The organism is Microbacterium sp. NPDC057944 (assembly GCF_042887445.1).
GTDB lineage: Bacteria > Actinomycetota > Actinomycetes > Actinomycetales > Microbacteriaceae > Microbacterium > Microbacterium natoriense.
Map to the genome: position 1 here is coordinate 1 of NZ_JBHVPJ010000001.1, position 112861 is coordinate 112861.

Below are 112861 nucleotides of genomic sequence, written 5' to 3' on the forward strand. Positions count from 1 at the left end.
CTTCGAGTCATTTTCGTTGTCTCACGCCGCCGCGTCGCCCCTGCGGCGCAACCGCCACCATCCCCACGTGTTTTTCCAAGTCACCCCACAAGCATCTGTGGCCTTCACCCCACACAAGCGTCTGTGGCCTTCATCCCGCACAAGCGCCTGTGGCCGTCACCCCACCCAGGCGTGCGTCGACACCCCGACCGCGTTCCAGGCGTTGATCGTGACGATGAGCGCCACGAGCGCCCCCAGCTCCTCGGTCGAGAAGACGGCGGCGGCCGCATCCCAGTCAGCATCGGGGACGTGCGTCTCCGACGTCCTCGTGATGCTCTCGGTCAGCGCGAGAGCGGCGCGATCGCGGGCGGTGAACAGCGGGGACTCGCGCCACACCGCGACCGCGTTGATCCGCTGCGGGGTGTCGCCCGCCGTGAGGGCATCGCCGGAGTGCAGCTCGACGCAGTAGCTGCAGCCGTTCAGCTGGGAGGCTCTGAGACGCACCAGCTCGCGCAGACGGCTCTCGAAGCCCACCGCGTCGAGCTCGCGGACCATCGCGTTGTCGAGATGGGCGAGCGCCCGGGAGAAATGCGGGGCGACGGTGTCGATGTCGAGGCGGACGGGGATCGGGACGAGAGGTTCTGTCATGACGACAGCATCCTCCCGCCCGCCGACATTCGGCGCCCAGGACCGCGGATCGGGTCAGGTGAGCCCGTGCTCGAACGCGAACACGACGAGCTGCACCCGGTCGCGCAGGGAGAGCTTGGTGAGGATCCTGCTGATGTGCGTCTTCACGGTCGCCTCGCTGAGGTACTCGCGCGCGGCGATCTCGGAGTTCGAGAGGCCCCTCGCCGCGAGCGCGAAGATCTCCCTCTCCCGATCGGTGAGGTCGGCGTACTGCGCGGGGACGGGCTTGGGAGCCTCGGCGAAGTGCGCGAAGAGATCACGGGTGGCGGATGCCGCGATCACGCTCGACCCTCCGTGCACGGTGCGGATCGCCGCGAGCAGGAACTCGGGGTCGGCGTCCTTCAGGAGGAACCCGCTGGCCCCTTGACGGATGGCTCTGGCCGCCGCCTCGTCGAGGTCGAAGGTCGTCAGCATCACGATGCGAGGGGCGTCGGCCTGGGTGAGGATCTCGGCGGTGGCCGTGAGGCCGTCCATGACCGGCATCCGGATGTCCATCAGCACGACATCCGGGCGCGTGGCCCGCACGACGTCGATCGCCTCCCGCCCGTCGCCCGCCTCGCCCACGACGTCGAGGTCGGGCTGCGACGCGACGAGCATACGGATGCCGGCGCGGAACAGCGCCTGGTCATCGACGAGTACGACCCTGATCATGCGGCTCCTCCGATGGGAAGCGAGGCGCGCACGACGAACCGTTCGCCCTCCTGCCCCGCCTGAAGGCTACCGCCCACGAGCTGGGCGCGCTCACGCATTCCGATGACGCCGTGGCCGCCCCCGAGCGGCGCGGTCTCCTTCTCGAAGGCGTTGGCGACGACGACGTCGACGCGGTCGGGGAGCCACGCGAGCCGCACGTCGACCGCGCCGTCTCCGTGTCGGATGGCGTTCGTGAGCGCCTCCTGCAGGATCCGGTAGACGGCGAGCTGGATCGCCCCCGGCGGCTCCCCCGGAGGCATCGGATCGACGGTGATGCGCGGTTCGACGCCCGCCTGACGCACCTGTGCGAAGAGCGTCTCGAGGTCGGCGAGGGTCGGCTGAGGGCCGTCTCCCTGCCGATGCCGCAGCTGGGTGAGGAGCAGCCGCACGTCCGACAGCGCCCCGCGAGCCGTCTGCGCGATCGTGCTCAGCGCCTCGGTCGCCATCTCGGGTTTCACCGCCGCCGCATACCGCGCGCCGTCGGCCTGCGCGATCACGACGGCCAGCGAGTGCGCCACGATGTCGTGCATGTCGCGCGCGATCCGCACGCGCTCCTGCTCCTCGGCCGCCAGCAGTTCGGCCTGGGCACGGGCGACCTGCGTCTCCCGTCCGTTCAGCACCACGCGCCAGAGGAGCCCCGTGCCCCAGGACATCACCATCGCGAGCACGAAGACGGAGGCCATCAGCGAGCCGATCAGCGCCGCGCGCATGGTGCTCGCGGCATCCGTCAGCAGCTCTCCCGACCAGATGACCGCGAAGTACAGGCCGCCGATGATCCCGCCGCCCAGCGCCGAGACGCCGCCGATCCAGAGGATCCGCCGCGTGCCCCACGCGGCCGTCGCGAAGAGCACCACGAGGATGCCCGCGTCATAGGCGCTCGGAGGCAGCCCTGCCGCCATCTGCACGACGGCGCCGAACCAGGCGACGCCGATCGCGAGGGTGGGAGACAGACGGCTGATCGCCGCGGCACCCCACAGGATGAGGCCGACGATGACGTACATCACGACGGCCACCGGCTCCGCGCCGATCCACGCGCTGAGCCAGCTGGAGCCGGCGATGAACGTCAGCGGGGTGGTGACGACGAAGCCGAAGACGGCGCCGATGATGTCGACGACGAGCCAGGCTCGGGAGACGGGGCGGAACACCCTCCTACGGTACGGGGCCGCGCCAGGACGCCGCATCCGTCTGCGGATGTATCCGGCGAGCCGCGTTCACAACTCCTCAAGACTCCGATGTTCGGGCGCCGCGAAGACGCCGTCGCCGCATCCCGGCCCGATTCTTGAGGAGCTGTGAACCTCAGGCGCGCGCGATGATCTCCCCGTGCGGCACGAGGAACCAGCCGTCGCCGTCGTCGGCCCAGCGATGCCAGGCCTCGCTGATGCCGCGCAGCTCTGCATCGGTCGCCATGCCACTGTCGAGCAGCTGACGGGTCAGCGCGGACTCCAGGATGCGGTCGGCCCACATGCCGCCCCACCACGCCCGATCCTCGGGGTTCGCGTAGCACCAGGTGGATGCCGTCGCCGTGACGTCGACGAATCCGGCGGCGCGCGCCCACGACAGCAGACGTCGCCCGGCGTCCGGCTCGCCACCGTTGGCCTGCGCCGCGCGCCGGTACAGGTCGAGCCAGCGGTCGAGCTCCGGCAGCATCGGGAACCAGTGGAAGCCCGCGTAGTCGGCGTCCCGCGCCGCGACGACGCCGCCGGGCACGGTGACCCTGCGCATCTCCCGCAGCGCCTGCACCGGGTCACCGACGTGCTGCAGCACCTGGTGCGCGTGCACCACGTCGAAGCTGTCGTCGGCGAAGCTCAGGGCGTGCACGTCCTCGACCGAGAAGTCGATGTTCGCGACGCCCCGGCTCTCCGCGAGCCCGCGCGACAGCCCCAGGGCGTTCTCGTCGATCTCCGTGGCCGTGACGCGGGCCACGAGTCCGGCGAAGTCGACCGTGATCGATCCGGGACCGGCCCCGACGTCGAGGAGCCGCGTCGACGGGGTGAGGTGCGGGCGGAGGTACTCGGCGGAGTTCGAGATGTCGCGGCTGCTGTGGGAGCGGAGGACGGACGAGTGGTGTCCATGCGTGTACGTGGCCATGCTCCAGTCTGGCACCTGCCGGGGACCGCGCCCGCCACGGCGACGATCAGCGCAGCTCGGAGACGGCCTTGCGGATCGACTCGCGGTCGGGCTTGCCCGAGGTCAGGACGTCGAGCTCGTCGACGAGGATGAGCCGCGCGGGGCGCGCGTGCCTGCCGAGCTCGTCGGCGACGGCATCCCTCGCGTGGGCGAGCTGCTCGGACTCGCTGCGGCGGAGCGCTTCACCGCGGGCGGCGACGATGACGGACGCCTCGCCCCAGCGCTCGTCCGCGACGCCGACGACGACGGCGCCGCTGAGTCCGGGGACGCGCCGGACGATCCGCTCGACCCGGTCGAGGGAGATGTTGATGCCTCCGGACACGATCACATTGTCCGCCCGACCGTGCACCCGCACGATGCCGTCCTCCACCAGTCCGAGGTCGCCGGTGCGGTACCAGCGGATGCCGTGCTCGTCTCGGGTGAAGGCGCGGGCGGTGAGCTCCTCGTCTCCGAGGTAGCCGTCGGCGAGCATGGGGCCGGCGATGTGCAGCTCTCCGTCGACGGAGCGGACGGCGACCGTGTCGAGGGGCTCGCCGTCGTACACGCAGCCCCCGCTCGTCTCGCTCGATCCGTAGGTGCGGACCAGGCGCGCGCCGAGCTCTCCCGCACGGTCGCGGAGCGGCTCCGGCAGCGCCTGACCGCCGACCAGGATGGCGCGGTAGGCCTGCAGCGCCGCACGGACGGGGGTGCTCTCCGCGGCGTCCAGCAGCGTCGCGAGCTGCGCGGGCACGAGGGAGGTGTAGAGCCTCTCCTCCCCCGTTCGCAGCATGGACAGCGTGGTCTGGGCGAACGTCTCCGCCGAGAACCGCCCCTCGAGCACGGCGGGCTCGGTGCCGGCGACGACGGAGCGGACGAGCACCTGGAGCCCGGCCACATAGGTCGCGGGGAGGGCGAGCAGCCAGCGTCCGCTGCCGATCCGCGACCCGGTGGCCTCGGCGCTGGAACGCAGCGCCTCCCCGCTCAGGACCACCCGCTTCGGGATGCCGCTCGACCCGGAGGTCGCGATGACCGCGGCCGTGCCGTCGGGCACGCGCTCAGGGGCCCCGTCGAGCATGCCGAATCCCAGAGCGGGTCCGCCGTCGAGCGCCCGGGCCAGCGCCTCACGCAGCGCGACCGGGTCGTCGGCATCCGTGGGACTGAGCGCGATCATCGGTCACCCCGCCGAGCACGGGGCTTCTCCCCCACGATGCCGGGGTGGAGAGGGTCGAAGATCGTCGAGACCATGAGCGGGATCAGTAGTGATACGGGAAGGACGACCAGTCGGGAGCGCGCTTCTCGAGGAAGGAGTCGCGGCCCTCCACGGCCTCGTCCGTGCCGTAGGCGAGACGGGTCGCCTCCCCCGCGAACACCTGCTGGCCGACGAGTCCGTCGTCGACGGCGTTGAAGGCGAACTTCAGCATGCGGATCGCGGTCGGCGACTTGGTGAGCACCGTCCTGGCCATCGCGAGCGCTTCGCGCTCCAGCTCCGCGTGCGGCACGACGCGGTTGACCGCGCCCATCTCGTACGCGCGCTGCGCCGAGTACTCCTCGGCGAGGAAGAACACCTCGCGCGCGATCTTCTGGCCCGTCTGCCGCGCCATGTACGCCGAGCCGTATCCCGCGTCGAAGCTGCCGACGTCGGCATCCGTCTGCTTGAAGCGCGCCTCCTCGGCCGATGCCACCGAGAGGTCGCACACGACGTGCAGCGAGTGCCCGCCCCCCGCGGCCCACCCGGGGATGACCGCGATGACGACCTTGGGCATGAAGCGGATGAGCCGCTGCACCTCGAGGATGTGCAGCCGCCCGCCTCGTGCGGAGTCGTGCACGGTGGTCTCTGAATCGGAGTACTTGTAGCCGTCGCGTCCGCGGATGCGCTGGTCGCCGCCGGAGCAGAACGCCCAGCCGCCGTCCTTCGGGCTGGGGCCGTTGCCCGTGAGCAGCACGGCTCCGATGCGCGGGTCCTGTCGGGCGATGTCGAGGGCGCGGTACAGCTCGTCGACCGTGTGCGGACGGAACGCGTTGCGCACCTCTGGCCGGTTGAACGCGATGCGCGCGACCCCGCCGTCGTGCGTGACGTGCGCCGTGATGTCGGTGTAGTCCTCGGCACCGGGCGCGAGCACCCACTCCTCGGGATCGAACAGGTCGGAGACGAAGGGTGTGGTCACGGCATCCAGCCTATTCCCGTGGCCGCGTGGACATGCGGAAGGCGCTGCTCCCCGGGGAACAGCGCCTTCCGCCGTGGATGCCGTCAGCGGCGGCTGCGGCGGACGGTCTTGAGCCATCCGTCGACGATGTCCCACCCGACGCCGATCGCGACGCCGAACCCGAGGAGGACGGCGAGGATGCGGAAGACGCCGCCTTCGCCTGCGGCCCCGGCATCGCCGGCCGCGAACCCCTCCCCGCCCGCGGCGACGATGTACGAGAGGAAGTCCGGGTTGACGAGCTGCCCGCCCAGCAGAAGGACGAGCGTCCAGGCGAGGAAGGCCAGCGCCAGGACGGTGTTGACCAGGGCCAGCCCGGTGCTCCAGCCGCGACGGAACACGACGACGGCGAACACGGTCTCGGCCACGATGAGCGCGAACAGGACGCTGATGCCCCACGGCCACAGGGCCGGGTCGAGGATCGGCAGCGACTCACCGGGGACGAAGCCACGGAAGCGGTCCCAGAGCAGCGCACCGGCCGCGATGCCGAGGAAGACGAGCGAGGCGATCAGCTCGCTGCGCCCCACCCCGTCGTCGGTGATCTCGGGCAGCTTGTCGAGATCCCACTCGTCGATCGCCGTCGTGCTCCCGGTGCGCTCGAGGATGACGAACACGAGGGTCGTCCAGAAGCAGATGTGCATGATCGCGCCACCGGTCGCGACGATCGAGGTCGAGATGACCTCGCCCACAGCCGCGCCCGAGATCGTCTGCCCGAGGGCGACGGCGCCGAGCACGCACACCGGGACGATCGCCAGCAGCAGCTTCAGCAGCCGCCACCACGTGAGGTAGAAGCGCGGGCCGATCAGGTGCAGAGGACGATCCGCGTACCCGGCTGCGAGGATGCCGGGGTCGCCGAGCTCCGTGAGGACGGCGCGCTCTGCGTCATCCGGCGCCTCGCCCTGGTCGAGGCGCGCCTCGATCGCATCGGCGATGGAGGCTTCGAGCTCCGCCCGCACGTCGTCCTGCGTCTCGGGTCGCAGGCCCTTGATCGTGGCGGCGATGTAGCGCTCGGTGAGAGTGGCTGTCGTGGTCATGTCAGTTCTCCTCTGCGGTGAGGGCGGAGATCGCGGTGGTGAGCGATCGCCATTCGTCGGTGAGGGTGTCGGCGAGCCGGATGCCGGCATCCGAGGTGCGGTAGAACTTGCGGGGCCTGGCCTCTTCGGTGTTCCACTCGCTGGTGAGGTACTCCTGCTTCTCCAGCCTGCGGAGCAGCGGGTACAGCGTGTTCGCGTCGGTCGCGAAGCCGCGCGCCTCCAGCTCTTCGAGCAGTCCGTAGCCGTAGCCGGGCGTGCGCAGCAGCTGCAGGCAGGCAAGGACGACGGTGCCGCGCCGCAGTTCCTGCAGGTGCGTGTCGAGCGTCTCGTTCATGCCCATCACATTACTGTGCGTCACACACTATAGTCAAGCGCACATTGATGAGACTCCTCCTCTGCTCCCCACCTGCCGAGGCAGGAGAGGGGCCGGGTAGCGTGGAGGGATGAGTCTCGAGATCATCCGGATCGACCCTTTCGACGATGCGACGGTCGACGAGTGGTGGGACGCGTACGCCGCGGCCGAGCGCGCCGACCGCGCGAAGGGCACCCCGGTATGGACCCGCGAGGAGACCAGGCGCGAGCTGCAGCAGGACTCGTCGGCCGTGGAGCGGCGGACCTACCTGCTGCACGCGGACGGCGAGTGCGTCGGCGCCGCGAGCCTCGCGCTGCCCCTCAAGGACAACACGCACGTAGCGCACCTCGGCCTCGGGGTGCCGCCCCGTCATCGTCGTCGCGGCCACGGCTCGCAGGCACTGGCGTTCCTCGAAGGCGAGGCCGCGGCGGCCGGACGCACCACTGCGCAGTCCACGACGAGCTGGCTGTACGAGCTCGGACCTGACGGCGCCGGTTCACCGGGTCGCGAGTTCGCGCGTCGCCACGGCTACGCCCTCGCTCTCGGCGACGTGCAGAACCGACTGGAACTGCCCGTCGACCCCACGCTGCTCGACCGACTGCAGGTCGGAGTCCCCGATGAGGGCTACACGCTGCGGAGCTGGATCGGCCCGGTGCCCGACGAGGTGGTCGACGGCTGGGCGGCGCTGGAGGCGTCGGTCGAGACCGAGGCCCCCAGCGGCGAGCTCGACATCGAGCCGGCGACGCCGGACGTCGCCGACATCCGCGAGACCGAGGACCTGCTCGTGCTGCAGCGCCGCATCTCCTTCGGCACCGTCGCGCTGGCCCCGGACGGCACGGTCGCCGCCTACACGCAGATCGTGGTCTCGGGCGACGACGGCAACGCCTACCAGTGGGGCACGCTCGTGCGCCGTGAGGATCGAGGGCACCGGCTGGGAACGGCCGTCAAGATCGCGAACCTCAGGATGCTGCAGCACGAGTCACCGGGGACCCCCTGCGTGTACACGTACAACGCGGAGTCCAATGCGCACATGCTCGCCGTGAACACCCTGCTCGGCTTCCGCCCTCGGGAACGGATGGGCGAGCTGCAGAAGCGCCTAAGCTGAGGCCCCCGCGCGACAGGGCGCGGCCGAATGTGACACGACGGACGGGCGAGATGTCCCTGATTCCGTAGGGTGTAACGGTGACCCCGAAGACCCGCCACCTCGCCCTGTCCCTCGTCGCGGCATCCGCCCTGACACTCGCGTTGACCGCCTGTACGCCGCCGGCGCCCTCCTCCGAGCCCACGTCGTCGCCGTCGTCCTCGTCGACCGCGTCTGCTGAGTCGTGCGCCGGGGTGACCGTGGTCGTCGACACGGGCGACCTCGACGTCTCCGACGATCCCTCCTCCTCGGTCTGCGTCGACACGGACGGGAAGATCCTGGGGACGGATGCCGTCTCCGAAGCCGGGTTCACCACCGTCGGCACCACGACGTACCCCGACGACGTGATCTGCCGTGTGAACGGCGTGCCCGCCGAAGACACCGAGCTGACCGGCGACGACGGCGCCGCCTACCACGAGACCTGCGCCGACATGCCTCCGGCCGCCGCGTACTGGGGCCTGTGGGTCAAGCCCGCCGGCGGCACGTGGGACTACGCGCAGACGGGTCTCTCCGCCCTCGAGCTCAACCCCGGCGACAGCGTCGAGCTGCTCTTCACGCTGAACGGCGCTCCCGCCGCACCCGCGTCGTGAGCGATGCGGGCCGGCTCAGACTGAGACCCGGCCCGCTGCGCGCGGCGGCGGGGCTGGCGGCGGTGTTCGTCGTCGCCCGCATCCTCTATCGCGTGCTCTTCAACGGAGCCGCCGGCAGCGGCGTCGTGCTGCTCCCGCTGCCCGCGATCCGTCTCCCCGCGCCGTTCAGCTGGGTGACGCTCCTCGGCCCCGTGACGGTCGACGGACTCGCGGATGCCGCGCTGTCCGCACTGCCGATCGCCGCCGTCATCCTGCTGTTCGGGCTGCTGAACGCGGTCTTCGACGTGTCCAGAGCGTTCGGGCTGCTCGCGAGGCGCGGTCCGCTGCGCGGCATCGCCCGCGCTCTCGCCGTCGCCTGGTCCACGCTCCCCGGGCTCGGTCAGGCCGTGCGCACGGTGCACACCGCCCAGCGGCTGCGCGGCGAGAAGCCGGGACCGCGGATGCTGGTGCCGGTGCTCGAACGCACTCTCGAGCGCGCCGCCGCCGTCGCGAACGGGCTGGAGCTGCGCGGCTTCGGCGGCGATCCCGTCGACGGGGAGTGCACGAGCCCGGTCCGGCTGCAGGAGGCGGCGTTCGGGTTCGGCGACGACGCGGTGCTGACCGTGCCCGAGCTCGCCCTCGGCACCGGAGCGCTCACCGTCGTCACCGGACCGACCGGCTCGGGCAAGTCGACGCTGCTGCGCGGGCTCGCCGGCCTCGTGGACCACGTCGACGGGGGCTGGTCGACGGGCGTCGTCGAGGTCGCAGGCCGGGACCGACGGCGGATGCCGCCGCGCGACTCCTCGCGGCTGGTCGGCGTGGTGCTGCAGAACCCCCGTGAGGCGTTCTGCAGCGAGCTCGTCCGCGACGAGATCGGCCTGTCGCTGCAGCTGCGCGGCGTCGCCGCCGTGATCGTGAGCGCCCGCGTCGACGAGGTGATGGAGCGCCTGGACATCGCCGGCCTGCGGGACCGCTCCGTGCACACGCTCTCCGCGGGGGAGGCGACGATGGTCGCGATCGCCGCCGCGGTGATCGAGCAGCCGATCCTGCTGCTCGTGGATGAGCCGCTCGCCGATCTGGACGCAGAGGCGCGCGTGCGCGTCGTCGACGCTCTGGACGCCCTGGCGCACGAGGGCAGAGCCTGCGTGCTCGTCGCCGAGCACAGGACAGCCGCGTTCGACGGCGTCGCCGACGGGTGGCGGTCGATCGAGCAGGGCACGGTGTCGACGGGGTCCACCGAGCGCAGCATGACACCGAACATCGTCCTTCCGGAACCTGCACCGCACGGCACCGCGTCGGGCCCTCTCCCTCAGTCAGCGTCTCCGTCGCCTGTCCTCGCGGCGTCGCACGTCCGCATCGCCCACGGCGACGTCGTCGCGGTGCACGACGCCTCCCTCGCTCTCGGGAACGGCGAGATCGCCGCGCTGATCGGACCGAACGGCGCGGGCAAGTCGTCTCTGCTCACGGCCCTGGCCCTGCCGCCGCGCGGCCTGGAGGTCGTCGGCGCCCCCGTGCTCGTCCCGGACGCCTCCGACGATCTGTTCACGCGCGACACCGTCGCCGCCGAGTGCGCGCGGGCCGACCGCTCGGCGCAGCGGCACGGCATCCACTCCCCCACGTCCACGGCCGACCGATTCGCGGCATTCCTCAGCCTCGACGCCGCAGGTCTCGCAGAGCGGATGCCGCGGCATCCCCGAGATCTCTCCCTCGGCGAGCGCAGGTGCCTAGCGATCGCCCTGCAGCTCGCGCGCTCCCCCGAGGCGCTGATGATCGACGAGCCCACGCGGGGACTCGACTCCCGCGCCCGCGAGCAGGTGCGCTCCGCGCTGGAGCAGGCGGCGGATGCCGGCGCCGCCGTGCTCATGGCGACGCACGACGCCGATTTCGCGGCGGCACTCGGCGCGCGGGTGCTGCCGATGCGGGAGGGCATCGTCCCGGCATCCGTCGCAGCGCCGTCTCTGCCCTCTCTCGTCGAGCGGGCGGGCAAGAGCCGTGCATCGCAGATCGACACGGCGCTGCGCACGGATTCGCGAGCGGCGGATGCCGTGGCCGGCTCCCCCGCTCCGGCTCGCTCGCCCCGCGTGACCGGTGGGCGCGTGGCAGGGTCTGCCACTCCCCGTCCCGCCGCGCACTGGACACCGCTCACGCTTCTCGCCGCGAACCTCGTCGCCCTGGCATCCTTCACCTGGCCCTTCGTCGCCGCGGCGGTGCCCGCGCAGGCCGACGCGGCGGTCCCGTGGGTCGCTCTCGCCCTCGCGCCGATCGCCGTGGTCGTCGCCGTCGCGGCCCTCGACCAGACCGTGCGATCAGCGCACGTGCTCGCGTACCTCGGCGTGCTCGCGGCGATCGGCACGGCCCTGCGCATCGCGAGCACCGGCGTGGGCGGCGTCGAGGCCGTGTTCATCCTGCTCGTGCTCGCCGGTCGCGCCTTCGGCGCCCGGTTCGGCATGCTGCTCGGGGTGTCCACCATCCTGCTGTCGTCGACCGTGTTCGGCGGGTTCGGCCCATGGACGCCCTTCCAGATGTTCGCGTGCGCCTGGGTGGGAGCGGGAGCCGGGCTCCTCCCCCGCAGAGTCCGGGGCTGGGGCGAGATCGTGATGCTGTGCGCATACGGAGCCCTCGCCTCCTACCTGTTCGGCCTGCTGCTGAACCTGTGGTTCTGGCCCTTCGCGATCGGATCGGGCACGGCCATCTCCTACGCGCCGGGTGCGCCGATCGGGCAGAACCTCGGCAGCTTCCTGCTGTACTCGCTCGTCACCTCGAGCGCGGGCTGGGACACCCTGCGCGCGATCACGACGATCGTGGGCGTCGCGCTGATCGGCCGCCCCGTGCTCGCCGCCCTCCGCCGCGCGAAGCCCGTGGCGGCGAGGACTCCGAAGACGATCTCGCAAGTACCTTCACCCATCATTGGCAAATAGTCACCGGCACAGCGGTTCCAAGATCCCCGTGATCTCGGGGAAAATCTTGCTACAGTGCAATAAATCACATTCACGCCCGCAAGAAACTGCGAAGACATGACAAAGTATGCTCTCCCGCGACTCGACTTCGGCTCCGATCTCGTTGCCGCTCTCTTCGAGGTCGAACGCCTGCGTTCCGACATCGGTTCGGGAGACATCCCGATCGATACCTACGTAGAGTTGCACCAGCTCTTCGACACGGTGATGAGCGTCATCTCAGCCCGCATCGAGGGCAACCATACAACGGTCTACGATGCACTCGATCAGATCGGCCAGTCAACTCCGACCGACTCCCTCCGTGAGATTCGGAACATCGCGACGACTGCGCGCTTCATCGACACCATCGACCCATCCGAACCGCTCACCCACTCCTTCATCCGCGAGTTGCACTCACGGACCGTGAACGGTCTCATCAGGGAGGGCGACCCGAATCCGGGAAGCTATCGCGAAGTAGACGTCGCGATCACGAACTCGCTTCACACTCCGCCTTCCTGGGTGCTCGTCCACGCGGAGATGACTGAGCTCCTGGACTTCGCGAACGCCCATCGCCCGCCCCATGAGCAGATGCTCCAGGTCGCACTCGCGCATCATCGATTCGTCTGGGTCCACCCGTTCCGCAACGGGAACGGACGTGTCTCTCGCCTGTTCACCTACGCGATGCTCCGGCGAACCATCTTCGCGTCCGGCGGTCATAGCTCGCTCAATCCCACAGCCGTGTTCGGTAACGACCGTGAGGCATACATCGCTGCCCTCGAAGCCGCAGACGATCTAAGCGAGCAGGGCACAACGACCTGGGTCTCGTTCTTCGCCCGCGGCATCCGAGACGATCTCGCACGACTGGTCACCTTTGAACGAAACGACTACGTCAGCAACGAACTCATCCGACCGGCTCTTGCCAGTCTCCAGCGCGACGGTCTGATCTCAACAGAAGAAGAAGCCGCGCTGAATCGGGTCGCGTCCCTGGGCGTCGTGAAGGCCGGCGATCTGCAGGACGCTCTTCCGGGAAGCCCTTCAGCGCGCTCTCGCGCCATCGGTTCGCTGATCACGCGCGGTTTACTCACCCAAGCCGACGAAGGTCCCAGGTTCTACCGTCTCGTCCTGTCGAGCGGCCCTCTCGCCCCGAGAGTCGTGCGCCGCCTCGACGCACTCGGATATCTGCCGAGGATGCTCTCCGAAGACTGATACGGCTATCCCTGCAGCCTGCTCAGACCGAGAAGTACTTCGCCTCGGGGTGGTGGAACACGAAGGCATCCGTCGACTGCTCCGGATGCAGCTGCAGCTCGTCGCTGAGCTCGACGCCCATGCGCTCGGGGCGCAGCAGCTCGACGACCTTGCGGCGATCCTCCATGTCGGGGCACGCGGGATAGCCCAGCGAGAAGCGGGCACCGCGGTATTCGAGCTTGAAGAGGCCGGCGGTGTCGGTCGGGTCTTCGGCGGAGAAGCCGAGCTCGGAGCGGATGCGCGCGTGCCAGAACTCGGCGAGCGCCTCCGTGAGCTGCATCACGAGGCCGTTGAGCTCGTAGTAGTCGCGGTACCGGTCCTCGGCGAACAGCTTCGCGGTGACCTTGTCGATCGCAGCGCCCGCGGTGACGAGCTGCACGGGGAGCACATCGACCTGTCCCGACTCGCGCGAACGCACGAAGTCGGCTAGGTCCAGGTGTCGATCACGGCGCTGCCGCGGGAACGTGAACCGCAGCCGATCCGTCCCGACGGGTCCGCCGGAACCTCCGTCGGGTGCGAGCAGTCCGGGCACGCCCAGGATGCCGGTCGGGTCGTCGCCGTGGTGCAGCACGACGACGTCATCCCCCTCCGACGCCACAGGGAAGTAGCCGTAGGCGACGGAAGCGTCGAGCATGCCCTCGCCGAGGATGCGGTCGAGCCAGTACCGCAGGCGCGGGCGCCCCTCGGACTCGACGAGCTGCTCGTAGGACGCTCCGTCTTCGCCGCGGCCGGGCTTGAGACCCCACTGCCCCATGAAGGTGGCGCGCTCGTCGAGGAAGGCCGCGTAGTCGGCGAGCGCGATGCCGCGCACGATGCGGGTGCCCCAGAACGGCGGCGCAGGGACCTCGTTGTCGGATGCCACATCCGACCGGCCGGGCATCGCCTCGGGCTCCGTCAGAGTGAGCTGGGCGCCGCGCGCGTGGATGCGCTTCTTCAGCGCCGGCAGCCCGACTTCGGAGGGGTCCTCGCCGCGCGCGACCCGCACGAGCGGCTCCATGAGCGCGAGCCCCTCGAACGCGTCCTTGGCGTAGCGCACCTCGCCGTCGAACATGCCCGCCAGATCGTCCTCGACGTACGCGCGAGTGAGGGCGGCGCCTCCGAGGATCACGGGCCACTTCTTCGCGAGCCCGCGGGCCTGCAGCTCCAGCAGGTTCTCCTTCATCACGACGGTCGACTTCACGAGCAGGCCCGACATGCCGATCACGTCGGCGTCGTGCTCCTCGGCCGCCGCGATGATGTCGGCGATCGGCTGCTTGATGCCGAGGTTGATGACCCGGTAGCCGTTGTTCGTGAGGATGATGTCGACGAGGTTCTTGCCGATGTCGTGCACGTCTCCGCGCACGGTCGCGATCACCATGGTGCCCTTGCCCGAGGCATCCGACTTCTCCATGTGCGGTTCGAGCAGTGCGACCGCGGTCTTCATGACCTCGGCCGACTGCAGCACGAACGGCAGCTGCATCTCACCCGCGCCGAACCGCTCACCCACGATCTTCATGCCCTCGAGCAGGTGGTCGTTGATGATGCCGAGCGCGGTCTTGCCCTCGGCGCGTGCGAGGTCGAGGTCGGCTTCGAGCCCCTTGCCCTCGCCGTCGATGATGCGCCGCTCCAGCCGCTCGCCGACGGGGAGTGCCGCGAGCTCGGCGGCGCGCTGGTCGCGCAGGGCCGCAGTGTCGACTCCGGCGAACAGGTCGAGCATGGTCGACAGCGGGTCGTAGGTGACGTTCCCGTCGGCGTCGTACTCGCGGCGGTCCCACACCAGGTCGAGCGCGACCTTGCGCTGCTCCTCGGGCAGGGAGGCCAGCGGCACGATCTTGGCGGCGTCGATGATGCCGCTCGACAGGCCCGCCTCCGACGCCTCGTGCAGGAACACCGAGTTGAGCACCATGCGCGCGGCGGGGTTGAGCCCGAACGACACGTTCGAGACGCCGAGGGTGGTGTGGATGCCGGGGTACTTCTGCGTGATCTGCCGGATGGCCTCGATCGTCTCGATGCCGTCGCGCCGGGTCTCCTCCTGGCCGGTGGCGATCGGGAACGTCAGCGCGTCGACGATGATGTCCTCCACGCGCATGCCCCACTCGCCCACCAGCGAGTCGATCAGGCGCGAGGCGATCGCGACCTTGCCCTCGGTCGTGCGTGCCTGCCCCTGTTCGTCGATCGTGAGCGCGACGACCGCGGTGCCGTGCTCCTTCACGAGCGGCATGATGCGGCCGAACCGGCTGTCGGCGCCGTCGCCGTCCTCGTAGTTCACGGAGTTGACGACAGGGCGTCCTCCGATGAGCTCCAGTCCCGCCTGGATCACGGGCGGCTCGGTCGAGTCGATCACGAGCGGCAGCGTCGACTGCGAGGCGAAGCGCGAGACGACCTCGCGGATGTCGGCGACGCCGTCACGCCCCACGTAGTCCACGCACACGTCGAGCAGGTGCGCACCGACGCGGATCTGGTTGCGGGCGATCTCGACGCAGTCGTCCCAGCGCTCCTCCAGCATCGCCTCGCGGAACGCCTTCGAGCCGTTCGCGTTGGTGCGCTCGCCGATCGCGAGGTACGAGGCGTCCTGATCGAACGACACGTGCTGGTAGAGCGACGCGACGCCCGACTCGACCTCGGGCGTGCGAGGGGTCAGCGGGCGGGCGCGGTACGGCTCCAGCCGCTCGACCACGGCGGCGAGGTGCTCGGGAGTGGTGCCGCAGCATCCGCCCACCAGCCCCAGACCGAACTCGCGCACGAACTGCTCGTGCGCCGTCGCCAGCTCCGCGGGGGTCAGCGGGTAGTGCGCGCCGTTCGCGCCGAGCACGGGCAGCCCCGCGTTGGGCATGCACGCGATCGGCACCGTGGAGTGCTTCGACAGGTGACGGAGGTGCTCGCTCATCTCGGCGGGGCCGGTGGCGCAGTTCAGGCCGATCGCGTCGACCCCGAGCGGCTCCAGCGCCGTCAGCGCGGCGCCGATCTCCGAGCCCATCAGCATGGTGCCGGTGGTCTCGACGGTCACCTCGACGAAGATCGGCAGACGGATGCCGCGCGCCACGATCGCCTGTCGGCATCCGTTCACCGCGGCCTTCGTCTGCAGCAGGTCCTGGCTGGTCTCGATGAGGAACGCGTCGGCGCCTCCGTCGATCAGTCCCTCGGCCTGCAGCGCGAACGTCTGCTTGAGATGGTCGTACGTGGTGTGGCCGAGGGTCGGCAGCTTGGTGCCGGGTCCCATCGACCCCAGCACCCAGCGCACGCGACCGTCCACGGCCTCGGCGGCCTCCGCGCGCTCGCGGGCGATGCGCGCGCCGCGCTCGGCGAGCTCATGGATGCGGTCGTCGATGCCGTAGTCCGACAGGTTCGACCAGTTCGCCCCGAACGTGTTGGTCTCGACCGCGTCGATGCCCGTCGCGAAGTACGCGTCGTGGATTCCGCCGATCACGTCGGGGCGGGTGACGTTGAGGATCTCGTTGCACCCCTCGAGCCCCTCGAAGTCGGTCTCGATCGACAGATCGTGCTGCTGCAGCATGGTGCCCATCGCGCCGTCGGCGATGACCACGCGCGAGTGCACGGCATCCAGCAGCGCCTGCGAGCGGGCCGGGCGGTCGAAGGCCTCGATGTCGAGGGCGTGACGGGGGTGCGACATGCTCCCAGCCTAGGGGCGAGTTCCCGCCGTGTTTCGGCCCGCGACGGAGCAAGATGGACCCTATGACGCTCCCGCCGCTCGCAGACCTGATCGACTCGGCACGGGTCGTCTCCCTCCCGATGCACACGCGCTTCCGCGGCGTCGACACGAGAGAGGCCCTGCTCTTCGAGGGCCCCGAGGGCTGGGCGGAGTTCTCCCCCTTCGTGGAGTACGCGGATGCCGAGGCCTCGACCTGGCTCGCCGCGGCGATCGACTTCGCCTGGAACGCCCAGCCGGAGCCGCTGCGCGACCGCATCCCGGTCAACGCGACCGTCCCCGCGATCGGCGCGTCGAAGGTGGCCGAGGTGCTCGCCCGGTTCCCCGGATGCCGCACCGCCAAGGTCAAGGTCGCCGAGCCCGGTCAGACGCTCGCCGACGACGTGGCCCGCGTGCGCGCCGTGCGCGGCGTCATGGGTCCGGAGGGCCGCATCCGCGTCGATGCGAACGGTCTGTGGAACGTCGACGAGGCCGAGCATGCTGTGCACGCTCTCAACGAGTTCGACCTGGAGTACGTCGAGCAGCCGTGCGCGACGGTCGACGAGCTCGCCGAGCTGCGCCGACGGGTGAAGTACATGGGCATCCCGGTCGCCGCCGACGAGAGCGTGCGCAAGTCGTCCGACCCGCTCGCCGTCGCCCGCGCGAAGGCGGCCGACCTCCTCGTCGTGAAGGCGCAGCCGCTCGGCGGCGTCACGCACGCGCTCCAGATCGTCACCGCCGCCGGACTCCCCGTCGTCGTGTCGAGCGCCCTCGACACCGCGATCGGGCTCTCCCAGGGCGCCGCCCTCGCCGCCGCGCTGCCGCGGCTCGACTACGACTGCGGACTCGGAACGACGTCGCTGTTCCTCGACGACGTCGCCGATCTCCGTCCGGTCGACGGCTCGATCCCGGTGGGCAAGGTCACCCCGGATGCCGCGGCGCTCACGCGGCTCGCGGCCTCCGACGAGCGCCGCGACTGGTGGCTGGCCCGCCTCGGCCGCTGCCACGAGGTGCTTGGCGGCGTCGGAGATGCGTCCTAGCCTGGCTGCATGTGCCGCAACATCGTCCCTCTGAACAACCTCGAACCGGCCGCCACCGATGAGGAGTGCCACGACGCCGCGCTCCAGTTCGTGCGCAAGATCGCGGGCACGACGAAGCCCTCGCGAGCGAATCAGGAGGTGTTCGACCGCGCCGTCGCCGAGATCGCCGAGTCGACGCGTCGCCTGCTCGACGAGCTCGTCACCCCGGCGCCGCCGAAGAACCGTGCGGAGGAGGCGGCGAAGCGCCAGGCCCGCTCCGCCGAGCGCTACGAGGCGATCCGCGTGTTCCAGCAGGAGAAGCGGGCAGCGCGCGCCGCATCCTGAGTCCGGCCCCTGCGGGGTCTGCCGCTACGAGGAGACGGGCCGCTCGACGGGCTCCCGGAAACGCGGGTGCACCCACACGAACACCGTGACGAAGGCCATGATGACGGCGCCGATGGCGATGGGGAGCACGGGCTCCACGCCGTAGAGCGCCGTACCGAGCAGCGGAGCGACGACGAAGGTCAACCCCGTGGTCGCGCCGATGAGTCCGGCGAGGCCGCCCTGCTCGTCGCGCCGGACGAGCAGCGTGGGTCCGGCCGTGTACCCGGGCATCGCGGTGCCGAGGCCGAGCCCGATGAGGAAGATCGCGGTGAACAGCGACCACGCTCCGAGGTCCACGGTGAGCAGCATGAACCCGAGCAGGGCCGTGCCCCCGCCGACGCGCAGCAGCGTCGGCGGCATCCATCCGCTGCGCGGCACGATAACGGTCTGCGCGACGACCATGCCGATTCCTGCCGCCAGGAGCGCAGCCCCCGTCACGACGCCGGTCTGCGCCGACGCCAGGCCGAGGCGGTCCTGAACGATGAACCCCGTGATGACCTGGATGAACCCCAGCGCCGTGAACATCCCGAAGCCGGCGACGAGGAACGGCCAGACTCTCGGGTCAGACGGGCGCACGCGGACGGGCTCCGCGATCAGCTCCGTCCTGGTCTCCCTCCGCAGACGGAAGGCGACGACCAGGAGCGCCACGACCAGCAGGAGCGGGACGACCGCCAGCGGGGTGAGCAGCCCGAACGCCGAGAGCACTCCCCCGACGACGGAGCCCGCGATCATGGCGATCCCCTGGACAGCTCCGACGCCCGCCATCCCCTTGACCCTCGCCTTCTCGTCCTCCGTGACATCGGCGATGTACGCCTGCGCGGTGGGCGGAACGGCCGCCAGAGCCGATCCGAATCCGATGCCGCGGAAGAGGACGAAGAGCAGGAAGAGCACGGTGCCGCTGAGGAGACCCGTCATGCCGGCCCACGCCGTGAGCGCGAAGAGCACCATGGTCGCGACGGCGAGCGCGAGCGCGAGGACGAGCACGGGCTTGCGTCCCCACGACTGCGAACGGCGACCCCAGAACTGGCTGGTGAGGACGATCATGACGGCGGCGACGCTGATGGTGGCGCCGATCTGCCACTCGGCGAGACCGACCTCCCTCGACAGCGGCGCGATGATCGGATTGAGGGTCATCTGCGCGAGATAGGCGAGGAAGACCGCGGCCAGCAGCAGGGGCACCTGCGGACGTGGGGCAGCGGGGGCGGTGGGGATCGAGGCGGTGTCGGCGCCGGTCATGGGCAGGTCCTCTCAGACGGGTTCGGGTGGACGGCGGTCACTGTCGACCGGCGAGTTCGTGTCGGATGCCGGCGAGGACGACGCAGAGCTTGCCGTGGAACCACTCGAACGGATCGGCGGTGATGGCGCGGATCATCGCGGATCGCACGTCGTCGGTCGCCTCTCCGCTGTGCGGCGCCCTCCACTGGCGCTCCACCATCGCGCGCATCCCGCCCGCCTGTCCTGGCAGCGGAGCATCGAAGGCCTCAACGCCTCGACGGCTGTCCGCGGCGAGGTCGAACACGAGATCGACCGCGAGCACGGCGGCGTTCGGCGAGAATCCGCGCTCGACCAGCGCAGCGGCCACACTGTCTGCGATGGTGACGATCGACGCCGGGATGACGCCCCTGGCGACCTCGGCCGCGGCTCCCGGATGCTGCTCCCAGATGCGCCAGGAGGCGATCGCCCAGCGTTCCAGCAGGGGATGCCAGTCACCGTCGAGTCCAGGCCACTCCCCTCTCCGCAGAGCGAGGTCGAGACCGAGGCGCACCAGCTCGTCCCTCGTGCGGGCATGGCGGTACAGCGTCGCCTGTCCGACTCCGAGCCGTGCGGCGACGGCGGCGAACGTCAGCTCGAGGAAGCCGATGTCGAGCACGGCGCGGGCGATCGCGTCGGCGTCGACCGCGACGGGCCTGCCGGGACCGCGTCGGGACGGCGGGCGATCCGGAGATGGGGTTAGGGTCACCTAACCAGATTATGAGAGTGCACTCTCTAAAACAAGACCCCCAGCTGATGCGCTGTCCGCGGCACTCCGTGAGCAGCGAGAAGGGGCGCGCACGGCGCGCGCCTCACTCCTCGATGAGGAGCTGCACCAGGCGCCCGAGCTCGACGCCGCCGGAGCGGCGCAGCTGCGCGGCATCCTGCCCGTCCATCGCGCCGCGGACGGTCATTCCCTCCCACACGATCATGAGCATGCGCGCGGCGGCCTCGGCGGGCACGCGCAGCCGCAGGAGGCCGGCGGCGACGATGTCGGTGATGATCTGCGCGATGCTGGCGACCATCTCGCGCTCCTGGGCGAGATAGGCGGCACCGAAGGCCTCGTCCCGAAGTGCTCGGATGCGGATCTCGCTCATGAGCATCACGCCGAGACGGTCGTCGCCACCCGAGTCCATGACGTCCTGCACGAGCTCGACGGGATCGCACCCGTCGGCGAGCGCGCCGTCGGCCGTCATCTCCTCGACGCGGGCGCGGACCGCCCTCACGCGCACCTCACCGACACTGGCGGCGAGCGTGAGAAAGAGCTCGTCCTTGGACTCGAAGTTGGAGTAGAAGGCTCCGCGGGTGAAGCCTGCGCGATCGCACACGGCCTCGACCGATGCGCCGTCGAGGCCCACCTCGGCGAACACCTGGGCTGCCGCATCGAGCAGCCTGGCTCGCGTGTTCTCGCGACTGCGCGTCGTGGATGTCGTCATCGAATCCTCCTGCCCCCTCATTCTCACACCCGGCACACAGACTTTCGCGGGCCGACACCTTTACGATACATGTATGTATTGGATACACCTGTGTATCCAACTGGGATCCTCGGAGGAACGTCGTGTCCACTCTCCTGTCCTCGCTCGGGCGCTGGTCGTTCCGGCACCCCTGGCGCGTGCTCGTCTCCTGGCTCATCGTGCTCGGCATCGCCGGCGCCGGTGCGCTGGCTCTGGGGCAGGGCACCGACAACACCTTCTCGATCCCCGGGACCGAATCACAGGCCGGCCTCGAGCAGCTGTCCCGCTCGTTCCCCCAGGTGAGCGGCACCAACGCGCAGTTCATCGTCGTCGCGGCCGACGGCGACCACATCACGGATGACGCCTACCGGACGGACGTGGAGCACGCCGTCGACGAGCTGTCGACGATGAAGGGCGTCCTCGCCGTCACCTCGCCCTACGACGAGATGGTCAAGGGCATGATCAACGACGACAAGACCGCCGCGATCGTGCGCCTGCAGTTCGAAGGGCAGGCGACCGACGTCTCCGCCGAGACGAAGGATGCTCTCACCCGCACCGTCGACGAGCTCTCCACAGCGCTCCCCGACGGCTCTCAGACCTCCCTCGGCGGAGACCTCTTCGCGATGTCCATCCCGGGCGTCACCCTCACCGAGGCCGTCGGCCTGCTGATCGCTCTGCTCGTTCTCATCGTCACGTTCCGCTCCTTCGTCGTCGCGGGACTCCCGCTGCTCACCGCGATCCTCGGCGTCGGCATCTCCATGGCCGGCATCTTCGCCGCCACGGCCTTCGCGACCGTCTCCTCGACCACGCCGCTCCTGGCGCTCATGCTCGGGCTCGCCGTCGGCATCGACTATGCCCTGTTCATCATGGCGAGACACCAGGATCAGGTGCGCGAGGGCGTCGACCCCGAGGAGTCCGCGTCGCGCGCCGTGGGCACTGCGGGGTCTGCGGTCGTGTTCGCCGGAGTCACCGTGCTGATTGCGCTGATCGGCCTCGGATTCGCCGGCATCCCCTTCCTCACGACCATGGGCATCGCGGCATCCGTCGCGGTCGCCGTGGCCGTGGCGATCGCCGTGACCCTCACCCCGGCCGTCCTCGGCTTCGTGAAGGGACGGGTCACCGGCTGGCCGCGCCGCGAGCGCAAGGTGCGCAAGGGCGCCTCCGCCCCCGAGGCCCGTCGCTCGTTCAGCCAGCGCTGGGTCTCCGGCGTCACGAAGCGCCCGATCCTCGTGTCGCTCGCGGTCGTGATCGGCCTCGGCATCGTCGCGGTGCCCGCGCTGAGCCTGAACCTCGCGCTCCCGAACGCGGGCGTGCTGCCGAAGGACTCCGAGGCGCGGCAGACCTACGACCTCGTCGGCGAGGAGTTCGGCGCCGGCTTCAACGGTCCGCTGATCCTCACCGGCACGATCGTCACGTCGACCGATCCGCTGGGCCTCATGGAGGATCTCGGAGACGCCGTCGCGAAGGTCGACGGCGTGAAGGAGGTCGCCCTCTCGACCCCCAACGAGACCGCCGACACCGGCATCGTGCAGATCATCCCCGAGACGGCGCCCGACGCCCCCGCGACAGCCGATCTCGTGCGCGAGCTCCGCTCCCACCACGACGAGTGGCTGAAGGAGTTCGGCATCGATCTGAAGGTCACGGGCTTCACCGCCGTCGGGATCGACATCTCCGACCAGCTCGGCAACGCGCTGCTGCCGTTCGGCATCTTCGTGATCGGCCTCTCGCTGATCCTGCTGACCATCGTGTTCCGCTCGATCTGGGTCCCCGTCACCGCCGCCCTCGGCTACCTGCTCTCGATCGTCGCCGCGTTCGGCATCGTCGGCGCCGTCTTCGAGTGGGGCTGGTTCGCCGACCTCCTGCACGTCGCGAAGGTCGGCCCGATCATCAGCTTCATGCCGATCATCCTGATGGGCGTGCTGTTCGGACTCGCGATGGACTATCAGGTGTTCCTCGTCTCCCGCATGCGCGAGGACTTCGTGCACGACAAGGACTCGAAGAGCCCCGACCGCGCGGCGCGCCGGGCCGCGGCGCTCCGAGCCGTGCGCACTGGCTTCACGGGCTCGGCGAAGGTCGTCACCGCCGCAGGACTCATCATGTTCGCGGTCTTCGTCGCGTTCGTCCCCGAGGGCGACTCCTCGCTCAAGCCGATCGCGCTGGGGCTCGCCGCGGGCATCGCGATCGACGCCTTCCTCGTGCGGATGACGCTGATCCCGGCGCTCATGGCGATCCTCGGCGAGCGCGCCTGGCAGATCCCCGCGTGGCTGGAGCGGATCCTCCCCAGTGTCGACATCGAGGGCGAGGCCGTTGAACGCGAACGGCACCTCTCCTCCTGGCCCGGAGACGACTCGGTCGTCGCCGCCGACGGCCTCGTTCTCGCCGACACCGGCATCGACGGACTGCACCTGCGTGTCGCACCAGGCGGATCGGCGGTCCTCACCGGAGCCGCCCCCGGTGCGCTTCGCGCGCTCGCCCTCGCGATCGCCGGCCGCGTCACCCCCGACGACGGTCGACTGCGGGTCGCCGGCCACCTCCTCCCCGGACGCGCGGCATGGGTCAGGGCGCACGTCGGAACGGTGATCGCGACGGATGCCGGAGCCACGGCATCCGATCTCTCCGAAGCCCTGCGCGGCCGCCCCGCACTCGTCGTGATCGACGGCGTCGACCTGCTTCCGCAGGCGGCGCGCGATCAGCTCGCCGCGCGACTGCGCGACGCGGATGCCGCCACGGCCGTGCTCCTCACCGCCGCTGCCCCCGCCGCGGCGCTCGACATCCTCGCGTCCGCCGGGCGCGAGACCACGGACCTCGTCGATGTGAGCGCACCCGCTCCTCGCCTCGCCGACGCGCCCGCCGCCCACCCCGACTCCGCCGCAGACGCAACGGATGCCGCCGGCCTCGACGCCGAAGACTCCGCAGAATCCACCGAGGTGACCGCATGACCCTCCCCATCGAGCGCGCACGCTCCCGCAAGCCCATCACGTGGCTGACGATCCTCGGCATCCTGCTGCTCCCCGCAGCCGTCGGGGGCATCCTCGTCGCGGCGCTGCAGAACCCGACCGAGCGGCTGGACTCCATGACCGCCGCGATCGTGAACCTCGACGACCCGGTCACGATCGACGGGCAGCTGACCCCGCTGGGCCGACAGCTCTCTGCGGGGCTCGTCGAGGGCTCGGACGACCTCGACTCCAACCTCACCTGGGTCATCTCCAACAAGGACGACGCCGCCGACGGGCTCGCCGACGGCACCTACCAGGCCGTCATCACGATCCCCGAGGACTTCTCCGCCGCCGCGACCTCCGCGGGCCAGGCGATCTCCGACGGAGGCGGCGCCGCCTCCGACAAGGCCGAGAAGGCGACCATCACCGTCACCACTCCGCCAGACGGCCTCGTCGCCGACGATCTCATCACCAGCCAGATCGCCTCGGTCGCGACGTCGACGATGGGTTCGATGCTCAGCGAGGCGACCATGAGCAACGTGCTCGTCGGCTTCACCACCCTCGGCGACCAGATCGGCGACGCGGCGGACGGCGCGCTGCGACTCGCCTCCGGAGCACGGGATGCCGCGACCGGCGCGGCCGCGATCCCGGACGGCGCCGCGAAGCTCGCCACCGGCGCGTCCGGCCTCGGATCCGGCGCCTCCGATCTCGCGAACGGCCTCGGCACGATCGCCGGCAGCACCCGTCAGATCGCCGCCGGCGCGGGACAGCTCGGGTCTGGGCTGCTCGGCGGGGCGTCCGGATTGCAGCAGACGGGCCTCGTCCCCGCGAAGCTGTCGGACGGCGCGGCTGCCGTGCAGCAGCTGACCAGCGGCGTCGCAGCCGGAGTGTCCGGTCTGTCGACGGAGCTCACGAAACTGGTCGGTGAATGCGACACGGTCGCGACGCCCGACTTCTGCGCGAAACTCAAGAACGCATCGGCGACGGCGGCCGGCCTCGTCGACCCGGAGAAGGGTCCGGCGATTCTGGCAGCAGGAGCCGCGACCGGCACCGCGGCAGGACTCAAGGCCTTCAACACGGAGGCGACCGCGACCCTCTCCGCACAGATGCGCGATGCCGGCACCGCCGCCTCATCCATCTCCGCTGGTCTCAACCAGCTCGCCACCGACGGCATCGACAAGTCCGCGAGCGGCGCCCGCCAGCTCGCCGACGGGGCGACGCAGCTGTCGGACGGCGCCACGCAGCTGTCCAGCGGAGCGACCGAGCTCGCCACCGGACTCGACACCCTGGCGACGGGCACCGGTGATCTCGCCGGTGGACTGCGCAAGGCCTCCGACTCCCTGCCGTCGTTCACCGACGGCGAGTCCAAGTCACTGGCGACCGTGATGGCCGACCCGGTCACCTCGAACTCGAAGATGGACACGATCTTCGGCCCGACCGCGATCCCGCTGCTCGCCGCCGTCGTGCTGTGGTTCGGCGGACTCGCCTCGTTCATCGTGATGCGGGCGCACACGGCGCGCACCCTCACGTCCCGTCGCTCCTCGGCCGGTCTCGCTCTGCGCTCCTTCGCACCGGCCGCCCTGATCGGCGCCGGCCAGGGCGTGCTCGTGGCTCTCATCGTGCAGATCGTGGCGAGCTATGACGCGGCGACCTGGTGGGCGTTCGCCGGCACGGCTGTGCTCGCCGGCGTCGTGTTCGCCGCGGTGAACCAGGCGCTCGTCGCGGTTTTCGGCGGGATCGGCCGCTGGATCGGCGCTCTGGTCGGTGTGCTGGCCGTCGCGACCGGGCTCATCTCGACCGTCCCCGGGTGGCTCTCGGCGATCGGGGCCTCCCTGCCCACGGCGCCCGCGTTCACGGGTCTCATCGCCGCGAACGGCGGGGCCGCAGCGGGGCTCGTCGTCTGGGGCGTGCTGTCCCTGATCGTCACGACCCTCGCGATCGCCCTCCGCCGGACGACCTCTGCGAAGACGGTGCTCGCGACCGCCTGAGCATCCATCCCCCATCCCCCATCCCCAGGATGGATCGAAAACGCCTCCGCTGCGCAGGCCGCGGAGGCGTTTTCGATCCATCCTGATCCGCCGTCGCGAGGAGAGGGGACGCACAACGGCGGACGAACCACGTACCCTCGACGCATGCGCCGACCGTTCATGGACACCCCGGATCAGCTCGCCTCGCTGCAGGGCCAGCAGTACCTCGTGCTGCGGCCTTCCGCGGCCGTCGCGCACGAGTACGAGAGCACGCAGCGCGCGCTGCTCGACGGGCCCGCACGAGACCTGCGGCATCCGCACACCGGACATGTGACGCTGCGCGGATTCTTCGAGGCGGGGCGCCGAGAAGAGGTCGCGGGGCTGGTCCGCGAGTGGGCTGCTGAACAGCCTCCGATCGAGGTGACGGCGGATGCCGTTGACGCGTTCCCGTCTCCCTGGCAGGTCGTCATCCTCCGCGCGGCGCGGTCTGCGTCCCTGGTCCAGGCGTACTCCCGTCTCACGGACAGGCTCGAGCCGACCGACTACCGGCGGCTCGATGAGCTGAGCGTCGACGACTGGACGTTCCACCTCTCCCTCGTCTACGCACGCTCCCTCGGCGCTGCGGAGTGGGAGGTTCTGGAGCGCGCGGCGCGTCGCGCATTCGAGCTCCCGCCGACCGAGACCATAACCGAGGCCGAGTTCGTCTGGTACGACGAGGGCGGGGAGCACGCCGAGATCATCCCGCTCGGCGGCTGACTCACTCCAGGTAGGGCTGGATGGGCGCGTAGCCCTCGATCTCCTCCTGGATGCGGTCCACGGCCGCCTGGTCGAGCCCCGCGTCGCCGGCGACCTCACGCCAGCCCGTCGTGACGACATCGCCGAAGTTGTGCCCGTGCCGTGCGGGCACGGCCTCGCCGCCGAGCATGTCGATGCCGACCTGCACGGCGGTCACGACCGGTATCCACCGCATCTCCGGGCTGACGTCATCCGCTCGCTGCGACGGATCCAGCCACTCGGGCGGAGTCCAGATCAGCTCGGGAGCGAGCCAGGTCACCGGGTCGGTCGCGTGCTGCAGGTACAGCACGCGCGGCTCCGACCAGGGCCCTGGCAGCAGGCTCTCGTCCCCCGCGCGGGAGATCCACCGCACCTCGCGTCCGTCTGCGAGCACCGGCTGCCACACCGGGCTCCCCGGATCGCGCGCCCCCTGCAGTGTGCGCCACAGCGCCGATCCGTTGGGGCTGCCGACGAACATCGCCCCGTCCGCACGAGACCGCAGATCGCCGAGGCCGTCGAACACCGCCTGTCCGCCGTGAGCGCCCAGGCTCAGACCGTACACGATCAGCTCGGGGCGGTCATCGGCGGGGAGCCGGGACCACCGCTCCTCGACCGCGTCGAACAGCGCCCGCGCCGACTCGACGGGAGCGTCCGGATCGAACAGGAACGATACCCAGCTCGGGGTGTAGGCGTACTGCATCGCGGCGATCGCGGTGTCACCGGCGTGCAGGTACTCGATCGCGTCGACGGTCTGCGCCTCCAGCCAGCCCGACCCGGTGGTCGTCGCGACGACGAGCACCGAGCGATCGAACGCGCCCGTGCGCTCCAATTCGTCGACGACGAGCTGCGCCCTCGCCTCCGGGGTCTCCGCGGACTCCAGCCCCGCATAGACGCGGATGGGGTCCTTCGCCTCCGCTCCGGTGAGCGCCGAGATCTCCGACGCCGTTGGTCCACCGCCGATGAAGGCGCTGCCGTGCCGCCCCAGATCCTCCCAGCGGATCGCTGAACCGGCCCCGGTGGAGCGGAACTCGCTCGACGGTTCGACGGCCTCGGCATCCGGAGCTCCGTTGAGTCCCTTGTACACAGCATCAACGCCGAACATGACGACGAGCACGGTCGCGGCGATGCCCGCGATCAGCGCGGTGAGGGTGCCGAGCAGTGCCACCGGTGTTCCCGACATACGCTGGAGAGCACGGAAGACGCGACGGTTGAGCTTTCCGACCGCGATCAGGATGACGACGACCGGGAGGAACCCGAGCAGGAACCCGGCGAGGTCCAGGGCGTCCAGCGGAGGCATCTCCACGGCCCTGCGCACCTCGTTCTGCCAGGCGACGGCGAGCACGGACAGCGCTCCGACCGCGACGAGCCAGAGCGCCCCGTACGCGACCCAGAGGATCGGTCGGCTGCGCATCGGCACGAGGCGTCGGATGCCGAGCCGCGCCGCCGCGCCGACGCCATAGCCCACAGCGAAGGCGACCGCCGTGATGAGCCCCTGGAACAGCGCCGCACGAGGGAGCAGCGACGGGGTCGCCGACAGCACCGCCAGCAGCAGGCCGCCGAGCGCTCCGCCCGGGTCGACGTGCCACCAGCGACGGCGGGGCGAGTCCGAATCCTTCATGGCATCAATGATGGACGAGCGCCTTCAGCGCGATGAGCACCCCGCCGAACGCGGCGGTGACGAGCATGCTCCCGAGGCGCACCCACAGGCTGTCGCTGCGGGAGGCGGCGATGAACCAGCCCAGCAGCCCGAGCAGCATCACGTCGGCGCCGAGGGCGAGCCACACCGCGTCGGCGTCGCGGAGGACGCCGATCACACCGAGCAGCAGGATGACGACGGGAACCGCCCCGACGACGATCATTCCGGACGACTCCCCGACCCCGTGCGCGAGCGCCTCGCCGAGCGACCGGCGCTCGGACCCCCTGGCCATCCAGGAGACCGCCGAGGAGTATACGTGCGCCGCGAAGAACACCAGCAGGGTGGTCACGACGGAGATCAGGGCGTCTCCGGAACTCGCGGTGAGGTTGCGGCTGACGACGATCATGCCGGCGACGATGATCAGCCCGTAGATCCCCTCGGCGGAGGTGGCCAGCCGGCCGGCCCACGAGGCGCCGGCCGGCGGCATCCCCCTTCCGGAGAAGGGGGCGCCGCCGACCGAGGCCTCGTCGTGATCGTGCATCGTCTGCCCGATCAGCCGCTGCACCGCATCACGCCGAGGCGCGACGCAGCGCGGACTGCTTCAACGAGGCGAACTCGGTCTCGCTGATCGCACCGGCGTCGAACAGGCGCTTGGCCCGCTCGATCTCGTCGGTGGGCGTCGCGGCCGTCCCCGCAACCGAGCGGACGTAGTCCTCGGCAGCGGACTGCGCGGCGGCGGACTGCTGCGCGGCGCGCTCGCCCATGCCCTTGCCGCGCGCGATGAGGTACACCAGCGCGGTGAGGAAGGGCAGGAACACCAGGAAGAGCAGCCAGACCGCCTTCGCGAAGCCGTTGAGCGCGCGATCGCGGAACAGGTCGCTGATGATCGAGAACAACGCCATCAGATAGGCGACGAAGACGAAGACCGTGAGAGACCACCAGAGGATGTCGACGATCGAGGACCAGAAATGCATGCTGTTGTACTCCTTGCCGCGTCTGCGGCGTTCGTGACGGATGCCGCAGGTGCGGCATCCGGGATCATGGGGCGGGCTCAGGCGCCGAGGAGCCGCTGCTTCTGAGCCTCGAACTCCGCGTCGGTGAGCACACCGGCGTCCCGCAGCTGGCTGAGCTGCTGGAGCTGTGCGATCACCTGGGTCATGTCCGGCGCAGCGGCCGGCGCAGGAGCGGCGGGCGCGGGCGCCGCGGGTGCAGGAGCGGCGGTGGCCGCGAGGCGAGCAGCCGCGTCATCCGCCGCCTGCGCCTGCTGCGCGGCCACGGCGGCGTCCTGGGCCGCCCACTGCTGGTGCTGCCGACGCTGGACGTTGCCGACCACCCGGGTGGCGACCGCCGCGCGTGCGGCCGTGCGGAGCAGGCTCATGATGCGACTCCCTCGTCCAGATCGGCGGCGTCGATGCCGCCCGCCCATGCCTCGCGCCCGCCGAGCGCCGTGATGCGGTCGGCGACCGTCGCGAGGCTGCGGTCCTCGTAGACGACCACGAGCGCCCGCTCGCCCGCTCGCAGTTCGCGTCCGATCTCCGAGAGGTCGTCGTCATCGAGCAGATCGGTCTCCGCGGCGGCCGCGGTCTCGTCTGCGAAGGTCAGCCGGCGAACCGTCCCGTCGTCGGAGCGCTCCACCAGCTCGAGATCGAGCACCTCGACGGCGTGCGAGAACTGCAGGCTCTGCAGCTCGGCGATGACGGAGACGAGCTCCGCGTCGGCCGGCACAGCGAAGACCGCGAAGCTCAGCGGTCCGACGTAGTTCGACGTGGTCATGGTGGTCACTCCCCCGCCCGGAACGCGCGCGCGGACTCCAGCAGGATGCGCGCGCCGAAGCCCGTCGCCCCCGCGGTCCGCCAGGAGTCGTCCTTCTCGGTCTGCATCGTGCCGGCGATGTCGAGGTGCGCCCACGGGGTCTCCCCCACGAAGTGCGCGAGGAAGAGCGCCGCGGTCGTCGCCCCGGCGAACGGCCCGCCGAGGTTGGCGATGTCCGCGATCTCCGAGTCGAGCTGGGGCCGGTACTTGCGCTCCAGCGGCAGCTGCCACACGGATTCGTCCACCGCGGCGGATGCCGCGCGGACGAGGTCGATCGTCTCCTGGTCGTTGCCGAGCACCGGCGCGGTCGCGGGGCCGAGCGACACCAGCGCGGCGCCGGTGAGCGTCGCGATGTCGATGATGGCGTCCACGCCGTCCTCGTTCGCGAGCACGAGGGCGTCCATCATCACCAGTCGTCCTTCCGCGTCAGTGTTCTTGACCTCCACGGTCGTCCCCCCTCGGGCGGTCAGCACGTCGCCGAGCTTGTACGAGGTGCCGGAGGGCATGTTGTCGGTGCACATCAGCCACCCGGTGACCTGAGCGGTCACGCCCGCGTCGCGGAGGCCGGTGAAGGCCCCGAGCACCGCTGCGGCCCCTCCCATGTCCATCTTCATGAGCAGGTGCATGGGGTCGCTGGGCTTGAGGCTGATGCCTCCGGAGTCGTACATGATGCCCTTGCCGACCAGCCCGAGGTGGCCGGTCGCCTCACCCGACGGGGTGTAGCTCAGCTTCACCATCCGCGGCTCCTCCACGGAGCCCTGGTTGACGCCGAGCAGGCCACCGCAGCCGAGGTCGATGAGCGCCTGCTTGTCGAACAGCTCCACCTCGAACCCGAATCGCTCTCCGAGCTCCGTCGCGATCTCTCCGAGGTTCACGGCGGTGAGGTGCCCCGGCGGGGTGTTGGCGAGGTCGCGCGCGACCACGGCCGCCCGCGCTCCCGTGCGTGCTTCGGCGATGGCGGCATCCGCATCCCCTGGCACATCGATCACGAGCGAGGCGAGCGGGACGTGCGGCGAGGAGCCGCGCAGCACGGTGTACCGGTAGCGGGCGAGCAGGGATCCCTCCGCCAGCATCCGAACAGCGGTGTCCGCGTCGACGTCACCGAGGTCGTCGATGCGAAGGCCCAGTCGCGAACGGCGGGATGCCGCGCGCACGAACGTCGCGGCGGCATCCCGCAGCGCATTCGCCGTCGTCTCGCCCCGTGCTCCGAGACCCACGGCGACGAGGTCGGCCGCGCCCGCCTGAGGCAGAAGGAGAGACGACCCCGCCGCACCGGTGAAGCCGGCCTCCTCGAGCGCCGCTCTGTCGAAGCCGAGCTCCGCCGGCACGTCGCCGTCGGAGTGCACTCCGATGCCGAGCGCCTCGACGTCGTCCGGCACGACCCCGACCGTAATCGTCGCGGCGTCGAGCGCGTCGAGGCCCGGCACGGTCGGGAGGTCGGCGGGGATCAGCTTGTTCGGTCTGCGTTCCATGATGGCTCCTTGCGTGCGGTGGTGATGTCGAGGCCCGCCGCCCGGTCCCGGGGGAGGGTGAGGCCGGACGGCGGGGAGGTCAGCCGACGACGTCGACCGGTGAGCCGGGTCCCCACGGGATGCCGAGGAGGAACCACACGACGTAGAGCGCGACCCAGGAGATCAGCATCCAGACCGCGTACGGGATCATCAGCGCGATGATCGTGCCGATGCCCGCGTCCTTCTTGTAGCGCTGCGCGACGGTCACCATGAACGGCAGGTACACCATCAGCGGGGTGAGCACGTTGACCGGGGAATCGCCCACCCGGTACGCAGCCAGCAGCGTCTGGGGCGCGACGTCGAGCGAGGCGAAGATCGGGATGAACACCGGGGCGAAGATCACCCACTTGGGCACGAGCCCCGGGAGGATGAAGTCGAGGATCACGATCACGAGGATGAACGCGAGCAGGAGCACGATCGCCGGCACGCTCGCCTGCTGCAGGAGCTCGGCGGCCGACACCGCGGCGACGGTGGGCAGGTTGGTCCAGTTGAACAGCGCGATGAACTGAGCGATCATCAGGAACATCACCAGCAGTCCGCCGAGGCTGGCGAACGTCTTCGCGATGGCTCCGACCGCGGCCGAGCCTCCCCTGAGCGTCTTCGCCCCGGCGCCGTAGGCGACACCGCACACGAGGAACGCGAGCGAGATGATGAACACGAGACTCGCCATGAACGGCGTCGTGCCGATGATGTCGCCCGTCTCGGGGTCGCGCAGCGGCGCGCCAGGGGGAAGGGTCAGCAGCAGGATCACGGCGAGGTAGCCGAGCAGCGCCCAGAAGGAGAAGCGGAGGCCCCGTGCCTCGGCATCGTGGTCGACGCCGTCGGCCTCGTCGGCGACGGTCATCTCCGAGCGGTCGTACGAACCGAGCCGCTTCTCGGTGATGAACATGGTCACGAGCAGGGCGACCGTGGTCAGCAGCAGCGTCGACACGATGCCGAAGTACCAGTTCTGGGTCACCTCGATCGGCTGCATGCCCGCAGCGGTGAGCACCTCGTTGGTGATCTCGGTGAGCATGCTGTCGCTCGGGGTGATCAGGATGTTGGCGCCGAACGCGGCGCCGACGCCCGCGAACGCCCCGGCGAGTCCCGCGAGCGGATGCCGCCCGACGGTGAGGAAGGCCGCGGCCGCGAGCGGGACCAGGATCAGATACCCGGCATCCGTGGCGACCGAGGAGAGCACGCCGACGAAGATGAGGATCGCGGCGATCCAGCGGCGCGGCGCGACCTTCACGACGCGACGGATCATCGCCCCCATGAGGCCGGCGTGCTCGGCGACGCCGACGCCCGCCATCGCGATCAGCACGACGGCGACCACTCCGAACCCGGCGAAGTTGTCGACGAACGAGGAGAAGAAGAAGCGGGCGCCCTCGATGGAGAGGAGGTTGCGCACCTCGAAGGTGCGCTCCTCGATCGTGTAGTCGGGCGTCTCAGCCGGCAGCCCGGTGGTGGTGTCGTAGATCTGCCAGCCACCGCCGAACTGCTCGTTGAGCTCGTCCAGCTGGCTCTGCGGACCGGGGACGACCACCTCGTCGGTGACGGAGACTCCGGCCCATGCGAGCAGGAAGGAGAGGACGGCGATGAACCCGATCAGATAGACGAACATGATCGTCGGATCAGGGACTTTGTTGCCGACCTTCTCGATCCAGTTCAGGAACCCCTTGCGATCGGCATCGGGGGCACTCAGCGTCATATCGCCAGCCATAGCCCCATGATCTTGGCGCGAGGGATGCCGGGGCAAGCCGACCCCCTAGAACTAGGGGGTCCCCTTGACGTCGCGGCCTTCTATTGTGTGAACCAATGGATCCGATCACCTCCACCCTCGTCATCCTGCTCTGCGCGGTGATCGCGTTCGTCTCGAACCGGATCCCGCTCGGGGTCGTCGCCGTGGGCGTCTCGATCGCGCTGTACCTCTTCGGGGTCCTCGATCTGAACACCGCTCTGTCCGGATTCGGCGATCCGACGGTGCTGTTCATCGCCTCGCTCTTCGTCGTGAGCGAGGCTCTGGAGGCCACCGGCATCGTCGCATGGGCCGGGCAGGAGGTTATCGCCAGGACCGGCACCCGGCGCCGGAGACTGCTGCTGACGATCGGGCTGCTCACCGCCGTGCTGACCGCCGTGATCAGCGTGAACGGGTCGGTCGCCTCGCTCCTGCCCCTGGTGGTCGTGGTGGCGGCGCGCGCGGGCATCGCGCCCTCGCAGATGCTGATGCCGCTGGCGTTCTCCGCGCACGCCGGTTCGATGCTCGCCCTGACGGGGACCCCGGTGAACATCATCGTCTCCGACATCGCCGCCGAGAACGGGGGCAGGCAGTTCGGGTTCTTCGAGTTCGCTCTGGCCGGTCTCCCCCTGCTCGTCGGGACTCTCGCGATCATCCTGCTGCTCGGTTCGCGCCTGCTGCCGACGCGCAGCCCGGTGTCGGCCCCGGTCGACCTGGAGCAGCTCGCCGCGGCGCTGCGGGCCGACTACGAGATCGCCCCCGAGCGTGCGCTGATGTCTCCGGCGCGCGGCGTCGCCGAGGTCGTCGTGCCTCCTCGGTCCTCGCTGATCGGGCTGCACGTGTTCCCCGGAATGTGCACGCCCAGCGGCGACCTCGTCATCCTGGGCGTCCGTCGCGGCGAGGAGGCCTTCGACGAATCGGGCACCGAGCTCAGCGCCGGAGACGCCCTGCTGCTCGACGGGTCATGGGACGATCTGCAGCGGCACACCGCGAAGCGCGAGGAGGTGCTCGTGGTGGACGCGCCGCTGACCCTGCGTCGCTCCGTGCCGCTCGGGGCCGGAGCCAAGCGGACGGCCGTGATCCTGCTCGCGATGATCGTGCTGCTCGCGACGGGCATCGTGCCGGCGGCGATCGCCGGGCTCCTCGCCGCCGGCGCCCTGATCCTCACCGGAGTCGTCTCGATCACCCGGGCCTACCGCGCGATCTCCTGGACCACGGTGATCCTGGTCGCCGGGATGATCCCGCTCTCGACCGCCTTCCAGGAGACGGGCGCGGCGCAGCTGATCGCCGACGGGCTGCGCTCGTTCCTCGGAGAGGCCGGTCCTCATGCGGCGGTCGCCGTCATCGTGCTGATCACGCTCGTGCTCGGCCAGCTCATCAGCAACACCGCCACGGTGCTCATCGTCGCACCGGTGGCTGTGGCCCTCGCCTCGGCCATGGACGCGTCCGTGATGCCGTTCATGATGGCGCTGACGGTGGCCGGAGCGGCGGCGTTCCTCACGCCGGTCGCCACCCCCGCGAACCTGATGGTGATGGAGCCCGGGGGCTACCGCTTCGGCGACTACGCCAAGCTCGGGTTGCCTCTGATGGCGCTGTTCTTCGCGGTGGCGGTGTTCTACGTGCCGCTGATCTGGCCGTTCTGAGGACCCGACGATCCGGCTCGGGCGGCCCCTCACGCATCGTGCGGCTGGACCCCGGAGCAGGGACCCAGCCGCACTCAGGCGTTCACGATTCGTTCAGCAGTATGCGCCTGTCCACTTCGCATCCCGAATCGCTCCACCGTTGGTGGGCTGTGCGTAGAGCGTCGTCTGTCCGGGAGATACGCAGATCGTCTGCGTGTTGTAGCGATACGTCACCTTGATCTTGACGGGCTTCGACTTGCAGTTGTTGTAGATGCCCTTCTCGTAGTTTCCGTTTTGGCCGCTTCCGAGCGCGCTCGTCGTCTTCGGAGTGAAGCCGCAGATCAGGTTGTCCGCCGCGGTCGCCGAGGACACGGAACCGAGGAGGATGCCGCCGAGGCCGAGAGTCATGGCGAGGATCAGCGCGCCCGCCCGTCGCCGCACGTCGTTCCGTCGCATCAGCAGCTCCCGCTCAGCTTCGCCACGTTGCGCACGTGCGGCGGCCGGTCGATCGGTCCGAGAACCGTGTTTCCGGGCCGGATGCACACGGTCTTCTTGCCATTGTCCGTGGTCATCGTCACCCGGACGTTGGACTTCCCGCAGTTGCCGTAATTCGCGATCCGCACATCTCCCCCGAACAGGTCGATCGATCCTCCCCACGGCAGGTCAACCTTGAACTGGCTGTCGACGTGCTTGATCGTCTCGGCGTAGCCGCAGACATACGCCTGTGCAGGCTCGGCCTGCACCAGATTGCCCGCAACACTCAGTCCCCCGATTGCGAGCCCGATCGCCAGGAGGCCGGCGAGCCTCTTCCGCGTCTTCATCATCATTATCTCCGATCGTTCTTAGATGCAGTTGTTGAACTGCATCTAAGAACGTAACGGGCGGTCAGACGGACCCGTGAATCGTCCCGTGCCCCGGGCGTTTCACCCCCGGCTCAGCTGAGTCCGGAGTAGGCATGCAGGCCCTTGAAGAACACGTTCACGATGGTGAAGTTGAACATCACCGCGGCGAAGCCCACGATCGAGAGCCACGCCGACGGGTTGCCCCGCCATCCGCGCGTCGCACGGGCGTGGATGTAGCCGGCGTAGATCACCCAGATGACGAAGGTCCAGGTCTCCTTGACGTCGAAGCCCCAGTAGCGGCTCCACGCGTAGTAGGCCCAGATCGACCCGGCGATGAGGGTGAAGGTCCACAGGATGAACCCGATGATCGCAAAGCGATAGGACAGGCTCTCCAGACGCTCGGCCGACGGGAAGGTGGAGAGGAATCTGGGCCCCGTCTTCGTCGACCCTTCGCGGAGCAGTCGTTCACGACGCGACTGCATGAGCTGAGTGACCGACAGGGCGAAAGACAACGCGAAGAACGCGGTGCCCAACGAGGCGACGAACACATGGATGATCAGCCAGATGCTCTTCAGAGGGTCCATCAGAGGCGTGACCTCGACGTAGAAGTTCGTCGTGGAGAGGCCCAGGAGGATCACCACGAGACCGGTGATGAAGGTCCCCAGATAGCGCAGGTCGATGCGCGTCAGCACGACGAGGAACACGGCGACGATCAGCAGCGTGCCGAGCATCGCGAACTCGTACAGATTCGCCCACGGCACGCGACCGGCGTCGATGCCTCGCGTCACGGTGGCGGCGAGGTGGAAGACCCACGCGAGCGTCATGAGCGAGGTGCCGATGCGCGCCATCACGAAACGCCGCTGCGCCGGTTCATCCGTGACGCCGATAGTCGACGAGGATGCCGAACGCCCCCCGACTCCAGCCCCGACGGGTTCTGCGGCGCGCTCTGTCTTCGCGTCGGCCGTCGCCTGCGAACGATGAGCAAGATCGACGGCGAACGCGACGAAGGATGCCGCGTAGATCGCGATCGCCGTCCACAGCAGGATCGGCGAGATCACGGAGAGGTCGAACATGCTGTCAGTCTACTTTCGGAGTTTCGGATGTCGGCGGCTCGAGTTCTTCGGCGGCTGCTGCGGGAGAGTCCCCCGTGTCGTCTCTGCCGGCGTCGCCCGTGGTGACGCCGGCAGAGACGAGGAGGCGTGCGTGACCGTGCACGATCTCATCGACGGCGGCCGCGAGAGTCGGGTCTTCGCCGCGCGCCAGCCCCGCGTATTCGAGGGCGACGCTGTCACCGACGGCCCGCGCCTTGACCCAGACGCGGCGGCGCGGCACGAACAGCGCGAGCATGAGCCCGGCCAGGGCCAGGAGGGCGAAGCCGAGCACGAAGACGCCCGACTCGTCGCGGTGGATCTGCAGGGACGCGAACCTCTTCACCGACTGGGAGGAGTCCGTCGCGCCGGCCGGCGACTCGTCCTCGAAGGTGACGGTTCCCATGCCGTTCGGCAGCTCCGCCTCCTGACCGGGGGTGAGCTCGATCGAGTCGACGTCGGTGCCGCGTCCGGTGAGCTTGGTGAGGTCGGTGGTGTCGAGCACGTACACCGACTTCGGGTCGCCGCCGTCGATCCCGAGATCGCCCTGATAGACGTCGAGAGTCAGGGTGGGGTTGGTGAGATCGGGGTAGGCGGAGAAGAAGGCCCCGCTCTCGAGGACGCCGGTCGTCGGATAGAAGAAGCCCAGCAGGCCGAGTTGCTGCGGCATGCCGTCGGTGATCTTGACGACGCCGAGGGACGTGAGGTTATTGTCCTGCGGGAGGAACGGGACGCTGTTCGTGAACACGACGTCGCCCGCGGCGTTTCGCACGGTGATGGTCGGCGCATAGCCGTTGCCGAGCAGGAACACATTGTCGTCGGCGACCCGGAGGGGTTCGTTGACCTTCACCGAGCCGGTGCGCGTGTCGCCATTCTCCTTGAGCGTGACGTTGGCGGAGAAGTCGCCGGCCTGCCCCGATCCGGGCTCTCCGAAGGGCTGGTAGGTGACGTCGAAGGTGTCGAGCCGCATCGAGTAGGGCGTGAGAGCCCCGTCGCCGACGAAGCGGCCGCGGTTCATGGAGTCGTAGTCGAGAAGGGTGTTCGCGAAGGTCTCCCCCTCGACCAGCACGCGCTGACCGGTGTATGCGAAGCCGCCGCCGACTCCGACCGTGATGAGCACGCCGACCAGCGCGATGTGGAAGAGCAGGTTGCCCGTCTCACGCCAGTACCCGCGCTCGGCGGAGACCGAGAAGGTGCGCCCGGCGTCGTAGCGCTCGACGCGGTACCCGAGGGCCTTCAGCTGCTTCTGAGCGATCTCGATGGACGCGGCCGCGTCGGCGGCGGCATCCGTGCTCGTGCGCTCCACCGCGCGGAAGTCGGCGAGCCGCTTCAGCCGGGCGGGGGTGCGCGGCGGGCGCGCCTGCAGGGCCTTGAGGTGGTGCTTGATGCGCGGGATCACGCAGCCGACGAGGGAGGTGAACAGCAGCAGGTAGATCGCCGAGAACCACGGCGACAGGTAGACGTCGAACATCTTCAGCGAGTCGAGCACCGGGAAGATGTCGGGGTTGTTGCGCTCCCACTGCGTCACGCCGTTGGGGTCGGCCATGCGCTGGGGGAAGATCGAGCCGGGGATCGCCGCGATCGCGAGCACGAGCAGCAGGATCAGGGCCGTGCGCATCGAGGTGAGCTGGCGCCATCCCCACCGCAGCCAGCCGATGAAACCGAGCTTGGGCTGGACGATCGTGTCGTCGCCGTCGATGTGGTCGGACGGGCGCAGCGGGTCGGTGTCCACGGGGTCCTTCTGGTCGTTCAGGTCAGAGCGGGAGGATGACACTGTTCATCACCGCCGTCAGCCGGGACATGATGTCGGTCCACAGCCCGGTCACCATGAGGATGCCGAGCACGATGAGCAGGACGCCGCCGATGACGTTCACCACGCGGATGTGGCGGCGCAGGAAGCCGATGGCCCTCGTCGCCCACCCGAAACCGAGGGCGACGAGCAGGAACGGGATGCCGAGGCCGAGCGAGTACGCGAGCCCGAGGAATCCGGCGCGCACCGGGTCGCCCGCATTGAACGAGAGAGCGAAGATCGCCGTGAGAGTGGGCCCGAGACAGGGCGCCCAGCCGATGCCGAGCGCGACGCCGAGCAGCGGGGCTCCGGCGACGCCGAGCTTCGAGTCGACGTGGAATCGGAACTCACGCTGGGCGAAGCCGAAGAGCCCGAGGAACACCAGGCCCATGACGATGATCACGACGCCGAGGATGCGGGTGATCAGATCGCCCCATCGGATCAGGAACACGTTCGCGACGCCGCCGAGTGCCGTGATGGCGACGAAGACGACGCTGAAGCCGAGGATGAAGAGCAGCACTCCCAGCACGAGACGACCGCGCCCTGGGGCGACGGCGTTCGGTCGTCCCTGTGCAGCGCGCGGCGACACCGCACCGCCGAGGAAGCCGAGGTATCCGGGGACCAGAGGGAGCACGCACGGAGAGAGGAAGGAGATGAGTCCCGCCAGCATCGCCACAGGGATCGCCAACCAGAGCGCACCCGAGTTGATGATGACCTCGGGGTTCACAGCGCACCCCGCGCGCTCACGAGGTCTCCGCGAGCGCGTCCTTGACGAGCGTGGAGAGGATCGACGGGCTGTCGATCGGCCCGATGATGCGGGCGGCGACGCGGCCCTGCTTGTCGAGCACCAGCGTGGTCGGGGTGGCCTGGATCGGCACGACCTCGGCGAACGCGAGCTTCGCCTCCGCGGTGTCGACGTCGATCAGGCTCGGGTAGGTGATGCCGTACTCGTCGGAGAAGGCCTTGGCGGTGTCGGCCTGATCCCGCGTGTTGATGCCGATGAAGGAGACGCCCTGGTCTCCGAACTTCTGCCAGACCGCTTCGAGGTCGCCCGCCTCGACGCGGCACGGAGCGCAGCCCGCGTACCAGAAGTTCACGACGGCGACCTTGCCGGCGATGTCGGCGCTGGAGAACTTCTCCCCCGCCTCGGTGACGCCGGCGAAGTCGACGGGGTCGCCGCGCTCGGCGATGGGGATCTCGACGATCGCGCCGTCGGCCGCCACGTAGCCGGTGTTCTCGCCGCTCAGGAACGAGTCGCTGACGGCATCGGGGGCGCAGGCGCTGAGGCCGATGGCGAACACCGCGGCGAGCGCGGCTCCGACCGCACCACGAAGGACGCGAGTGCGGGAGCGGCGGCCGCTGCGGATCGGGCGAACCGTCGAGGCGAGTGGCACGATTCCCAGTCTACGCAAGGGTTCCTATGCGTGAGCCGGACGGGTCGGGCCTCCGCGGGCCCGTTCTCGAGGGCGTCCGGAGGGACGTCAGAACCGGGCGAGGACGTCGGCGACGCCCTCGCGGAAACGCGGGCAGGTGGCGATGTCGTGCGACCGGCAGCGCATCGCGTGCTCGGTCATCTCCCTCGACCGGCGCATCTCCTCCATGCGCCGGTCCAGATCGTCGAGGTGCTCCTGCAGCACCTGATGCCGACCAGCGCTCCCGTCGTCGAGCAGCACCCCGATCTGCTCGAGGCTCATCCCCGCCGCCTTGCTGCGCTGGATCACGGCGATGCGGACGACCTCGTCTTCCCCGTATCGGCGCCGGTCGGCTGTGTCGCGTTCGGGCCGCAGCAGGCCCACCGCCTCCCAGTGCCGCAGCACGTTGGTGGGGAGGTCGAAGCGGGCGGCGACCTCGCCGACGGACCACGGATGCTCGGCGCTTGACTTCATGTCGACATGAAGTCACAGACTGAGCGGGAACGCAACCCCATCCACGGAAGGACACCCGCACATGTACGACGCGATCGTCATCGGCGCAGGCCCCGCGGGCCTGCAGGCGGCACTCACGCTCGGACGCATGCACCGGTCGGTGCTGCTCCTGGACTCGGGCGAATACCGCAACGGCACGGTGCTGCACATGCACAACGTCGTCGCGAACGACGGCACCCCTCCCGCCGAGTTCCGCGCGACCGCACGCACACAGCTCGGCGCCTACGACGACGTGGAGATCCGCGATGTCCGCGCCGAGAGCGTGTCCGGCGGCGAGGGGGACTTCACCGTGACGCTCGCCGACCGCTCCACGGCATCGGGGCGCAACGTCATCCTCGCGACCGGGGTGGTCGACGACCTGCCCGAGATCGCCGGGCTGGCGGAACTCTGGGGCACCCGAGCGTTCTCGTGCCCGTTCTGCGACGGGCACGAGCACGCGGGGAAGCCGATCGCGGTCCTCGGTGGAGCGGCACGCGCCGAGCACCTGATCGGCATGCTCGGACGGATCGTGAGCGAGATCTCAGTCATCCCCGTGGGGGCCGCTTTCACGACCGAGGAGGTCGTGTCCCTCGAGGCCCGCGGCGCCAGGGTGAGCGGCTCGGCGGTCGTCGCGGTCTCGGCCACTGACGCCGGTGTCGTGGTGCGCGCGGCCGACGCCGAGCACACCGTCGCCGGTGTCTTCGTCGCCTCGGGGACGATGCGTCAGCGCGCGCCGTTCGCGGCGCAGCTGGACCTGCGGATGCTCGAGTCCGGCGCGATCGAGATCGACGACTTCGGCCGCACCTCCGCGCCCGGCGTCTTCGCTGCCGGCGATCTCGCGCACCGCGCGACGCTGCCGGGACCGATGGCCGCAGTGATGCTGGCGGCGACGGCCGGCCAGCTCGCCGCGGTGGGGATCATCCAGTCGCTGCTGGCCGCCGAGCACTGACCACAAGCGCCGTGGGCCTCGGGTGTCAGACCGCTCCGAGGTCGATGCCGCTGGCGGCAGGTTCCGCATAGGCGACCTCGCGCCACACGTCGCCGACGAGCTCGAACGACGTGACACTCGACAGCGCACATCTCCGCGTGCGCGGGTCGTGCCGCAACGGCAGGCCCGCCACGCGGAGATGCGTGATCCAGATCGGCGCCTGGTGCGAGACCATCACCACGTCGCCGTCATCGGCTGCCTGCCAGGCCTCGCCCATGGCGCTCAGCATCCGCTCCGCGATCGAGGTGTACGGCTCGCCCCAGCTCGGCAGCGACGGCTGTCGCAGATGCCACCAGTTGAGCGGATTCATGAGCGAGCGCCGCATCCGAGTGCCCTCGAACACGTTGGTCGGCTCGATGATGCGGATGTCGATCTCCGGCACCAGGTCGAACCGCTCCGCGAAAGGCTCCGACGACTCCTGCGCCCGCTCCAGGGGCGAGGAGTACAGGGCGGCGACCGGCCGATCCAACGAGGCCACGTGATCGGCCGCCGCCTGCGCCATGCGACGTCCCGCGGTGCTCAGGTGGTAATCGGGCAGCCGCCCGTAGAGCACTCGCGCGGGATTGTGCACCTCGCCGTGGCGGACGAGGTGCAGTCGCTTCGCCGGCACGTCAGGCCTTGCTGTAGCGGGACTCGCCGAAACCGAGGATCAGGTAGCCGATGTAGGGGAACAGGAACAGCAGGAAGAACGAGAAGACGCCGCCCTTGCCGAAGCGCTCACCGAGCTTGATCGCCACGATGATGCCGAACACGAAGCCGACGATCGGGATGATGTACAGCAGTGCGAGCCATCCGGACATCCCGGCGATGCGCACCAGGATGACGATGTTCACGATCGGGATGATCGCGAGGATGCCGGGGTACCCCGCCTTGGAGAACACCTTCCACAGGCCGATGGCCACCAGGACGTAGAAGACGAGCGCGATCAGACCGGTCGTGCCGGAGAAGATCGATGCGTAGAGATCGGAGATGCCGTTGGAGTCCACGATGCATCCTTTCTGTGTGATGGCTGTGTCGAGGCGATCATACTGATCGACACCACACAGGCGGGGAGGCGATCCGCGCCCACGTAGAATAGGCGGGTTCATCATTTCCCAGATCAGGAGGAATCCTCCGTGCTTCGCACTCACTCCGCAGGCTCCCTGCGAGCCGAGAACATCGGTCAGACCGTCACCCTCACGGGCTGGGTCGATCGTCGTCGTGATCACGGAGGAGTCGCGTTCATCGATCTTCGGGATGCCTCGGGCATCGCCCAGGTCGTCATCCGCGACGAAGAGGTGGCCCACCCGCTGCGCAACGAGTTCGTCCTCAAGGTCACCGGAGAGGTGTCGCGTCGCCCGGACGGCAACGAGAACCCGAACCTGCCGACCGGCGAGATCGAGCTCATCGCGAGCGACGTCGTCGTGCTGAACGAGTCGGCCCCGCTGCCGTTCCAGGTCTCCACGGCTCTCGCCGAGACCGAGAACGTGGGCGAGGAGGCTCGTCTCAAGTACCGCTACCTCGACCTGCGGCGTCCTGCGGCGGCATCCGCTCTCCGTCTGCGCTCGAACGTCTACAAGGCGATCCGCGACGTGCTGCACGCCGAGGACTTCACCGAGGTGGAGACGCCGACGCTCACGCGCTCCACTCCCGAGGGCGCCCGCGACTTCGTCGTGCCCGCGCGCCTGCACCCGGGCAGTTGGTACGCCCTGCCCCAGTCGCCGCAGCTGTTCAAGCAGCTGCTCATGGTCGGCGGCGTGGAGAAGTACTTCCAGATCGCGCGCTGCTACCGTGACGAGGACTTCCGCGCCGACCGTCAGCCGGAGTTCACGCAGCTCGACATCGAGATGAGCTTCGTTGACCAGGAGGACGTCATCGCCCTCATGGAGTCGCTCGTCGTCGCCATGTGGAAGACCATCGGCGTCGAGGTGCAGACCCCTCTGCCCCGCATCACCTACGCCGACGCCATGGCGAAGTACGGCTCCGACAAGCCCGACCTGCGCTTCGGCCTGGAGCTCGTCGAGGCCACCGAGTACTTCGCTGAGACGCCGTTCCGCGTGTTCCAGGCGGAGTACGTCGGCGCCGTTCGCATGCCCGGCGGAGCCTCACAGCCCCGCAAGCAGCTCGACGCCTGGCAGGACTGGGCCAAGCAGCGCGGCGCCCGCGGCCTCGCCTACGTGCTCTTCAACGAGGACGGTTCGCTCGGCGGCCCCGCCGCCAAGAACCTGTCCGAGGCCGAGCAGGCAGGACTCGCGGCGCTCGTCGGCGCCGAGTCCGGCGACTGCGTGTTCTTCGCCGCGGGTTCGGCGAAGGAGAGCCGCGCGCTCCTCGGCGCCGCGCGCGTCGAGATCGGCCGCCGCCTCGGCTACCTGAACCCGGACGAGTTCGCGTTCACCTGGGTCGTCGACGCTCCGATGTTCGAGTCCGCAGCGGATGCCGTCGCCTCGGGTGACGTCGCCGTGGGCGCAGGGGCATGGACCGCCGTGCACCACGCCTTCACGGGCCCGAAGCCCGAGTTCGAGGACACCTTCGACACCGACCCCGGCTCGGCTCTCGCCTACGCGTACGACATCGTGTGCAACGGCTCCGAGCTCGGCGGCGGATCGATCCGCATCCACCGCGAAGACGTGCAGAAGCGCGTCTTCGAGGTCATGGGCATCAGCGACGAGGTCGCACAGGAGCAGTTCGGCTTCCTGCTCGACGCGTTCAAGTTCGGCGCACCGCCGCACGGCGGCATCGCGCTGGGCATGGACCGCGTGCTGCAGCACCTCTCGAAGAGCGAGTCGATCCGCGACGTGATCGCCTTCCCGAAGTCGGGCGGCGGCTTCGACCCGCTCACCTCGGCTCCGGCGCCCATCAGCCCCGAGCAGCGCGCCGAGGCCGGCGTCGACTTCGTCCAGGAGGACGACGAGGCCTGACCCTCGCACGGCGCCCGACCAACCGGTCGTCGAGCGACCTCAGCCACCCGGTCGTTGAGCGAGCGAAGCGAGACGACACGCCTCATGTTCCCCGGAGCATGGGGCGTTTCGTCTCGTCGCTTCGCTCCGCGCTCACCGACCGGGCAGGCCGAGCGCCGGGGCGATGTTCTCGTTCCAGACGTCGACGCCGAGCTTCGCGATGAGGCCGATGACCACGACGAGGAAGACGACGCGGATGAACGTCGTGCCGCGGGAGATGGCCATGCGCGACCCGAGGTAGCTCCCTGCCACGTTCGCCACGGCGAGGATACCGCCCAGCAGCCACAGCACCGAGCCGTGCGGAATGAACAGCAGCAGCGCCCCGGCGTTGGTCGCGAAGTTCACGATCTTCGCCTTGGCGCTCGCCTGCAGGAAGTCGTATCCCAGGAGAGCGACCAGGGTGATCACGAGGAACGTGCCGGTACCGGGGCCGATCATGCCGTCGTAGAAGCCGATCCCGAGGCCGGCCGCCCCCGCTGCGATGTGATGCCGGTGGCCGCTGAAGCGCAGCTGCGTCGCGGCCCCCATCTGCGGGCGGAAGGCCGTGAACAGCGCCACGGCCAAGAGCGCGACGACGATGATCGGCTTGAACGCGGCGGACGGGAGCACCGTCGCGACGGCCGCCCCGCCGAACGACCCGATGAGCGCGATCACCGCCATCGGCACCGCCGTGCGGATGTCGGGCTTGGCCCTGCGGTAGTAGGTGATGCTGCTCGTCGCCGTGCCGAAGACAGAGGCGAGCTTGTTCGTCGCGAGGGCCTGCACCGGAGCCATCCCGGGGATCAGGAGCAGCGCGGGCAGCTGCAGCAGACCGCCGCCACCCACGACGGCGTCGATCCAGCCGGCGGCGAACGCGGCGATCACGACGAGGATCAGCGTGCCCCAGGTGAGCTGCTCCAGCCCGAGCACAGCGCCGATGTCCATCCGCCCAGGATGTCAGACTGGGAGCATGCTCGACGCCCTGCCGCTGCCGCACGTCTTCGAATCCCGAGCCGGACGGGCCACGCTGAGGCGCGCGACCCGTGACGATGCGGATGCCGTCATCGCCCTGCTCTCCGACGACCCGATCAGCGCGGCGCGGGGCGACGTGGCCTCCGCCGAGGACCGTCCCGCGTACGAGACCGCCCTCGCCGAGATCCTCGCCGAGGCGTCGAACGATCTGGTGGTCGTCGAGCTCGACGGCCACGTCGTCGGCACGATGCAACTGACGTCCATCCCCGGCATGGCCCGCCGCGGCGCACGGCGGCTCCTCGTCGAAGCCGTCCGGGTCCGGAGCGATCTGCGCTCCACGGGGATCGGATCGGCGATGATGCGCTGGGTGGCGGATGCCGCGGCCCCCGCGCTGGATGCGGCGATGGTCCAGCTCACCTCGGATGCGGCCCGCGTCGACGCGCACCGCTTCTACGAGCGGCTGGGCTACACGGGCTCGCACGTGGGCTTCAAGCTCCGCATCCCTCAGGACTGACCCCGGCGCCTCTCCGCGGCGCCTCTCCCCGGGGCCTCTTCCCGGCGCCTCTCCCAGGGGCATCAGCCGGCGAGTAGCATCCGTCAGCAACCACCCGGTCATCTGTCGTTCACCCGGCCCGCGACGATCGGCAACCTCCACCCCGTAGCGTCCACTCGCAACCCGACCCGGCGTACCCGCGCCGGACACCGAGAGGACCCTCATGGCACACTTCCCCCGCCGCGCCCGCTTCGGCGCCGGCATCGCCCTCGCCGCCACGGCCGCGCTCGTCCTGGCCGGATGCGCATCCGGCGGCGACGCTCCCGCCGCTGACGGCGACAAGGTCGACGCGGCATCCGCGACCTCCGTCTCCGACTTCGGCACGTTCGCCGACCTCGAGGCCGCCGCCAAGGCCGAGGGCGCGCTCAACGTCATCGCCCTCCCCCGCGACTGGGCGAACTACGGCGAGATCCTCGATCTCTTCGCGAAGAAGTACCCGGAGATCACCATCAACGAGGCCTCCCCCGACGTGTCCAGCGCCGAGGAGATCCAGGCCGCCGAGACGAACAAGGGCCTCGACACCGCACCCGACGTGTTCGACCTCGGCATCGCGGTCGCCCTGCAGAACACGAAGAGCTTCGCCCCCTACAAGGTGCAGACGTGGGACGAGATCCCCGACAACCTCAAGGAGTCCACGGGTCTCTTCGTCGGCGACTACGGCGGGTACATGTCGATCGGCTACGACTCGTCGAAGTACGACGCCCCGAAGACCCTCGACGACCTGCTCGGCGCCGACTACAAGGGCGCCGTGGCGCTGAACGGCGACCCGACGCAGGCCGGAGCGGCCTTCGCGGCGGTCGGCCTCGCCACCGTGCAGTCCGACGGCACCCTCGACGACTTCGAGCCCGGCATCGACTTCTTCTCGAAGCTGCAGAAGGCCGGCAACCTGCTCAAGGTCGACGTGACCACCTCGACCGTCGCGAGCGGTGAGACGCCCGTCGTCTTCGACTGGGACTACCTGAACACGTCGCACCAGAAGGACAACGAGAACTGGAAGGTCGTCGTGCTCCCGGGCACCGGTTACTCCAGCTACTACAACCAGGCGATCAACGTCGAGGCCCCGCACCCGGCGGCCGCGCGCCTGTGGCAGGAGTTCCTGTACAGCGACGACGTGCAGAACCTGTGGCTCAAGGGCGGCGCACGCCCGGCCCGCGTCGACGCGATGACCGAGGCCGGCACGATCGACAAGGACCTCCTCGCGAAGCTCCCCGAGGCTCCGGAGAAGACGGTCGTCCCGACCGAGAAGCAGTCCGCCGACGCCGGAAAGCTCCTCGGCGAGAAGTGGGCAGCGGCGGTCCAGTGACCTCGACTGCGCTGACGGGGGCGGATGCCGCGGCATCCGCCCCCACCCCGACCGCCGGACCCTCGCGGGTCCGGCGGTTCGCCCCTTCCCTCTCCTGGCTGGGACTCGTCCCCTTCGCGGTCTACGTCGTCCTGTTCCTCGCCGTCCCGACGGTGCTCTCCATCGGCTCGGGCTTCTTCACGAAGGACGGCAGCTTCACCTGGACCAACCTGACCGCCCTCGTCGACCCGGTCGTGCTCACGACCTTCGCCAACTCCGCCTGGCTGTCGCTGTTGACCGCCGCCGTCGGAGCGGTCGTCGGCGCTCTCGTCTGCTACGCGCTCCTCGGCATGAGCCCCGAGGGCATCGTCCGTCAGACGGTGGATGCCGCGGCCGGTGTGCTCGCCCAGTTCGGCGGCGTCATGCTCGCGTTCGTCTTCATCGCGACGATCGGCATCCAGGGTGTCGTGACGACCTTCCTCAAAGACAGCTTCGGGATCAACATCTATCCGAACGGCACATGGCTCTACGAACTGCCGGGACTGATCCTTCCCTACATCTACTTCCAGATACCGCTCATGGTCATCACCTTCATGCCCGCCCTCGCCGCGCTCAAGCCGCAGTGGGCCGAGGCGAATCTCACGCTCGGAGGCACCCACTCCGGTTTCTGGCGTCACATCGGACTGCCGGTTCTTGCCCCCTCGTTCCTCGCCAGTCTGCTGCTGCTCTTCGCGAACGCATTCTCGTCCTACGCGACGGCCGCGGCTCTCGCCAGCCAGGGGTCGCAGATCGTGCCGCTGCAGATCCGCGCCGCGCTCACGAGCGAGACGGTTCTCGGCCGCGAGAATCTTGCAGGTGCGCTCGCGCTCGGCATGATCATCATCGTGGGAGTGATCATGGCCGTCTACTCCCTCATCCAGCGACGTGCAGCGAGGTGGCAGGCATGAGCGCGCTGGCCCCCTCTCGCGCGACTCGTTGGGTCGTGAGCATCGTCGTCATCGCGTTCTTCGCGATCCCGCTCCTGGCGACGTTCCTGTACACGATCAAGATGCCTGACGGCTCATACTCTCTGAAGCGCTGGGCGAGCCTCGCGGATCCCGCCATGGCTGCGACGCTGAAGCCGATATGGACGGGCCTCGGCAACTCGCTCGTCCTCGCGGCCGTCACCGTGGCCATCGTGCTGCTGGTCCTCGCGCCGACCATGATCCTCGTGAACCTTCGTTTCGCGAAGCTCAAGCCGGTGTTCGAGTTCGTCGCCCTGCTGCCGATCTCGATCCCCGCGATCGTGCTCGTCGTGGGACTCGCGCCGATCTACCTGCAGATCGGACGCAACCTCGGTACGGGAACCTGGACGTTGGCGTTCGCCTACGGGGTCACGGTGCTGCCCTTCGCCTACCGCTCGATCCAGGCGTCCATCGAGGCCGCTGATCTGCGCACCCTCGCCGAGGCGGCCCGCTCGCTGGGAGCGAGCTGGCCCGCCGTGGTCGTCAGGGTGCTCGCGCCGAACCTGCGCCAGGGACTGCTCTCGGCCTCTCTCGTGTCCATCGCCGTCGTTCTCGGCGAGTTCACGATCGCTTCTCTGCTCAACAGGCAGGTCTTCCAGACCGCGATGGTCGTCGTCCAGAGACAGGACGGTTACCTCCCGGCGATCTTCACGCTGCTGGCGCTGCTGCTCGTCTTCGCCCTGCTCCTCCTCATCGGCCGCCTCGCCCGCGGCACCCGAAAGGCCCGCTCATGACTCTTCCCCGGACTGCCGACAACATCCTCCTCGCCGAAGCGGGAGAGGGCACCCGCGTGCAGCTGCAGGGCATCGTGAAGAGCTACGCCGGCACCACCGTGCTGCACGGCGTCGACCTCGACATCGCTCCGGGCGAGTTCGTCTCGCTGCTGGGGCCGTCGGGCTGCGGCAAGACCACGCTCCTGCGTGTGCTCGCCGGCCTCGAGGGCGCCGACCAGGGCGCCGTGCTCCTCGGCGGAGGGGACGTCTCCCGCGTGCCGACGAACAAGCGCGACATCGGAATGGTGTTCCAGTCGTACTCGCTGTTCCCACATCTGAAGGTGGTCGACAACACCGCCTTCGGTCTGCGTCGCCGTGGCACCGGCAAGACGGATGCCGCGGCGCGGGCCCTCGACGCCCTCGCTCTCGTCGGCCTCGCCGACTTCGCCGACCGGTTCCCGCATCAGCTCTCCGGCGGCCAGCAGCAGCGCGTGGCACTCGCCAGGGCTCTCGTCACCGAGCCGAAGGTGCTCCTGCTCGACGAGCCGCTCTCCGCGCTCGACGCGAAGGTCAGGGTGCAGCTGCGCGACGAGATCCGCCGCATCCAGCTGCGGCTCGGCATCACGACGGTGTTCGTCACCCACGACCAGGAGGAGGCCCTCGCGGTGTCCGATCGGATCGCGGTGATGAACTCCGGCCGGATCGAGCAGATCGGCTCTCCCGAGCAGCTGTACACGACGCCGTCCACGGCAGGGGTGGCCGCGTTCGTCGGGCTCTCCAGCGTCGTCTCCGGAGTCGCCGAGGGCGATCACGTCACGGTGTGGGGGCAGCGGCTTCCGCTCCAGAACCCCGCGGACGGCCCCGTCGACGTGTACCTGCGCCCGGAGAACGTGTACTTCGCATCGGAGGCGGATGCCGCCACCGATGCCCTCGTCGAGGAGAGCACCTTCCTCGGCAGCATGCGGCGCACCCTGGTGCGCACGGAGTCGGGTGAGCTCGTTCGTCTGCAGCACTCCCCCGGCATCCACCCCGCCTTCGGGGACCGCGTGCGCATCGCCGTGTCCCCCGAACCCGTCGCGGTGCATCCGCGCGGCTGAGCGCCGCCGCGACGATTCGTGACGACGCCCTTCCCCCCGCTGCCTCCCGGGGCTAGCGTGTTCCCGGGAGGGGCGTCGTTCCCTCGATCCGAAGAGAAAGGACGCCTCATGGCAGGCAAGTGGGAGCTGTACACCGACAAGTCCGGCGAGTACCGGTTCCGTCTGAAGGCGGGCAACGGCGAGGTCATCGCGCTGTCCAGCGAGGGCTACTCCTCGAAGTCGGGAGCCCTCAACGGCATCGACTCGATCCGCCGGAACGCCGACTCCGAGATCGTCGAGACCGACTGACCGTCGGTCTCAGATTCGCGAGGAGCCCCCCTGTCTCGGCCGAGGCAGGGGGGCTTCTCGTCGGTCGGACTCTCGCCCTCAGATCTCGATCTGCGCCGAGATGGCGGCCAGCTTGTGCCTGGCCAGGGCGAGGTTGGCCTTCGACCGGTCGAGAACCAGGTAGATGAACAGGCCTTCGGCGCCCGCGCCGCTCAGCACGTTGATCAGGTGATACTGCTCGTCGAGCGTGATGAGGATGTCGTCGATCCGCCCGGCGAGACCCAGCTCCTTCATCGTCTGCAGCTTCGCGCGGACGACGTTCGAGTTGCCGGCGGCCGCGATGCCCAGATCGAATCCGGGGTGCCCTCCCTGTCCGAGTGCCATGCCGGACGCGGAGTCGACGATGGCCGCTCCGGTCGCGCCGTCGATCGACAGAAGGTCCTGAACGGACTGTTCGAGATGTGCCATTGCTGCTCTTTCTTGTTCGCTGCCGGTGTGGCTGATGGATGCTGCGCGCAGGGTTCGATCCCGCATCGCAGAGTTGTCCGGGGTCACGTGAAGGCTCGGGATCGTCTCCGTCGCGGCCGCTCGTGCCCGTTTCGCCGCACCGTCGCCTCGATCGACATCGAGAGCAGGAAGTCCCGCGTCTGAAGCGCTCAGCGCGACATGATGCGCAGCGCTGACGGTCTCCGATTCGGAGGCCGTCCACGAGAACGTGAGCGAATCCGCAGCGGACGACGACACGGTCGGCGCGAAGAGCTCCTCGATCACCGCGAGCGCATCACCACCCGATGCCGCCCCCGCCGCCGGTTCCGCACGCTCTGTGCGCACGTCGATTCCGTGGCGACGACGCCCGAACAGTGCCATCGCATCCCCCTTGCCCCACAGCATGGCTGCCCGCGCACGATCCGCATGCGGATCGACGTGAGCAGCCCCCCCCAGAAGCCGGCACACCCCCGTGAACCGGCATGGGCGAGCGTAACAAGCAGGCGCCGCGAGCTGAGCATCCAGACGGGGAATCCCGCACAAGTGAGGGACCGACGCGAGCAGGATCAGCGCCGCAGAGTCCTCGCCAGTGCCAGGTACTCCGACGCCGTGACGTGCGGGAGATAGGCCCTGGCGAGCGCCAGCCCGATCGCCGGCAGCCGACCGGGATCCGGGTAGGCCATGTACAGGGGCCGGTACTCCGGATTGAACTTGGCCTTGAACTGCAGCAGCGAGCGGAACCCGTACGCCGGCTCCAGCACCCGCCCCAGCCACGACAGCAGCTCCGACATCGTGCCGTCGCCGATCTCCCCGGTCTGCGCCAGCGGAGCCCCGGAGAGGCTCATCACCGCGAGCCCCTCTCCCTGCATCCGCAGCGCGGCCGACGCGAGCAGGAACTCCATCACGCCGGGCATCGCGTCATCCGCACGCCGCATGAAGTCCAGGGTCCACCCCACCCGCTCGCCGCCCTCCCACACCGGCAACCAGCTGGTCACGGCCTGGAGGCCGCCGTCGGGTCCGATGGCGAGCATCAACGCCACGTCCGGGTCCTTCAACTCGTCGAGACCGCCCAGGGTGAAGCCCATCTCGGGCAGCGCCTTCTCCGCGATCCAGTGCTCGCTGAGGGCCTCCAGCTGCGCCGACAGCCCGGCGGGAAGATCACGCCACCTTGTCCACTCGGCGCGCAGCCCGTCGCGCGACCCACGCCGGTAGGGCTGGCGCACCTTCGCCCAGGAGCGCCCTTCGAGCCCGAAGCCCTCCAGCGGCACCACGGTCTCCTCGCCGACGGGGATCTCCGTCCACCCCAGTGCACGCGTCACCGGAAGCGTCTCGTCGTGCACGCTGTAGAGCACCGGCATCCACCCCTGCCGATCGCAGAAGTCGACGAAGCCGCGCACGGTCGCTGCGGCGTCCGCGCCGACCGGATCGGCGACGGCGATCGCGATGCCCGAGATCACCCGATAGGCCATCGCCCCGCCGCCATCCGGTGTGAACCAGTGCCGGCTGCCCTCCCAGGTACCGAGGAACCCGAGCGTGCCGCTGTGCGCGTGCAGGAGCGCACGGTGGCGATCGCTCTCATCGACGAACGCGTCGATCGCCGGCGCACGCAGCAGCTGCACCAGCGCGAACGCCGTCACGATCCAGAACAGCACCCCGATCAGGTGCCTCACGAGTGGGGCCACACCGCCGAAGTGCGTGTGCGGGTGCCCGTGGGTGAATCCCGCAGGCAGCAGACGCCGCAGGGAGTCCAGCAGCGCGAAGCCGATGTCTCCGCCGGACAGCAGCACCACGACGACCCCGACGACCAGGACGGATGCTGCGGAGACCGAGAGGGTGACGGCGAAGCGCCGCACCGCACTGCCTTCGGCCCTCACCGCGAACCGCCGACGTGCCGCGAGCAGGACGGCGGCCATCGCGATCGGGACGAGGAGGGCGACGACGGCGAAGCCGGGGAACGCCCGGTCGATGGCGACGATCTCCGCCGGATGCCGCAGGTCGTCCATCCCCAGGCTCACGCCGATGAGGGCAGCACTCCCGACGTTCACGAAGAGCGCGAGGATCCACCCCGCCCTCCTCCCGGCCCGCAACCCCATGGCCGCGATCAGGCTGAGGAGAACCGGCGCGAGACTCGACAGGAGCGACCAGGTCCCGAAGCCAAGCCCGGCCACGCAGCGATCGGAGAGCTGCGCCGCGCAGCGGGTCAGGATCGCGTCGACGCCGGTGCCGCGGAACCCCGCGATCACCGGAGAGAGCGGCCCGACGCCCACCCCGGTGATCAGGACGATCAGCGGCCCGAGTCCTGTCACGGCGACCGCGGCGGCGACGAGCGCCCGCACCTCGCCGTAAGAGCTGCGGTGCCACAGCGGATGCCGCACCCGACGCGCGAGCACCATCCCGACGAAGACTCCGATAACCGCCGAGAACAGCCGGTACACGCTGTCGACGTCCCCTCCGTACAGCGCGAACATCAGGAGCAGGGAGAATCCCAGCAGTCGGATGCGCCGACGCCAGAGCGCAGGGGCGAAGGCGCTGGCCGCCATGATCGCTCCCACGACGCCGATCGCGGGGTCGAGCACCGGCTCGGCCGTTCGCGCCCAGACCGCGCCCTGCGATGCCGCGAGAGCCTGTGTGCCGATGCCCGCGAGAGTCCCGAGCACTCCGGTGCCCACGATCAGGAGGACGCTTTTGACGGTCCCCAGCAGCCGCTCCGCATACGCGAGGACCGTGAGGATCAGCAGCAGGGTCAGGATCAGCTCGATCAGCGAGTCCGGCACCAGCAGCGCGGTGAACGGCGTCCACCAGCGCCCGTCGGCGATCGCTGCCGGGCTCGCCGCGAGCCAGCGCGGATGAGCCCTCCACAGCGTGCCGCAGACGAGCGATGTCAATACGAGGGTCGCGGCGAACGACGACGACACCGGATGGGCGCGCAGGTGCCTCAGCGCGCGGGCGATCATGACACCAGCCCCCATCGCGGCGCGAGCACCCGCAGCGCCTCGTCGAGCCCGCCGGAGAGGGCGGGCCCGACGTGACCGGCGCCGGGGATCGAGAAGAACTGGGTCTCGAATCCGGCAGACCTCGCCGCTTCAGCCCCGCGCTGCGCCGCTGGACTGTACACGTGATCGTCCGCACCCGCGGTGAACAGCGCGAAACGGCCCGCATAGGCGCCGGGGTGCTGCGCGAGCACGGTCTCGGGCTTGTTCGCATCGAACGCGGCCCGGTCACCGGCGAACGCGTTCTCGAGCACCGGCGTCGGGTTCTCCATCCCTGGGTACTCCTCCCCGGAGATGCTCACGAAGGAGCCCCAGATCTCGGGATGCGCCGCGCCGTAGAGGAAGGAGCACGCGCCGCCGTTGGAGTATCCGCTGATGGTCCAGTTCGCAGGCCCCGGCAGCACGCGCAGGTGGGTGCGGATCCACTCGGGGATGTCGGTGTTGATGTACGTCTCCACGCCTCCGTACGCACGGGAGTCGGCGCACCCGGGGTTCTGGTCGGAGGCCCCGAGCTGATCGGCCACGATCACGATCGGCCCGAGTCCCTGGTGCGCTGCCGCGAAGGCGTCGACGGCGGTCTGGATCGCGGTCGGCGACGGGCTTCCCGGCAGCCCCATCATCTGCACCATCACGGGGAGCGCCGGCGGGTCCTTCACGAGCGCAGCGGGCGGAAGGTAGATGGCGGCGTCACGGGGCACGAAGCCGGCGGTCGAGGGGATGCGCTGGGCTCCCGACAGCTGTCGGACCTCCCCGTGCGCCGGCATGTCGGCCGGCGGACGCCAGGTCTGAGCGAGCGGCGGGTCGGAGCTGGGCGTCGGGAGCGGTGTGGAGAACGTCCCAGCCGGGGGCAGCGCCGACAGCTCGAGCAGGTCACCCAGCGTGCGGTCGAGGCCGAACGCGGCGTTGACGCCCAGCACGGTCGACAGCAGCGAGCCGAGGATCGCAAGGGTGGCGATCGCCTTCCGCCACAGCCCTGAGTCCCACAGGTGCACGATCCCGAGCGCGACCGCGGCGAAACCTCCTGCGGCCCACCAGGGAACCGCGTCCGGCAGCGGGGTGCCGAACACATCGAAGGCGTCGATCGCCCAGCAGGCGACCGCCCCGAGAAGTGCCCCGACCGCGACGGCGACGACCATCCGGCGTGCGCGCCGGATGGTCGTCTTCCGCATCGGAAGAGCGACGAGAAGAAGCGCGGTGGCGCTCCACACGATGAACGGGAGCGGGCCCCCGGAGATGTCGAGACCCAGAAGCTCAGCAAACATGCCCCCTCGATTCCCGCGACCACGTGTCGTGCTGACCTGATCGTAGGACCGCTCCCCCGCATGACTCCTAGGCGTGCGCTATGCGCCCGCTCGGAGTCTGCTGAGGCTCGTCAGAGGACGCGCGAGAGGAAGTCCTTCGTGCGCTGGTGCTGCGGGTTGCCGAGCACTTCGCGCGGATCCCCCTCTTCGACGATGTGCCCGCCATCCATGAAGATGAGCCGAGAGCCGACCTCGCGAGCGAAGCCCATCTCGTGGGTGACGACGAGCATCGTCATCCCCTCGTCGGCCAGAGTGCGCATGACCTGCAGCACCTCGCCCACGAGCTCGGGGTCGAGAGCCGACGTCGGCTCGTCGAACAGCATCATGTCGGGGTTCATGCAGAGCGCTCGCGCGATCGCGACACGCTGCTGCTGACCGCCCGAGAGCTGCGTCGGATACGCGTCGGCCTTGTGCCCCATGCCCACGCGGGCGAGCATCTCGTGCGCGACCTTCTCGGCCTCCTCCTTGCCCCGCTTCTTCACGCGCCGCTGGGCGATCGTGAGGTTGCCGAGCACGCTCATGTGCGGGAAGAGGTTGAAGCTCTGGAACACCATGCCGATGCGTGTGCGCACCCGGTCGATGTCGATGTCGGGGTCGGTGATGTCGATGCCCTCGATGAGCACCTTGCCGCCCGTGGGCTCCTCGAGCAGGTTCACCGAGCGCAGCAGCGTCGACTTGCCCGAACCGGACGGGCCGATCACGCACACGACCTCGCCGGCGGTGACGGTGAGGTCGATGCCCTTGAGCACCTCGTTCTCTCCGAAGGTCTTCACGAGCCCCTGCACGTCGATCGCGGGGGCGTGGACATCGATCAGGTCGGTGATCATCGCTGGTTCGCCATCCGTCGCTCGAGGTACGCGGTGAACCGCGTGAGGGGGATCGTCACGATCAGGTACAGGATCGCAGCCATGACCAGAGGCGTGGCGTTCTGATTCTGCGTCGTCGCATCCTTGGCGAAGTTCGTGAGCTCCTTCGACCAGATGAACGACCCCGCCACGAAGAGCAGCGAGGTGTCCTTCAGCAGGAGGACGAACTCGTTCGTGAGGGGCGGGATGATGATGCGGAACCCCTGCGGCACGACAACCCAGAATGTCGTCTTGAAAGGCGACATGCCCAGCGATCGGGCTGCTTCCGTCTGCCCCTTGGGAACGGCCTGGAGTCCTGCACGGATCGTCTCCGCCATGTAGGCCGAGGCCACGAGGACCAGACCGATCAGGCCGAGGACCACGGGACCGCCGAGCTTCTGGCCGGAGATCCCGGTCGCGATCGGGAGCACCTGCGAGATGGCGAAGATCGTCATGATCGCGGGGAGACCGCGGAACAGCTCGATCCACGCCGTCGCGATCCACCGGAACGGTCCGATGCTCGACATCTTGAGCAGAGCCAGGAGCACGCCGAGGAGCAGCCCGCCGGCGAACGCCACGGCGGTGAACCACAGCGTGTTGACGAGAGCGGTCGTGATGATCCCCGGGAACATCTTCGCCGCGATCTCGGGGTCGAAGAACAGCGGACCGATTCGACCCCAGTCCGTCGTCACCGCAGCCCAGACGACCAGGATGATCAGGATCGCGTAGACGATGTACCGGTACAGCTTCTGCTTTTGAGTGCGCCTCAACGCCATTGTCAAGGTCCTCCTGTTTTCGCCTGCTCGCCGCTCAGTGTGCGGTGAAGTAGGTGTCGTAGATCGTCTGGTACTCGCCGCTGTCGCGGAGATCCTTCAGCGCGCCGTTGACGGCGTCGAGGAGCTCGGTCTTCTTGCCCTTCTCGAAGGCGAAGCCGTAGGACTCCTTGGTGTTGTAGGTCTCGACGATCTTGTACGCGCTGTCGGCCTTCTCGTGCTCGAGGTTCACCGGCTGGTCCTGAAGGATCGCGTCGATCTGGCCCGCCTGGATCGCCGGCCACAGCTCGCCGTCGGAGGGGTACTGCACGAGCTGCGCGCCCTTCGCGTTGTCGGTCGCGTAGGTCTCGCCCGTGGTGCCCTGCTGGACGCCGACGTTCTTGCCGTCGAGGTCCTTGATGCTCTTGATGCCCGAGTCGGTGCGCACGAGCAGCGACTGCAGCGAGTCGTAGTACGGCTCGGAGAAGTCGATGTTCTTCTTGCGCTCGTCGGTGATGGTCATCGCGGACGCACCCACGTCGCACGTGCCGTTGGCGAGAGTGGTGCCCGACTGGAGCGCCTCGAAGCCCACGTCCTGCACGGCGAGCTTGAGGTCGAGCTTTTTCGCGATGGCCCCGAGGAGGTCGATGTCGAAGCCGGTGTACCCGGTGCCGTTGTCGCCGCCCTCGAACTCGAAGGGCGGGTAGGGGATGTCGGAGCAGACGGTGAGCGTGCCCGCGTCGACGAGGCCGTACGGGTCGTCGGTCGCGCCGCCGCCAGAACCCGCACCGGTGGATCCGCCGGCACAGCCGGCGAGAGCGAGGGTGGCGGTCGCCACGAGGGCGAGCCCGGCGAAGATGTTGCGACGCTGCATGTCAGCTCCTGTGAGTCGGGGGCGGATCACGCCCACGTACGGGTAGGAGTTCATCTTGACATGCGGTCAGCGGACCGCACGACGGCTGAGGGCCTCAGCGCATCACATTTGTGTTGCAAGTGCGCGAGCGTTCAGACCTCGAAGTCGACGGCGACGCGCGACGACACCACCGAGCGGATGTACACGGCGACCTCCTCGTGCGCGGGGTGCACCTGGTACTGCTCGATCGCCTCGACCGAGTCGAAGTCGGCGACGAGCGTCACGTCCCAGTTCACGTCGGCGAACGCGACGTTCGCTCCCGCCGAGATCGAACGCAGCTGCGGCACGACGCCGTCGAGCGCGTTGAGCCGACGGGCGACCTCTGCGGCCTGCTCGGCGCGCACGGCGCCGTCTTCAGCGGCGAGCTTCCAGCTCACGACATGGCGGATCGTCACTTCGACTCCTTCGATGCGTCACGGGTCACTGCCTCTTCGAGCGCGGCGCGCAGCCGGTCGGCCGACAGTCGCCAGTGGGCGTGCAGCTCTCCGTCGATCAGCACGACGGGGATCTTCTCCCACCACAGCTCGTACAGGGCGGGGTCGTCGGCGATGGACGCCTCGACGATCTCGATGCTCTCGGCCGCGGCATCCGGAAGCTCGGCGACCACCGCGTCGATGATCTCGGATGCCACGTCGCAGAGGTGACAGTCGGGCTTGCCGATCAGGGTCAGCGTCGTCACGCCGACGGAACCTCGACCTCGCGGCCCTCCGCGATCCACTCGGCCGTGCCGCCGTCGACGTTCGTGACGTCGTAGCCGCGGCCCTCGAGCGCCTCCACGACGCGAGCCGAACGCCCGCCGAGCTGGCAGATCACGTCGAACGCCTCAGCGGGAAGCTCCTCGAGACGGTTGCCGATCTCGGACATCGGGATGTTCACGGCCCCGGGGACGTGACCTGCGGCGAACTCATTCGCCTCGCGCACATCGATGAGCGGGGTGTTCGCACGGGCGGCGAGCTCGGCGACGGTGATCGACTTCATGGCATCCTCCTGGCGATGTGGCGAGACGCGGGCAGAGACACAAAGCGCCCGTCCGGAGACAGGCGCTCGGTGTCTGGCCGCTTACTTCTTGTTGCGGCGCTGGTGGCGAGTCTTACGAAGCAGCTTGCGGTGCTTCTTCTTCGCCATGCGCTTGCGGCGCTTCTTGATGACAGAACCCACGGAAACCTCACTAAGTCAGGGGCTGGGCGTCGCACGTGGCGGACACCCGGGTACGGGCACGGAAAAATGCCTCGGAACAGTCTAGCAAACCAGCGGAGTGCTATCCGACGTCGGCGATCGGACGCTGCAGAGCCTCTGCGACGGCCGACTCGGGGACGCGGAAACTGCGCCCGAAGCGGATCGCCGGCAGCTCCCCCGCATGCACCAGCCGATAGACGGTCATCTTCGACACACGCATGAGTTCGGCGACCTCGGCCACCGTCAGGAACTTGACGTCAGGAACTTCGGGCATCCCACGTACCCCTTTCTCGATGTGCACACTCTATGTGTTGCCTGGGACGTGTGTAAACCCATGTGGCCCCTGTGATCAGTGGGACGGTCCCACGGTCGCGAACGCCCGCACGGGGAATGTGCCGAACCCACGCACCGCCGGCGGAGCAGCCGTGAACCGTGCACCCCGCGCCGGGACCTCGTCGAGGTTCGTCAGATGCTCCACCACGTGGACTCCGGCGGCGAGCAGGATGCTGTGGGCCGGCCGCTCCCCTCCGTTCTCCGTGTCGTCGATGTTGAGCGCGTCGATCCCGACGAGGCGGACCCCCTCGTCGACGAGGAACCGCGCGCCCTCCTCGGTGAGGAACGGAGAGCCCGCGCCGTACTCCGGGGCGCCGAAGAAGCGGCTCCACCCGGTGTCGAGGAGCACGGCGCTTCCGGAGAGCTCCCTGTCGGCGAGGGTGGCCGCGCCGATCCCGCGGCGGTCGGCGGTCCAGGCGTCGCGCAGGTGGAAGACCTCGGCGCGGAGCCCGACGAGCCCACTCAGCTCCAGCGAGGCGAGGTCTCCGCCGTCGGCGTAGCGGTGGTACGGGGAGTCGAGGTACGTGCCGGTGTTCCCGATCATCGTGATGATGTCCATGGCGAACTCCGTGCCCGGCGCGTACTTCGCCCTGGAGTCCTCTCGGGTCAGATGCGAGGTGATCGTCGGCGCCGGAAGGCCGGGGTAGGTGATGAGACCGGCCTCGATGGGATGGCTGAGGTCGATCACCCGGGTCTCCTCGACCGGAACGGCATCCACTCCTCTGCTGCCGCGATGAGGCTCCTCGACGATGCGCACCCCGCTGAGCTCGACCTCGCCCACGAGCGCGAGGCCCAGGTGCTTCACCAGCAGCGCGGCGATCTCGGCCTCGGACAGCCCCGGCCCTGGCAGGTCGAGCCGGAAGCCCTCCCCGCTCATCCCCCCGCCGTTGGCGAAGGAGATCGAGAAGTCGAAGTGGGCGCGGTGCTCGACGGGTGCGGTGGCCATGAGCACATCATGGCAAAGGCAGGAATCGGGACGGGCCGATCAGCCGACCTTCTTCGCCTTCGCCAGACGCTCCCCCGCCTCGCGCAGCGCCTGCCGTTCGGTCTTGCGGGCCGCTCGCAGTGCCTTCTCCGCCTCCCTGACCGCCTTCTGCGCCTCCTTCAGGCGGCGGTCACCCGCGAGCTCTGCGGGATCGAGGTGGATCCAGTCCTGTGCCTCCCCGTGCGGTTCGCCGCGATCGATGCCCACGATGTAGGCGGCGACGCCGTCCAGGAGCCTCTCGACGCCGAACCGGAACGGGTCGGCCGCCGAGGTGAAGATCCCCTCGTCGATCGCACGACGGAGCGCAGGGAAGCCCTCGGCGTCGATGACCCGGTCATAGAGCGCCGCCTCGCGCTCTGCGACCTCGTCTGCGGAGAGACCCGTGCCCCGAGCCTGCTCGGTGTACCCCGCCTGCACGATCCCGCACCACCGCGCGTCGCCCGTGACCGCGAGAGCGACGGCGAGCCGCTCCTCCGCTGTCAGCGGCGTCTGCCCGAGGGCCGCGAGACTCGCGTCGAGCCAGGCGGAGCTGTTCGGGGTGATCGGCGATCCGTTGATCGGCAGCGACAGCATCCACGGATGCCGGAGGTAGAGCAGCACCTGGGCCTCGAACAGCGCACGCAGGCGGTCCCGCCAGCCGTCGTGGTCGAGATGCGACTCGGGCGGGAGGCCGGTGGCCTGCTCCTGCATGAGCAGCAGCAGGTCGTCCTTCGCACTGACGTAGCGGTACAGCGACATCGGCGTGAAGCCGAGCTTCGCGGCCACGGCGGCCATGGAGACCGCGCCGATGCCCTCGGCGTCTGCCAGGTCGACCGCCGCGTCGACGATGCGCTCGACGCTCATCTCCCGCTTCGGGCCGCGCTGCGGATTCGCCGCGACACCCCAGGCGAGCGCGATGCCCCGCGGCAGCTCCGGTGCTTCGTTCTCGGTCATGGAGCCATCCTACTTCTGTTTATTAGATAAACAGTGTGTTATGGTCATACACAGTTGCGTTGGGCATACACAGTTTCCGCCCGGCGTGGAGTCCATCACAGACGGAAGGGAAGACACGATGACAACCGCCATCGACGTACAAGGGCTGCGCATCGCCTTCGGAGACAGGACCGTCGTCGACGGCCTGGACTTCTCGGTCGAGCGCGGCGAGGTGTTCGCCCTGCTCGGCCCCAACGGGGCGGGCAAGACCACCACCATCAACATCCTCACCACCCTCATCGCACCGGATGCCGGAACAGCGACGGTCGCCGGCTACGACGTCGGGACGCAGCGCTCCCAGGTGCAGCAGCGCATCAGCCTCACCGGGCAATCGGCCGCAGTCGACGATGCCCTCACGGCGACCGAGAACGTGGCGATGTTCGCGCGCCTCGCCGGTCTCGACCGTGCGGCGGCACGGCTGCGCGCCGAGGAGCTACTGGCGCGGTTCGACCTCGTCGACGCCGCCGATCGTGTCGTCCGCACCTTCTCCGGCGGGATGCGCAGACGGCTCGATCTCGCCCTCAGCTTCGTCGTCACCCCCGAGGTGCTGTTCCTCGACGAGCCGACCACCGGCCTCGACACCCGCAGCCGACGAGACCTGTGGGACATCATCCGCTCCCTCGCCGCCGCAGGCACCACCGTCTTCCTCACCACGCAGTATCTGGAGGAGGCCGACCAGCTCGCCGATCGCATCGCCGTACTGCACGACGGTCGAATCGCCGCACTCGGGACGCCCTCCGCGCTCAAGGCGCGCATCGGCGGAGACACCGTGGAACTTCACGACGAGCGCGGAGAGCTGCTGAACGCGATCCCCACCGACGGCAGCGTCGCCGACCTGCGGCGAGCGCTCGACCGGCTCGCCGACGCCGCGGCCGAGGGGGTCGTCACCCTGCGTCGCCCCACCCTCGACGACGTCTTCCTCGCCGTCACCTCCGGAGCCGCGAACGTGGAGGAGCACGCATGAGCACCGCATCCCCCGCCATCGCGCCCCGCCCTCCCCTGCGCGGCTTCGCCGCCGAGTCGGTCTTCGTCGGCAGGAGCCTGCGTCACTCCCTCCGCGACGGCGAATCGCTGCTCATGGCGATCATGCTGCCCGTGACGCTCATGCTCATGTTCACGTGGGTGTTCGGCGGGGCGATCGATCCGTCCGGCGCCTACGTCGACTACGTCGTGCCCGGCATCATCCTGACCTGCGCGGGCTATGGAGCGGCATCCACCGCCGTCTACGTCGCGAACGACATGCGCAGCGGCATCATCGACAGATTCCGGACCATGCCGCTGAGGGCCAGCGCCGTGCTCACCGGCCATGTGGTCGCCAGCCTGCTCCGCAACCTGCTGGCGACGGCGGTCGTGATCGGCGTCGGCGTCCTCGTCGGCTTCCGGCCCCAGGCCTCGTTCGCGGAGTGGACGGGGGCGGCCGCCCTCATCGCGCTGTACATCCTGGCGATCACGTACCTGTTCGCCGCGATCGGACTCGCGGCGGGAAGCCCCGAGGGCGCGAACGGCTACGGATTCGCCCTGCTGTTCCTGCCCTATCTCTCCAGCGCGTTCGTCCCGGTGGCGAGCATGCCGTCGTGGCTGCAGCCGGTGGCGGCGCATCAGCCGATCACCCCGATCGTGGACTCCCTCCGCGGGCTCCTCACCCACGCTCCCCTGCACGCGGAGCCGCTGTGGGCGATCGGCTGGTGTCTGCTCATCCTCGTCGTGGCCGTGCTGTGGGGGTCCTGGCTGTTCCGTCGAAAGGCCGCGCGGCGGTGAGGATTCACTCGCGCTCGCCACAGCAAAGGCATAGGAATCGTCCCGGATCCGCACAGTCAGCTCTGGGAGCCTGACAGCACGGTCCGAGCCGGGCACTGCTCGGACCGCCGCGGATATGGGGTCCGCACGACGCCCCTGATGACAAGCCCCCTGTCGTCAGGGGCGTCGCCCGTCTCGGGCGGGTCCTCCGATCGGCGGCGCCGTTCTCCGCACGACGGATGCCGTCAGGCGCTGAGCCTCTTGAGGGCGTTCGCGACGACGTGCTTGGCGGACGCTGCCGCTCGTCCGACGACCTCGGCGGCGTGCGCCGCCCCGTCGGGAAGGGGGTAGTCGATGTCGGGCGCGTCGTCGCCGTAGGCGTCGACCAGGAACGGGACCAGCCAGTCGTCGACCGCTCCGAGCGGCTCGACGGCCAGGCTGTAGAACCGGCGCTGGCCGTCTTCGCGCACGTTCACGAGATCCGCGTCCCGCAGCACCTTCAGGTGCTTCGACACGGTGGGCTGGCTGATACCGAGGTCTGCGACGATCTGGCTCACGCTGATGCCGGATTCTCCCTCGTCGCCGCGGCGCAGAAGGAGCTGGAGGATGTCGCGCCTCGTACCGTCTGCGATCACGTCGAAGATGTCCGTCATGAGTTCAGGCTAGTCGTCCGCGGCACGGAGTACCATGACGAAGGCCTGTCGAGCAGGTCTCTCGACCCGCACGAGGCGGTGAGGGCGAACACGGGAAGGGGAGGCGATGTCGGGCATCGCATCGGGTTCGTCCCCGCGACGTCGTCTCGAAGGCCTGGCAGGCCGCGCACGCCACATCATCACCTCGTCGCCGTCGCGCTTCGCCATCGTCGTGTTCGCACTGCTCATCCTGGTGTTCACGGTGCTGCTGTCGCTGCCGATCGCCTCGGCCAAGGGCGAGGTCACCCCGCTCAGCGACGCGCTGTTCACCGCCGTGTCCACCATCTGCGTGACCGGCCTCGCGACCGTCGACATGGCCTCGCACTGGTCTCCGTTCGGCCATGTGCTCGTCTTCATCGGCGTGAACGTCGGCGCACTCGGCGTGCTGACCCTCGCATCGCTCATGGGCATGCTCATCTCCAAGCGCCTCGGCCTCAGGGCCAAGCTCATGGCCGCGGGAGACACCAATCCGATGCGCGCGCACGGCGGCGTGGTGAACGAGAGCCAGACCGTGCGTCTCGGCGAGGTCGGCCAGCTGCTGATGACCGTCGCGATCTCCGCGCTCGTCATCGAGGGCTCCCTCGCGATCCTGCTCTACCCCGCTCTCGTCATGGCGGAGGTCGATCCGATCGCCGCGCTGTGGGAGGCGCCGTACTACGCGGCCATGGCGTTCACGAACACCGGCTTCGCGCCGAACGCCGGCGGCGTCGCGGTGTTCGCCGACGACTACCTCGTGCTCACGCTGCTGATGACCGGCGTGTTCCTCGGAAGCATCGGCTTCCCCGTGATCTACACGCTGGCGAAGCACGTGTGGCACGTGAAGAAGTGGTCGCTGCACACCAAGCTCACGCTCGTCACCACGGTGCTGCTGTTCTTCCTCGGCGCGGCCGTCTTCCTCATCCTCGAGTACAACAACCCGAAGACGTTCGGGTCGATGGATGCCGCCGATACCACCTTCCAGGCCTTCTTCCTGTCTGCCATGACCCGCTCCGGCGGCTTCAACGTGATCGACATGGCCGACCTCAACGGATCCTCGCTGCTCGCGGCATCCATGCTGATGTTCGTCGGCGGCGGCTCGGCATCCACGGCCGGCGGCATCAAGGTGACCACTCTCGCGGTCCTCGCCATCGCGGTGTGGTCGGAGGCGAAGGGACGGCAGTCGGTCGAGGCGTTCGGCCGCCGCATCCCGAGCGACGTGCAGCGCGTCGCGCTCAGCGTCGTCGCCTGGGGCGCCACGATCGTCGCGCTCTCGACGATCATCATCGCGCAGATCACGAAGGACGACATCAGTCACGTCCTGTTCGACGTGATCTCGGCGTTCGCGACCGTCGGCCTGTCGTCCGGCCTCACGGAGACGCTGCCGGACTCGGGCTCCTACGTTCTCGCGGCGACCATCTTCATGGGCCGCGTTGGTACAGTGACTCTCGCCGCGGCAGTCGCCGCGACGTCGCGATCGCAGTATTACTCGCTGCCCGTGGAAAGGCCGATCGTTGGTTGAAGTCCTCCGGGGCGACGCTCCCGTCCTCGTCATCGGCCTCGGCCGGTTCGGCGCCGCGTGCGCCGGTGAGCTCGACCGCCTCGACCGCGAGGTGCTCGCGATCGACGACAACCTCGAGCTCGTGCAGAAGTGGTCCGACCGGGTCACGCACACGGTGCAGGCCGACGCCAAGAACATCGACGCGCTGCGCCAGATCGGCGCCCAGGACTTCCAGGTCGCCGTCGTCGCGGTCGGCTCGTCGATCGAGGCGTCCGTCCTGATCACCGCGAACCTCGTCGACCTCAAGGTGCCGCAGATCTGGGCCAAGGCCGTCTCGCAGTCGCACGGCAAGATCCTCGCCCGCGTCGGCGCCAACCACGTCATCTACCCGGAGCGCGAGGCCGGCGAGCGCGTCGCGCACCTGGTGTCCGGGCGCATGCTCGACTTCATCCGCTTCGACGACGACTTCGTGCTGGCCAAGATGTACCCGCCGAAGTTCATCCGCGGCGTCGGCCTGAACGAGTCGGGAGTCCGTACGAAGTACAAGGTCACCGTGGTCGGCGTGAAGAGCCCTGGCAAGCCGTTCCGCTACGCCGAGGCGAACACGATCGTCACGAACCACGACCTCATCATCGTGTCGGGCACCAACGTCGACATCGAACGGTTCGCCGCGCTCGACCGCTGAGCCCCGGCATCCTTCCGGAGCGGGCCTCCTCGCTGCGAGCGCGATGGCCCCCGAGCCCCTGGCCCCCACCCGGCATCCCGAACTCCGGTCGACCGCCCCAGATCCGGAAGCTCCAGCACCCGCCAACCGGAACTCGGCCGTTCATCCGGAACCCGGCCGTTCATCCAGAGACGGGTCGTTCATCCAGAGACGGGTCGATCATCCGGCATCCGGAACCCGGCCGACCATCCGGCGTCCCGAACTCCGGTCGACCGCCCCAAATCCGGAGGCTCCAGCGCCGGCAATCCGGAACCCGGTCGATCATCCGGAAACGGGACGACCATCCGGCATCCCAAACCGGGCCGACCATCCAGCATCCCGAACTCCGGCCGACCGCCCCAGACCCGGGAACTCCGGCACCCGCCAACCGGAACCCGGTCGATCATCCGGAACCCGGCCGACCATCCGGAAACGGGACGACCATCCAGCATCCCGGAACCCGGTCGACCGCCCGAGATCCGGAAGCTCCAGCACCGGCCAACCGGAACCCGGTCGATCATCCGGAAACGGGCCGACCATCCAGCATCCCGGAACCCGGTCGACCATCCGGCATCCCGAGACCCGGCCGACCGCCCCAGATCCGGAGGCTCCAGCGCCGGCAATCCGGAAACCCGGCCGATCATCCGGACACGGGACGATCGCCGCGTCGCGACCGCGGGATGCCGAGGCGCGGAGGAAACCCCGGTCCGGATATCCCCCGCTCGGCGGATGCTTCTGGGTCCGCCTCCGTGGTGGGATGGGGGCATGACCGACCAGACAGCGGCCCCTCCCGTCCTCGCCCTCCGCGGCCTGCGCAAGCAGTTCGGCCAGAAGGTGGCGGTCGACAATCTGTCGCTCGATGTGCCCGCCGGCACCATGCTGGGCCTTCTCGGCCCCAACGGCGCGGGCAAGACCACGACGCTCTCGATGACGACGGGTCTGCTGCGCCCTGACGCCGGAACCGCCTGGATCCTCGGGGTCGACGTGTGGCAGAACCCCGCGGAGGCGAAGGCGCGCATGGGCGTCCTGCCCGACGGCATCCGGATGCTCGACCGCCTCACCGGCGCCGAGCTCCTGCGTTACAGCGGACTGCTCCGGGGGATGCCGGAGGCGGAGGTCGTGTCGCGCGCCGCGGAGCTGCTCGACGCCCTGGGGTTGACGGATGCGGGCGACACCCTCGTCGTGGACTACTCCGCGGGCATGCGCAAGAAGATCGGTCTCGCCTGCGCGCTGATCCACGCCCCTCGGCTCCTCATCCTCGACGAGCCGCTCGAAGCGGTGGACCCGGTGTCGGGAGAGACGATCAGGCAGATCCTCCGCGCCTTCGTGAACGGCGGCGGCACGGTGGTGCTGTCGAGTCATGTGATGGAGCTCGTCGAGTCCATGTGCGACCGGGTCGCGATCGTCGCGGAGGGCCGTCTGCTCGCGGACGGCACGCTCGACGAGGTCCGCGCGGGGATGAGCCTGCAGCAGCGCTTCCTGTCGCTGGTCGGCGCGCACGAGCTCGGATCGGAGACGCTGTCATGGTTGCGCTCCTCGTAAGCCTGCGGTGGCGCCAGCTGGGCCATCAGCTCCGTCGCAACCCGTGGATGATCGTGACCCTGATCATCACAGGGATGATGGCGCTCGGGTTCCTCGCGCTGCTCGCGTTCGGTCTCGTCGCGATGCGGATCGCGGCCCCCGATACCGCCGTCACGGTCATGGTCATCACCGGCGCGATCATCGTCGCCGGCTGGTGGCTCGGATCGCTGCTCGTGAGCGCGGACGACTCCCTCGCTCCCGAGCGGTTCGCACTGCTGCCGGTGACCGCCTCGGCGCTCCTGCCCGGAATGGTCGTCGCCGGCACCACCACGATCGGCGGAATCGGCACCGCGATCGCCCTCGTGCTCATGCTGCTCGGGTGGTCGGTCAACGCGTTCGCCCTCATCGCCGGGCTCATCACGATCCCCCTGGCCCTCGCGACGTGCGTGCTCGGCGCGCGCGTCATCAGCGGGCTCCTCGCGGGGTGGCTCGCCCGGCGCCGCACCCGCGACCTGGTCGTGACGCTCGGCGTGCTGCTCGCGGCATCCTCCGGGCTGCTGATCAACCTCGCGCTCAGCGCCTTCCGGCAGATGGGCGATGTGGGATCGGCCTTCTCCGGCGCCGCGGACGCCCTCGCCTGGACACCGCTCGCCGCCGTGTTCGGCGTGCCGGCGGCGCTCGTCGACGGCGACATCGGCACCGCGGGACTGCGGATGCTGATCGCTCTCGCCACCGTCGTCGTGTTCTGGTTCGCAGCGCGGGCCCTGCTCGCGGCACGGCTGGTGGCCCCGATCCAGGGCAGCGGCGGCGGCCGGGTGCGCTCGGGCGGCCTCGTCGACCGGATGCTGCCCGCCACAGCCGTGGGAGCGATCGCCGCGCGCACGCTCCGCTACTTCCGCCGTGATCCTCGTCAGGTCATCAACGTGGTCATGATGCTGCTCCTGCCGGCGATCCTGATCGGAGTCGTCTTCATGAACGGCCTGCAGGACGAGCAGATCGGCTTCGGTCCGGTGATCACGCTGGTCCCCGCAATCAACGCGCTGATGATCGGCACCATCATGCAGATGGCGATCGCCTACGACAACGACGCGGTCGCCATGCACATCCTCACCGGGGTGAGCGGCACCGTCGACCGCTTCGGACGACTGCTCGGCTTCGCGATCATCGCCGTGCCGCTCACTCTCGTGCTCTGCCTCGCCAGCTGCGTGCTGGCAGGACGTATCGACCTGCTGCCGGGAAGCCTGGGGGCTGCGCTCGGACTGGGGGCGGTATCGGCAGGCGCCGGCGCGTGGGCGGGGAGCTTCCTGCCCGGACGTGCGCCGGCCCCGGAGGCCAACCCGTTCGGACGCGGGTCGTCGGGCGGCGTGCAGTCGCTCATCGCGATGATGGTGATGTCGCCGATCACGCTGATCCTCGGCGCTCCGGCGCTCGGGTTCGCGATCGCCGCGTTCTGGGTGCCGCCGCTCGGCTGGGTGAGCCTGGTGTGCGGCCTCGTGATCGGCGCCGCCGCCGTGTGGGGCGGGGCCGTCCTGGGCGGACGAGTGCTCGACGGCCGCTGGCCGCAGGTCCTCGCCGAGGTGTCGAGCGAGGCGTAGCCGCGGCGGCCACCACCCCTGATCTCGAGCGGTCCTCCGTGGCAGAGGCGGTGGATCAGGCCCCGGCCGCGAGCTCCTTGGCGCGGGCCAGCGCCGCCGCGGCAGCATCGGCGAAGGTCCGGTCGAGGTGTGCATCCTGCAGCACCGCGATCGCGCGCTCGGTCGTGCCCTTGGGGCTCGTGACCCGGCGGCGCAGCTCGGCGGGGTCCTCCCCCGATGCGTCGAGGAGCGCGGTCGCCCCGATGAAGGTCTGCTCCGCCATCAGGCGCGCATCGGCCTCCGCGAAACCCAGATCGACCGCCGCCGCGGTCAGCTTCTCGATCAGCAGGAACACGTACGCGGGTCCGGAGCCCGAGATCGTGGAGAGAGCGTCGATCTGCGACTCCGGCACCTCGATCACGGCGCCGACGGTCTCGAACATGCGACGGACCTCGGCGAGATCGGACTCCGTGACCGCAGCCCCGGCGGCGAGTCCGGTGACCGCCTTGCCGACGGTCGCGGGGGTGTTCGGCATCGAGCGGATGACACGTGCCTCGGCGCCGAGCACATCGGCGAAGGTCTGCAGGGTGACCCCGGCGGCGATGCTGACGACGATCGCCTCCGGCTTCAGGTGCGGCCCGATCTCGCGGAGCAGGTCCGGCACCATCGCGGGCTTCACGCCGACGATGACGATGCCGGCGGATGCCGCGGCATCGAGGTTCCCGGTCGGATGCCCGTCGAGGGCGATGCTGGTGACGCCCGGCATCCCCTCCAGCGTCGCCGCGCTCTGCGCGGTGCGGTTGGTCGCGGTGATGCCGCCGTCGACCGCGATGCCCGAGGCGACGACGCCGCGGAGGATCGCCCCTCCCATGGAACCGGCACCGAGAAAAGCGATCGAGGGAAGCGCGTCAGTCATGTCGTCATCCTACGGCGGCTCGCCGCTGATCCCTCGGGGAGGAGATCTAGACTCGTCCCATGAGTGCATCCGGCGGCAGCAGAGCAATCATCGCGGCGTTCCTGGCGAACCTGGGCATCGCGCTCGCGAAGTTCATCGCGTGGGCGCTGTCGGGCTCGGCCTCGATGCTCGCCGAGGCGATCCACTCCGTCGCCGACTCCGGCAACCAGCTGCTCCTCATGTTCGGAGGGCGCAAGGCTCAGCGCCAGGCCGACCGCGAGCATCCCTTCGGCTACGGCCGGGAGCGCTACGTCTCGGCGTTCGTGGTGTCGATCATCCTGTTCTCGGTCGGCGGTGTCTTCGCGATCTACGAGGGCATCGACAAGCTGCGCCACCCGCACGAGCTCGATCCGGTGTGGTGGTGGCTTCCGATCGTGGTGCTGCTCGTCGCGATCGTGCTCGAGTCGGTCTCCCTGCGCACCGCGGTGAAGGAGAGCAACCTGGTGCGCGAGAAGGGGCAGTCGTGGGTGTCGTTCGTGCGCCGCGCGAAGGCCCCCGAGCTCCCCGTCGTGCTGCTCGAAGACACCGGAGCCCTCACCGGCCTGGCGTTCGCGCTGCTCGGCGTCGGTCTCACGGTCATCACGGGCAACCCGCTCTTCGACGCCCTCGGCACCGTCATGATCGGTCTGCTTCTCGTGGCCATCGCGATCGTGCTCGGCATCGAGACCAAGAGCCTGCTGGTCGGCGAGGGCGCGAACCCCGCCGACTACGACCGCATCGTCGACGCCGTCAACGAGGGTCCCGAGGTGGAGAAGATCATCCACATGAAGACCCTGTACCTCGGCCCTGACGAGCTGATGGTCGCGGCAAAGATCGCGCTGAGCGCCGACAAGCCGCTGCGCGAGGTCGCCGACGACATCGACGAGATCGAGGCGCGCATCCGTGCGGCGCTTCCGATCGCCCGCGTGATCTACATCGAGCCCGACGTGTACCGTCCGGCGATCGACCCGCAGCCGTCGACCGATGTGTTCGTGCTGAAGTCCTCGGACTGATCGTGCCGGTGCGGGACGACCTGAGGTCCGCGCTCGCGCGCCCCGACCTGCCGGTCGAGACGCGGACGAAGATCCAGCACGTCCAATCCGTGCTGGACGCCGACTCGCAGGCGCGGCTGGAGTCCTTCACGATCCTCGACGGCCGGCCCTACGCCGTCGTCTCCTTCGGCGATCCGAGCACGGCCGACCTCGTCGTGTACCTGCTGCACGGCATCGACACGGACCTCGCGTCCTTCCCCGAGTGGGCGGATGCCGCGCAGCGACTGTGCATCGACATCATCCGCACGTGCGTGGCGCGCGGCGAGCCGCGCAAGGTCGCGACCGTCGCCTGGTTCGCGTGGGACTCCGGAACGCACGTCACGGCGCTCGCGACGAAGCACGCGACCATCGGCGCCGCCCGGCTGTCGGTCGACATCGATCGGCTGATCGTGCGGAATCCCGGCGCCCACATCGCCACCGTCGCCTACTCGTACTCGACCACCCTGCTCGGCGAGATGTTCGCGCTGAACATCGCCGACGAGGTCCGCACGGCGTTCTGCATCGCCTCGGCCGGCGTCACCCACGCCGCGAGCACGGCGATCGAGGACGCGATCGAACGAGAAGAGGTCGTGGTCTACGCCACCGAGGGCGCCGGCGACGGCGTCGCCCCGATGGGACGACTCGGCAACCACCCGATCGATCCGCGCGACATCCGCGGCGTCATCGTGTACGACTCCGACGGCGGCGAGGCGCCGGGCATCGACGGCGGCGTGGTCGCGGGGGTCCCCGTCGAGGGCCACGCCTCGCAGACCGCGGTCGACGAACGAGGCATCCGACACCCCGGCTATTTCGACGAGCGCGCGCAGTCGTACCTGACGCTGGTCGCTCGCCTGGCGGACGCCGTCACGACCGCTCTCTGACGCCGGCGCGGGGTGCCGGGGCAGAGCCCGGGCGGGTGCCGAGGCAGAGCCCGGGGATCAGATCTCTCGGTGTGATTGCGGGTACTGCGCTCAGCGCCGCTGCTCGAAGAAGGCGCGGAGAAGACCGGTCGCGGCATCCGCCTCGACGCCCCCGACGACCTCGGACCGGTAGGGCAGTCGGCGGTCGCGCAGCACGTCGTACATGGAGCCGGCGGCTCCGGCCTTGTCGTCCCAGGCCCCGAACACGACGCGCGAGATGCGCGACTGCAGGATCGCCCCTGCGCACATGACACAGGGTTCGAGGGTGACGACGAGGGTGCATCCGTCGAGATTCCAGGAGCCGAGGGATGCCGCCGCTCCGCGGAGCGCGTTCACCTCCGCATGGCCCGTGGGATCGTGCGTGGCCTCTCGGTCGTTGCGCCCCTCGGCGAGAACGCGTCCTTCCGCATCGAGGACCACGGCTCCGACGGGGATCTCATCGGCTGCGGCGGCCTCGGCGGCGAGCTCCAGAGCACGCGTCATCGCACGGTCGTCGGCGGAGGTCATGGGACGAGCCTACGGCGCGCGGCGCGGGTACCGCGGCATCCGATGTCGTGCGGGGCTGTGCGGCGCATTAGCCTGTATCCATGCGCGTTCACGTTGCCGACCACCCTCTCATCACCCACAAGCTCTCGGTGCTGCGCGACGAGCGCACCCCGTCGCCGGTGTTCCGCCAGCTCACGGAGGAGCTCGTGACGCTGCTCGCCTACGAGGCGACGCGCAACGTGCGGGTCAGCCCCATCGAGATCACCACCCCGGTGACGAAGACGATGGGCGTCAAGATCTCCGAGCCACGACCCATCGTGGTGCCGATCCTGCGCGCCGGCCTCGGCATGCTGGAGGGTCTCGTCAAGCTGCTGCCGACCGCCGAGGTCGGGTTCCTCGGCATGGTCCGCGATGAGGAGACCTTCGAGCCGACGACCTACGCCGAGCGTCTTCCCGACGACCTCAGTGACCGCCAGTGCTTCGCGATCGACCCGATGCTCGCCACCGGCGGCTCGCTCGCCGCGGCGATCCAGTTCCTCTTCGACCGCGGAGCCAAGGATGTCACCGCGATCTGCCTGCTCGGCACCCCCGAGGGAGTCGCCGCGATCGAGGCGCTCGTCGGCGACCGCGACGTCACCCTGGTGCTGGGCGCTCTCGACGAGCGTCTCAACGAGAAGGGCTACATCGTCCCCGGTCTCGGCGACGCCGGAGACCGCCTGTACGGCACCGTCTGACCCTCGGGCCCAGTTGCGGCTTCCGCGGCGCAGCAGAGCTGCGTTTGGGAGCGGGCGGAGGCGCCGCCGCGGAGCTACCAACGTGCCGGGTCTGAGACCGACGCCCGGTCAGGGTCGCAGAGCAGCGCCCGGTTCAGACGCTCGGGCACGCGCGCAGAGCTGGCACCGAGAGCGGGCGGAGGCGTCGCAGCAGACCTGCGCTCGGGCGGGGCCGGAGTCAGACGCTCAGCCGGTACGCGCGCTCGTCTCCGTAGTGCCGGAACCCCGCTCGTTCGAGGATCGGCGCGGATGTCGAGATCCTGCCCTTCACGAGCGCGGTCGCCGCGCCGAGTTCGGCGCTCGCTCGGAGCCGCTCCGCCAGGACCGCCCGATACGCGCCACGGCCTCGGGCCCGCTCCAGGGTCGCGGCACCCCACAGGCGGGTGAAGCCTTCGACGATCGTGCAGCCGCCGGTGCTCACGGCCTCGCCGTCGAGTCGGCCGAGTACGCGCACGCCTTCTGCGGCTTCAAGCCCGGCGGTCACCTCCGCCAGCTCGATGCGCAGTCCCTCCTCGTCGAGCGGCGACTGCTCCCACACCGGCACGTTGATCGCGTCCACTTCGCGTACCTGTTCCAGCGTGCGGACCACCTCCGCCGTGACACCGCTCGGAACGTCGATTGCGAGCTGATCGATCGCGAGGGCGAACACGGCGACCGTGTCCTCGTGCAGGGCACCGCGTCGGCGCAGCTCCTCTTCGAGATCAGGGCTGTCGGACGGATTCGTCCAGAAGGTCAACCGCGACTCGCCCCACGCTCGGGTCTTCTCGACAGCATGATCGAGAACCGCAGCGGCGCTCGATGCCGAGCCGACCTGAGAGCCGCGCACACCGCCTCCGAATCGCGGCGGGTACTTCACCAGCAGCAGGTCTTCCCGCACGTGCTCGCTGTCGCGCGGCAGCCAGGCCCAGGCGGCGGCCGCGCGAAGGATGTCGTCCGTCGTGTGCATCGGTTCAGTCCTCTCCGGCGCCGACCAGTCGGGCGAACGCGCTGAGCCGTGCAACGCCCTCTGGCGTGTACGGCAGATCGTCGAGAAGCGCGGGCGAGTGGACCAGATAGGCGACGACCTGGGCCCGCGAGATCGCCACGTTCAGCCGGTTCTGCAGGAGCAGGAACTCCGGACCGCGGGGAGCGTCTCGCCCGCTGGATGCGGCGAGCGAGGTGATCGACACGACGGCCTCCTTGCCCTGGAAGTTGTCGACCGTGCCTACAGGGACATCGGGGAAGCCTGCGGTGGAGAGCGCGTCGTGCACGAGCTGTCGTTGCGCGTTGTAGGGCGTGACGACGATGATGTCGGACTGCACGAGAGGGCGCGCCGTGGCGTCCGCGTCGTTGTCGGTGAACGTGCGGCCGAGGAGATCGGTCACGAGGGCGACGACGGCCTCCGCCTCTTCAGCGGACTGCGTCGCGTTGCCACGGTGGCGCAGGGGCAGGACGTGAAGGCCGGGATCGATGCCGGCGAGCGATCTCCTCTCGGTGCCGGGAGCAGAAGCCAGCTTGCCTGCGTAGGCGAGCGTGGAGACCGGGGCGGCGACGAACGGGTGCATCCTCCACGACCTCGCGAGGAAGTACCCGTACTCGGGCTTCACGACCGCGTCACCGTCCATGACCCATCCGAGCGCGGAGGTGTCGACCGGTTCGGGATGAGCGCCCTGGCTCACCTGGGGCAGCTGCTGGGGGTCTCCGAGCAGCAGCAGTCGCTTCGCCCCCGCGGCCACCGCGATCGTCGACGCGAGCGAGAACTGTCCGGCCTCATCGATCACCAGCAGGTCGAGGCCCCCGCGGCCGACCCGCTGAGTGTTGCTGAAGTCCCAGGCGGTGCCGCCGACCACGACGCCCTCACCGCTGTGCTCGGCGAGGAACGACGCCATCCCGCTCTTCGGGATCACCGTGTACGACGGATCGCCGTCATCGGACTTCGGCGCCTTGCCCACCTGCGAAGGAGACACGCCGTCGGCGACCACGCGCTCGAGCAGGGTCTCGATGATCGCATGGGACTGGGCGACGACTCCGACCTTGAAGCCGTGCTCGTTCACCAGCCGCGCGATGACCTGGGACCCGGTGTACGTCTTGCCGGTACCGGGAGGTCCCTGCACCGCGAGGTAGCTGTGGTCGAGATCGAGGATGCCGCGCACGATCGCATCGATCGTGTCACCGCCAGCTTCCGGAAGCGGCGCTCCCGACATCGTGCGCGGAGGGATCCGCCGGAGGATGTCGGTCGCCGCGTCTTCGGGGAAGCCCGGCGCGGCCAGGTGCACGGCATCCGCCCACTCGTCGATCGCCCCCTGCAGGGAGACCACTCTCGGCGGCGCGGCCGGAGTCAGCGCGATCGGGAGCTCGTCCCATGTCTGCCCCTGAACAGCGGTCTCGGTCACGAGATATCCGTCGTCGAGCACCTCGGCGATCGTCACCGTGTGCGGGACGTGCACGACACGTGAGGGCACTTCGGTGTCGAAGGGGGCGGGGACCTCGTACAGCGCGAACGGCTGCGACCCGACGCCGAGCGTCGTGCCCGGGGACACCTCGCCGCGGATCTCGATGTCGCGCGACATCACCCGACGGCCCTCGACCACGCTCCAGTCACGGCTCACGGTCGACGAGAACCGATCGACGCGGATGACGTCTCTCGTGCCGTCCCACATCGTGACCGGCTCACGGAGTCTCTGGAAGTGCGAGACCCAGAAGCTCTTCGCCTCCCGAGGGAAGTAGTCGATGGCCGCGGCGGCGATCCGGTGCACCTGACCGTCGCCGCCCGCCTCGACGTCATGCTCCGCGTCGCCGAGCAGGGCGACCGACCGCGGAGACGGCTCGTACATGGCCTCGTCGGCCTGGTCGGGCGGCGCCGGGTGCACGCCCTTCTCCCGAGCGATGTCGATCAGCCAGTTGCGCAGCCGCCGCGTCGATACGCAGTCGTAGCGGTTGTAGTCGGCGAGGTCGGCGAACACGGCATCCGCCTCGGCCTGCTCCCCCGCGGCCGCGAGCTCCCGCGCCACGACGTACTGGACGATCGAGTCGTCGCCCTTCTGCACATCGCTCGTGCGCACATCGGCGCCCATGTAGAGCGGTTCGAGCTTCTTGATCGAGTACGAGCGCGATCCGACGCGCACCGTGCGCAGCACGAGCGGGTACAGGTCGACGAACACGCCCTCCCTGAGGAGCCGATCGACCTCGCCCTCGCGCACGCCGTGCCTGGCCGCCATCGCGACGAGGTGCGAGGTCTCGTACGGGGCGTAGTGGTAGATGTGCATGCCAGGGTGGGCGGATCTGCGCACCTTCACGAAATCGAGGAAGTCCTCCAGAGCCCTCTTCTCCGCGGCGAAGTCGTGCGCCCACAGCGCGGTGTACTGATCGAGGTTGTCGACCCAGCCGAAGAGGTAGTCGATCCCCCACTCAGACTCCCCCGCCGGCGCCGGCTCGGTGTAGAGCGGGTCGCCCTCGAAGTCGAAGAAGATGTCGCCGTGGCTCGGAACAGGGAGCGTGTGGATCGCCGCCGCGTAGTGCACGTCGAACGTGGGAGCCCCCGCCGCATCTGCCCGCAGCTGGAGTTCGGCCTGCGCACGGAGCGTCGCGAACGTATCGGGATTCATGCCCTCCGGCGCATCGGATGCCGCCGCGAGCTGATCGATCGTCTCGATGCCCGCTGAGCGCAGACGAGCGCGCTGCACCGGCCGCATGCGCGCCACCATGAGCAGATCCCTGTGCGCGAGCACCTGCTCCTCGCACGTGGCGCAGCGGCCGCACGCGACGACGTCGAGGTCGCCGCGGTCGTCTCCCCACGCGAGCGGAGCCCCCGCGGAACCCTCCGCGATCCGACGATCGGCGATCAAGGCTCGCAGCCGCGCACGCCGCACGCGGAACAGCGGGAGGAGGTCATCAACCCGGTGCGTGCTCCGCGTGCCGTCGCCGAGGATGAGATCGACCTCGTCGGATCGGGGGATGCCGAGGCGGTCGAGCTGGTCGACGTATGCCGCGAGCTGCATGAGCGCCGTCACCCGCGCCTTGCGGGCGAGCTTGGAGTCCTCCACCCGCCACCGGCCGTCGGGATCGCGCCGCAGGAAGTCGGCGAACCCGACGAACTCCTCGGTCGCGAACGCCGCCTGGAAGATCACCCGGGCGTCGGAGGACAGCGCGGCGATCGTCTCGGCGACCACACCGGCGAGCGCGTCGGCATCCACCGACGACACCTTCGCGACCTCGTGCACGCCCTGCCCGAACTCGGCCACGTAGTCGGCGAGGACCTTCTGCTCGTGGACGTCTCCGAGACGGGCGGCACGGGCCAGCGTCGCGTCCTCTGGCTCCTCGACCGCGGGAACGCGGCCGAGCTTCGCGTCGATCGCTCTGCACCACGCGAACTCGCACTCAGCCGCAGCCTTGAGGTCGCTCGCGCTCCAGATGACGCGCTGCGCCTGAGTGTCGATCCGCACGATGCTCCCGTTCTGTCGGATGCTTCGACACTAGCCGCGGCATCCGACATCACAGGACGCGCTCAGCGCCACCAGGTGTCGTCGGGGGTCACCGGAAGGTGCCGCTTGTGCTGGGTGCCGAGGTACTTCGCCTCGATGCGTCCCGCGACGTCGGGAGCGACCTCTCGGCCTTCCAGGAAGTCGTCGATCTGCTCGTAGGTGAGGCCCAATTCGTCCTCGTCCGCACGGCCGGGCTGCCCGTCGAGCAGGTCGGCCGTCGGCACCTTGAATGCGAGGCGGTCAGGGGCTCCGAGCACCTGCAGCAGCGAGCGTCCCTGACGCTTCGTGAGGCCCGAGAGCGGCAGGATGTCGGCCGCTCCGTCGCCGAACTTCGTGTAGAAGCCCGTCACCGCCTCCGCCGCGTGATCGGTGCCGATCACGAGCAGTCCGTCGTGACCGGCGAGCGCGTACTGCGTCACCATCCGGACGCGGGCCTTGATGTTGCCGCGGTTGAAGTCACTGATGTCGCTGGTGACGGCGAACTCGATGTCCTCCTCGACGCCGTCGACGCCGTTCTGGATGTTGACCTCGACCGAGGAGTCCGCGGCGATGAACTCCAGCGCGGCCTCGGCATCCGCCGCATCCTGCTGCACGCGGTAGGGCAGACGCACCGCGAGGAACTTCGCGTCACCGCCCTCGGACCGCACGCGCTCCACGGCGAGCTGCGCCAGCCTGCCGGCGAGCGTCGAGTCCTGGCCGCCCGAGATGCCCAGCACGAAGCCGCGGGCTCCGGTGGAGCGCAGGTAGTCGACGAGGAACTGCACCCGCCGCTCCACCTCGGCCTCGGGATCGATCTCGGCCTTGACGCCGAGGGCTTCAGAGATCTGCTGCTGCAGGGACACGGGGACTCCTCACTCGTTCTCGACCCAGTATCCCCCCTGCGTGTTACGAGGGGATGACACATGCTTCTACCAGGTGCGACCTGAAAAGATGAGGCAGTGAAACTTCTCGTCGCCGCCCTGAGCTCCGAACTCGCCGCCTTCCCCGATACCCTCCCCGGTTTCGACCGTCTCGTGACGGGCCCCGGAAAGCTGCAGGCGACGTACGCCCTCACCCGCGCGCTCGACGCGAACAGCTATGACGAGATCGTCGTCGTGGGCACCGCCGGCGCGATCGACCCCGATCTCGCCGACGGCGTGCACGAGGTCGGCGAGGCCTTCCAGCACGACGTCACCGATCTCGACGGCATCTCCGGACAGCACGTCTCGCTGCCCGCGCGGGTCTCGACCGGCCGTGACGGGGTCCTGATCGCGACCGGCGATCACTTCGTCGACGACGCGGAGGTCACCGCCGTGATCCGTCCGACCGGCGCCGCTCTGGTCGACATGGAGACCTACGCCTACATCTGGGTCGCCGCGCAGTTCGGCGTGCCGATCCGCGTCTTCCGTGCGGTCTCCGACAGCGCAGAAGACGGTGCGCTCACCGACTGGCGCGAGGCCGTCGCACGCTGCAGCGCCCAGCTGCGGACCTTCATCCGCGAGGAGTACGGGGTCTGATCGGCTCCGTTCCGGCGAGCAGCGTCCGGAAACGGATGCCGGAGGCGGTCCTGTGGCCGTGCGTGGTCAGCGGGCCTCGATGACGCTCGGCCCCTCGGCCGTGGCCCTGACGGTGAGCTGAGCAGGGATCTGCTCCTGCATCGCCTCGACGTGACTGATCACGCCGACCGTGCGGCCGCCCTGACGCAGCTCGTCGAGCGTGCGCATGGCGACCTCCAGGGTGTCGCCGTCGAGCGATCCGAACCCCTCGTCGATGAACAGGGTGTCGAGTCGGATGCCGCCCGCGCGCGCCGTGACGACCTCGGCGAGCCCGAGCGCGAGTGCGAGAGAGCTGAGGAAGGTCTCGCCCCCGGAGAGCGACTGCGCAGGGCGGCTCTGGCCGGTGAAGGCGTCGAACACCACGATGCCAAGGCCTGAGGCCGCGCCCCTGGCGGCCAGCGCGTCGGAGTGCTGCAGCTGATAGCGTCCGGCCGACATGTCGCTCAGCCGTCGGTTCGCCGCCCTGACGATCTCCTCGAGCTCGGCGGCGAGCACGAAGGTCTCGAGGGTCATCTTGCGGCTGTTCGCCCCGCGGCCGGCGATGGTGTCTGCCAGCTCCCGCAGGACCTCGAACTCGGCGGCGTCGTCGCCGACGCGCGCCTGCTCGGATGCCGCGGATTCGATCAGACCTCCCAGCCTCTCGGCGGTGCCCTCCGCGCGGGAGGCGGCATCGACCGCCGCGGTCCAGCGCGCCCTGGCCTCGACGGATGCCTGCTCCTGAGGCAGGAGATCGATCGGCTCCTCAGGGAGAGTGCGCAGTTCCAGGTCGAGCAGGATCGCCTTCTCCTTGCCCCGCTGCGCCGTGTGCTCGTCGATGCGGGCAGTCAGCGCCGCCTGCGCCGCGGGCGATCGCAGCGCCGCCTCGGCAGCTGCGACATCGTCGAAAGCCGACGCGGCGAGCGCGGCATCCCGCTCCGCGACAGCGTCGGCAGTCGTGTTCGCGTGACGCTCGCGCTCCGCGATCGCGTCAGACAGAGTGCGGGCGGCGGAGATGCGCTCCCCGGCCACTTTCAGGCGCGCCGCGACCGTCTCGTGGTCCCCGCGGGCCGAGAGGATCTGCGCCTCGGCGTCTGCGCGGCGCTGAAGAAGCACGGCGAGCTCTTCCCGAGCTGCGGAGAGGGCAGCGGTGTCGTCGGCGCGACCGCTCTCGAGAGCCTCTGCCCTCGCCGTCAGAGCGGCGAGCTCCTGCTCGAGCTCCGCGACGGCCGACGCCGATGCGACGCTCGCGTCGTACTCCTCTTCGGCCGCGGTGAGCTCTGCGGTCGTCTGCTCCACCGTGCGCCCATCGGCGCGGGCCGTCGCCGCAGCGAGTGCGGCGCGCGTGGCCGCGAGCTTCTCCGATGCCATGCGCTCGCGCTGGGCCGCGGTGTCACGCGCGGCTTCGGCCTCGGCCACGTCGTCGGCCGATACCGGGTCGACATGCTCGGCGGGGGCGGGATGCTCGTGCGCGCCGCAGACCGGGCAGGCCTCTCCGTCGACCAGGGCGGAGGCGAGTTCCCCCGCCATCCCGTCGGAACGGCGCTTACGCAGCCGCGCGAACCGCGCCTGCGCCGATGCGAACGCTGCCGCCGCGTCATCGACGGCAGCGTTGTCGATGACCTCCTGCGCTTCCACCCGCTCATGCTCGACAGCCGCCGCCTTCCGGGCTGCCGCAGCCTCGCGCGCGGCGAGGAGATCTGTGGCCCGATCGGCCCGTCGTCTCGCGTCGTCACGTCGCTGAGTGGCCGCCGCGATCCGCTCAGGAATCGTCGACCGCTCCATCTCCCCTGCGTCGATCCGTGCGGACGCGGCCGCCACACGATCTTCGGCGGCCTGGAGATCGACAGCCAGCTGCGGCGCCCGGCGCTCGAGCTCACGCGCGTGCTCCCAGGCGCCTGTCTCCTTCGTCTGCTCCGATGCCCAGGCATCGAGCTCCTCCGTGCTCTCGGAGGGAAGGGCGATGCCGAATCGGGTCCAGCGGCTCCGGGCCTCCTGCTCGGCATCGGTCGAGACGGTGAGCGCGACCTGCGCGCGCGTCTCCGCGGCGATCGTCGCACGCAGCGCCTCGGCAGCGCGGGCAGCATCGAGCTCTGCCCGGGTGTCGGCGATCTGCGGGAGTTCGGCATCGAGCCGATCGAGGGCCGCACGGGCGCGATCACGCTCGCTCTGCGCGCGCTGATCCTCTCGCTGCGCGGCCAGCGCCGCATCGGCAGCGGTGAGGCGCGTCTCGTCGTCGTCGCGCTCGGCCGCACGCCGCTCGACGCGGTAGTCCGCCCTGGCCTTGGCGCGGCGCAGGTCGTCGAGCCGCTCGTCTGTGGGGGCCGCCGACGTCAGTCCGGCAACGCTCACGTCTTCGAGTTCCGCGCGCGACGAGCCCTCTGTTCCGTCGGCCCCGAGCTCCGCGCTCGCGACCAGACGATCGGCCTCGTCGAGTCGCGCTGTCACGGCGGCGAGCCTCGTGCCGAGCCGGAGCTCCGCCTCCCGCCGACGCTCATCGAACCGCGACTGCACATCCTCGAACCGCTCCGTGCCGAAGAGGCGGCGCAGGAGCGATTGGCGGTCTCTGCTGTTCGCGAGCAGGAACTCCGAGAACCGGTTCTGTGCCAGCAGGATCACCTGCAGGAACTGCTCCCTGCTGAGCTGCAGGATCTCGTCGAGCTCACCGGCGACATCGACCGCTCGGGCGGCGCGACCGACCCAGCCGGCGTCCGTCCACTCGTCGAGAGCGACCGCGGCCGCCTGCTTCGTGAGACCGCCGCCTCGCTTCGCCGGCCGCAGATACTCCGGCGAGCGGGTGACCCGGAACCGCCCGGAGGGCGTGCTGAACTCCACGACGACCTCGGACACCTCGTCGGGTTCGCTGTGGTCGCTCCTCAGCCTCTTCTCGCTCCCGTCGTAGCGGGGAACACCTCCGTAGAGGCCGAAGCACACCGCATCGAGGATGCTGGACTTGCCTGCGCCCGTCCGCCCGGCGATGAGGAAGATGCCGTCGTCGGCGAACGCGTCGAAATCCACGATCTGACGCGATCGGAACGGGCCGAAGCCCTCGACCTCCAGGCGGTGCAGCTGCATCGGATCAGTACCCGCTCAGACCAGTGCCTCGGTCCGCGCACGATCGTCGAGGATCTCGCGGATCAGCTCGCTCTCTCGCTCGGACGCCCCCTGCCCTGCGCGGACGTGCTGCAGGAAGGCCTCGATCCGGTCGGTGTCGGTGACGGCCATCCGCAGGCGCTCGGAATAGGAGCGCTCATCGACGTCGGCGCTCACCGAGGGCTGATGCTGCACCATCGCGCAGAAGGGATACTGCTCGCGTAGACGGCGCATCGGCTCTGCCTGTGCGACGGCGTCGGTGTAGATCGCGCACACCCAGTCTTCGGCGTGCGCGGCGACGTTCTCGACCGACAGGATCTCGTCGAGAGTGCCGGTGAGCGTCACGAGTGCGCGGGGCACGGGCAGATCGAGCCACTCGGCGGACGCCAGTCCGTCGGCGTCGAGCTCGACCAGCCAGGAGCCTCGCGGCTTGTGCTGCTCGCCGAAGCTGTAGTGCAGCGGCGCCCCCGAGTAGCGCACACGTTCGCTCACCTGCTGACGACCGTGGATGTGACCGAGCGCCACGTAGTCGGGACCGTCGAAGACCTCGAGCGGGACCACGTCGAGGCCGCCCTGGCGGACCTCGCGCTCGAGGCCGGCGGTGACGTCGACGCCCGCCGCGAAGCAGTGCGCGATCGCGACCGAGCGCCCTTCGTGCCGGTCGATGCCCTCGCGCACCAGCCCCATGGCGTGCGCCATCGTCTGGGCCTGAGTGCGCAGCTGCGCCTCCGGCCAGTGCTGGCGGACGATCGCCGGCTCGAGGTACGGGATGCCGAAGAAGTGCACGGGGCCGGAGGCATCGTGCACCGTCACGGGGTCGCCGATCGCACGGGGATCGGTGAGCACGTCGATGCCGTCGCGCAGCAGCCTGGCCTGGAACCCGAGCCGCGCGGCGGAGTCGTGGTTGCCGCTCGTCACGATGACTCGGGCTCCCGTCTCATGCAGCGCGACGAGCGCGTCGCCGAGGAGCGTGTACGCGGCCGCAGCCGGCGTCGCCGAGTCGAACACGTCGCCGGCGACCACCACGACGTCGACGTCGTTCTCGCGAACCTGCTCCGTGAGCGCTCCGAAGACCTCGGCCAGCGCATCCATGGTCGAGTTGCCATGGAAGGTGCGGCCGATGTGCCAGTCGGAGGTGTGCAGGATTCGCATACCCTCACGGTACGGAGGGCCTCCGACATCACGTCCGAGGCGTGCCGGACGCGATCCTGAATGAGAGAGCGGAAGGTCCCCTGACCCACCCTCGCCATGACGATCGGCACGCGGTGATGCGAGATGCGCTGTGCGCTGTCACCTGTGCGGGGTGCGGGGCTGCGCGATACGGGATCTGGGCTGCCCTCCGCCCGACAAGGGCCGGTCTTGCCCCACCGGCAGGGGTTGTGCCCGCTTCGTCGTGGCTACCGACTTCCGCTCTACTCCTCCAGGTCGCTCGTCCAGTTCGCCTGCTGGATGCGGTTGTCCAGCTCCCGCAGCTCGACGGCGACGGCATCCGCCCTCTCGCGCAGCGTCGCGACGGGAAGAGCCGCCACCTGCCGCAGCTCGGAGCGCATCTGCCGGAACATCCCGGCGGACCCGGAGGCCGCCGACGCCGCGTCCGCGAGCAGTGAATGCCGCAGGCGCAGCACGTCGCGAGCCGCGAGCGCGTCGGTCATGGTGCCGTCCGCGCCGAGATCGAGCCGGGAGTTGGTGGCGTTGATGCGGCGGATCAGCTCCTGGAGGCGCTCCAGCGCGGCATCCGCCTCGACGATGAGCGCCGCGGCGTCCTCCGCCGGCTCCTCACCCTCCTGATAGCGCGCGTTCGCGGTGATGCGGGAGCGGAGCTGCTCGATCCTGCGCTGCAGATCGGCTCTCGCGGTGAGCGCTTCGGCGAGTTTCATCCGGTCATCTCCTCGGGGTGCACGTGCGGACGGCGTCGTAACACAGTGTCACAGAAGCCGGATCATCGTGTACGGAGCAGATCCGCGTGCTCGGGGTGCGCGGCGAACCAGTCTGCGACGTACCAGCAGACCGGATCGACCTTGCGATCCCCCCGGGACTCGAGGTCGGCGACAGCGCCCTCCACGACCTTCGCGGCGTAGCCTTTTCCGCGGAAAGTCGGGATCGTGAAGGCTCTGGTGAGCGCGACCGTGCGTCCGTCGTCGCGGTAGTCGAGCACGCTCACGAGCTCGCCGTCGTGCAGGAGCGTGTAGCGCGACGCGTCCTTCTCATCCGTGAAGCTGAAGCCTTTTATCGCCTGCGGGAGCACCATCTGAGCAACGTTACGCCCGCCCCGGCGGCCGGTGGTCGTTTTGACACGCGCAGACTTCTTCCGACATAATCCCCCCATGACCACCAACGCACGCCCTTTGTCCGCCCAGGAGGCGAACAGGACTGCCGGGATGATGATGCCCGGTCGCGTTGGCATGTGTTGCCGAATGTGTCGCTGAACGAACAGCCACCCCGCCTGACCTGACCCTTCGCGATCTGCGAGGTCGGTGTCTCCGAGCATCCACCCTTGCTCGCTCTCCCGGCGCCGCCGGTCATTCATGCAACGCATCAGAGCCACATCGGCTCACGTCCTGAGGACTCATCATCATGTCGAACACTGCACTTCTCGAGCGTCCCGCCGCATCCGTCCGCCCGCAGGCCGCCACCGCGCCGCTGGCCGCCGACCTCCCCGCCGTCCGCTCGCCCCGTGGCTTCGCCCTGTACGTCGGCCTCGACGAGATCAAGGCCGCCGAGGCCGGGGTCAGCCTTCCGCTCCTGGTCGATGCCCTCCGTCGCACCCTCGCCGAGCTCGCTCCCGGCGCCGAGACGCACGCCACCGTGGCGCTCGCCCCGCACGGCTCCGGCGGCCGCGACCTCGACGTCGTGCGCCTCGCCCTGCAGGAGCCCGGCGCGATCGCCCGCACCAAGGCCGCTGCCGAGGAGGACGTGACCGACGAAGAGGGCGGAGTCGTCGTCGACATCTCTCGCAAGCGCGTCCTCATCGACGGCGAGTCCGCGTCCTTCACCTACAAGGAGTTCGAGCTCCTGCAGTACCTCGTCCTCCGCGAGGGCCGCACGATCGAGCGCAGCGAGCTGGTCTCCGCGCTCTGGCAGGCGCAGGACGACGAGACCCCCGGCGAGCGCACGATCGACGTGCACGTGCGCCGCCTCCGCGCCAAGCTCGGTCGTTACGAGGACATCGTGCGCACCGTGCGCGGCATCGGCTACCGCTTCGACCGGCACGCCGACGTCGTCATCCGCTACGGCCACGGCACCCCCTCGCCCGACCGCTTCTGAGTCCGGCGCAGGACTTCCGGGCGCAGCACTCCGGCGACCGAACTCCGGAGATCCGCGTTCATCACCGGGGTCCGTGCGGTTCACGCGTCGCATTCCCGGGATTCTCCGGAGTTCTGCACACGAACTCGCTGCGCACGAACTCGAGGCTCACGACGTCGAGTCTCACGACGTCGGAACCGCCGCGTAGGGTGATCGCATGACCGTGACGGCAGCTCCCGAATCGGATGCCGCGGCATCCGGCGCACCGCTCGAGACCGTCTACCGCCCCGCGCGCGCCGTCGACCTCCGCTCCACCGTCGGCGTGCTCCGCCGCGGGCCGGGCGACCCGACCATGGTGCACGACGGCCCGGTGATCTGGCGCGCCCTGCGCACGGCGACGGGCACAGCCACTCTCGCGCTGCGCTCATCCTCCGGCGAGATCAGGGCGACCGCCTGGGGCCCTGGCGCCGCCGCCGCCCTCGACACCGTGCCCGCGCTCTGCGGAGCGCATGACGACGACTCCGGCTTCGATGCGTCGCATCATCCCCTCGTCGCCGAGGCCGCCCGCCGCCATCCGTCGCTGCGCCTCGCCAGGACGGACCAGGTCTTCGACGCACTGGCCTGTGCGATCCTCGAGCAGAAGGTGACAGGGCTGCAGGCGTTCCGCGCGTGGCGCGTGCTGGTGACGCGCTTCGGCGAACCCGCTCCTGGTCCGACGCCGCGGCCGATGCACGCCGCCCCCTCGGCGGAGGGCTGGCGCCGCATCCCGTCGTGGACCTGGCACAGCGCGGGCGTGCAGCCGCCGCAGTCGAAGACGATCGTCCGCGTGGCGGAGCGCGGCGACAGCATCCGTCGCGCGCTGATCGCCGCAGCGACCGGGGCCGACCGTGATCGCGTGCTCACCAGCCTCCCCGGAATCGGCCTATGGACCTCGGCCGAGACCCGCATCCGCGCCCTCGGCGACCCGGACGCCGTGAGCGTGGGCGACTATCACCTGGCCCACGAGATCGGCTACGCGCTGACCGGCTCTCGGACCGACGACGACGGGATGCTGGAGCTTCTCGCCCCCTGGGCTGGTCACCGCCAGCGTGTGATCCGGCTGATCTCCGCGAGCGGCGTGCGAGAGCCACGGCGGGGCCCGCGGCTCTCGCCGGAGGACCACCGCGGTCGCTGATCGCCCCCTAGGCTGAGGGCATGAAGACGCCCCCGCGCACCGGCTTCCGCCTGCTCATCTCCGCCGGACTCCTGGTGATCGGCGTCGTCGTCGGCCTCATCTTCGAGAACGTGTGGCTCGGAGTGCTGCTCGCGGTCATCGTGTGGTTCGGCTGGTTCCTCGGCTTCGAGTCCCGCCGCGGGCACAACGAGGGCGTGAACGACGAGGACCACGGCATCGAGCTCTGACCCGCCGCCGATCCCGCTCCCCGGCGGCGGCGTCCCGCGCCGAGCGCACGGGAAGCCCGCCCCGCGCACGGCTCCTCGACGACGGCATCCCGTGCACCCGGCGAGATCACGGGAGATCGACGACGTCGGCCGTCAGTAGTAGACCGCAAGAGGGCCGGAGGGGCCCTCGACCACCCGCACGGGGGTGTCGAACACGCGGGTGAGCACCTCGTCGGTCATGATCTCCTCCGGGGTACCGAACTCGACCACCGCGCCGTCCTTCATGGCGCAGATGTGGTCGGCGTAGTGGCCGGCGAAGTTGATGTCGTGCAGCACGATCACGATCGTTCGGCCCAGCTCCTCGGCGGCGCGGCGCAGGTGCTTCATCATCTGCACGGCGTGCTTCATGTCGAGGTTGTTCAGCGGCTCGTCGAGCAGCACGAACTCGGTGTCCTGCGCGAGGACCATGGCGACGTAGGCGCGCTGTCGCTGACCGCCGGAGAGCTCGTCGATGAACCGCTGTTCGAGCTCCGTGAGACCGAGGAAGTCGATCGCCTCGGTGATCTTGTCCTCGTCGAGCTGGGTGAGCCGCCCGCCGGAGTGCGGGTAGCGGCCGAAGCCCACGAGCTGGCGCACCGTGAGCCTGGTGACGAAGTGGTTCTCCTGTCGCAGGATCGACACGATCTTCGCCACCTGCTTCGACGGCGTCCGGTGCACGTCGAGACCGTCGATCTCGACGGTCCCCTCGTCCGGGGCGAGCAGCCGCCCCATCATGGTGAGCAGGGTGGACTTGCCCGCGCCGTTCGGCCCGATGAGGGCGACGATGCCGCCAGCCGGGAGATCGATCGAGACGGGGCCGATCTCGGTGTCGCTGCTGTAGCGCTGGACGAGATCTCTGATGCGGATCACAGTCGCCCCTTTCGGAGGATGACGAGGAGGAAGAGGAGACCGCCGAGCAGCTCGACGATGATCGTGACCGCGTTGACGAGAGTGAACACGTGCTTGAGCAGGAAGTAGGCGAGCCCGAGCGCGACGTAACCGAGCAGCCAGGCCATCGGCAACAGGAGGCGGTGGTCGTAGGTGTCGGCGATCGCGTAGGCCAGCGTGGCGACGAGGAAGCCGAGGAAGGTCATCGGGCCGAACAGCGACGTGCTCATCGCCATCAACACCGAGACCAGCGTGAGCATCAGCATCACCTGGCGCTTGTGGTTCAGCCCGAGGTTCGTGCTGATGTCCTTGCCCAGTGAGAGCAGGTCCAGTCGCCGCGACAGCATCCAGATCGCCCCTCCGGCGATCGCGCACACCGGGATGACGAACCACAGGAAGTCGGTGTTGGCGTTGGTGATGCTGCCGAAGAGGCGAGCGGCGAGAACGTCGAACTCGTTCGGCTCGAGCATCTGCTGCAGGAACGTGGAGAGGGCTCCCATCCCCGTGCCGAGGATGATGCCGATCAGCAGCATGACGTGCAGGTTGCCGAACCGCCCGGAGAGCAGCCACGAGTAGAGCAGCACGGCGAAGAGCACCATCAGCGCCGACTGCAGCAGGAACCGGGCGAACGGCGTGACGCCGCTGAATCCCGCGACGCCGAAGAAGAACACGATCACCGTCTGGATGAGCACGTAGAGGGACTCGAAGCCCATGATCGACGGCGTGATGATGCGGTTGTTCGTCGCGGTCTGGAAGGCGATCGTCGCGTATGCCTGGCAGAAGGTGACGACCGCGATGACGACGACGGCCGAGACGCGCATGCCCGAGATGCGCAGCCACCTTTCGCTGAACAGCGCGTACGGGTTGTTCCAGCACAGCAGCAGGGCGGTGATGACGATCGCGCCGACGATCAGGCCGATCAGCACGAGCCGGTAGCGGAGGCGGTGCGCGGGGTCGGCGAAGGACCCGGAGCGCCGCACGGACGGACGGTTCACGAGGTCAGCGGACACCGGTCCTCCTCGTCCGAAGGAGCATGAGGATGAACACGATCGATCCGACGACTCCCAGCACCAGCGAGATCGGCACCTCGAAGGGCATGATGATCGTGCGTCCGATGAGGTCGCAGATGGTCACGATCCAGATTCCGGTGAGGAACACCCACGGCAGGTTCGAGCGCAGGTCGTCGCCGCGCACCATCGACACGAGGTTCGGCACGATCAGTCCCAGGAAGGGCAGAGCGCCGATGATGACCGTGACCACTCCCGTGGTCATCGCGACGAGACCGACGCCCAGGAGCACGACCCGCTCGTAGTGCAGGCCGACGTTCGTGGCGATGTCCTTCCCCAGGCCGGCGACCGTGAAGCGGTCGGCGGCGATCACGACCACGACCGCGACGAAGAGCACGATCCAGAGCGGCTCGTAGCGACCGATCTCGATCCCGGTGAACCGGCCCATGAACCACCCGCCGATCACCTGCAGCAGATTGAAGCGCAGCGCGAGGAACGTCGACACGGCGCTGATGACGGAGCCGAACATGATGCCGACGATCGGCACGATGAGCGACGACTTCAGCGTCACCCGCCGGAGGAACGCGAAGAACACGAGCGTCCCGGCGAAGGCGAAGACGATCGCGATCACCATCTTCGTGAAGACTCCGGATGCCGGCAGCACGATGTAGGTGACGAGCAGCCCCAACCCCGCCCACTCCGTGGTGCCGATCGTCGTCGGCTCGACGAAGCGGTTCTGCGTCATCAGCTGCATCACGAGACCCGCCATCGCCATGCTCGCCCCGGCGAGGACGAGGGAGGCGGTGCGCGGTATGCGGGTGATCCAGAGGAACTCCCGGCCATCGCCCTGCGCCGCGGTGATGTCGGCGACGCCGGTGAAGATCGACACCGTCACGAGGGCGAATGTCAGGAGGACGGCGAGGAGCAGCGGCCACGTCCGGGACCAGCGGGAGCGGTCCCGTCGGGGTGACGCGGTGGCGGCGACGGCGTCGGTGTTCGTGATCCGTCGCGGCGCCGGCGCGGAGGGCGTCGAGGTCATGGGGTCTCCGGGGCAGTGGGGCGCGCCGCCGCCGCGTCCGGAATGCGGACGGGCAGCGGCGCGCGGGTCGGCGTCGGCGCGTCAGCTCGCGTCGAACATCTCCGTGAGCCCGTTCAGGACCGCGATGTAGGCGAAGACGTCCTCGGTGAGGTAGTAGTCCGCCGGCATCACCGTGATGGCCTCGTTCTTCACGGCCGGGACGTTGGAGAGGGCGGCGGAACCGGTGATCAGCTCGAGCGCGGGGACGACGGTCTGACCTTCCTCCGACACCGCGGCGTCGCGGTCGAGGACCAGGAGATAGTCGGCGTTCGCCTGGGCGAGCGCCTCGAGCGAGACGTTGTCGCCAGTGTGGTCCGACGACCCCGCGGCGTCGAGGGCGGGAGTGAGCCCGAGCAGGCTGAAGAAGATGCTCGCGCCGCGGCCGTCGGTGGGGTTGGAGTAGTTGATCTCGCCGCCGGAGGTGACCAGGCCCATGACCGTCTTCTCAGGGTCGTACGCGTCCTTCGCCTTCTCGATGGCGGTGTGGAACTCCTCGACGAGCGCCTCGGCCTCGGCCTTCTTGTTGAAGACCTCCCCCATCAGGGTGACGCTCTCGACGACGAACTCGTCGGCCGTCTGCCCCTCCGGACCCGTCATGTCGATGAAAGCCGCGTCGGGGGCGGCATCCTTCACGCCCTGGGCGTTCTCCTCGCCGCCGAAGCGGTAGCCGTTGATCACGACGTCGGGGTCGGCCGCGACGATCTGCTCGAAGTCGGGCTCGGTGTGAAGGCCGATGTTGAGGATCTCGGTCGAGTCCTTGAGCGGGTTCTTCGGGCTGAACAGGTCGAGCGGGGCGACGGAGACGGGGAGATCCCAGTCGGCGGCGAGCTGGAAGAAGCGGTTGTCGGTGATCGCGACGCTGTCGGCGCTCTCGATGGTCACCTCGTTGCCCGCGAGGTCGGTGACGGTCACCGGATAATAGTCCTCCGCAGCCGCGGGCTTCTCGGTGTTCGGGGCCTCCGCCGACGGGGAGGCGCAGCCGGCGAGGGCGAGCAGAGCGACGAGCCCGAGGCTCGTGGCGGTGAGGATTCTGGGCATGGACATGGAGAGACTCCTGTTCTGCGGGGGTTTTCGCGCGAAGGGCGCCGGATCGGACGAAGTTAGGGTTGCCTATCCTCGCCTCGAATGTAGGTTAGCCTTACTTCATGAGCGATACGAAATCCGGCTTCTCCATCGAGCGTCGCGGCCTCGAGCTGCGCTTCCGCACCGTCACGCTGACCGCTCGGGAGTGGCTGGCCCCCGATTTCGTGCGCGTCCGCCTCTCCGGCAGCGACCTCGCCGGCTTCGACTCCCTCGGCTCCGACGACCACATGCGCCTGTTCTTCCCCGCGGGTCCCGTCGACACCGTCGAGGAGCTTCGCGCCTCCCCGAGCCGCGAGTACACGCCGCTCGCATGGGGTGAGGACTGGCTCGACGTCGAGTTCGCCGTGCACGGCGACGAGGGCGTGGCCGCGCCATGGGCGGCCACCGCGCCGCTCGGTTCCTCGATCGGCGTCGGCGGTCCCCGCGGCTCCGCCGTCATCTCGGGACAGCCCGGCTCCTGGTTCCTCGCCGGCGATGAGACCGCCATCCCCGCCATCCGCCGCTTCGCCGCGCTGCTCCCCGCCGACGTGCCCGCGCGCATCGTCATCGAGACGGTGTCGGCGAGCCGCGAGATCGAGATCGAGGCCCCGGTCGACGTCGAATGGGTGCACCGCGGCGACGCCCCCTCCGGCTCCGCGCTCACGACCCTCATCGACGGGCTGACGGATGCCGTCGGCGCCGACCCGTTCGTCTTCATCGCCGCCGAACAGTCCATCGTGAAGCCCGGTCGTGCGCTCCTCGAGCGCTGGGGCGTCGACACCGCCCACGCCGTGGTCAAGGGCTACTGGAAGCGCGGCGAGGCCGAATACCACGCCCCGCACTGACCTCACCCGCTCTCGCGGGAGGACTCTCGCCCGCTCTCGTGGGAGAGCCCAGAGCATCGGATGCCGGTGGGGCGCGCCTCCCGGCGACACGCCGCGACGCGAGCGGATGCTCCGGGTTTCTCCGGCAGAGCCCGACGATGCGCGACGATGGGCGTATGGCACTCGTCGATCACCTGGGTATCACCGTCAACGACATCACTCGCGGACGTGAGCAGTTCCACCCGGTGCTGACGGCGCTGGGCTACGAGCTCGGAGTCGAGGCCGAGGGCGGCTTCTCCTGGCACCACGGCGACGACACCGAGATCATCGTGTTCGCCCCGCGCGAGGCGGACTCCGGTCCTCACGTGCACGGACGCGTCGGATGGCAGCACCTCGCCTTCGCCGTCGACTCCCGTGAAGACGTCGATCGACTGCACGCCGTCGCGGTGGATGCCGGGTGGACGGTCGTGCGCGAGCCGAAGATCTACGAGCGCTTCAGCGACACGTACTACGCCTCGTTCGTCGAGGAGGACAACGGCATCCGCATCGAGTTCATGCACAATCCGCCGCGGGATGCTTGACGCACGCAGCTGATCTCCCCTAATGTCGCAAGGCTGTGCCGACCGGCGCAGCACTCAGCCGAGGAGACGACGGATGCCCGCCCTGCGGAAACTCCCCTTCGCCGCGGTCGATGCCCTTCAGCAGAAGCGCAACGACCGCCACGAGTCGTACCCTCCGGCGCGCGCCGTGTAGCAGCATCCGCTGCTCTCATGCCCCGCACCGTCAGGTCCGGGGCATTTTTTCTGTGCCTCCCGACCTGTGGCTGACCATCACGAAGGAAAGGAATCATGGAGAGGCTCTCCGCACGGCTGCTGTCGTGGGCGTCGCTGATCGACGAGAAGACACTCGATCAGGCGAAGACCACGGCGCGCATGCCGTTCATCCACCCGCACCTGGCGCTCATGCCGGATGCGCACCTCGGCAAGGGGGCGACCGTCGGGTCGGTCATCCCGACCCTCGGCGCGATCATCCCGGCCGCCGTCGGCGTCGACATCGGCTGCGGGATGATCGCCGTCCGCACGCAGTTCACGAGGAGCGACCTCGACGGTCGCGACCTCGCCGAGCTGCGGGAGCAGATCGAGCGGGCCATCCCGCTCTCCGCCGGGCGCTACAACAACAAGATCGTCGCCACGGCGCAGCCGAGGATCGACGAGCTCGAGGCGCTGGCGGAGAAGAGCGGATTCGATCCGGAGTCCTACGCAGGGAACTGGCGGCTGCAGCTGGGCACGCTCGGCTCGGGCAACCACTTCATCGAGGTGTCGGTCGACGAGCTCGACCGGGTGTGGCTGTTCCTGCACTCGGGTTCGCGGGGAGTCGGCAACCGGATCGCCGGCCACCACATCGCCGTCGCGCAGCGGCTGGCGAAGCAGTGGTGGATCGACCTTCCCGACCCCGACCTCGCCTACCTGGTCGAGGGCACGCCCGAGTTCACGCGGTACATCAGGGAGCTCCGGTGGGCGCAGCACTTCGCTCTGCTCAACCGGGAGGAGATGATGGACAGGGTGGTCCGGCAGGTGTCGGAGTTCCTCGGGACGACGGTGGACGAGCAGGAGCGGATCAACTGCCACCACAACTTCACCGAGTCGGAGAAGCACTTCGGCAAGCAAGTGTGGGTCTCCCGGAAGGGAGCGATCCAGGCGGATGCCGGAAGGCCGGGGCTCATCCCCGGCTCGATGGGGACCGCGTCGTACGTGGTCGTGGGCCTCGGCAACCCGCTGTCGTTGAACTCGTCTCCGCACGGTGCAGGGCGGGAGTACTCCCGGTCGGCCGCGCGGCGGACGTTCACCCACGATCAGCTGCGGGAGGCGATGGTCGGGATCGAGTTCCGGGACACGGACGCCTTCATCGATGAGATCCCGCAGGCGTACAAGCCGATCGACACGGTGATGGCGGATGCCGCCGATCTGGTGACGATCCGGCACACGCTCAGGCAGCTCGTTAACGTGAAGGGCGACTGAGCACAGAGGTGGGCGGTGGCGATGCCATCGCCCACCTCTGCGTCTTCGGGGCCGAGCAGCATACTGCGCGGCCACGGGAGCGGTGATTACACTGACGTCCGAACCAGGAGATGCTCATGCCACGACCCGAACTCCGCCCGCCGCTCATCGGCGCCGAACGGAGCAGCGATGTTCGTCAGGACTGACGATCTCGCATCGGCGCTGAGGCTGATCACCGCGGGTTCCTGCGTCAGCATCGTGGGGCCGGACGGCAGCGGACGCTCGATGCTGCTGCGCGAGATCGCCGGACACCTGGAGCAGCGCGGCTATCCGACCATCCGGATCCTCGGCATCGAGTCGCTTCGCGGCCGCCCCTTCGACGCACTGGATCTCGCCGGTGAGACGCCGACGGGATCGTCACCGCTCCAGGCCAGACAGTTGGTCGCCGCGTTGGCCGAACGCGCGGCGGGGACACGCGCAGTGCTCCTCGTCGACGACGCCCCGTTCGTCGACGAGGAATCGTGGGGAGTCATCGCCGCCGTGCACGCACGCACGGGCGCCACGATCGTCACGACATCGGCGGCACCCCGAGACGGAGCCGCGAAGAGACTGCATGCGATCGTGAGCCAGGCCGCGGAGCTCCGCCTGCGTCCGCTGACCTTCGAGGCCGTCTCCGATCTCGTCCACGAGCAGCTCGGGAGCGCCGTCGACACCGGCTTGGTCGGACGCGTGTACACCCGATCCGCCGGCATCCCCAGCCTGGCCGTGGCGATGATCACGGCGGCGCGCGCGTTCGGCCACATCGCGCTCGAGGACGGCACCTGGACCACGATCGGCGAGCTCTGGCACGATTCGATGTCCGGAGCGGTCGAGCACCTCCTCGCCCACCTGGATGCCGACGACCTCGAAGTCATCGAGACGCTCGCGCTCGCGGGCGTCCTGGACATCGACACCGCAGAGGAGCTCGTCGGCCGTCACGCCATCGAGTCGCTCGAATCGGCGAGCCTGCTGCTGAGCATCGAGCCGTTCGGACGCCTGTCGGTCGCGGTGACTCCCCCGCTCGTCGCCGACTACTTCCAGAACCGTCCGACCTCGGTGCGGCGCACTCGCATCCTGCGAAGGATCCAGGAGCGCTTCGGCCCCGCGGAAGACGCCGCCGCGCGCATCGAGCTCCTCCCCGGAAGCGCCGCGGACGCCTCGCTCGAACCGGATGCCGCGGAGATGGCCCTGGTGCGGCTCATCCGCGATCGGCACGCGGCACAGCTCTCGGCACGACGGCGCGCGTGGGAGCGCGACCCGAGCGTGGAGACGGCCACGAACTACCTGTTCACGCTCTTCGACGGGAAGCACGACTCCTCGGTGGCGCTGCAGGTGTTCGAGCGCACGCCCACCAGCATCGGGGACGGCGGGGCGCGCGCGATGTTCCGCATCCTCCAAGCGCGGTGGCATGCGCTCGCCGCGGGCGAGACGGCATCCGCACTCGACATCCTCGAGGCCGCCGCCGCCGACCAGCCCCGCTACGAGACGATGCTGGAGGTCTGGGCGACCCACCTGAAGATCGTCGGCGACGGCGCGACGCGCGCGCAGATCGACCGCCTCGCGACGTTGTCCGGACGGGATGCCACCACCGACGACTCGATTAGGTCCGTCCTCTCGACGGCGCTGCTTCTTCGAGGTCGCGCCGAATCGGCGCACGAGCTCCTCGCGGACGCGGACGACACCTCCACGAAGCTCGGACGCGTGCTCACCCTGCTGCACGGATGGTCCCTGCTGGGCCGGGGCGATGTGGCCGAGGCACACGACTGGGCGGTCACCCACATCGAGCAGAGCCGGGTCGAGCTCGATCTCGAGAATCTGCGAGGGCACACGTATCTCGCCGCGGTCTCCGGGATCACCCTCGGGCGGTTCCGCGCCGCCGAGATCCACCTCGGCAGGTTCCTCGCCCTGGGCGAGCCGGGGCTGGGCCAGGAGGGCAGCCAGATGGGAGCGCTGGCGCTGGCGGCGATGCTCGCGGCCAGGTCGGGGCGGATCAGCACGGCGACATCGCTCGCTGCGCAGGCCACTGCCACCGGGGTGACGATCGGCCCCTGGCCCGGCATGGTGGCGGCGCTGCCCGACATCACCTTCCAGCTCCTCGCGGGCGACGCCGAAGGTGCGGAACGGGAGATCCGCGCGCAGATGAGCGCGCTCGAGAGGCGCGGCTACCTCCTCGCGGCCGGGATGCTGCGCGTGCTGACCTGGGGCCTCGGCGTGCAGGCGCCGCCCGCGGCGAGCGCCGACGACGACGCCCTCCGTGTCGAGGGCGCCCTCGTCGCTCCGATCCTCGATGTGCGCGCGGCCGTCGCACGCGAGGACCATGCGGAGCTCGCGCGCCTGGGCGCGTGGTTCGAGGGGCAGAAGCGCCTGGAACACGCGGCGACGTCGTACGAGCTGGGTCGCGACATCGCGATGCAGCACGGCGACGACGCGGCGGCGGCACAGCTGTCCGATGCGCTCGCCGACCTTCGGGGTCGACGCGATCCCCTCGATTCCGTGTCGACGGCGGGGCGTTCGAGCACGCAGGCGCAGCTGTCGAACCGCGAGCGCGAGGTCGCCCGTCTCGCCGCCCACGGCCGGTCCAATCAGGAGATCGCAGAGCACCTGCACATCAGCACCCGCACCGTGGAGAGCCACCTGCTCAAGGCGTTCCGCAAGCTGCGCATCTCCGGTCGCGCGGAGCTCTCCGCGTTCTCCTGGCTCTGAGTCGCTGCGGCGCACTCGCGCTGAGCATCACCGGGTTCGACGTGTGACCTACCCGGTCGCGCATCGCGCCTACTGAGTTCCGCTCCCCCACTACGGACCTCGACCCGCACACGGCACCGCGCCTCCGCACCCTTGAGAGGTTGCCCCGTGGACCGGAGGCATTTCGACTCACTCAGAGAGGACGGCCTCATGGCACGTTCAGCCCGCAGATCGACGCACGCCCCACCGGCAGATCGGCGTTCCCGACGTCGACGGATCGGCGGGCTCGCAGCCGCCGCCCTCGCGGTCGGTGCCATCACGGTTCCCGGCGGACTCATCGAGGCATCTCCCGCCCACGCCGCGGAGGCGATCGACTGCTCCACCATCTACGCCGTGAACTCGACCAACGGCAGCGGCAGCACGCTGTGGAGCATCGACACCGCCACGGGTTCGCAGACGAAGGTGGGCGAGCTCTCCGCAGGCGCCGACCCACGGTCGACATTCAACGGGCTCGGGGTGCAGGTCACGCCCGAGCATCCGGCGGGGCTGGCGTACGCGATGCGCTCCGACGGCTGGACGCTGGATTCGGCGGGAGCGATGGAGACGTTCGACTTCGCGACCGGCACGACGACCAGCGTCGGCGTCTCCAACCTGCCGTACAGCTGGACGACCACCCAGTCGCACGGCGGGGTGGATGCGACGACCTCGCGCTACTTCCACGGCACGGCCAACGGCGGCACTCTGACCCTCGATGCGCGGAAGACCGACTCCGGTGAGCGTGACGGCCGCATCCGGATCACGTTCCCCACCGCCCCTCCCGGCCCGAACGGCGACATCGCCTTCGATCGCAACGGCAACCTCTACATCGTCATGAGCAACGCGAACGATGCGGCGATCTACGTGGTGGACCCGCGCGACGTCGTCGTCGGCCCGAGCTCGTCACCTCCGACGACGCGTGCCAAACTCATCCAGCGCTTCACCGTCGCCGACGCCGGGAACCTCGGCATCAACGGCGCCGCATTCGACCGCGACGGCTTCCTCGTCGTGAGCACCGCGCTCGAGCTGCTGCGGATCAACCCGATGTCGGGAGAGGTGACGAGCACGGTGACCTTCTCGGAGCCCGGCGTCGTCGACCTCGCCTCGTGCTCCTTCCCGAGCAGCCTCTCCCTCGAGAAGGACTTCCCCGTCGGTCGCGAATCGGAGGGTGACGCCGATCAGGTGCGCCTGGCCGTGTCGGGCGGCGGTCTCGACACCATCACCGCTCACACCACCGGAACCGCACGCGGCGTGCAGAGGGAGCGCGTCCTGGTTCCCGTGCTGCCGGGCGAGGTCGTGGCGATCCAGGAGAGCGGCACCGGCACGGATCCGGAGCGCTATCGGTCGTCCTGGATCTGTCTCGATGCGTCCGACGGCGCCAGGATCGCCGGCGGAGTCGGCACGAGTGCAGACGTGATGATCCCCGAGGACCGCGCCGACGGCGTCGACCTGCGCTGCACGTTCACGAACACGCCCCGCGGTGACGGCGAGATCCTGCTGACGAAGTCGGCGGACGTCGCGCAGGCCCAGGTCGGCGACCGTGTCACGTACTCGTTCGAGGTCACCAACTCCGGCACCAGTCCGCTGAGCGACGTGACCGTCGACGAGACCGCGTTCACCGGCACTGGCACGCTCGCGCCGGTGGAGTGTCCCTCGCGACCGCTCGCTCTCGACCCCGACGAGAGCGTGACATGCACCGCGACCTACGTGGTGCAGCAGGATGACGTCGACAGGGGCTCCGTCGAGAACACCGCGACCGCATCGGGCATGACTCTCACCGGAACCCCGGTGACCTCGCCCCCGTCTTCGGCGGTGATCACCTCGGAGCAGGCCCCGGGGCTGGCCATCGTGAAGTCGACGGATGCCGCGTGGTTCTGGAGCGGCAGCACGATCGACTACACCTTCGTCGTCACCAACACCGGAACCGTGACGCTCACGGACGTCCGGGTCGACGAGACGGAGTTCAGCGGCACCGGTTCGGTATCCACGGTGGAGTGCCCGCCCGAAGCGGCATCCCTCCGGCCAGGGCAGTCGATCACCTGCACGGCGAGCTACACGACGCAGGACGCCGATCTCACGCTCGACACGATCGACAACACGGCCGTCTCTGCGGGGACCGCGCCGGGCGGCGAGCCGGTCGAGTCGGCGCCGTCGAGCGCGACCACACCGCGCGGCGACGGCGGACACGTCGACGACGAGACGGGCGGAACCGCACAGCCGACGCCCCCTGCCGAGAAGGGCGAGAACTCCGGCCCCGGCGGCCTCGCCGACACCGGACTGGATCCGGTCGGGCCACTCGTGGCCGGAGGCGCGGCTCTCGCGCTGCTGGCTCTCGGGATCGCTCTGATCCGCGCCCGTCGTCACGCCGGGAGCCACGACGGCTGAGCCGCGAGCAGAGACCGCCCCGGGGCTCGACACCCCACCTCTCCCCTCGTCGAGCCCCGGGGTTCTCGCGATCCCGCACGACGACCGGATGTCGGGGACATCCGACAGACTGTCCTCATGGCCTCCTTCGATCACCTCGGCATCACCGTCGACGACGTGCCCGCCGCATCCACCCAGTTCCATCCGGTCTTCGAGGCCCTCGGCTACACGAGGGCGCACGACGCCGACGACCTGGCGTACTGGCGCAAGACCGACGAGCCCGAGATCCTGCTCTACCCGGCGCGCGACAACGCCACGGGCCCGCACGAGCACGGCCGCGTCGGCTGGCAGCACCTCGCCTACGCCGTCGACTCCCGCGAAGAGGTCGACCGTCTGCACGACATCGCGCTGGCCGCGGGCTGGACCGCCGTGCGCGGACCCAAGGAGTATCCGCGCTTCAGCTCGCGCTACTACGCGTCGTTCGTGGAGGATGCCAACGGCATCCGCCTGGAGTTCATGTACAACCCGCGCGACTGAGCCGAGGCGCTCACACCGCGGGCGCGGCCTCGGTCTCGACCGCCCGGTCGGTGAACGCCTCCTTCGGCACGAAGACCAGGAGCACGGCGGCGGCGAGGGCCGTCACACCGCACACCACCCAGACCGTGATGTAGCCCGCGAAGGATCCGGCCGTCCCCTCCGACGCGGCGCCGACGGCGCCGTGCAGCAGGGCGATGCCGAACACGCACGACGCGATCGCCCCGCCGACCGTCTTCACCGAGTTGGTGAGCCCGGTGGCGACGCCCGTCTGCGAGGCCGGCGCAGCCGACGCCGCCGCGGCGGGAAGGGCCGCGACGAGCGCTCCCGACCCCAGCCCGACGACGACCATGTTGGTGATGACCTGCGCATAGGAGTCGTGGAAGGGCAGGAACAGCAGGAATCCGATGCCGACCAGCACCGAGGCCCCCATCAGGGTGAGTCGCGGCGTCACCAGGCGAGCGATCACCGGGAAGAGCAGCGCTCCGCCGATCATCGCGACCAGGTAGACCCCGATGATGAGCGACGTCGCGAACCCGGTCGTCCCGAGTCCGTATCCATACACCGAGGGGTCGGTGCGGGCGAAGGTCGACAGCGGCGCCTGCGCACCCAGCACGCTGACGCCGAACAGCCCCGCGGTGAGGAACACAGGGCCGAGCGCCGGGGAGCGGAACATCCGCACGTCGATCAGCGGGTCGCCGCAGCGCAGCTCCCACAGCGCGAACGGGATCACGAGCAGGATGCCGAGCGCGACGACCGCCCACGACCAGGGGTTCGCGAGTCCGCCGTCGAGACGCAGGAGGCTGAGCCCGCCCGTGAAGCAGATCAGCGCGAGAGAGATCAGCACGAGGCCGACCGTGTCGAAGACGCCCCCGGTGGGCTCGGGCGACTCCTTCACCCCGAACAGGACGACGAAGAAGCAGACGATGATGAGGAGCGCGGGGATCAGCAGCACGACGGTCAGCGGCAGCACGTCGATGAGCGCACCGCCGACGAGCGCACCGATGATGGCCCCGCCCTCGAGTGCGGCGACGAGGAGTCCCGCGGCCTTCGCGGTGATGGACGAGCGCCCCTCCATGCGGCGGGAACGAGACCAGATCAGCGCGATCTCCAGGGGCAGCCAGACGACGTAGAACCCCATGAGCGCCCACCCGACGAGGAACACCGCGAACGAGTCCGTGAACGGGAGCACGAGCGCAGCCGCACCGGTGAGAGCCGTCGAGATGAGCAGCATCCGCTTGTGCCCGACCATGTCGCCGAGCTTTGCGAAGGCGGGGACGACGAGCGCCGAGAGCATGAGCTGCGTGCCCTCGAGCCAGTTGACGTCGGCGTCGTGGATGCCGAGGTGGCGTGCGATGTCGCTGAGCATGGGCGTGTAGTACCCCTGCAGCACACCGCTGGTGAATTCGACGAAGGCGAGGAAGCCGACGACCGTCGCGAGGGTGCCGAGGGTCCGGGTGCGCGTCATCGCGGCTCCTGTTCAGGCGTCTGATCTCCGCTCCTGCCGGTTCCCGAGCGGAACACGGACGCGAGCAGAAGGGCGGGTGAGATCACCCTAGCCGTTCGATGAGGGCACGGTGGAACCGCTCCCCGCGTTCGAGCGCGGCGATCTCGACGTTCTCGTCGACGCCGTGGATCGACGCCCGCTGCGCGTTCGACATGTCGAGCGGCGCGAAGCGGTACACGGCCGGGGAGAAGCGGTGGAAATGACGCGAATCGGTCGCCGCCATCATCACGTACGGCACCGCGGCGACGCCCGGATACGACGCGGCCAGGGCATCGGCGAGGAGCGCGAACTGCTCGTTGTCGGTCGGCGATTCGGGCGACGGCTCGCTGGCCTCGACGACGGCGACCTTCACGAGAGGATCGGCGATGCGGCGACGCACGCGCAGCACCGCCTGCTGCGTCGTCTCGCCCAGCGCGATGCGCAGGTTGATCGTCGCGGACGCCTGCGACGGCAGCACGTTCGCCGCGGTGCCGCCGGACTGCATCGTCGGAGCGACCGTGGTGCGGACGAGCGCGGCGGGTTCTCCACCCAGGGCGGCGAAGAGCTGGGCCGTGAGCACCGGTGCTCCCCCGAGGAGCCGAAGCAGATGCCGGGCGGGGCCGGGGGTCTGGTCGGCGAGCTGGGACAGCATCCGTCCGATCGCACGGGATGCGCGCGGACGGAAGGTCCGCGGGCCGAGCCGGTCGACGGCCCTCGCGACGCGGCGGACGGCGGTGAGCGCCGGGGGCGCGGAGGCGTGCCCGCCCTCGCCGCGCGCCGTGAGGGTCAGGGTCATCACGCCCTTCTCGCCGACGCCGATCATCGCGGCCCGCCCAGGGACGAAGGGCAGCGGAGCCGCCACGACCGCACCGCCCTCGTCGACGACGAGCCAGGGCACGATCCCTCGTTCTCGGAGCACCCGCGCGATCTCCTCGGCCGCATGCCCGTAGGTCTCCTCGTTGCCGCCGAAGCTGAGGTAGACGTCGCGCGCGGGCGTGAAGTCAGAGGAGAGCAGGTTCTCGACGGCTTCGAGCACCACGATCAGCGGCCCCTTGTCGTCGAGGGCCCCTCGTCCGTACACGATGCCGCCGTCGATCACACCGGCGAAGGGCGGATGGGTCCAGGCATCGCTCTCGTCGACGGGCACGACGTCGTAGTGCGCCATCAGCACGAGAGGTCCGTCGGAGGTCTCGCCCCTTCCCTTCCAGTGGAACAGGAGCCCGAAGTCGGTGTGCCGCTCGAGGGTCAGCCGCTCGTGGACGAGCGGATACTGCGTGGCGATGTGGGAGACGAACGCCTCGAACGGCTCCCTCCCCCGCTGGTCGAGCTCGGCCGACACCGTCGGCAGCTGGATCATCTGCGAGAGGCGTTCGGCGATGCCGGGGCGTGCGTCTGTCACGAGGGCCATCGTATCCCCGGGGTGGATGTCGGTCACGGCCGATGCGCACTCCTCCTCCACACCCGCTTGTGAGGGAAAGTTCTCCACCGTCCGCGTGTTCGCCCGCCGAGCATTGGCAGGATGAAGACCACCGACCAGAATGGGAGCGTGATCAGCATGACCGAACCGCAGACGTGGACGATGATCGGGGCGTTCATCGCCCTGATGTTCGGCATGCTGACGGTCGTGTCGACGCTGTTCGTGCGCGTCCTGCGCGCAGAGGTCGGCGGACTGCGCACCGAGATGGTCGTGCGGTTCGAGTCGGTGGATCGGCGCTTCGAGGCGATGGACGCGAAGTTCGAGGCGAAGTTCGATGCCGTCGACGCCCGCCTCGACTCGGTGAACACCCGCATCGACTCCATGAACACCCGCATCGACGCTCTCGACCGTGACGTCCAGGCGCTCGTGAAGCGCACCTTCGGGCTGGATCGCGAATGACCCGCGCGGCGGAGATCGACGCCTACCACGCGCGGCAGACCCCGAGCGACCGGGAGATCTGCGACCTGCTCGCGCGAGAGATCGAACGAGGGCTCCCCGAGGCCGCGAGCAAGGTGTGGCACGCGCATCCCGTCTGGTTCCTCGACGGCAATCCGATCGTCGGGTACAGCCGCCTGAAGGATGCCGTGCGGCTGATGTTCTGGTCGGGTCAGTCGTTCGACGTCGACGGCCTCGCTCCGTCTGGCACCTTCCAGGCCGCCGAGGTGCGCTTCGCCGACGTCACCGAGATCGACACGGCGGCGCTCGCGGGCTGGCTGGCGGCCTCTCGCGAGGTCCAGTGGGACTACGAGCACATCCGCACGAACCGCGGCCTCGTCAAGCGCACCTCGTTCTGACTGATCCTCTTGCGAGACGCCCGGAGACGGGCGCAGACTGAGCGTGCACATCGGGGCCGGCCGAGTCGAACACCTCACTCTGGGAGCAACAATGGCGAATCTCAACCCCTATCTCTCCTTTCGCGACAACGCGCGCGAGGCGATGGAGTTCTACCAGGGCGTGCTGGGCGGTGATCTCGACGTCAACGTCTTCGCGGAGTTCCCCGACATGCTTCAGGATCCGAGCGAGAAGGACCTCGTGATGCACGCGCAGCTGACCACGCCAGACGGTCTCGTGCTCATGGCGTCGGACACGCCGAGCGCCATGCCCTACGTCACCCCGCAGGGCTTCTCCGTCTCGCTGAGCGGAACGTCGGCCGACGCGACGCGGGCGGTCTGGGACGGACTCGCCGACGGCGCCACGATCACGATGCCGCTCGACGTCGCACCGTGGGGCGGCCTGTTCGGAATGCTGGTCGACCGCTTCGGCGTCAACTGGATGCTCAACGGCGACCCCGCGTAGAGCGGTCCAGTCGCCCGCGTCTTTCCGACGATCCGCATCCCGTGCGATCCGCGCAGCTCAGCGCGGCTGCACCGCTCGACATGCGAGATGCAGTGCCAGGCGCGCCTCGGGATCGGCCATGTCGATCCCGAGGAGCTCCTGGACACGGCGGATGCGCACGGCGACGGTGTTGCGATGCAGCCCGAGCGCCGCGGCCGTCGCGGCGATGCCCGATTCGTTGTCGAGGTACGCCGACAGCGTCGAGAGGAGTTCGCCGCCGCCTTCCTGCAGCGGAGCGAGCAGGGACTGAGCGGCCGGCACGAAGGTGTCGGTGCCCGTCCAGGCGAGAAGGAGCTGGTCCAGGCCGAGACTGTCGACGCGCACGAACCATCCGGTCGCCGACCGCGCTGCGGCGATGCGCGCCGCATCGGCTGCCTCGTCCAAGGTCGCCGCGAGACCTTCCGGGCCGCTCTGCAATGAGCCCACCCCGGTCGCGATCGTGAAGTCGCGGAGGGCCGCGGCATGCAGCTCGCGCAGGGCCGCGACGGCGCGCTCGACCCGCTCGGGGCTCGGCGCGTCGGCGAAGGTCAGCCATCCGCCGATGCCGCGGCCCGTCGTGGTGGCATGGGCTTCGGCATCGACCGCGGCCAGGTCGGAGCTGATCGACCGCAACAGGGAGAACGGATCGAGCCTGCCTCTGGCGACCATGCGGAATCCGAGATGGTGTCCGGACGTTCGCCATCCCCGCTCCGCCATGCGACGGGCGACCTCGATGTCGGCCGCCCCGCGGATGTCGACGAAGTCGCGCAGGAGCCCGGAGGACACGGCGACGTCGTTGACGGCCGCGACCTCGTCGATGAGGAGTCGCGCCGCGACGGCCGGCATGGCCACCTCGGCGGCGACGGACAGCGCGAGCAGCTGCGCGTCGCTGAGCCCGTGACCGAACAGGACCAGACGAAGACCGCTGCGCCCCGGACTGTCTACGCGCACCGACGCCGCCGCGAACGTCGTCGTGCGCGTGCGATCGATCCAGGAGTCGTAGCCGATGGCGGCGAGGAGCCCCTCATCGAGGTGATCTCCGGCCTCGTGGATCACGGTGCCCGCCTCGACGAGCGCGACGCCGAGTCCGAGGTTCGCCGCGATGTGCCGCAGGAGGTCGGCCAGATCGTCGGCCGAGTACTCGAAGGACTGCGCCACCTTGCGCACCTGGCTCAGCGTGAGCGCGTCGCGAGCCTCGATGAGCATCCAGCACGCCTTCGCGAGCTGCACCGGACGCACGACGTCGAGCAGGGTGAGTCCGAGCCGATCGGCGAGACGCAGGGCGCCGGCATCCATCCCGGCCGCCCCGGGAAGAGCGAGCCCGGTGAGGCCGCGGTCGCGCACGCGGCGCAGCATCGCGTCCTGCTGCCAGGTCGTGACGGGCGCCGAGGAGGTCAGCACGGCGAGACGTCCGTCGCCGTGCTCCCGCAGGTCGACCTCTCCCGCCTCGACGGAGACCGCTGACCACGATGCATCGGAGGGGCCCGCGACCAGGCGAAGGCCGCCGTTCTCGGCGTGCGCCAGGAGGGCGCTCAGCAGCAGCTCGTTCATGCGGCATCCAGCCCGAGGAGACCGTACGCCGAGGGGAGCACACGCGCGAGTCGTTCCGGGCGTTCCCGCCACCAGCCCGGCGCGGGGATGCCGAGCACCGCGACGGTGCGGGCGAGGCCGAGATCGGTCACCTCGAGGATCTCCCGCGACACCGCATCGAGGATCACGATGATCGTCGGCGCCGAGGCGATCAGCCGCCCGTCGGCGAGCACGGCGAGGGTCTCGGAGTGCGTGACGACCCTGTGCACGACGCCGCCGAGCCCGGAGATCTCCACCGCGTTCGCGTGAGGATCCGTCGGAGACGGAGCCGCGGAGACGATCCGACCCTCCGCGAGGAGCTCGCCGCCGAGCGCCTCCGCGAGGATGGGCAGCGGTGCGCGCCCGAACTCCAGGAATGCGCGCCCGAGACCGAGCGCGTAGGCGAGGTGCCCCCCGATCGCGTGCTCGCGGAGATCGCCGACCGTGAACCCGCCGAGCACGGCGCAGCCCACACCGCCGGCCTGGATGATCGCCGAACGCACCACCCTCTCCGCGTCGATCGGGCGCCTCGCCTCGACCAGGGCCACACCGTCGGCCCCTGTCTCGCACGCGAAGACCAGCCCGGGCACGTGATCGACGAACAGCGACATCTGATCGAGCCCTGGCACGGCACGCCCCGTGCAATCGGCGTCGACGACGACGTGGGTCCCGGCGAGAGTGAGCGGGGCGAGCCCGTTCATACCGCCGCCCTCGAGCGAGCAGACCGCGGGCACGGGATGGCCGAGCCACCGCTCGACCGCCGCGAGGAGCGGGAGGAAGGGATCGGCTCCCGGCATCCGCTCCCCCAGCAGCATGGTCGATCCGACGAAGGCGACGCCGAGGCACGGGGTGGCCGGGTCCAGGTCGGATGCCGCCGCGATGCGCATCGGCCACTCCGGAGAGCCGCCGAGCATGAGTTCGAGCATCGTGGTGGACCCGCCGCCGCCGGATCCGAGGAGCGCATAGCCGCGGGCGAGCGCGGTGAGGTCGTCGCGCGCCAGCTCCATGCGCTCCAGCCTAGGACGCCGCGAGAGTCTCGACCGGGACGAAGCCCTCCGTCAGGCCGAAGGCGGACGGTCCGAACGCGGCGAGCGCCTCCGGAGTGCGCATCATGTCGGGCGTCGATATCCCGAGCACCCGCACGCGCTGCCCGTAGCGGAGCCCTTCGGTTGTGATCGGCTCCGCGGTCTCGTGATCGACGACGCAGATGAGATCGGGCACGATCGCGACGACGGCCCCTCCCCTGCGCGCGATGAGGTTCTCGTTCTGGAAGGAGATCTCGAAGGGCGGCTCATCCGCGTCGCCGAGCGGGGCGATGATCGCTCTGCCCTTCGCGAAGCCCTCTGTGGTGCGCCGCTCGACGTCGACGACCTTGCCCACGCAGAGCTCGCGCACATGCGGATAGAGGGTGGGCGCGAGCGTGTCGGCGATCGCCTCGAACGGAGAACGGTGATCCTCCCGTGCCAGACGGATCGCGCGGCCGAGCGCGAGCGCCATCGAGATCGTGCGCGGCACGGCGGTGCGCCGCACGTCGGCGCCGGTCATCGCGTACTCGGCGATGTGCCCGACGCCGCCGAGACGGATCGTGATGCCGCGGGCCAGCCACTCCATCTGCCGGTCGTCGGCGCCGGTGTCGATGACGACCCGCTCCCCGCGCTCCCCCGCGAGGGCGAGCGGCGAGCCGTGCACGCCGTAGACCGCGAAGGTCTCCATCGACAGCTCGGGGAACGCGCGCCCCATGCCGTCGGCATCCACGACGGGGAGTCCGGTCTCCGCCGCGACGACCAGAGGGATCATCGAGTTGATCCCTCCGCACTCGATCGGCATCGTGGCATCGGCCGTGCGTCCGAGGTGCTCTTCGAGGGTGCGCAGCGCGAGGGTCGGCTCGGTTCCGGCGGGGATCTTCTCGACCATCACGGTGGGCGCGCCCATCTGCGCCGTGGGGATCACGAACAGGTCGTCGGCGAGCTCGTCCGGGTCGAGGATCGTGATGCTGCCGTCGCCGAGGACGCGTTCCACGAGCATCTTGCCGATGTACGGATCGCCGCCGCCTCCCGTGCCCAGCAGCGTCGCGCCGCGCGCGAGGTCGGGAAGGTCGGCCGCCGTGAGCTGCCAGCTCATCTCGCCTCGCTCCTCACGCCGGGCGCATCGCCTGCGACCGCGCCCGTCGACACGGCGCCGTCGAATCGGTGGGCGGGGATGTCGTAGCCGAAGTACCCCGGACCGACCATCGCGAGCGCCTCCGCCGAATGCCAGCGCTCGTCTGCCGGCGCCGCGATCACCCGGACGCGCTGTCCGTAGCGCAGCCCTTCGGTGGTGATGGGCTCACCCAACTCGCCGTCGAGCACCATGATGAGGTCGGGTGTGGTGGCGAGCACGGCGCCGTCGCTCTCGGCGACCAGGTGCTCGTTCTGGAACCGCAGCGTCAGGGACGATCCGCCCTCGGCGTCGATGCGCGCGCGGCCACGAGCGAAGCCGGTGGTGGTCGCACGCTGCACGTCGACGACCTTGCCGTCGAAGAGCTCGCGGCCCCCGAGCAGGTCGACCGCCGCCGACACCGGGTCGGACTTCTCGTCGCGGGCGCGGGCGATCCGCTCACCGATGGCGATGCAGCGGGAGAGCGAGCCGCCGACGAGCGACTCCCTGGCCGCTGCGCCCGTCATCGAGAATCCGGAGATCATGACGGAGCAGCCCATCTCGACGCACGCGACGCGGGCGATGCGCTCCGTCCAGGAGTTGTCCACCGTCTGCAGCACGCCGGTGTTGCCCTTCTCGTCGCTGAACGCGAGGGGCGAGGCGGTCACTCCGTAGAGGGTCGGCAGCACCATCTGGAGTTCGGGGAAGGCGCGCCCCATGCCGTCGGCGTCCACGAGCGGGAGGCCGAGGGCGGCGGCTGCCGCGATCGGGATGGTGGAGTTCACTCCCCCGACCTCGGCGCACGCGATGTGCGTGACCGGTCGTCCGAGGTGGATGCCGAGGGCCTTCACGGGCTCGATGACCTCGTCGAGGCTGGGGAGCTTCTCGACCATCACGGTCGGCGCGCCCATCATGGCGACGAACAGGACGAGTGCGTCGTCGGGCACCTCGTCGAGGCCGACGACGGTGACCTCGCCGCCGGCGGCGAGCGCCTGACGGGCGAGCAGCGCGCCGATGTACGGGTCGCCGCCACCGCCGGTGCCGAGCACGGCGGCGCCGCGGGCGAGACCCTCGATGTGGGCGGGGGTGATCGACCAGCTCATGTCAGGCCCCCATGTCGAGATCGCCGACCGCCTTCACGCGGATGCGTGTGGCGTTGCCGGGGAGGTACGGGATCGGCACCTCGTCGAAGTCGATGATCGCCACCGTCGAGGGCTTCGCGCCCGCGGCGATCGCCTTGTCCACGGCCTCCGCGCGCACCTCGGCGAGCGTCTCGTCCCTGCGGCCGGGTTCGATCGCGTAGACCTTGTCGATCTCGCCGCCCACCTGGGCGATCGAGGCGCCGATGGCGTTCGCGACCGCGTAGTTCTCCGGGCGATGCACCGTGCCGAACAGCGGCAGCTCATCCGGCAGGAGGATCGATCCGCCGCCCACCGCGACCACGGCGATCGGCTCCGGTGAGGTGCGCATGCGGTCGACCGCCTCGGAGACGCGCTCGGCGATGCGATCGAGCACCCGCGCGACGAAGGCGGGGTCGAGGTGGGCGACCTTCGACGGGTCGCCGACGGATGCCCGTCCGGCCGCCACGGCGATGTCGGTCGCGGTGAGCGTCGATCCCCCGAACACGAGCGCTTCCGTCGTGAGCCGATAGCCGACCGAGGCCGGACCGACCTCCGCGGTCTCCTCGTCGACGATGCTGCCGCCGCCGATGCCGAGCGACAGCACATCCGGCATCCGGAAGTTGGTGCGGATGCCGGCGACCTTGACCTCGTTGGCGGTCTCTCGCGGGAAGCCGTTGATGAGGAGTCCGATGTCGGCGGTGGTGCCGCCCACGTCGATCACGGCGCAGTCGTCGAGCCCGCTCGTGGCCGCCGCTCCGCGCATCGAGTTCGTCGGACCCGACGCGAAGGTCGCGACGGGGTAGCGACGCACGTACTCCTCGTCCATCAGCGTGCCGTCGTTCTGGCTGAGGAAGATCGGCGCCTCGATGCCCTGAGCGCGCACGGCGGAGGTGAGCCCGTCGACGATCTCCGACGCGAGCTCGCGGAGCGCGGCGTTGATGATGGTCGCGTTCTCGCGCTCGAGCAGGCCGATGCGGCCGATCTCGTGGGACAGCGAGATGGCGGCATCCGGCCCGAGCACCGACGACACGATCTCCGCCGCCTCCACTTCGAGGTCGTGGTTGACCGGGCTGAAGACCGACGAGATCGCCACAGAGCGGATGCCGTGGGCCTTCATGTCCTCCGCGTGCGCACGGATCTCGTCGGGATCGAGCGGCGAGATCGGGCGACCGTCGAACTCGTAGCCGCCGTGCGCGAGGTAGCTGCGCGCCTGCGTCGCCGCGACCAGCGCCTCCGGCCAGTCGATCAGCGGAGGCAGCGCCCGCGTCGCCGGCAGCCCGAGCCGGAGGGCGGCGACCGGCGCCAGCCTGCTCGCCTGCACGAGCGCGTTGATGAAGTGCGTGGTGCCGATCATCACGGCCTCGATGTCGGAGCCCTCGAAGGCGTGCCCTGCCCGCAGGTCCTCGATCGCCTGGACGATGCCGCTCGTGACGTCGGGGGTCGTGGAGTGCTTCACCCCCGCGAGCGTGCGGGTCCGGTCCATGAGGACTGCGTCGGTGTTGGTGCCGCCGACGTCGATGCCGATGTGCATGATTCTCGCTTCCGTGTGGTGGGTGTCGAGTGGACGGGTCAGGCCGTGGCCTCGACCGGAGAGGACTGGCGTGTCGTCGCCACGCCCACGCCGCGCACCCAGCCGAGCTTGCCCGCGATCACGTAGAGCGCCATCGACAGGAACAGGCTGATGAGCGACGGGATGCCCCAGGTGACGAAGTAGCCGACGAGCGCCGACACCAACCACACCACGATGGTCGTGGGGACGATCCGGGGAGCGGTGGCGGGGAGCGTTCCCTCGTCGCGGGTGGCATCGAGGTCGGGTCGCCAGCGCCGCACGATGTAGTACTCGGCGACCATGATGCCGGCGATGGGCGGGAAGGCGACGCTCAGCACGATGAGGAACTCGGTGAACTGCCCGAGGATGCCGACCGCGGCCAGCACCGAGCCGACGACGCCGAGGACGATCGTCGTGGTCACGCGGTGCAGGTTGCGCCCGAACGCGGTGGAGATGAAGTTCACCAGGCCCAGGGTCGAGGAGTACAGGTTCCAGTCGTTGATCTTCAGGGTGCCGGTGAGGACGATGAACAGGCCGATGAAGCCGACCGAGGAGGTCACGATCGCCACGATGTCTCCGGTGCCCGCCGCGTGGGCGAGCAGCACGCCGGCGAGGCCGATCACGAACTCGCCGAGGGAGACGCCGAGCACGGTCTGCTTCACGACGTCTGCGCGGGAGCGGTTGAAGCGGGTCATGTCTCCGGTGATGATCGCCCCGACGATCAGACCGCCGGCCACGATCCCGGTGCCCGCCCACACGCTCATGGCGGGGCCGGGCGCGGGTCCGGTGAGCAGCTCGCCGATGTCGTGACGGCTCAGTTCGGAGATGACCGACCAGCCGACGAGGATCAGGAACAGCGGCACGGTGATGTTCGCCAGCCACTGCATCCCGACGAAACCGAAGGCCACGATCGCCGTGACGACGAGTCCGAAGATGAGGCTCCACGCCCACACCGGCAGGGCACCGGGCATGAGGGCGTCGAGCGACTGCGCCGAGATCGCGGACTGGATGCCGAACCAGCCGATGAGGCTGATGCCGATGGCGAGGCCGACGAGGGAGGCGCCGATCTCACCGAAACCGGTCCACCGCGCCAGAAGAGCGGTGTTGAGTCCCTCGCGCTGGCCAATGAAGCCGACCACGCACATGATCACCTCGAGGATGAGGGAGCCGAGGAGGAAGGCGAGGACGGCCTCGCCGAAGGTCATGCTGTAGCCGAGGGTCGCTCCGAGGAGGAACTGCGAGAGGGCCGAGACCTGACCGAACCGCTGTACGGCGATTCCGAACCAGGGCTTGCGGGCCTCGGGAGTCACTCGGGAGAGCGCGAAGTCATCTGCGTGCGCCGTGCGTGCCATGAGGATCCTTCGAGAGGAGGGACGGGTTTTGTCGGCCACAGTAGCGACGCGGCAAGACCTCCCGACATGTGCATTGCGCACGAGAATGCCTCATCGATGTGCAGTGCGCACATCCCGCTCTTACTCTCCGCCTCCGACTCCGTGTCGTCGACTGCACGTGAAGTCGCCGAACGCACGGGATATCGACGCACGGATGCCGTGCACTCGACGACTGCACGTGAACTCGACGCAGGCACAGGCAAAGGCACAGGCATCATGCGAGCGCTCGCGGGGGCCTGTGGGGCTCGGCGCGGACGGATCAGCGCAGCGCGTGCTCCTCGATGAAGGCGCGCAGCGCGGCGGCGTCGTCGGCCATCTCGGTGACGTGCTGCGGGGCGTCGAGCATCGCGCGCAGATCGAACGAGTAGTCCAGCTCGACCCCGATCGCCTCATGGATCGTCTCGGCGAACTTCTCGGGCTTCGCCGTCTCCAGCACGAGCATCGGAACCCCGGACTCGACGTGCTGACGGGCGACGAAGACGCCGTCTGCGGTGTGCGGGTCGATGATGTCCTCCGCCGCCTCGTAGACGGCACGGATCGTGTCGACCCGGTCGGCGTGGGTCGAGGTGCCGCTGACGATGCCGAACTCCTCGGTGAAGCGCGCGAGGTCGGCGGTGAAATCGAAGTAGCCCTGCTGATCGAGGTCGCGCCACGCGGCCACCACGCGGGCGGGGTCGCGATCGACCAGCTCGAAGATGAAGCGCTCGAGGTTCGAGGCCTTCGAGATGTCCATCGACGGGCTCGACGTGGCGAGCGTCTGCTCGGCGTTGCGCGGACGGTAGACGCCCGTGCGGAAGAACTCGTCGAGGACGTTGTTCTCGTTGGCGGCGAGCACGAGCCGGCGGATCGGCAGCCCCATCTGCTTGGCGTAGAAGCCGGAGAGGATGTTGCCGAAGTTGCCCGAGGGCACGGTGAACGACAGCTCGGTCCAGCCACCGGCATCCGTCGCCCGCAACCAGGCCCAGAAGTAGTAGACGACCTGCGCGGTGATGCGCGCGAGGTTGATGGAGTTCACGGCGCCGAGGTGCTGGGTGCGCTTGAAGTCGAGGTCTCCCGCGAGCTCCTTGACGAGGTTCTGGCAGTCGTCGAAGACCCCGTCGATCGCGATGTTGTGCACGTTCGCGTCGTCGAGGGAGAACATCTGCGCGCGCTGGAACGTGCTCATGCGCCCCTGCGGAGAGAGCATGAAGACCGAGATGCGATCCTTGCCGCGGAGGGCGTGCTCAGCAGCGGAGCCGGTGTCGCCCGACGTGGCGCCGAGGATGTTGAGGACGGAGCCCTTGCGCTCCAGCGCGTACTCCACGACCTGGCCGAGGAACTGCATCGCCATGTCCTTGAAGGCCAGCGTCGGCCCCTCGGAGAGCCCGACGAGCGTGAGGCCGCCGTCGATCTCGCGCAGCGGGACGACGGATCCGGGGAACGGCGCGTACGCCGCCTCGGTCATGCGCGCGAGGTCCTCGCGCGGGATGTCGGTGGCGAAGAGCCCCAGCACCTCGGTCGCGAGCTGCGGGTAGGTGAGGGCCCGCCACCGCTCCAGCGTCTCCCCGTCGACGGTCGGCATGACCTCGGGCACCGCCAGACCTCCGTCTGTCGCCAGCCCTTCGAGCAGGGTCTCGCAGTACGGCAGCGGCTGCATGCCGCCTCGGGTCGAGATGTACTGCACGGTGGCTCCTCAGATCGGAATCGGCGCGGGACTCCCATTCTCGCAGGTGGCGGAGAGCGCATGACACAGAGACGGATGCCACGGCATCCGCCCCTGTGTCATGCGGCGTCAGAAGCTCGGGGCCTCGTCGACAACGCTCACCTCGATCGACCACGTCGACCAGGGAACGTCTGCGGGCAGGGCTCGTGTCGAACGGCCCGTCGGATACGAATCGCGGTATCCGATGATGCGGCCGGACGCGGTATCGATGTCGACCTG

106 protein-coding genes (1 of these 106 cut by a window edge) are annotated in these 112861 nt (G+C 69.6%); 40 read left to right on the forward strand and 66 right to left on the reverse strand.

Going from position 1 to position 112861, the window contains the following annotated elements:
- Positions 1-156 precede the first annotated feature (156 nt).
- From ACFVRO_RS00005 to ACFVRO_RS00040, 8 genes are all read right to left on the reverse strand, one after another.
- The gene (locus tag ACFVRO_RS00005; protein WP_386947871.1) at positions 157-627 is read right to left on the reverse strand and encodes a carboxymuconolactone decarboxylase family protein; all 471 of its coding nucleotides are present in this window, start codon (positions 625-627) and stop codon (positions 157-159) included.
- Between the two features lie 54 nt (positions 628-681).
- A complete protein-coding gene (locus ACFVRO_RS00010) occupies positions 682-1317 on the reverse strand; it encodes a response regulator (RefSeq protein ID WP_386947874.1) in 636 nt (211 codons plus the stop codon).
- Entirely contained in the window at positions 1314-2501 is a 1188-nt protein-coding gene (locus ACFVRO_RS00015; RefSeq protein WP_386947877.1) for a sensor histidine kinase, read from the reverse strand. The genes ACFVRO_RS00010 and ACFVRO_RS00015 overlap by 4 nt, the downstream gene beginning before the upstream one ends.
- Before the next feature lie 151 nt (positions 2502-2652).
- Complete coding sequence (locus ACFVRO_RS00020) at positions 2653-3444, reverse strand: class I SAM-dependent methyltransferase (RefSeq protein ID WP_386947880.1); 792 nt, start codon at positions 3442-3444, stop codon at positions 2653-2655.
- A gap of 46 nt (positions 3445-3490) precedes the next feature.
- Positions 3491-4633 (reverse strand): AMP-binding protein, encoded by a 1143-nt coding sequence (locus ACFVRO_RS00025; protein ID WP_386947882.1) that lies wholly within the window; start codon positions 4631-4633, stop codon positions 3491-3493.
- An 82-nt stretch (positions 4634-4715) separates the two neighbouring features.
- Positions 4716-5627 (reverse strand): 1,4-dihydroxy-2-naphthoyl-CoA synthase, encoded by a 912-nt coding sequence (locus tag ACFVRO_RS00030; RefSeq protein WP_105676036.1) that lies wholly within the window; start codon positions 5625-5627, stop codon positions 4716-4718.
- An 83-nt stretch (positions 5628-5710) separates the two neighbouring features.
- Positions 5711-6697 (reverse strand): permease prefix domain 1-containing protein, encoded by a 987-nt coding sequence (locus tag ACFVRO_RS00035; RefSeq protein WP_386947885.1) that lies wholly within the window; start codon positions 6695-6697, stop codon positions 5711-5713.
- Between the two features lies 1 nt (position 6698).
- Positions 6699-7031, reverse strand: coding sequence for a PadR family transcriptional regulator (locus ACFVRO_RS00040; protein WP_105676085.1), 333 nt, complete (start codon positions 7029-7031; stop codon positions 6699-6701).
- Between the two features lie 109 nt (positions 7032-7140).
- Between ACFVRO_RS00040 and ACFVRO_RS00045 the strand changes: the two genes are divergently transcribed.
- The 4 genes from ACFVRO_RS00045 (at position 7141) to ACFVRO_RS00060 (ending at position 12898) form a co-directional block, all read left to right on the forward strand.
- The gene (locus tag ACFVRO_RS00045; protein ID WP_386947888.1) at positions 7141-8154 is read left to right on the forward strand and encodes a GNAT family N-acetyltransferase; all 1014 of its coding nucleotides are present in this window, start codon (positions 7141-7143) and stop codon (positions 8152-8154) included.
- 77 nt (positions 8155-8231) lie between these two features.
- Positions 8232-8780: a hypothetical protein gene (locus ACFVRO_RS00050; protein ID WP_223587023.1), complete on the forward strand. Its 549-nt coding sequence runs from the start codon at positions 8232-8234 to the stop codon at positions 8778-8780.
- A complete protein-coding gene (locus ACFVRO_RS00055; protein WP_386947891.1) occupies positions 8777-11677 on the forward strand; it encodes an ATP-binding cassette domain-containing protein in 2901 nt (966 codons plus the stop codon). Before ACFVRO_RS00050 ends, ACFVRO_RS00055 begins: the two co-directional genes overlap by 4 nt.
- 96 nt (positions 11678-11773) lie before the next feature.
- Positions 11774-12898, forward strand: a complete 1125-nt coding sequence (locus ACFVRO_RS00060; RefSeq protein ID WP_386947893.1) for a Fic family protein — start codon at positions 11774-11776, stop codon at positions 12896-12898.
- A 22-nt stretch (positions 12899-12920) separates the two neighbouring features.
- Here ACFVRO_RS00060 and metH read toward each other — a convergent pair whose 3' ends face one another.
- On the reverse strand, positions 12921-16547 hold the full coding sequence (metH, locus tag ACFVRO_RS00065) for a methionine synthase (RefSeq protein ID WP_386947896.1): 3627 nt from the start codon (positions 16545-16547) through the stop codon (positions 12921-12923).
- Positions 16548-16609: 62 nt separating this feature from the next.
- Between metH and ACFVRO_RS00070 the strand changes: the two genes are divergently transcribed.
- On the forward strand, positions 16610-17602 hold the full coding sequence (locus tag ACFVRO_RS00070) for an o-succinylbenzoate synthase (RefSeq protein WP_386947899.1): 993 nt from the start codon (positions 16610-16612) through the stop codon (positions 17600-17602).
- Positions 17603-17611: 9 nt separating this feature from the next.
- On the forward strand, positions 17612-17926 hold the full coding sequence (locus ACFVRO_RS00075; protein ID WP_105676022.1) for a DUF2277 domain-containing protein: 315 nt from the start codon (positions 17612-17614) through the stop codon (positions 17924-17926).
- Between the two features lie 24 nt (positions 17927-17950).
- On the opposite strand, the gene ACFVRO_RS00080 is transcribed toward ACFVRO_RS00075, so the two are convergent.
- The 3 genes from ACFVRO_RS00080 to ACFVRO_RS00090 form a co-directional block, all read right to left on the reverse strand.
- Positions 17951-19201 carry an MFS transporter gene (locus tag ACFVRO_RS00080; protein ID WP_386947902.1) on the reverse strand — a complete coding sequence of 417 codons (1251 nt, stop codon included), beginning with the start codon at positions 19199-19201 and terminating at the stop codon, positions 17951-17953.
- Between the two features lie 37 nt (positions 19202-19238).
- Positions 19239-19925 carry a TetR family transcriptional regulator gene (locus ACFVRO_RS00085; protein WP_386947905.1) on the reverse strand — a complete coding sequence of 229 codons (687 nt, stop codon included), beginning with the start codon at positions 19923-19925 and terminating at the stop codon, positions 19239-19241.
- A gap of 103 nt (positions 19926-20028) precedes the next feature.
- On the reverse strand, positions 20029-20652 hold the full coding sequence (locus tag ACFVRO_RS00090) for a TetR/AcrR family transcriptional regulator (RefSeq protein WP_386947907.1): 624 nt from the start codon (positions 20650-20652) through the stop codon (positions 20029-20031).
- 122 nt (positions 20653-20774) lie between these two features.
- Between ACFVRO_RS00090 and ACFVRO_RS00095 the strand changes: the two genes are divergently transcribed.
- The 3 genes from ACFVRO_RS00095 to ACFVRO_RS00105 all read left to right on the forward strand — a co-directional run bounded on the left by ACFVRO_RS00095 (position 20775) and on the right by ACFVRO_RS00105 (position 26329).
- A complete protein-coding gene (locus tag ACFVRO_RS00095) occupies positions 20775-23609 on the forward strand; it encodes an MMPL family transporter (protein ID WP_386947910.1) in 2835 nt (944 codons plus the stop codon).
- Positions 23606-25594 carry a YhgE/Pip domain-containing protein gene (locus ACFVRO_RS00100; RefSeq protein ID WP_386947913.1) on the forward strand — a complete coding sequence of 663 codons (1989 nt, stop codon included), beginning with the start codon at positions 23606-23608 and terminating at the stop codon, positions 25592-25594. Before ACFVRO_RS00095 ends, ACFVRO_RS00100 begins: the two co-directional genes overlap by 4 nt.
- 144 nt (positions 25595-25738) lie before the next feature.
- Positions 25739-26329: a 2'-5' RNA ligase family protein gene (locus tag ACFVRO_RS00105; RefSeq protein WP_386947916.1), complete on the forward strand. Its 591-nt coding sequence runs from the start codon at positions 25739-25741 to the stop codon at positions 26327-26329.
- A gap of 1 nt (position 26330) precedes the next feature.
- Here the strand turns inward: ACFVRO_RS00105 and ACFVRO_RS00110 are convergent, their stop codons facing one another.
- The 7 genes from ACFVRO_RS00110 to ACFVRO_RS00140 form a co-directional block, all read right to left on the reverse strand.
- Complete coding sequence (locus ACFVRO_RS00110; RefSeq protein ID WP_386947919.1) at positions 26331-27965, reverse strand: alpha/beta hydrolase; 1635 nt, start codon at positions 27963-27965, stop codon at positions 26331-26333.
- Positions 27966-27969: 4 nt separating this feature from the next.
- The gene (locus ACFVRO_RS00115) at positions 27970-28548 is read right to left on the reverse strand and encodes a hypothetical protein (RefSeq protein ID WP_386947921.1); all 579 of its coding nucleotides are present in this window, start codon (positions 28546-28548) and stop codon (positions 27970-27972) included.
- A gap of 4 nt (positions 28549-28552) precedes the next feature.
- Entirely contained in the window at positions 28553-28957 is a 405-nt protein-coding gene (locus tag ACFVRO_RS00120) for an SHOCT domain-containing protein (protein WP_386947924.1), read from the reverse strand.
- A gap of 77 nt (positions 28958-29034) precedes the next feature.
- A complete protein-coding gene (locus ACFVRO_RS00125; protein ID WP_386947927.1) occupies positions 29035-29361 on the reverse strand; it encodes an SHOCT domain-containing protein in 327 nt (108 codons plus the stop codon).
- A complete protein-coding gene (locus ACFVRO_RS00130; RefSeq protein WP_386947929.1) occupies positions 29358-29756 on the reverse strand; it encodes a hypothetical protein in 399 nt (132 codons plus the stop codon). Before ACFVRO_RS00130 ends, ACFVRO_RS00125 begins: the two co-directional genes overlap by 4 nt.
- Positions 29757-29761: 5 nt before the next feature.
- On the reverse strand, positions 29762-31267 hold the full coding sequence (locus ACFVRO_RS00135; RefSeq protein ID WP_386947932.1) for a leucyl aminopeptidase family protein: 1506 nt from the start codon (positions 31265-31267) through the stop codon (positions 29762-29764).
- A 79-nt stretch (positions 31268-31346) separates the two neighbouring features.
- Positions 31347-33008, reverse strand: a complete 1662-nt coding sequence (locus tag ACFVRO_RS00140; protein ID WP_386947934.1) for an AbgT family transporter — start codon at positions 33006-33008, stop codon at positions 31347-31349.
- Between the two features lie 95 nt (positions 33009-33103).
- Here ACFVRO_RS00140 and ACFVRO_RS00145 point away from each other — a divergent pair, with 95 nt between their 5' ends.
- Entirely contained in the window at positions 33104-34666 is a 1563-nt protein-coding gene (locus ACFVRO_RS00145; protein ID WP_105675996.1) for an SLC13 family permease, read from the forward strand.
- A 93-nt stretch (positions 34667-34759) separates the two neighbouring features.
- Here the strand turns inward: ACFVRO_RS00145 and ACFVRO_RS00150 are convergent, their stop codons facing one another.
- The 7 genes from ACFVRO_RS00150 to ACFVRO_RS00180 all read right to left on the reverse strand — a co-directional run bounded on the left by ACFVRO_RS00150 (position 34760) and on the right by ACFVRO_RS00180 (position 40250).
- Positions 34760-35101 carry a DUF6355 family natural product biosynthesis protein gene (locus tag ACFVRO_RS00150; RefSeq protein WP_386947936.1) on the reverse strand — a complete coding sequence of 114 codons (342 nt, stop codon included), beginning with the start codon at positions 35099-35101 and terminating at the stop codon, positions 34760-34762.
- Positions 35101-35472 (reverse strand): DUF6355 family natural product biosynthesis protein, encoded by a 372-nt coding sequence (locus tag ACFVRO_RS00155; RefSeq protein WP_386947939.1) that lies wholly within the window; start codon positions 35470-35472, stop codon positions 35101-35103. Before ACFVRO_RS00155 ends, ACFVRO_RS00150 begins: the two co-directional genes overlap by 1 nt.
- Positions 35473-35579: 107 nt before the next feature.
- A complete protein-coding gene (gene ccsB, locus ACFVRO_RS00160) occupies positions 35580-36560 on the reverse strand; it encodes a c-type cytochrome biogenesis protein CcsB (protein WP_386947942.1) in 981 nt (326 codons plus the stop codon).
- Between the two features lie 4 nt (positions 36561-36564).
- The gene (locus ACFVRO_RS00165; RefSeq protein WP_386947945.1) at positions 36565-38307 is read right to left on the reverse strand and encodes a cytochrome c biogenesis protein ResB; all 1743 of its coding nucleotides are present in this window, start codon (positions 38305-38307) and stop codon (positions 36565-36567) included.
- 22 nt (positions 38308-38329) lie between these two features.
- Positions 38330-39091: a cytochrome c biogenesis CcdA family protein gene (locus ACFVRO_RS00170; RefSeq protein WP_386947948.1), complete on the reverse strand. Its 762-nt coding sequence runs from the start codon at positions 39089-39091 to the stop codon at positions 38330-38332.
- A gap of 16 nt (positions 39092-39107) precedes the next feature.
- On the reverse strand, positions 39108-39758 hold the full coding sequence (locus tag ACFVRO_RS00175) for a TlpA family protein disulfide reductase (RefSeq protein ID WP_386947951.1): 651 nt from the start codon (positions 39756-39758) through the stop codon (positions 39108-39110).
- Between the two features lie 87 nt (positions 39759-39845).
- Positions 39846-40250 carry a MerR family transcriptional regulator gene (locus ACFVRO_RS00180; protein WP_223587039.1) on the reverse strand — a complete coding sequence of 135 codons (405 nt, stop codon included), beginning with the start codon at positions 40248-40250 and terminating at the stop codon, positions 39846-39848.
- Between the two features lie 61 nt (positions 40251-40311).
- On the opposite strand from ACFVRO_RS00180, the gene ACFVRO_RS00185 reads away from it, so the two are divergent.
- Positions 40312-41217, forward strand: coding sequence for an NAD(P)/FAD-dependent oxidoreductase (locus tag ACFVRO_RS00185; protein WP_386947953.1), 906 nt, complete (start codon positions 40312-40314; stop codon positions 41215-41217).
- Between the two features lie 25 nt (positions 41218-41242).
- Here ACFVRO_RS00185 and ACFVRO_RS00190 read toward each other — a convergent pair whose 3' ends face one another.
- Positions 41243-41866 carry a histidine phosphatase family protein gene (locus ACFVRO_RS00190; RefSeq protein WP_386947955.1) on the reverse strand — a complete coding sequence of 208 codons (624 nt, stop codon included), beginning with the start codon at positions 41864-41866 and terminating at the stop codon, positions 41243-41245.
- Position 41867: 1 nt separating this feature from the next.
- On the reverse strand, positions 41868-42242 hold the full coding sequence (locus tag ACFVRO_RS00195) for a DUF5684 domain-containing protein (protein ID WP_386947957.1): 375 nt from the start codon (positions 42240-42242) through the stop codon (positions 41868-41870).
- Between the two features lie 129 nt (positions 42243-42371).
- Here ACFVRO_RS00195 and aspS point away from each other — a divergent pair, with 129 nt between their 5' ends.
- The gene (aspS, locus tag ACFVRO_RS00200) at positions 42372-44153 is read left to right on the forward strand and encodes an aspartate--tRNA ligase (RefSeq protein WP_386947959.1); all 1782 of its coding nucleotides are present in this window, start codon (positions 42372-42374) and stop codon (positions 44151-44153) included.
- A gap of 132 nt (positions 44154-44285) precedes the next feature.
- Here the strand turns inward: aspS and ACFVRO_RS00205 are convergent, their stop codons facing one another.
- Positions 44286-45116 carry a sulfite exporter TauE/SafE family protein gene (locus ACFVRO_RS00205; RefSeq protein WP_386947962.1) on the reverse strand — a complete coding sequence of 277 codons (831 nt, stop codon included), beginning with the start codon at positions 45114-45116 and terminating at the stop codon, positions 44286-44288.
- A gap of 25 nt (positions 45117-45141) precedes the next feature.
- On the opposite strand from ACFVRO_RS00205, the gene ACFVRO_RS00210 reads away from it, so the two are divergent.
- The 6 genes from ACFVRO_RS00210 to ACFVRO_RS00235 all read left to right on the forward strand — a co-directional run bounded on the left by ACFVRO_RS00210 (position 45142) and on the right by ACFVRO_RS00235 (position 50080).
- Entirely contained in the window at positions 45142-45657 is a 516-nt protein-coding gene (locus ACFVRO_RS00210; RefSeq protein WP_386947965.1) for a GNAT family N-acetyltransferase, read from the forward strand.
- Between the two features lie 202 nt (positions 45658-45859).
- Entirely contained in the window at positions 45860-46999 is a 1140-nt protein-coding gene (locus tag ACFVRO_RS00215) for an ABC transporter substrate-binding protein (protein WP_386947968.1), read from the forward strand.
- The gene (locus ACFVRO_RS00220; RefSeq protein ID WP_386947971.1) at positions 46996-47925 is read left to right on the forward strand and encodes an ABC transporter permease; all 930 of its coding nucleotides are present in this window, start codon (positions 46996-46998) and stop codon (positions 47923-47925) included. The genes ACFVRO_RS00215 and ACFVRO_RS00220 overlap by 4 nt, the downstream gene beginning before the upstream one ends.
- Positions 47922-48716 carry an ABC transporter permease gene (locus tag ACFVRO_RS00225; protein WP_386947973.1) on the forward strand — a complete coding sequence of 265 codons (795 nt, stop codon included), beginning with the start codon at positions 47922-47924 and terminating at the stop codon, positions 48714-48716. Before ACFVRO_RS00220 ends, ACFVRO_RS00225 begins: the two co-directional genes overlap by 4 nt.
- A complete protein-coding gene (locus ACFVRO_RS00230; protein ID WP_386947975.1) occupies positions 48713-49792 on the forward strand; it encodes an ABC transporter ATP-binding protein in 1080 nt (359 codons plus the stop codon). The genes ACFVRO_RS00225 and ACFVRO_RS00230 overlap by 4 nt, the downstream gene beginning before the upstream one ends.
- Before the next feature lie 108 nt (positions 49793-49900).
- Positions 49901-50080, forward strand: a complete 180-nt coding sequence (locus ACFVRO_RS00235; RefSeq protein ID WP_105675965.1) for a DUF1508 domain-containing protein — start codon at positions 49901-49903, stop codon at positions 50078-50080.
- Positions 50081-50158: 78 nt separating this feature from the next.
- On the opposite strand, the gene ACFVRO_RS00240 is transcribed toward ACFVRO_RS00235, so the two are convergent.
- From ACFVRO_RS00240 to ACFVRO_RS00300, 13 genes are all read right to left on the reverse strand, one after another.
- Positions 50159-50527 carry a hypothetical protein gene (locus tag ACFVRO_RS00240; protein ID WP_386947978.1) on the reverse strand — a complete coding sequence of 123 codons (369 nt, stop codon included), beginning with the start codon at positions 50525-50527 and terminating at the stop codon, positions 50159-50161.
- A 584-nt stretch (positions 50528-51111) separates the two neighbouring features.
- On the reverse strand, positions 51112-53499 hold the full coding sequence (locus ACFVRO_RS00245; protein WP_386947981.1) for a bifunctional lysylphosphatidylglycerol flippase/synthetase MprF: 2388 nt from the start codon (positions 53497-53499) through the stop codon (positions 51112-51114).
- Positions 53496-54797, reverse strand: coding sequence for an alpha/beta hydrolase (locus ACFVRO_RS00250; RefSeq protein WP_386947984.1), 1302 nt, complete (start codon positions 54795-54797; stop codon positions 53496-53498). Before ACFVRO_RS00250 ends, ACFVRO_RS00245 begins: the two co-directional genes overlap by 4 nt.
- Before the next feature lie 110 nt (positions 54798-54907).
- Positions 54908-55663, reverse strand: a complete 756-nt coding sequence (locus ACFVRO_RS00255; RefSeq protein WP_105675525.1) for an amino acid ABC transporter ATP-binding protein — start codon at positions 55661-55663, stop codon at positions 54908-54910.
- Positions 55660-56457: an amino acid ABC transporter permease gene (locus ACFVRO_RS00260; protein ID WP_105675523.1), complete on the reverse strand. Its 798-nt coding sequence runs from the start codon at positions 56455-56457 to the stop codon at positions 55660-55662. Before ACFVRO_RS00260 ends, ACFVRO_RS00255 begins: the two co-directional genes overlap by 4 nt.
- A 34-nt stretch (positions 56458-56491) precedes the next feature.
- Positions 56492-57307: a basic amino acid ABC transporter substrate-binding protein gene (locus ACFVRO_RS00265; protein ID WP_386947986.1), complete on the reverse strand. Its 816-nt coding sequence runs from the start codon at positions 57305-57307 to the stop codon at positions 56492-56494.
- Positions 57308-57438: 131 nt separating this feature from the next.
- Positions 57439-57741 carry a Dabb family protein gene (locus ACFVRO_RS00270; RefSeq protein WP_386947989.1) on the reverse strand — a complete coding sequence of 101 codons (303 nt, stop codon included), beginning with the start codon at positions 57739-57741 and terminating at the stop codon, positions 57439-57441.
- Positions 57738-58025 (reverse strand): glutaredoxin family protein, encoded by a 288-nt coding sequence (locus ACFVRO_RS00275; protein ID WP_105675517.1) that lies wholly within the window; start codon positions 58023-58025, stop codon positions 57738-57740. The genes ACFVRO_RS00270 and ACFVRO_RS00275 overlap by 4 nt, the downstream gene beginning before the upstream one ends.
- Positions 58022-58324, reverse strand: coding sequence for a rhodanese-like domain-containing protein (locus tag ACFVRO_RS00280; RefSeq protein WP_105675515.1), 303 nt, complete (start codon positions 58322-58324; stop codon positions 58022-58024). The genes ACFVRO_RS00275 and ACFVRO_RS00280 overlap by 4 nt, the downstream gene beginning before the upstream one ends.
- 81 nt (positions 58325-58405) lie before the next feature.
- Complete coding sequence (locus ACFVRO_RS00285; RefSeq protein ID WP_003792170.1) at positions 58406-58504, reverse strand: 30S ribosomal protein bS22; 99 nt, start codon at positions 58502-58504, stop codon at positions 58406-58408.
- A 100-nt stretch (positions 58505-58604) separates the two neighbouring features.
- On the reverse strand, positions 58605-58796 hold the full coding sequence (locus ACFVRO_RS00290; RefSeq protein WP_105675513.1) for a helix-turn-helix domain-containing protein: 192 nt from the start codon (positions 58794-58796) through the stop codon (positions 58605-58607).
- Between the two features lie 75 nt (positions 58797-58871).
- Positions 58872-59801, reverse strand: coding sequence for a cyclase family protein (locus ACFVRO_RS00295; protein ID WP_386947991.1), 930 nt, complete (start codon positions 59799-59801; stop codon positions 58872-58874).
- A gap of 39 nt (positions 59802-59840) precedes the next feature.
- Positions 59841-60773 (reverse strand): TetR/AcrR family transcriptional regulator, encoded by a 933-nt coding sequence (locus ACFVRO_RS00300; RefSeq protein ID WP_386947993.1) that lies wholly within the window; start codon positions 60771-60773, stop codon positions 59841-59843.
- Between the two features lie 118 nt (positions 60774-60891).
- Between ACFVRO_RS00300 and ACFVRO_RS00305 the strand changes: the two genes are divergently transcribed.
- Both ACFVRO_RS00305 and ACFVRO_RS00310 read left to right on the forward strand, forming a co-directional pair.
- A complete protein-coding gene (locus tag ACFVRO_RS00305; RefSeq protein ID WP_386947995.1) occupies positions 60892-61776 on the forward strand; it encodes an ATP-binding cassette domain-containing protein in 885 nt (294 codons plus the stop codon).
- The gene (locus ACFVRO_RS00310; protein ID WP_386947998.1) at positions 61773-62570 is read left to right on the forward strand and encodes an ABC transporter permease; all 798 of its coding nucleotides are present in this window, start codon (positions 61773-61775) and stop codon (positions 62568-62570) included. Before ACFVRO_RS00305 ends, ACFVRO_RS00310 begins: the two co-directional genes overlap by 4 nt.
- Before the next feature lie 224 nt (positions 62571-62794).
- Here ACFVRO_RS00310 and ACFVRO_RS00315 read toward each other — a convergent pair whose 3' ends face one another.
- Positions 62795-63202, reverse strand: coding sequence for an ArsR/SmtB family transcription factor (locus ACFVRO_RS00315; protein WP_386948001.1), 408 nt, complete (start codon positions 63200-63202; stop codon positions 62795-62797).
- 106 nt (positions 63203-63308) lie between these two features.
- Here ACFVRO_RS00315 and ACFVRO_RS00320 point away from each other — a divergent pair, with 106 nt between their 5' ends.
- The 4 genes from ACFVRO_RS00320 (at position 63309) to ACFVRO_RS00335 (ending at position 68537) form a co-directional block, all read left to right on the forward strand.
- Positions 63309-64739: a TrkH family potassium uptake protein gene (locus ACFVRO_RS00320; protein WP_105675501.1), complete on the forward strand. Its 1431-nt coding sequence runs from the start codon at positions 63309-63311 to the stop codon at positions 64737-64739.
- Complete coding sequence (locus ACFVRO_RS00325) at positions 64732-65403, forward strand: TrkA family potassium uptake protein (RefSeq protein ID WP_105675499.1); 672 nt, start codon at positions 64732-64734, stop codon at positions 65401-65403. The genes ACFVRO_RS00320 and ACFVRO_RS00325 overlap by 8 nt, the downstream gene beginning before the upstream one ends.
- Before the next feature lie 783 nt (positions 65404-66186).
- Positions 66187-66963 carry an ABC transporter ATP-binding protein gene (locus ACFVRO_RS00330; RefSeq protein ID WP_105675497.1) on the forward strand — a complete coding sequence of 259 codons (777 nt, stop codon included), beginning with the start codon at positions 66187-66189 and terminating at the stop codon, positions 66961-66963.
- A complete protein-coding gene (locus ACFVRO_RS00335) occupies positions 66945-68537 on the forward strand; it encodes a hypothetical protein (protein WP_386948003.1) in 1593 nt (530 codons plus the stop codon). The genes ACFVRO_RS00330 and ACFVRO_RS00335 overlap by 19 nt, the downstream gene beginning before the upstream one ends.
- A 55-nt stretch (positions 68538-68592) precedes the next feature.
- Here ACFVRO_RS00335 and proC read toward each other — a convergent pair whose 3' ends face one another.
- A complete protein-coding gene (gene proC / locus ACFVRO_RS00340; protein ID WP_386948006.1) occupies positions 68593-69432 on the reverse strand; it encodes a pyrroline-5-carboxylate reductase in 840 nt (279 codons plus the stop codon).
- Positions 69433-69491: 59 nt separating this feature from the next.
- Between proC and ACFVRO_RS00345 the strand changes: the two genes are divergently transcribed.
- Complete coding sequence (locus ACFVRO_RS00345) at positions 69492-70463, forward strand: cation diffusion facilitator family transporter (protein ID WP_386948008.1); 972 nt, start codon at positions 69492-69494, stop codon at positions 70461-70463.
- A 2-nt stretch (positions 70464-70465) separates the two neighbouring features.
- Positions 70466-71362 (forward strand): alpha/beta hydrolase, encoded by an 897-nt coding sequence (locus tag ACFVRO_RS00350; protein ID WP_386948009.1) that lies wholly within the window; start codon positions 70466-70468, stop codon positions 71360-71362.
- 90 nt (positions 71363-71452) lie between these two features.
- Here ACFVRO_RS00350 and tadA read toward each other — a convergent pair whose 3' ends face one another.
- Positions 71453-71908, reverse strand: coding sequence for a tRNA adenosine(34) deaminase TadA (tadA, locus tag ACFVRO_RS00355; RefSeq protein ID WP_386948012.1), 456 nt, complete (start codon positions 71906-71908; stop codon positions 71453-71455).
- An 80-nt stretch (positions 71909-71988) separates the two neighbouring features.
- Here tadA and upp point away from each other — a divergent pair, with 80 nt between their 5' ends.
- On the forward strand, positions 71989-72621 hold the full coding sequence (upp, locus tag ACFVRO_RS00360) for a uracil phosphoribosyltransferase (RefSeq protein ID WP_105675485.1): 633 nt from the start codon (positions 71989-71991) through the stop codon (positions 72619-72621).
- 217 nt (positions 72622-72838) lie between these two features.
- Here the strand turns inward: upp and ACFVRO_RS00365 are convergent, their stop codons facing one another.
- From ACFVRO_RS00365 to nadE, 3 genes are all read right to left on the reverse strand, one after another.
- Complete coding sequence (locus ACFVRO_RS00365) at positions 72839-73606, reverse strand: hypothetical protein (protein WP_386948015.1); 768 nt, start codon at positions 73604-73606, stop codon at positions 72839-72841.
- Positions 73607-73610: 4 nt separating this feature from the next.
- Positions 73611-77081 (reverse strand): TM0106 family RecB-like putative nuclease, encoded by a 3471-nt coding sequence (locus tag ACFVRO_RS00370; protein WP_386948018.1) that lies wholly within the window; start codon positions 77079-77081, stop codon positions 73611-73613.
- Between the two features lie 62 nt (positions 77082-77143).
- On the reverse strand, positions 77144-77962 hold the full coding sequence (nadE, locus tag ACFVRO_RS00375; RefSeq protein WP_386948020.1) for an ammonia-dependent NAD(+) synthetase: 819 nt from the start codon (positions 77960-77962) through the stop codon (positions 77144-77146).
- A 96-nt stretch (positions 77963-78058) separates the two neighbouring features.
- Here nadE and ACFVRO_RS00380 point away from each other — a divergent pair, with 96 nt between their 5' ends.
- Complete coding sequence (locus ACFVRO_RS00380) at positions 78059-78616, forward strand: nucleosidase (protein WP_105675477.1); 558 nt, start codon at positions 78059-78061, stop codon at positions 78614-78616.
- A gap of 66 nt (positions 78617-78682) precedes the next feature.
- Here the strand turns inward: ACFVRO_RS00380 and ACFVRO_RS00385 are convergent, their stop codons facing one another.
- From ACFVRO_RS00385 to ACFVRO_RS00400, 4 genes are all read right to left on the reverse strand, one after another.
- Entirely contained in the window at positions 78683-81706 is a 3024-nt protein-coding gene (locus ACFVRO_RS00385; protein ID WP_386948022.1) for an AAA family ATPase, read from the reverse strand.
- A 15-nt stretch (positions 81707-81721) separates the two neighbouring features.
- The gene (locus tag ACFVRO_RS00390) at positions 81722-82876 is read right to left on the reverse strand and encodes an exonuclease SbcCD subunit D (protein WP_386948025.1); all 1155 of its coding nucleotides are present in this window, start codon (positions 82874-82876) and stop codon (positions 81722-81724) included.
- A 260-nt stretch (positions 82877-83136) separates the two neighbouring features.
- Positions 83137-83601, reverse strand: a complete 465-nt coding sequence (locus ACFVRO_RS00395; RefSeq protein WP_341940148.1) for a DIP1984 family protein — start codon at positions 83599-83601, stop codon at positions 83137-83139.
- Positions 83602-83663: 62 nt separating this feature from the next.
- A complete protein-coding gene (locus tag ACFVRO_RS00400; RefSeq protein WP_386948027.1) occupies positions 83664-83972 on the reverse strand; it encodes a GNAT family N-acetyltransferase in 309 nt (102 codons plus the stop codon).
- Positions 83973-84298: 326 nt separating this feature from the next.
- Between ACFVRO_RS00400 and ACFVRO_RS00405 the strand changes: the two genes are divergently transcribed.
- The 3 genes from ACFVRO_RS00405 to ACFVRO_RS00415 all read left to right on the forward strand — a co-directional run bounded on the left by ACFVRO_RS00405 (position 84299) and on the right by ACFVRO_RS00415 (position 86368).
- Positions 84299-84988, forward strand: coding sequence for a winged helix-turn-helix domain-containing protein (locus ACFVRO_RS00405; protein ID WP_105675466.1), 690 nt, complete (start codon positions 84299-84301; stop codon positions 84986-84988).
- Positions 84989-85184: 196 nt separating this feature from the next.
- A complete protein-coding gene (locus ACFVRO_RS00410) occupies positions 85185-86141 on the forward strand; it encodes a DNA-3-methyladenine glycosylase family protein (protein WP_386948030.1) in 957 nt (318 codons plus the stop codon).
- Between the two features lie 20 nt (positions 86142-86161).
- Positions 86162-86368 carry a hypothetical protein gene (locus ACFVRO_RS00415; RefSeq protein ID WP_105675463.1) on the forward strand — a complete coding sequence of 69 codons (207 nt, stop codon included), beginning with the start codon at positions 86162-86164 and terminating at the stop codon, positions 86366-86368.
- Between the two features lie 132 nt (positions 86369-86500).
- Here the strand turns inward: ACFVRO_RS00415 and ACFVRO_RS00420 are convergent, their stop codons facing one another.
- The 4 genes from ACFVRO_RS00420 to ACFVRO_RS00435 all read right to left on the reverse strand — a co-directional run bounded on the left by ACFVRO_RS00420 (position 86501) and on the right by ACFVRO_RS00435 (position 90403).
- Positions 86501-87256 carry an ATP-binding cassette domain-containing protein gene (locus tag ACFVRO_RS00420; protein WP_344012192.1) on the reverse strand — a complete coding sequence of 252 codons (756 nt, stop codon included), beginning with the start codon at positions 87254-87256 and terminating at the stop codon, positions 86501-86503.
- Positions 87253-88284, reverse strand: a complete 1032-nt coding sequence (locus ACFVRO_RS00425; protein WP_344012194.1) for an iron chelate uptake ABC transporter family permease subunit — start codon at positions 88282-88284, stop codon at positions 87253-87255. The genes ACFVRO_RS00420 and ACFVRO_RS00425 overlap by 4 nt, the downstream gene beginning before the upstream one ends.
- The gene (locus tag ACFVRO_RS00430) at positions 88274-89320 is read right to left on the reverse strand and encodes an ABC transporter permease (protein ID WP_386948032.1); all 1047 of its coding nucleotides are present in this window, start codon (positions 89318-89320) and stop codon (positions 88274-88276) included. The genes ACFVRO_RS00425 and ACFVRO_RS00430 overlap by 11 nt, the downstream gene beginning before the upstream one ends.
- Before the next feature lie 81 nt (positions 89321-89401).
- Entirely contained in the window at positions 89402-90403 is a 1002-nt protein-coding gene (locus tag ACFVRO_RS00435) for an ABC transporter substrate-binding protein (RefSeq protein ID WP_386948035.1), read from the reverse strand.
- Between the two features lie 101 nt (positions 90404-90504).
- Between ACFVRO_RS00435 and ACFVRO_RS00440 the strand changes: the two genes are divergently transcribed.
- The 6 genes from ACFVRO_RS00440 to ACFVRO_RS00465 all read left to right on the forward strand — a co-directional run bounded on the left by ACFVRO_RS00440 (position 90505) and on the right by ACFVRO_RS00465 (position 98900).
- Positions 90505-91266 carry a siderophore-interacting protein gene (locus tag ACFVRO_RS00440; RefSeq protein WP_386948038.1) on the forward strand — a complete coding sequence of 254 codons (762 nt, stop codon included), beginning with the start codon at positions 90505-90507 and terminating at the stop codon, positions 91264-91266.
- Positions 91267-91421: 155 nt separating this feature from the next.
- A complete protein-coding gene (locus ACFVRO_RS00445; protein WP_386948041.1) occupies positions 91422-91826 on the forward strand; it encodes a VOC family protein in 405 nt (134 codons plus the stop codon).
- Between the two features lie 267 nt (positions 91827-92093).
- Positions 92094-93263, forward strand: coding sequence for an RtcB family protein (locus tag ACFVRO_RS00450; protein ID WP_386948043.1), 1170 nt, complete (start codon positions 92094-92096; stop codon positions 93261-93263).
- 168 nt (positions 93264-93431) lie between these two features.
- Complete coding sequence (locus tag ACFVRO_RS00455) at positions 93432-95984, forward strand: LuxR C-terminal-related transcriptional regulator (protein ID WP_386948046.1); 2553 nt, start codon at positions 93432-93434, stop codon at positions 95982-95984.
- A 189-nt stretch (positions 95985-96173) separates the two neighbouring features.
- Complete coding sequence (locus ACFVRO_RS00460; RefSeq protein ID WP_386948049.1) at positions 96174-98384, forward strand: hypothetical protein; 2211 nt, start codon at positions 96174-96176, stop codon at positions 98382-98384.
- Positions 98385-98501: 117 nt separating this feature from the next.
- Positions 98502-98900 (forward strand): VOC family protein, encoded by a 399-nt coding sequence (locus ACFVRO_RS00465; protein ID WP_386948051.1) that lies wholly within the window; start codon positions 98502-98504, stop codon positions 98898-98900.
- A 10-nt stretch (positions 98901-98910) separates the two neighbouring features.
- Here ACFVRO_RS00465 and ACFVRO_RS00470 read toward each other — a convergent pair whose 3' ends face one another.
- Both ACFVRO_RS00470 and ACFVRO_RS00475 read right to left on the reverse strand, forming a co-directional pair.
- A complete protein-coding gene (locus ACFVRO_RS00470) occupies positions 98911-100365 on the reverse strand; it encodes an MFS transporter (protein ID WP_386948054.1) in 1455 nt (484 codons plus the stop codon).
- A gap of 82 nt (positions 100366-100447) precedes the next feature.
- Positions 100448-101791, reverse strand: a complete 1344-nt coding sequence (locus ACFVRO_RS00475; protein WP_386948057.1) for a M20/M25/M40 family metallo-hydrolase — start codon at positions 101789-101791, stop codon at positions 100448-100450.
- 147 nt (positions 101792-101938) lie between these two features.
- Between ACFVRO_RS00475 and ACFVRO_RS00480 the strand changes: the two genes are divergently transcribed.
- The 3 genes from ACFVRO_RS00480 (at position 101939) to ACFVRO_RS00490 (ending at position 103156) form a co-directional block, all read left to right on the forward strand.
- The gene (locus tag ACFVRO_RS00480; RefSeq protein WP_386948059.1) at positions 101939-102259 is read left to right on the forward strand and encodes a hypothetical protein; all 321 of its coding nucleotides are present in this window, start codon (positions 101939-101941) and stop codon (positions 102257-102259) included.
- Complete coding sequence (locus ACFVRO_RS00485) at positions 102256-102654, forward strand: DUF1801 domain-containing protein (RefSeq protein ID WP_386948062.1); 399 nt, start codon at positions 102256-102258, stop codon at positions 102652-102654. Before ACFVRO_RS00480 ends, ACFVRO_RS00485 begins: the two co-directional genes overlap by 4 nt.
- 91 nt (positions 102655-102745) lie before the next feature.
- Positions 102746-103156 carry a VOC family protein gene (locus ACFVRO_RS00490; protein ID WP_341940164.1) on the forward strand — a complete coding sequence of 137 codons (411 nt, stop codon included), beginning with the start codon at positions 102746-102748 and terminating at the stop codon, positions 103154-103156.
- Between the two features lie 57 nt (positions 103157-103213).
- Here ACFVRO_RS00490 and ACFVRO_RS00495 read toward each other — a convergent pair whose 3' ends face one another.
- The 8 genes from ACFVRO_RS00495 to ACFVRO_RS00530 form a co-directional block, all read right to left on the reverse strand.
- A complete protein-coding gene (locus tag ACFVRO_RS00495; RefSeq protein WP_386948063.1) occupies positions 103214-104725 on the reverse strand; it encodes a PucR family transcriptional regulator in 1512 nt (503 codons plus the stop codon).
- On the reverse strand, positions 104722-105750 hold the full coding sequence (locus ACFVRO_RS00500; protein WP_386948066.1) for a DUF917 family protein: 1029 nt from the start codon (positions 105748-105750) through the stop codon (positions 104722-104724). The genes ACFVRO_RS00495 and ACFVRO_RS00500 overlap by 4 nt, the downstream gene beginning before the upstream one ends.
- Before the next feature lie 10 nt (positions 105751-105760).
- Entirely contained in the window at positions 105761-106864 is a 1104-nt protein-coding gene (locus ACFVRO_RS00505) for a DUF917 domain-containing protein (RefSeq protein ID WP_386948068.1), read from the reverse strand.
- Positions 106861-107982 carry a DUF917 domain-containing protein gene (locus tag ACFVRO_RS00510; protein WP_386948071.1) on the reverse strand — a complete coding sequence of 374 codons (1122 nt, stop codon included), beginning with the start codon at positions 107980-107982 and terminating at the stop codon, positions 106861-106863. The genes ACFVRO_RS00505 and ACFVRO_RS00510 overlap by 4 nt, the downstream gene beginning before the upstream one ends.
- A 1-nt stretch (position 107983) precedes the next feature.
- Positions 107984-109531: a hydantoinase/oxoprolinase N-terminal domain-containing protein gene (locus ACFVRO_RS00515; RefSeq protein WP_386948074.1), complete on the reverse strand. Its 1548-nt coding sequence runs from the start codon at positions 109529-109531 to the stop codon at positions 107984-107986.
- 38 nt (positions 109532-109569) lie between these two features.
- Positions 109570-110901, reverse strand: coding sequence for a purine-cytosine permease family protein (locus ACFVRO_RS00520; RefSeq protein ID WP_386948076.1), 1332 nt, complete (start codon positions 110899-110901; stop codon positions 109570-109572).
- Positions 110902-111199: 298 nt separating this feature from the next.
- Entirely contained in the window at positions 111200-112603 is a 1404-nt protein-coding gene (gene thrC, locus ACFVRO_RS00525) for a threonine synthase (RefSeq protein WP_386948078.1), read from the reverse strand.
- Positions 112604-112711: 108 nt separating this feature from the next.
- Positions 112712-112861: the end of a hypothetical protein gene (locus ACFVRO_RS00530; protein ID WP_386948081.1), read on the reverse strand. It continues 960 nt past the right edge of the window; only the last 150 of its 1110 coding nucleotides appear in the window; the start codon falls outside the window, past its right edge; it ends in the stop codon at positions 112712-112714.

What these genes read in the sequence shown, in the direction of transcription:
- ACFVRO_RS00005 (WP_386947871.1), bottom strand. Translation starts at nt 627, where the DNA reads ATGACAGAACCTCTCGTCCCGATCCCCGTCCGCCTCGACATCGACACC.
- ACFVRO_RS00010 (WP_386947874.1), bottom strand. Translation starts at nt 1,317, where the DNA reads ATGATCAGGGTCGTACTCGTCGATGACCAGGCGCTGTTCCGCGCCGGC.
- ACFVRO_RS00020 (WP_386947880.1), bottom strand. Translation starts at nt 3,444, where the DNA reads ATGGCCACGTACACGCATGGACACCACTCGTCCGTCCTCCGCTCCCAC.
- ACFVRO_RS00025 (WP_386947882.1), bottom strand. Translation starts at nt 4,633, where the DNA reads ATGATCGCGCTCAGTCCCACGGATGCCGACGACCCGGTCGCGCTGCGT.
- ACFVRO_RS00035 (WP_386947885.1), bottom strand. Translation starts at nt 6,697, where the DNA reads ATGACCACGACAGCCACTCTCACCGAGCGCTACATCGCCGCCACGATC.
- ACFVRO_RS00040 (WP_105676085.1), bottom strand. Translation starts at nt 7,031, where the DNA reads ATGAACGAGACGCTCGACACGCACCTGCAGGAACTGCGGCGCGGCACC.
- ACFVRO_RS00045 (WP_386947888.1), top strand. Translation starts at nt 7,141, where the DNA reads ATGAGTCTCGAGATCATCCGGATCGACCCTTTCGACGATGCGACGGTC.
- ACFVRO_RS00060 (WP_386947893.1), top strand. Translation starts at nt 11,774, where the DNA reads ATGACAAAGTATGCTCTCCCGCGACTCGACTTCGGCTCCGATCTCGTT.
- metH (WP_386947896.1), bottom strand. Translation starts at nt 16,547, where the DNA reads ATGTCGCACCCCCGTCACGCCCTCGACATCGAGGCCTTCGACCGCCCG.
- ACFVRO_RS00070 (WP_386947899.1), top strand. Translation starts at nt 16,610, where the DNA reads ATGACGCTCCCGCCGCTCGCAGACCTGATCGACTCGGCACGGGTCGTC.
- ACFVRO_RS00075 (WP_105676022.1), top strand. Translation starts at nt 17,612, where the DNA reads ATGTGCCGCAACATCGTCCCTCTGAACAACCTCGAACCGGCCGCCACC.
- ACFVRO_RS00080 (WP_386947902.1), bottom strand. Translation starts at nt 19,201, where the DNA reads ATGACCGGCGCCGACACCGCCTCGATCCCCACCGCCCCCGCTGCCCCA.
- ACFVRO_RS00090 (WP_386947907.1), bottom strand. Translation starts at nt 20,652, where the DNA reads ATGACGACATCCACGACGCGCAGTCGCGAGAACACGCGAGCCAGGCTG.
- ACFVRO_RS00100 (WP_386947913.1), top strand. Translation starts at nt 23,606, where the DNA reads ATGACCCTCCCCATCGAGCGCGCACGCTCCCGCAAGCCCATCACGTGG.
- ACFVRO_RS00105 (WP_386947916.1), top strand. Translation starts at nt 25,739, where the DNA reads ATGCGCCGACCGTTCATGGACACCCCGGATCAGCTCGCCTCGCTGCAG.
- ACFVRO_RS00110 (WP_386947919.1), bottom strand. Translation starts at nt 27,965, where the DNA reads ATGAAGGATTCGGACTCGCCCCGCCGTCGCTGGTGGCACGTCGACCCG.
- ACFVRO_RS00120 (WP_386947924.1), bottom strand. Translation starts at nt 28,957, where the DNA reads ATGCATTTCTGGTCCTCGATCGTCGACATCCTCTGGTGGTCTCTCACG.
- ACFVRO_RS00125 (WP_386947927.1), bottom strand. Translation starts at nt 29,361, where the DNA reads ATGAGCCTGCTCCGCACGGCCGCACGCGCGGCGGTCGCCACCCGGGTG.
- ACFVRO_RS00130 (WP_386947929.1), bottom strand. Translation starts at nt 29,756, where the DNA reads ATGACCACGTCGAACTACGTCGGACCGCTGAGCTTCGCGGTCTTCGCT.
- ACFVRO_RS00135 (WP_386947932.1), bottom strand. Translation starts at nt 31,267, where the DNA reads ATGGAACGCAGACCGAACAAGCTGATCCCCGCCGACCTCCCGACCGTG.
- ACFVRO_RS00140 (WP_386947934.1), bottom strand. Translation starts at nt 33,008, where the DNA reads ATGGCTGGCGATATGACGCTGAGTGCCCCCGATGCCGATCGCAAGGGG.
- ACFVRO_RS00145 (WP_105675996.1), top strand. Translation starts at nt 33,104, where the DNA reads ATGGATCCGATCACCTCCACCCTCGTCATCCTGCTCTGCGCGGTGATC.
- ACFVRO_RS00150 (WP_386947936.1), bottom strand. Translation starts at nt 35,101, where the DNA reads ATGCGACGGAACGACGTGCGGCGACGGGCGGGCGCGCTGATCCTCGCC.
- ACFVRO_RS00155 (WP_386947939.1), bottom strand. Translation starts at nt 35,472, where the DNA reads ATGATGATGAAGACGCGGAAGAGGCTCGCCGGCCTCCTGGCGATCGGG.
- ccsB (WP_386947942.1), bottom strand. Translation starts at nt 36,560, where the DNA reads ATGTTCGACCTCTCCGTGATCTCGCCGATCCTGCTGTGGACGGCGATC.
- ACFVRO_RS00180 (WP_223587039.1), bottom strand. Translation starts at nt 40,250, where the DNA reads ATGAAGTCAAGCGCCGAGCATCCGTGGTCCGTCGGCGAGGTCGCCGCC.
- ACFVRO_RS00185 (WP_386947953.1), top strand. Translation starts at nt 40,312, where the DNA reads ATGTACGACGCGATCGTCATCGGCGCAGGCCCCGCGGGCCTGCAGGCG.
- ACFVRO_RS00205 (WP_386947962.1), bottom strand. Translation starts at nt 45,116, where the DNA reads ATGGACATCGGCGCTGTGCTCGGGCTGGAGCAGCTCACCTGGGGCACG.
- ACFVRO_RS00210 (WP_386947965.1), top strand. Translation starts at nt 45,142, where the DNA reads ATGCTCGACGCCCTGCCGCTGCCGCACGTCTTCGAATCCCGAGCCGGA.
- ACFVRO_RS00215 (WP_386947968.1), top strand. Translation starts at nt 45,860, where the DNA reads ATGGCACACTTCCCCCGCCGCGCCCGCTTCGGCGCCGGCATCGCCCTC.
- ACFVRO_RS00225 (WP_386947973.1), top strand. Translation starts at nt 47,922, where the DNA reads ATGAGCGCGCTGGCCCCCTCTCGCGCGACTCGTTGGGTCGTGAGCATC.
- ACFVRO_RS00230 (WP_386947975.1), top strand. Translation starts at nt 48,713, where the DNA reads ATGACTCTTCCCCGGACTGCCGACAACATCCTCCTCGCCGAAGCGGGA.
- ACFVRO_RS00235 (WP_105675965.1), top strand. Translation starts at nt 49,901, where the DNA reads ATGGCAGGCAAGTGGGAGCTGTACACCGACAAGTCCGGCGAGTACCGG.
- ACFVRO_RS00240 (WP_386947978.1), bottom strand. Translation starts at nt 50,527, where the DNA reads ATGGCACATCTCGAACAGTCCGTTCAGGACCTTCTGTCGATCGACGGC.
- ACFVRO_RS00245 (WP_386947981.1), bottom strand. Translation starts at nt 53,499, where the DNA reads ATGATCGCCCGCGCGCTGAGGCACCTGCGCGCCCATCCGGTGTCGTCG.
- ACFVRO_RS00250 (WP_386947984.1), bottom strand. Translation starts at nt 54,797, where the DNA reads ATGTTTGCTGAGCTTCTGGGTCTCGACATCTCCGGGGGCCCGCTCCCG.
- ACFVRO_RS00255 (WP_105675525.1), bottom strand. Translation starts at nt 55,663, where the DNA reads ATGATCACCGACCTGATCGATGTCCACGCCCCCGCGATCGACGTGCAG.
- ACFVRO_RS00260 (WP_105675523.1), bottom strand. Translation starts at nt 56,457, where the DNA reads ATGGCGTTGAGGCGCACTCAAAAGCAGAAGCTGTACCGGTACATCGTC.
- ACFVRO_RS00265 (WP_386947986.1), bottom strand. Translation starts at nt 57,307, where the DNA reads ATGCAGCGTCGCAACATCTTCGCCGGGCTCGCCCTCGTGGCGACCGCC.
- ACFVRO_RS00280 (WP_105675515.1), bottom strand. Translation starts at nt 58,324, where the DNA reads ATGAAGTCGATCACCGTCGCCGAGCTCGCCGCCCGTGCGAACACCCCG.
- ACFVRO_RS00290 (WP_105675513.1), bottom strand. Translation starts at nt 58,796, where the DNA reads ATGCCCGAAGTTCCTGACGTCAAGTTCCTGACGGTGGCCGAGGTCGCC.
- ACFVRO_RS00295 (WP_386947991.1), bottom strand. Translation starts at nt 59,801, where the DNA reads ATGGCCACCGCACCCGTCGAGCACCGCGCCCACTTCGACTTCTCGATC.
- ACFVRO_RS00300 (WP_386947993.1), bottom strand. Translation starts at nt 60,773, where the DNA reads ATGACCGAGAACGAAGCACCGGAGCTGCCGCGGGGCATCGCGCTCGCC.
- ACFVRO_RS00305 (WP_386947995.1), top strand. Translation starts at nt 60,892, where the DNA reads ATGACAACCGCCATCGACGTACAAGGGCTGCGCATCGCCTTCGGAGAC.
- ACFVRO_RS00310 (WP_386947998.1), top strand. Translation starts at nt 61,773, where the DNA reads ATGAGCACCGCATCCCCCGCCATCGCGCCCCGCCCTCCCCTGCGCGGC.
- ACFVRO_RS00315 (WP_386948001.1), bottom strand. Translation starts at nt 63,202, where the DNA reads ATGACGGACATCTTCGACGTGATCGCAGACGGTACGAGGCGCGACATC.
- ACFVRO_RS00320 (WP_105675501.1), top strand. Translation starts at nt 63,309, where the DNA reads ATGTCGGGCATCGCATCGGGTTCGTCCCCGCGACGTCGTCTCGAAGGC.
- ACFVRO_RS00330 (WP_105675497.1), top strand. Translation starts at nt 66,187, where the DNA reads ATGACCGACCAGACAGCGGCCCCTCCCGTCCTCGCCCTCCGCGGCCTG.
- ACFVRO_RS00335 (WP_386948003.1), top strand. Translation starts at nt 66,945, where the DNA reads ATGGTTGCGCTCCTCGTAAGCCTGCGGTGGCGCCAGCTGGGCCATCAG.
- proC (WP_386948006.1), bottom strand. Translation starts at nt 69,432, where the DNA reads ATGACTGACGCGCTTCCCTCGATCGCTTTTCTCGGTGCCGGTTCCATG.
- ACFVRO_RS00345 (WP_386948008.1), top strand. Translation starts at nt 69,492, where the DNA reads ATGAGTGCATCCGGCGGCAGCAGAGCAATCATCGCGGCGTTCCTGGCG.
- tadA (WP_386948012.1), bottom strand. Translation starts at nt 71,908, where the DNA reads ATGACCTCCGCCGACGACCGTGCGATGACGCGTGCTCTGGAGCTCGCC.
- upp (WP_105675485.1), top strand. Translation starts at nt 71,989, where the DNA reads ATGCGCGTTCACGTTGCCGACCACCCTCTCATCACCCACAAGCTCTCG.
- ACFVRO_RS00365 (WP_386948015.1), bottom strand. Translation starts at nt 73,606, where the DNA reads ATGCACACGACGGACGACATCCTTCGCGCGGCCGCCGCCTGGGCCTGG.
- ACFVRO_RS00385 (WP_386948022.1), bottom strand. Translation starts at nt 81,706, where the DNA reads ATGCAGCTGCACCGCCTGGAGGTCGAGGGCTTCGGCCCGTTCCGATCG.
- ACFVRO_RS00390 (WP_386948025.1), bottom strand. Translation starts at nt 82,876, where the DNA reads ATGCGAATCCTGCACACCTCCGACTGGCACATCGGCCGCACCTTCCAT.
- ACFVRO_RS00395 (WP_341940148.1), bottom strand. Translation starts at nt 83,601, where the DNA reads ATGAAACTCGCCGAAGCGCTCACCGCGAGAGCCGATCTGCAGCGCAGG.
- ACFVRO_RS00400 (WP_386948027.1), bottom strand. Translation starts at nt 83,972, where the DNA reads ATGGTGCTCCCGCAGGCGATAAAAGGCTTCAGCTTCACGGATGAGAAG.
- ACFVRO_RS00405 (WP_105675466.1), top strand. Translation starts at nt 84,299, where the DNA reads ATGTCGAACACTGCACTTCTCGAGCGTCCCGCCGCATCCGTCCGCCCG.
- ACFVRO_RS00410 (WP_386948030.1), top strand. Translation starts at nt 85,185, where the DNA reads ATGACCGTGACGGCAGCTCCCGAATCGGATGCCGCGGCATCCGGCGCA.
- ACFVRO_RS00415 (WP_105675463.1), top strand. Translation starts at nt 86,162, where the DNA reads ATGAAGACGCCCCCGCGCACCGGCTTCCGCCTGCTCATCTCCGCCGGA.
- ACFVRO_RS00430 (WP_386948032.1), bottom strand. Translation starts at nt 89,320, where the DNA reads ATGACCTCGACGCCCTCCGCGCCGGCGCCGCGACGGATCACGAACACC.
- ACFVRO_RS00435 (WP_386948035.1), bottom strand. Translation starts at nt 90,403, where the DNA reads ATGTCCATGCCCAGAATCCTCACCGCCACGAGCCTCGGGCTCGTCGCT.
- ACFVRO_RS00440 (WP_386948038.1), top strand. Translation starts at nt 90,505, where the DNA reads ATGAGCGATACGAAATCCGGCTTCTCCATCGAGCGTCGCGGCCTCGAG.
- ACFVRO_RS00445 (WP_386948041.1), top strand. Translation starts at nt 91,422, where the DNA reads ATGGCACTCGTCGATCACCTGGGTATCACCGTCAACGACATCACTCGC.
- ACFVRO_RS00450 (WP_386948043.1), top strand. Translation starts at nt 92,094, where the DNA reads ATGGAGAGGCTCTCCGCACGGCTGCTGTCGTGGGCGTCGCTGATCGAC.
- ACFVRO_RS00455 (WP_386948046.1), top strand. Translation starts at nt 93,432, where the DNA reads ATGTTCGTCAGGACTGACGATCTCGCATCGGCGCTGAGGCTGATCACC.
- ACFVRO_RS00460 (WP_386948049.1), top strand. Translation starts at nt 96,174, where the DNA reads ATGGCACGTTCAGCCCGCAGATCGACGCACGCCCCACCGGCAGATCGG.
- ACFVRO_RS00465 (WP_386948051.1), top strand. Translation starts at nt 98,502, where the DNA reads ATGGCCTCCTTCGATCACCTCGGCATCACCGTCGACGACGTGCCCGCC.
- ACFVRO_RS00470 (WP_386948054.1), bottom strand. Translation starts at nt 100,365, where the DNA reads ATGACGCGCACCCGGACCCTCGGCACCCTCGCGACGGTCGTCGGCTTC.
- ACFVRO_RS00475 (WP_386948057.1), bottom strand. Translation starts at nt 101,791, where the DNA reads ATGGCCCTCGTGACAGACGCACGCCCCGGCATCGCCGAACGCCTCTCG.
- ACFVRO_RS00480 (WP_386948059.1), top strand. Translation starts at nt 101,939, where the DNA reads ATGACCGAACCGCAGACGTGGACGATGATCGGGGCGTTCATCGCCCTG.
- ACFVRO_RS00485 (WP_386948062.1), top strand. Translation starts at nt 102,256, where the DNA reads ATGACCCGCGCGGCGGAGATCGACGCCTACCACGCGCGGCAGACCCCG.
- ACFVRO_RS00490 (WP_341940164.1), top strand. Translation starts at nt 102,746, where the DNA reads ATGGCGAATCTCAACCCCTATCTCTCCTTTCGCGACAACGCGCGCGAG.
- ACFVRO_RS00495 (WP_386948063.1), bottom strand. Translation starts at nt 104,725, where the DNA reads ATGAACGAGCTGCTGCTGAGCGCCCTCCTGGCGCACGCCGAGAACGGC.
- ACFVRO_RS00500 (WP_386948066.1), bottom strand. Translation starts at nt 105,750, where the DNA reads ATGGAGCTGGCGCGCGACGACCTCACCGCGCTCGCCCGCGGCTATGCG.
- ACFVRO_RS00505 (WP_386948068.1), bottom strand. Translation starts at nt 106,864, where the DNA reads ATGAGCTGGCAGCTCACGGCGGCCGACCTTCCCGACCTCGCGCGCGGC.
- ACFVRO_RS00510 (WP_386948071.1), bottom strand. Translation starts at nt 107,982, where the DNA reads ATGAGCTGGTCGATCACCCCCGCCCACATCGAGGGTCTCGCCCGCGGC.
- ACFVRO_RS00515 (WP_386948074.1), bottom strand. Translation starts at nt 109,531, where the DNA reads ATGCACATCGGCATCGACGTCGGCGGCACCAACACCGACGCAGTCCTC.
- ACFVRO_RS00520 (WP_386948076.1), bottom strand. Translation starts at nt 110,901, where the DNA reads ATGGCACGCACGGCGCACGCAGATGACTTCGCGCTCTCCCGAGTGACT.